Origin of the sequence: Streptomyces sp. NPDC093544 (assembly GCF_040683495.1) — a bacterium.
In the GTDB taxonomy this organism is placed as follows: domain Bacteria; phylum Actinomycetota; class Actinomycetes; order Streptomycetales; family Streptomycetaceae; genus Streptomyces.
On sequence record NZ_JBFBEA010000001.1, the window covers coordinates 278326 to 392904 of the forward strand.

At 70.2% G+C, this 114579-nt stretch carries 97 protein-coding genes and 1 pseudogene; 43 read left to right on the forward strand and 55 right to left on the reverse strand.

Annotated elements, in window-relative coordinates:
* Window positions 1-425: 425 nt before the first annotated feature.
* Window positions 426-1289, reverse strand: a complete 864-nt coding sequence (locus AB0N66_RS01065; protein ID WP_365426608.1) for an aminoglycoside phosphotransferase family protein — start codon at window positions 1287-1289, stop codon at window positions 426-428.
* A 377-nt stretch (window positions 1290-1666) separates the two neighbouring features.
* On the opposite strand from AB0N66_RS01065, the gene AB0N66_RS01070 reads away from it, so the two are divergent.
* From AB0N66_RS01070 to AB0N66_RS01090, 5 genes and pseudogenes are all read left to right on the forward strand, one after another.
* Window positions 1667-2602, forward strand: coding sequence for a sugar ABC transporter permease (locus AB0N66_RS01070; RefSeq protein WP_365426611.1), 936 nt, complete (start codon window positions 1667-1669; stop codon window positions 2600-2602).
* On the forward strand, window positions 2599-3432 hold the full coding sequence (locus AB0N66_RS01075) for a carbohydrate ABC transporter permease (RefSeq protein WP_365426614.1): 834 nt from the start codon (window positions 2599-2601) through the stop codon (window positions 3430-3432). Before AB0N66_RS01070 ends, AB0N66_RS01075 begins: the two co-directional genes overlap by 4 nt.
* Window positions 3432-4709 carry a sugar ABC transporter substrate-binding protein gene (locus AB0N66_RS01080; RefSeq protein ID WP_365426617.1) on the forward strand — a complete coding sequence of 426 codons (1278 nt, stop codon included), beginning with the start codon at window positions 3432-3434 and terminating at the stop codon, window positions 4707-4709. The genes AB0N66_RS01075 and AB0N66_RS01080 overlap by 1 nt, the downstream gene beginning before the upstream one ends.
* 87 nt (window positions 4710-4796) lie before the next feature.
* Window positions 4797-6009: pseudogene (mgt, locus tag AB0N66_RS01085) on the forward strand (macrolide-inactivating glycosyltransferase).
* 84 nt (window positions 6010-6093) lie between these two features.
* Window positions 6094-6648 (forward strand): DUF1697 domain-containing protein, encoded by a 555-nt coding sequence (locus AB0N66_RS01090; RefSeq protein WP_365426620.1) that lies wholly within the window; start codon window positions 6094-6096, stop codon window positions 6646-6648.
* Here the strand turns inward: AB0N66_RS01090 and AB0N66_RS01095 are convergent.
* Both AB0N66_RS01095 and AB0N66_RS01100 read right to left on the reverse strand, forming a co-directional pair.
* Complete coding sequence (locus tag AB0N66_RS01095; RefSeq protein WP_365426622.1) at window positions 6614-7483, reverse strand: transglutaminase-like domain-containing protein; 870 nt, start codon at window positions 7481-7483, stop codon at window positions 6614-6616. The genes AB0N66_RS01090 and AB0N66_RS01095 overlap by 35 nt on opposite strands.
* Window positions 7484-7517: 34 nt before the next feature.
* Window positions 7518-8360, reverse strand: a complete 843-nt coding sequence (locus AB0N66_RS01100) for an aldo/keto reductase (RefSeq protein ID WP_365426625.1) — start codon at window positions 8358-8360, stop codon at window positions 7518-7520.
* Window positions 8361-8399: 39 nt separating this feature from the next.
* On the opposite strand from AB0N66_RS01100, the gene AB0N66_RS01105 reads away from it, so the two are divergent.
* On the forward strand, window positions 8400-9410 hold the full coding sequence (locus tag AB0N66_RS01105; RefSeq protein WP_365426628.1) for a 2-dehydropantoate 2-reductase N-terminal domain-containing protein: 1011 nt from the start codon (window positions 8400-8402) through the stop codon (window positions 9408-9410).
* Window positions 9411-9501: 91 nt separating this feature from the next.
* A complete protein-coding gene (locus AB0N66_RS01110; protein ID WP_365426631.1) occupies window positions 9502-10095 on the forward strand; it encodes a TIGR03086 family metal-binding protein in 594 nt (197 codons plus the stop codon).
* A gap of 135 nt (window positions 10096-10230) precedes the next feature.
* On the opposite strand, the gene AB0N66_RS01115 is transcribed toward AB0N66_RS01110, so the two are convergent.
* From AB0N66_RS01115 to AB0N66_RS01185, 15 genes are all read right to left on the reverse strand, one after another.
* Window positions 10231-10968: a sirohydrochlorin chelatase gene (locus AB0N66_RS01115; RefSeq protein ID WP_365427277.1), complete on the reverse strand. Its 738-nt coding sequence runs from the start codon at window positions 10966-10968 to the stop codon at window positions 10231-10233.
* 7 nt (window positions 10969-10975) lie between these two features.
* On the reverse strand, window positions 10976-11878 hold the full coding sequence (locus tag AB0N66_RS01120; RefSeq protein ID WP_365426633.1) for an ABC transporter permease: 903 nt from the start codon (window positions 11876-11878) through the stop codon (window positions 10976-10978).
* Complete coding sequence (locus AB0N66_RS01125) at window positions 11865-12653, reverse strand: ABC transporter ATP-binding protein (RefSeq protein WP_365426636.1); 789 nt, start codon at window positions 12651-12653, stop codon at window positions 11865-11867. The genes AB0N66_RS01120 and AB0N66_RS01125 overlap by 14 nt, the downstream gene beginning before the upstream one ends.
* 36 nt (window positions 12654-12689) lie before the next feature.
* Complete coding sequence (locus AB0N66_RS01130) at window positions 12690-13799, reverse strand: aliphatic sulfonate ABC transporter substrate-binding protein (RefSeq protein ID WP_365426638.1); 1110 nt, start codon at window positions 13797-13799, stop codon at window positions 12690-12692.
* A 230-nt stretch (window positions 13800-14029) separates the two neighbouring features.
* A complete protein-coding gene (locus tag AB0N66_RS01135) occupies window positions 14030-15385 on the reverse strand; it encodes a GTP-binding protein (protein ID WP_365426641.1) in 1356 nt (451 codons plus the stop codon).
* A gap of 2 nt (window positions 15386-15387) precedes the next feature.
* Entirely contained in the window at window positions 15388-16323 is a 936-nt protein-coding gene (cysD, locus tag AB0N66_RS01140) for a sulfate adenylyltransferase subunit CysD (protein ID WP_365426644.1), read from the reverse strand.
* Complete coding sequence (gene cysC / locus AB0N66_RS01145; protein WP_365427280.1) at window positions 16320-16856, reverse strand: adenylyl-sulfate kinase; 537 nt, start codon at window positions 16854-16856, stop codon at window positions 16320-16322. The genes cysD and cysC overlap by 4 nt, the downstream gene beginning before the upstream one ends.
* Window positions 16857-16918: 62 nt before the next feature.
* Window positions 16919-17629 carry a phosphoadenylyl-sulfate reductase gene (locus AB0N66_RS01150; protein ID WP_365426647.1) on the reverse strand — a complete coding sequence of 237 codons (711 nt, stop codon included), beginning with the start codon at window positions 17627-17629 and terminating at the stop codon, window positions 16919-16921.
* The gene (locus AB0N66_RS01155; RefSeq protein WP_365426650.1) at window positions 17626-17805 is read right to left on the reverse strand and encodes a hypothetical protein; all 180 of its coding nucleotides are present in this window, start codon (window positions 17803-17805) and stop codon (window positions 17626-17628) included. The genes AB0N66_RS01150 and AB0N66_RS01155 overlap by 4 nt, the downstream gene beginning before the upstream one ends.
* Window positions 17802-19496, reverse strand: coding sequence for a nitrite/sulfite reductase (locus AB0N66_RS01160; protein ID WP_365426653.1), 1695 nt, complete (start codon window positions 19494-19496; stop codon window positions 17802-17804). The genes AB0N66_RS01155 and AB0N66_RS01160 overlap by 4 nt, the downstream gene beginning before the upstream one ends.
* 134 nt (window positions 19497-19630) lie before the next feature.
* On the reverse strand, window positions 19631-19714 hold the full coding sequence (locus tag AB0N66_RS01165) for a putative leader peptide (protein WP_311203059.1): 84 nt from the start codon (window positions 19712-19714) through the stop codon (window positions 19631-19633).
* A gap of 162 nt (window positions 19715-19876) precedes the next feature.
* Window positions 19877-20449, reverse strand: coding sequence for a GNAT family N-acetyltransferase (locus AB0N66_RS01170; protein ID WP_365426656.1), 573 nt, complete (start codon window positions 20447-20449; stop codon window positions 19877-19879).
* A 55-nt stretch (window positions 20450-20504) separates the two neighbouring features.
* The gene (locus tag AB0N66_RS01175; RefSeq protein WP_365426659.1) at window positions 20505-21893 is read right to left on the reverse strand and encodes a hypothetical protein; all 1389 of its coding nucleotides are present in this window, start codon (window positions 21891-21893) and stop codon (window positions 20505-20507) included.
* 344 nt (window positions 21894-22237) lie between these two features.
* Window positions 22238-23488, reverse strand: a complete 1251-nt coding sequence (locus tag AB0N66_RS01180; RefSeq protein ID WP_365427283.1) for a GAF domain-containing protein — start codon at window positions 23486-23488, stop codon at window positions 22238-22240.
* A 434-nt stretch (window positions 23489-23922) separates the two neighbouring features.
* Window positions 23923-25557, reverse strand: coding sequence for an acyl-CoA dehydrogenase family protein (locus tag AB0N66_RS01185; protein WP_365426662.1), 1635 nt, complete (start codon window positions 25555-25557; stop codon window positions 23923-23925).
* A gap of 17 nt (window positions 25558-25574) precedes the next feature.
* On the opposite strand from AB0N66_RS01185, the gene AB0N66_RS01190 reads away from it, so the two are divergent.
* A complete protein-coding gene (locus AB0N66_RS01190) occupies window positions 25575-26744 on the forward strand; it encodes a YihY/virulence factor BrkB family protein (protein WP_365426664.1) in 1170 nt (389 codons plus the stop codon).
* 79 nt (window positions 26745-26823) lie between these two features.
* Here the strand turns inward: AB0N66_RS01190 and AB0N66_RS01195 are convergent, their stop codons facing one another.
* Window positions 26824-27672, reverse strand: coding sequence for an NAD(P)H-binding protein (locus tag AB0N66_RS01195; RefSeq protein WP_365426667.1), 849 nt, complete (start codon window positions 27670-27672; stop codon window positions 26824-26826).
* Window positions 27673-27752: 80 nt separating this feature from the next.
* Here AB0N66_RS01195 and AB0N66_RS01200 point away from each other — a divergent pair, with 80 nt between their 5' ends.
* Both AB0N66_RS01200 and AB0N66_RS01205 read left to right on the forward strand, forming a co-directional pair.
* The gene (locus AB0N66_RS01200) at window positions 27753-28688 is read left to right on the forward strand and encodes an AraC family transcriptional regulator (protein WP_365426670.1); all 936 of its coding nucleotides are present in this window, start codon (window positions 27753-27755) and stop codon (window positions 28686-28688) included.
* 10 nt (window positions 28689-28698) lie between these two features.
* On the forward strand, window positions 28699-29385 hold the full coding sequence (locus tag AB0N66_RS01205; protein WP_365426673.1) for a helix-turn-helix transcriptional regulator: 687 nt from the start codon (window positions 28699-28701) through the stop codon (window positions 29383-29385).
* Window positions 29386-29467: 82 nt separating this feature from the next.
* Here the strand turns inward: AB0N66_RS01205 and AB0N66_RS01210 are convergent, their stop codons facing one another.
* Window positions 29468-29887: a VOC family protein gene (locus AB0N66_RS01210; protein ID WP_365426676.1), complete on the reverse strand. Its 420-nt coding sequence runs from the start codon at window positions 29885-29887 to the stop codon at window positions 29468-29470.
* Window positions 29888-29993: 106 nt separating this feature from the next.
* Between AB0N66_RS01210 and AB0N66_RS01215 the strand changes: the two genes are divergently transcribed.
* Together AB0N66_RS01215 and AB0N66_RS01220 are read left to right on the forward strand one after the other, a co-directional pair.
* A complete protein-coding gene (locus tag AB0N66_RS01215) occupies window positions 29994-30602 on the forward strand; it encodes a hypothetical protein (protein WP_365426679.1) in 609 nt (202 codons plus the stop codon).
* Window positions 30603-30944: 342 nt separating this feature from the next.
* Window positions 30945-32543 carry a carboxylesterase family protein gene (locus tag AB0N66_RS01220; protein WP_365426682.1) on the forward strand — a complete coding sequence of 533 codons (1599 nt, stop codon included), beginning with the start codon at window positions 30945-30947 and terminating at the stop codon, window positions 32541-32543.
* A 21-nt stretch (window positions 32544-32564) separates the two neighbouring features.
* On the opposite strand, the gene AB0N66_RS01225 is transcribed toward AB0N66_RS01220, so the two are convergent.
* The 4 genes from AB0N66_RS01225 to AB0N66_RS01240 form a co-directional block, all read right to left on the reverse strand.
* Entirely contained in the window at window positions 32565-34145 is a 1581-nt protein-coding gene (locus tag AB0N66_RS01225; RefSeq protein ID WP_365426685.1) for an amidase, read from the reverse strand.
* Window positions 34142-34426 carry a hypothetical protein gene (locus AB0N66_RS01230; protein ID WP_365426688.1) on the reverse strand — a complete coding sequence of 95 codons (285 nt, stop codon included), beginning with the start codon at window positions 34424-34426 and terminating at the stop codon, window positions 34142-34144. Before AB0N66_RS01230 ends, AB0N66_RS01225 begins: the two co-directional genes overlap by 4 nt.
* Window positions 34427-34657: 231 nt before the next feature.
* Window positions 34658-35581, reverse strand: a complete 924-nt coding sequence (mmuM, locus tag AB0N66_RS01235; protein WP_365426691.1) for a homocysteine S-methyltransferase — start codon at window positions 35579-35581, stop codon at window positions 34658-34660.
* Window positions 35582-35711: 130 nt separating this feature from the next.
* Window positions 35712-36401 (reverse strand): haloacid dehalogenase type II, encoded by a 690-nt coding sequence (locus AB0N66_RS01240; RefSeq protein ID WP_365426694.1) that lies wholly within the window; start codon window positions 36399-36401, stop codon window positions 35712-35714.
* 251 nt (window positions 36402-36652) lie between these two features.
* Between AB0N66_RS01240 and AB0N66_RS01245 the strand changes: the two genes are divergently transcribed.
* Together AB0N66_RS01245 and AB0N66_RS01250 are read left to right on the forward strand one after the other, a co-directional pair.
* A complete protein-coding gene (locus tag AB0N66_RS01245; RefSeq protein ID WP_365426697.1) occupies window positions 36653-37435 on the forward strand; it encodes a class I SAM-dependent methyltransferase in 783 nt (260 codons plus the stop codon).
* Between the two features lie 91 nt (window positions 37436-37526).
* On the forward strand, window positions 37527-38834 hold the full coding sequence (locus AB0N66_RS01250) for an MFS transporter (protein ID WP_365426700.1): 1308 nt from the start codon (window positions 37527-37529) through the stop codon (window positions 38832-38834).
* A 59-nt stretch (window positions 38835-38893) separates the two neighbouring features.
* On the opposite strand, the gene AB0N66_RS01255 is transcribed toward AB0N66_RS01250, so the two are convergent.
* Both AB0N66_RS01255 and AB0N66_RS01260 read right to left on the reverse strand, forming a co-directional pair.
* Window positions 38894-39754: a hypothetical protein gene (locus tag AB0N66_RS01255; protein WP_365426703.1), complete on the reverse strand. Its 861-nt coding sequence runs from the start codon at window positions 39752-39754 to the stop codon at window positions 38894-38896.
* Window positions 39755-39863: 109 nt separating this feature from the next.
* Window positions 39864-40691, reverse strand: coding sequence for an oxidoreductase (locus AB0N66_RS01260; protein WP_365426706.1), 828 nt, complete (start codon window positions 40689-40691; stop codon window positions 39864-39866).
* A 161-nt stretch (window positions 40692-40852) separates the two neighbouring features.
* Here AB0N66_RS01260 and AB0N66_RS01265 point away from each other — a divergent pair, with 161 nt between their 5' ends.
* Both AB0N66_RS01265 and AB0N66_RS01270 read left to right on the forward strand, forming a co-directional pair.
* Complete coding sequence (locus AB0N66_RS01265; protein WP_365426709.1) at window positions 40853-41764, forward strand: LysR family transcriptional regulator; 912 nt, start codon at window positions 40853-40855, stop codon at window positions 41762-41764.
* A 237-nt stretch (window positions 41765-42001) separates the two neighbouring features.
* On the forward strand, window positions 42002-43639 hold the full coding sequence (locus AB0N66_RS01270) for an APC family permease (protein ID WP_365426711.1): 1638 nt from the start codon (window positions 42002-42004) through the stop codon (window positions 43637-43639).
* Between the two features lie 42 nt (window positions 43640-43681).
* Here AB0N66_RS01270 and AB0N66_RS01275 read toward each other — a convergent pair whose 3' ends face one another.
* Window positions 43682-44443, reverse strand: a complete 762-nt coding sequence (locus tag AB0N66_RS01275) for a PIG-L deacetylase family protein (protein ID WP_365426714.1) — start codon at window positions 44441-44443, stop codon at window positions 43682-43684.
* Window positions 44444-44507: 64 nt separating this feature from the next.
* On the reverse strand, window positions 44508-44888 hold the full coding sequence (locus tag AB0N66_RS01280) for a helix-turn-helix domain-containing protein (RefSeq protein ID WP_365426716.1): 381 nt from the start codon (window positions 44886-44888) through the stop codon (window positions 44508-44510).
* Window positions 44889-45015: 127 nt separating this feature from the next.
* Between AB0N66_RS01280 and AB0N66_RS01285 the strand changes: the two genes are divergently transcribed.
* Complete coding sequence (locus tag AB0N66_RS01285) at window positions 45016-45423, forward strand: RidA family protein (RefSeq protein WP_365426719.1); 408 nt, start codon at window positions 45016-45018, stop codon at window positions 45421-45423.
* An 80-nt stretch (window positions 45424-45503) separates the two neighbouring features.
* Here AB0N66_RS01285 and AB0N66_RS01290 read toward each other — a convergent pair whose 3' ends face one another.
* On the reverse strand, window positions 45504-46292 hold the full coding sequence (locus AB0N66_RS01290) for a tetratricopeptide repeat protein (RefSeq protein WP_365426722.1): 789 nt from the start codon (window positions 46290-46292) through the stop codon (window positions 45504-45506).
* 288 nt (window positions 46293-46580) lie between these two features.
* On the opposite strand from AB0N66_RS01290, the gene AB0N66_RS01295 reads away from it, so the two are divergent.
* The 4 genes from AB0N66_RS01295 (at window position 46581) to AB0N66_RS01310 (ending at window position 50291) form a co-directional block, all read left to right on the forward strand.
* Window positions 46581-47990: an RICIN domain-containing protein gene (locus tag AB0N66_RS01295; protein WP_365426724.1), complete on the forward strand. Its 1410-nt coding sequence runs from the start codon at window positions 46581-46583 to the stop codon at window positions 47988-47990.
* A 112-nt stretch (window positions 47991-48102) separates the two neighbouring features.
* Window positions 48103-48579 carry a hypothetical protein gene (locus tag AB0N66_RS01300; RefSeq protein ID WP_365426726.1) on the forward strand — a complete coding sequence of 159 codons (477 nt, stop codon included), beginning with the start codon at window positions 48103-48105 and terminating at the stop codon, window positions 48577-48579.
* On the forward strand, window positions 48576-49394 hold the full coding sequence (locus AB0N66_RS01305) for an isocitrate lyase/phosphoenolpyruvate mutase family protein (protein WP_365426728.1): 819 nt from the start codon (window positions 48576-48578) through the stop codon (window positions 49392-49394). The genes AB0N66_RS01300 and AB0N66_RS01305 overlap by 4 nt, the downstream gene beginning before the upstream one ends.
* Before the next feature lie 30 nt (window positions 49395-49424).
* Window positions 49425-50291: an AraC family transcriptional regulator gene (locus AB0N66_RS01310; protein WP_365426731.1), complete on the forward strand. Its 867-nt coding sequence runs from the start codon at window positions 49425-49427 to the stop codon at window positions 50289-50291.
* 99 nt (window positions 50292-50390) lie between these two features.
* Here the strand turns inward: AB0N66_RS01310 and AB0N66_RS01315 are convergent, their stop codons facing one another.
* The 3 genes from AB0N66_RS01315 to AB0N66_RS01325 all read right to left on the reverse strand — a co-directional run bounded on the left by AB0N66_RS01315 (window position 50391) and on the right by AB0N66_RS01325 (window position 53201).
* The gene (locus AB0N66_RS01315; RefSeq protein ID WP_365426734.1) at window positions 50391-51002 is read right to left on the reverse strand and encodes a WHG domain-containing protein; all 612 of its coding nucleotides are present in this window, start codon (window positions 51000-51002) and stop codon (window positions 50391-50393) included.
* Window positions 51003-51066: 64 nt separating this feature from the next.
* A complete protein-coding gene (locus AB0N66_RS01320; RefSeq protein ID WP_365426737.1) occupies window positions 51067-52617 on the reverse strand; it encodes a carboxylesterase family protein in 1551 nt (516 codons plus the stop codon).
* A gap of 122 nt (window positions 52618-52739) precedes the next feature.
* Complete coding sequence (locus AB0N66_RS01325; RefSeq protein WP_365426740.1) at window positions 52740-53201, reverse strand: MarR family transcriptional regulator; 462 nt, start codon at window positions 53199-53201, stop codon at window positions 52740-52742.
* Between the two features lie 194 nt (window positions 53202-53395).
* Here AB0N66_RS01325 and AB0N66_RS01330 point away from each other — a divergent pair, with 194 nt between their 5' ends.
* Complete coding sequence (locus AB0N66_RS01330; protein WP_365426743.1) at window positions 53396-54364, forward strand: alpha/beta hydrolase; 969 nt, start codon at window positions 53396-53398, stop codon at window positions 54362-54364.
* Window positions 54365-54485: 121 nt separating this feature from the next.
* On the forward strand, window positions 54486-54803 hold the full coding sequence (locus AB0N66_RS01335) for a hypothetical protein (RefSeq protein WP_365426746.1): 318 nt from the start codon (window positions 54486-54488) through the stop codon (window positions 54801-54803).
* On the opposite strand, the gene AB0N66_RS01340 is transcribed toward AB0N66_RS01335, so the two are convergent.
* The gene (locus AB0N66_RS01340) at window positions 54726-55958 is read right to left on the reverse strand and encodes a M20 family metallopeptidase (protein WP_365427286.1); all 1233 of its coding nucleotides are present in this window, start codon (window positions 55956-55958) and stop codon (window positions 54726-54728) included. The genes AB0N66_RS01335 and AB0N66_RS01340 overlap by 78 nt on opposite strands.
* Window positions 55959-56217: 259 nt before the next feature.
* Between AB0N66_RS01340 and AB0N66_RS01345 the strand changes: the two genes are divergently transcribed.
* On the forward strand, window positions 56218-57102 hold the full coding sequence (locus tag AB0N66_RS01345) for a LysR family transcriptional regulator (RefSeq protein ID WP_365426749.1): 885 nt from the start codon (window positions 56218-56220) through the stop codon (window positions 57100-57102).
* Between the two features lie 61 nt (window positions 57103-57163).
* On the opposite strand, the gene AB0N66_RS01350 is transcribed toward AB0N66_RS01345, so the two are convergent.
* The 3 genes from AB0N66_RS01350 to AB0N66_RS01360 form a co-directional block, all read right to left on the reverse strand.
* The gene (locus AB0N66_RS01350) at window positions 57164-58153 is read right to left on the reverse strand and encodes an alpha/beta hydrolase (RefSeq protein ID WP_365426752.1); all 990 of its coding nucleotides are present in this window, start codon (window positions 58151-58153) and stop codon (window positions 57164-57166) included.
* A gap of 171 nt (window positions 58154-58324) precedes the next feature.
* Window positions 58325-58570 carry a DUF397 domain-containing protein gene (locus tag AB0N66_RS01355; RefSeq protein ID WP_365426755.1) on the reverse strand — a complete coding sequence of 82 codons (246 nt, stop codon included), beginning with the start codon at window positions 58568-58570 and terminating at the stop codon, window positions 58325-58327.
* Window positions 58567-59412, reverse strand: coding sequence for a helix-turn-helix transcriptional regulator (locus AB0N66_RS01360; RefSeq protein ID WP_365426758.1), 846 nt, complete (start codon window positions 59410-59412; stop codon window positions 58567-58569). The genes AB0N66_RS01355 and AB0N66_RS01360 overlap by 4 nt, the downstream gene beginning before the upstream one ends.
* 153 nt (window positions 59413-59565) lie before the next feature.
* On the opposite strand from AB0N66_RS01360, the gene AB0N66_RS01365 reads away from it, so the two are divergent.
* From AB0N66_RS01365 to AB0N66_RS01380, 4 genes are all read left to right on the forward strand, one after another.
* Window positions 59566-60042, forward strand: coding sequence for an ATP-binding protein (locus AB0N66_RS01365; RefSeq protein ID WP_365426761.1), 477 nt, complete (start codon window positions 59566-59568; stop codon window positions 60040-60042).
* Between the two features lie 156 nt (window positions 60043-60198).
* Window positions 60199-61668 carry an alkaline phosphatase PhoX gene (locus AB0N66_RS01370; protein WP_365426764.1) on the forward strand — a complete coding sequence of 490 codons (1470 nt, stop codon included), beginning with the start codon at window positions 60199-60201 and terminating at the stop codon, window positions 61666-61668.
* 190 nt (window positions 61669-61858) lie between these two features.
* A complete protein-coding gene (locus AB0N66_RS01375; RefSeq protein WP_365426767.1) occupies window positions 61859-63562 on the forward strand; it encodes a PHP domain-containing protein in 1704 nt (567 codons plus the stop codon).
* Complete coding sequence (locus tag AB0N66_RS01380; protein ID WP_365426770.1) at window positions 63559-64071, forward strand: hypothetical protein; 513 nt, start codon at window positions 63559-63561, stop codon at window positions 64069-64071. The genes AB0N66_RS01375 and AB0N66_RS01380 overlap by 4 nt, the downstream gene beginning before the upstream one ends.
* 77 nt (window positions 64072-64148) lie before the next feature.
* Here AB0N66_RS01380 and AB0N66_RS01385 read toward each other — a convergent pair whose 3' ends face one another.
* The 3 genes from AB0N66_RS01385 to AB0N66_RS01395 all read right to left on the reverse strand — a co-directional run bounded on the left by AB0N66_RS01385 (window position 64149) and on the right by AB0N66_RS01395 (window position 69824).
* Window positions 64149-67025: a glycoside hydrolase family 2 TIM barrel-domain containing protein gene (locus tag AB0N66_RS01385; protein ID WP_365426773.1), complete on the reverse strand. Its 2877-nt coding sequence runs from the start codon at window positions 67023-67025 to the stop codon at window positions 64149-64151.
* Window positions 67026-67157: 132 nt separating this feature from the next.
* Complete coding sequence (locus tag AB0N66_RS01390; protein WP_365426775.1) at window positions 67158-68468, reverse strand: ROK family transcriptional regulator; 1311 nt, start codon at window positions 68466-68468, stop codon at window positions 67158-67160.
* A gap of 105 nt (window positions 68469-68573) precedes the next feature.
* On the reverse strand, window positions 68574-69824 hold the full coding sequence (locus AB0N66_RS01395; RefSeq protein WP_365426778.1) for an FAD-binding protein: 1251 nt from the start codon (window positions 69822-69824) through the stop codon (window positions 68574-68576).
* Between the two features lie 333 nt (window positions 69825-70157).
* Between AB0N66_RS01395 and AB0N66_RS01400 the strand changes: the two genes are divergently transcribed.
* From AB0N66_RS01400 to AB0N66_RS01410, 3 genes are all read left to right on the forward strand, one after another.
* Window positions 70158-71015, forward strand: coding sequence for an RNA-guided endonuclease TnpB family protein (locus tag AB0N66_RS01400; protein WP_365426781.1), 858 nt, complete (start codon window positions 70158-70160; stop codon window positions 71013-71015).
* A 120-nt stretch (window positions 71016-71135) separates the two neighbouring features.
* Window positions 71136-72470, forward strand: coding sequence for a radical SAM protein (locus AB0N66_RS01405; protein ID WP_365426784.1), 1335 nt, complete (start codon window positions 71136-71138; stop codon window positions 72468-72470).
* 350 nt (window positions 72471-72820) lie between these two features.
* Complete coding sequence (locus tag AB0N66_RS01410) at window positions 72821-74314, forward strand: cellulose binding domain-containing protein (RefSeq protein WP_365426787.1); 1494 nt, start codon at window positions 72821-72823, stop codon at window positions 74312-74314.
* Window positions 74315-74337: 23 nt separating this feature from the next.
* Here the strand turns inward: AB0N66_RS01410 and AB0N66_RS01415 are convergent, their stop codons facing one another.
* From AB0N66_RS01415 to AB0N66_RS01445, 7 genes are all read right to left on the reverse strand, one after another.
* Window positions 74338-75504, reverse strand: a complete 1167-nt coding sequence (locus AB0N66_RS01415; RefSeq protein WP_365427289.1) for an argininosuccinate synthase-related protein — start codon at window positions 75502-75504, stop codon at window positions 74338-74340.
* Window positions 75505-75620: 116 nt separating this feature from the next.
* Entirely contained in the window at window positions 75621-77531 is a 1911-nt protein-coding gene (locus tag AB0N66_RS01420; RefSeq protein WP_365426790.1) for an amino acid adenylation domain-containing protein, read from the reverse strand.
* Window positions 77532-77542: 11 nt separating this feature from the next.
* Entirely contained in the window at window positions 77543-78406 is an 864-nt protein-coding gene (locus AB0N66_RS01425; RefSeq protein WP_365426793.1) for a thioesterase domain-containing protein, read from the reverse strand.
* A 33-nt stretch (window positions 78407-78439) separates the two neighbouring features.
* Complete coding sequence (locus AB0N66_RS01430; protein ID WP_365427291.1) at window positions 78440-79759, reverse strand: M18 family aminopeptidase; 1320 nt, start codon at window positions 79757-79759, stop codon at window positions 78440-78442.
* A 2-nt stretch (window positions 79760-79761) separates the two neighbouring features.
* Complete coding sequence (locus tag AB0N66_RS01435; protein ID WP_365426796.1) at window positions 79762-85449, reverse strand: MupA/Atu3671 family FMN-dependent luciferase-like monooxygenase; 5688 nt, start codon at window positions 85447-85449, stop codon at window positions 79762-79764.
* Entirely contained in the window at window positions 85446-88730 is a 3285-nt protein-coding gene (locus tag AB0N66_RS01440; protein WP_365426800.1) for a beta-ketoacyl synthase N-terminal-like domain-containing protein, read from the reverse strand. Before AB0N66_RS01440 ends, AB0N66_RS01435 begins: the two co-directional genes overlap by 4 nt.
* Window positions 88675-90030, reverse strand: a complete 1356-nt coding sequence (locus AB0N66_RS01445) for an MFS transporter (protein ID WP_365426803.1) — start codon at window positions 90028-90030, stop codon at window positions 88675-88677. Before AB0N66_RS01445 ends, AB0N66_RS01440 begins: the two co-directional genes overlap by 56 nt.
* Before the next feature lie 154 nt (window positions 90031-90184).
* Here AB0N66_RS01445 and AB0N66_RS01450 point away from each other — a divergent pair, with 154 nt between their 5' ends.
* The gene (locus AB0N66_RS01450) at window positions 90185-91246 is read left to right on the forward strand and encodes a LuxR C-terminal-related transcriptional regulator (RefSeq protein ID WP_365426806.1); all 1062 of its coding nucleotides are present in this window, start codon (window positions 90185-90187) and stop codon (window positions 91244-91246) included.
* A 44-nt stretch (window positions 91247-91290) separates the two neighbouring features.
* On the opposite strand, the gene AB0N66_RS01455 is transcribed toward AB0N66_RS01450, so the two are convergent.
* Complete coding sequence (locus AB0N66_RS01455; RefSeq protein WP_365426808.1) at window positions 91291-94224, reverse strand: SpoIIE family protein phosphatase; 2934 nt, start codon at window positions 94222-94224, stop codon at window positions 91291-91293.
* A 406-nt stretch (window positions 94225-94630) separates the two neighbouring features.
* Between AB0N66_RS01455 and rutA the strand changes: the two genes are divergently transcribed.
* Genes rutA through AB0N66_RS01475 form a run of 4 tightly spaced genes read left to right on the forward strand, consistent with a single transcriptional unit; the run spans window position 94631 to window position 98638 of the window.
* Window positions 94631-95704: a pyrimidine utilization protein A gene (gene rutA, locus AB0N66_RS01460; RefSeq protein ID WP_365426811.1), complete on the forward strand. Its 1074-nt coding sequence runs from the start codon at window positions 94631-94633 to the stop codon at window positions 95702-95704.
* Window positions 95705-95756: 52 nt separating this feature from the next.
* Complete coding sequence (locus AB0N66_RS01465) at window positions 95757-97451, forward strand: MFS transporter (protein WP_365426813.1); 1695 nt, start codon at window positions 95757-95759, stop codon at window positions 97449-97451.
* A complete protein-coding gene (locus AB0N66_RS01470) occupies window positions 97448-98104 on the forward strand; it encodes an isochorismatase family protein (protein ID WP_365426816.1) in 657 nt (218 codons plus the stop codon). Before AB0N66_RS01465 ends, AB0N66_RS01470 begins: the two co-directional genes overlap by 4 nt.
* 9 nt (window positions 98105-98113) lie before the next feature.
* On the forward strand, window positions 98114-98638 hold the full coding sequence (locus tag AB0N66_RS01475) for an adenylate kinase (protein ID WP_365426818.1): 525 nt from the start codon (window positions 98114-98116) through the stop codon (window positions 98636-98638).
* A gap of 89 nt (window positions 98639-98727) precedes the next feature.
* Here AB0N66_RS01475 and AB0N66_RS01480 read toward each other — a convergent pair whose 3' ends face one another.
* Complete coding sequence (locus AB0N66_RS01480; protein ID WP_365426821.1) at window positions 98728-99348, reverse strand: hypothetical protein; 621 nt, start codon at window positions 99346-99348, stop codon at window positions 98728-98730.
* A gap of 482 nt (window positions 99349-99830) precedes the next feature.
* On the opposite strand from AB0N66_RS01480, the gene rsgA reads away from it, so the two are divergent.
* Window positions 99831-100925: a ribosome small subunit-dependent GTPase A gene (gene rsgA / locus AB0N66_RS01485; protein WP_365426823.1), complete on the forward strand. Its 1095-nt coding sequence runs from the start codon at window positions 99831-99833 to the stop codon at window positions 100923-100925.
* Window positions 100926-101001: 76 nt separating this feature from the next.
* On the opposite strand, the gene AB0N66_RS01490 is transcribed toward rsgA, so the two are convergent.
* Both AB0N66_RS01490 and AB0N66_RS01495 read right to left on the reverse strand, forming a co-directional pair.
* Window positions 101002-101742, reverse strand: coding sequence for a peptidase E (locus AB0N66_RS01490; RefSeq protein ID WP_365426825.1), 741 nt, complete (start codon window positions 101740-101742; stop codon window positions 101002-101004).
* A 39-nt stretch (window positions 101743-101781) separates the two neighbouring features.
* Entirely contained in the window at window positions 101782-102150 is a 369-nt protein-coding gene (locus AB0N66_RS01495) for a PPOX class F420-dependent oxidoreductase (RefSeq protein ID WP_365426828.1), read from the reverse strand.
* A gap of 150 nt (window positions 102151-102300) precedes the next feature.
* Here AB0N66_RS01495 and AB0N66_RS01500 point away from each other — a divergent pair, with 150 nt between their 5' ends.
* Window positions 102301-103542, forward strand: a complete 1242-nt coding sequence (locus tag AB0N66_RS01500) for an SGNH/GDSL hydrolase family protein (protein ID WP_365426831.1) — start codon at window positions 102301-102303, stop codon at window positions 103540-103542.
* A gap of 64 nt (window positions 103543-103606) precedes the next feature.
* On the opposite strand, the gene AB0N66_RS01505 is transcribed toward AB0N66_RS01500, so the two are convergent.
* Both AB0N66_RS01505 and AB0N66_RS01510 read right to left on the reverse strand, forming a co-directional pair.
* Window positions 103607-104089 carry a DUF456 domain-containing protein gene (locus AB0N66_RS01505; protein WP_365426833.1) on the reverse strand — a complete coding sequence of 161 codons (483 nt, stop codon included), beginning with the start codon at window positions 104087-104089 and terminating at the stop codon, window positions 103607-103609.
* 36 nt (window positions 104090-104125) lie between these two features.
* Window positions 104126-105106, reverse strand: coding sequence for a winged helix-turn-helix transcriptional regulator (locus AB0N66_RS01510; RefSeq protein WP_365426836.1), 981 nt, complete (start codon window positions 105104-105106; stop codon window positions 104126-104128).
* A 580-nt stretch (window positions 105107-105686) separates the two neighbouring features.
* Here AB0N66_RS01510 and AB0N66_RS01515 point away from each other — a divergent pair.
* The 3 genes from AB0N66_RS01515 (at window position 105687) to AB0N66_RS01525 (ending at window position 109975) form a co-directional block, all read left to right on the forward strand.
* Window positions 105687-107306, forward strand: coding sequence for a protein phosphatase 2C domain-containing protein (locus AB0N66_RS01515; protein ID WP_365426838.1), 1620 nt, complete (start codon window positions 105687-105689; stop codon window positions 107304-107306).
* Window positions 107307-107370: 64 nt separating this feature from the next.
* Entirely contained in the window at window positions 107371-109113 is a 1743-nt protein-coding gene (locus AB0N66_RS01520) for a pyruvate dehydrogenase (RefSeq protein ID WP_365426841.1), read from the forward strand.
* Window positions 109114-109492: 379 nt separating this feature from the next.
* The gene (locus AB0N66_RS01525; protein ID WP_365426843.1) at window positions 109493-109975 is read left to right on the forward strand and encodes an ATP-binding protein; all 483 of its coding nucleotides are present in this window, start codon (window positions 109493-109495) and stop codon (window positions 109973-109975) included.
* Window positions 109976-110039: 64 nt separating this feature from the next.
* Here AB0N66_RS01525 and AB0N66_RS01530 read toward each other — a convergent pair whose 3' ends face one another.
* Together AB0N66_RS01530 and AB0N66_RS01535 are read right to left on the reverse strand one after the other, a co-directional pair.
* A complete protein-coding gene (locus AB0N66_RS01530) occupies window positions 110040-111104 on the reverse strand; it encodes a DUF2637 domain-containing protein (RefSeq protein WP_365426846.1) in 1065 nt (354 codons plus the stop codon).
* Window positions 111105-111419: 315 nt separating this feature from the next.
* Window positions 111420-112181 carry a (2Fe-2S)-binding protein gene (locus tag AB0N66_RS01535; protein WP_365427294.1) on the reverse strand — a complete coding sequence of 254 codons (762 nt, stop codon included), beginning with the start codon at window positions 112179-112181 and terminating at the stop codon, window positions 111420-111422.
* A gap of 331 nt (window positions 112182-112512) precedes the next feature.
* Here AB0N66_RS01535 and AB0N66_RS01540 point away from each other — a divergent pair, with 331 nt between their 5' ends.
* Window positions 112513-113337 carry a GntR family transcriptional regulator gene (locus tag AB0N66_RS01540; RefSeq protein ID WP_365427297.1) on the forward strand — a complete coding sequence of 275 codons (825 nt, stop codon included), beginning with the start codon at window positions 112513-112515 and terminating at the stop codon, window positions 113335-113337.
* 212 nt (window positions 113338-113549) lie between these two features.
* Window positions 113550-113708 (forward strand): hypothetical protein, encoded by a 159-nt coding sequence (locus AB0N66_RS01545; protein WP_365426848.1) that lies wholly within the window; start codon window positions 113550-113552, stop codon window positions 113706-113708.
* 6 nt (window positions 113709-113714) lie between these two features.
* Here AB0N66_RS01545 and AB0N66_RS01550 read toward each other — a convergent pair whose 3' ends face one another.
* Window positions 113715-114488, reverse strand: coding sequence for a hypothetical protein (locus tag AB0N66_RS01550; RefSeq protein WP_365426851.1), 774 nt, complete (start codon window positions 114486-114488; stop codon window positions 113715-113717).
* Between the last annotated feature and the right edge of the window lie 91 nt (window positions 114489-114579).

The following is a 114579-nucleotide window of genomic DNA, read 5'->3' on the forward strand; positions in this document are numbered from 1 at the left end:
GGGGCCTGGCGGTCGGGTCTGAGCCTGCCGGGCTCTGGGGCTATGCGGGTGTGAGCCTGCGTGGCTGCGGAGCTTGACGGTCGAGCGGGTCTGAGCGCCTCTGGGTTCGGGACTCGGCGGTCGAGGGGGTCTGAGGCCGCCTGGCTGCGGGGGCTGGCGGTCGAGTGGGCCTGAGCCTGCCTGGCTGCGGGGCCTGGCGGTCGGGTCTGAGCCTGCCGGGCTCTGGGGCTATGCGGGTGTGAGCCTGCGTGGCTGCGGAGCTTGACGGTCGAGCGGGTCTGAGGAGCCTGGCCGGCTTCGGGGCTCGCCGGGCGGGCGGGTCTGAGGCCTCCTGGCGGCGGGGATTGGCGGTCGAGCGGCTCCCCAACCTGCCTGCGGGACTTGGCGGACGGGCGGGTCTGAGCCCCTGTCGGAGAGCGCCCGTCCTAGAAGGGGTACCAGCGCACGCTTTCGTCGCCGTTCCGTAGTGATGCCACCCTGCGCTCGAACTCGGCCAGTGCCTTGGGGTTGACCGGCGCGTGCTGGGCGACCCAGGCACAGCTCGCGGTCTCCCGTGCTCCCCGGAGCACGGAGCAGCCCTCCCACTCGCGGACGTCCCAGCCGTACGTCTCGGTGAAGGAGTCGTAGGCCTCGGCCGGGAGCCCGTAGCGGTCACGGGACAGGGCCATGACCACCAGGTCGTGCTCGCGCAGGTCGGCGGAGAAGGTCTCCAGGTCGACCAGGACCGGCCCGGCGGGGCCGACATGGACGTTGCGGGGCAGCGCGTCGCCGTGGATCGGGCCCGGCGGCAGATGCGGGGTGAGCGCGGCCGCGGCCGTCGCGAAGCCGTCGCGCCGGGTTCGCAGATACGCCGCGTGCGCGGGATCGATCGCGTCGCCCGCCAGGCGCAGCCAGCGCTCCACACCGCCCAGCAGTTCGCGGGGCGGCAAGGCGAAGGAGGGGGAAGGAAGTGCGTGCACCACCCGTAGCAGTTCGGCCAGATCGCGCGGCTCCGCGGGGCGTACGGGATCGGGCAGCCGGTGCCACACCGTCACCGGGTGGCCGTCGACCAGCCGCGCCTTGGGCTCGGCCGCCCGCACCGCAGGCACACCCGCGTCGGCGAGCCAGGCCGCGATGTCCAGTTCCCGCCGTGCGCGGTCGAGGAGTTCGGCATCGCGCCCCACCTTGACCACCAGGTCACCGGCCGCGAACACCGCGTTCTCGCCCAGAGCGAGGAGAGCCGCATCCTGTACCGGCTCCGGCAGCACATCCGCCGCGCGCAGTACGTTCCGCGCCTGTGCCTCGTCCATCCTGCGCCTCCCATGGCTCTCGCCGGCTCCCGCGTAGGACGTCACGATCACGCCATTCACGACGGCCAGTCTCGCATTCGTACTGGTCGGACGCCCACAAAGGGGCTGCGCGCTGTCTTGACGCGGAGTCAGCTCCTCAGCACGATGACGGGGGCCGCCTGGGCGTTGGGCCTGGTCGTCACGGTGCCGCCTGCCGGGCGGGGTCTGGCACGCACGCTCGCCGCGTTGCCAAAAGGCCCTGGTAGCTCCGCTACGAGGACCTTCCGGCGCCTTGCGACCGCACGCACCAGACCCCGCCCGGCCCGTCCTTCGGGCGGACGCCGCCACCGTGACGACCAGGCTCAGACCACCACGAGACGCCCAAAGGAGTCGAATCCGTGACATTGGCGAGCGCGACGAGGCGGTCGGCAAAGCGTGCGTCCGGCGCGGGGGCGGAGCGTCCTTCCGCCGACCACGGCGCCTGGTTCCTGGTGCTGCCCGCGCTGATCCCGATCCTGGTGCTCAGTGTCGGACCGCTGCTGTACGGGATCGCGCTGGCGTTCACCGACTCGCAGTCGGGGCGGACGCGGTCCACGCAGTGGATCGGGGTGCTCAACTTCCAGGACCTGCTGCACGACACACTGTTCTGGGACTCGTTCCGGATCGGGCTGCTGTGGGCGGTCGGGGTGACCGTGCCGCAGTTCCTCCTCGCGCTCGGACTCGCCCTCCTGCTCAATGAGGAACTCCGCCTGCGCTGGCTCGCGCGCGCCCTCGCGATCGTCCCGTGGGCGATGCCCGAGGTCGTCGTCGGCGTCATGTGGCGCATCGTGTACAACCCGGACGCGGGCATCCTCAACGAGACGCTGCGCGACCTCGGCCTCGGGGACGGCCGTGACTGGCTGAGCGGCCTGGCGACGGCCCTGCCCGCCGTCATCGTGGTCGGCGTCTGGGCGGGCATGCCCCAGACGACGGTGGCCCTGCTCGCAGGCCTGCAGAACACCCCGCGTGAACTGCACGAGGCGGCCGCGATGGACGGCGCGGGCGCCTGGCGTCGCTTGCGGACAGTCACCTGGCCGGCGCTGAGACCGGTCGCGCTCGCCGTCACGGCGCTCAACTTCATCTGGAATTTCAACTCGTTCGCGCTGGTCTACGTGCTGACCAACGGCGGCCCCGGCGGCCGTACCCGGCTGCCGATGCTCTTCGCCTACGAAGAAGCCTTCCGCTACGGCCAGTTCGGCTACGCGGCGGCGATGGGATGCGTGATGGTCGCTCTGATCTCGGTGCTCCTCGCCGTCTTCCTCGTCGGCCGGCTGAGGGGAGGTGCGGACGCATGAGGACCGGTAAGGGCGCTCGCGCGGGCCAGTACCTCGCGCTGCTCGGCTATCTCGTCTTCCTCGCCTTCCCCTTCCTCTGGCTGATCTCCACCGCCTTCAAGCCCCCGGGTGAGCTGGCGAGCCTGCACCCCACCTGGATCCCCAAGGACCCCACCCTCGCCAACTTCCGGCAGGCGTTCGACGAGCAGCCCCTGCTGCGGGCCGCGCTCAATTCCCTGATCGCGGCGCTCGGCGCGGCGGTGATCGCCGTACTGATCGCGACCCCGATGGCGTACGTCATGGCACGGCACCGCACGCGGCTCGCGAAGGCCGCCACAGGATGGGTCGTGGTCAGCCAGGCGTTCCCGTTCGTGCTCGTGATCATCCCGCTGTTCCTGGTCCTCAAGAACCTCCGGCTGATCAACTCCCTGCCGGGACTCGTCATGGTGTACGTGGTGTGGGCGCTGCCGTTCGCGCTGTGGATGCTGGTGGGCTATGTACGGGCCGTGCCCACCGAGTTGGAGGAGGCCGCGGCGGTGGACGGGGCGGGGAGACTGCGCACCCTGGTCTCCATCACCGCGCCGCTGCTCGCGCCCGGCATCGTGGCGACGGCGCTGTTCGCGTTCATCAGCGCGTGGAACGAGTTCTTCTTCGCGCTGGTGCTCCTCAAGACCCCGGAGAAACAGACACTTCCGGTCGTCCTCACGCACTTCATCGGGGCCGAGGGGGTCGCGGACCTCGGGCCGCTCGCCGCGGCGGCGTTCCTCGCCACGCTCCCCTCGCTGGTCATCTTCGCGATCATCCAGAAGCGGATCACGGGCGGCATGCTCGCCGGGGCGGTGAAGAGCTGATGCGTAGGCGATGGATCCTCGCACTGGTCATGGGGCTGCTCCTCACGGCCTGCTCCTCGGACGACGGCAGCGCCGACGGAAGGGTCACGCTCCGGTTCCAGTCCCTGGCCTGGCAGCAGGAGTCCGTCGACGCCAACAAGGAGTTGGTGCAGGAGTGGAACGCCGCTCACCCGGACGTCAAGGTCGAGTACGTACAGGGGAGTTGGGACAGCGTCCACGACCAGCTGCTCACCTCCTTCGAGGGCGGTGAGGCGCCGGACATCATCCATGACGCCTCGGACGACCTCGCGGACTTCGCGTACGGCGGCTATCTCGCCGATCTGACTGAGCTGCTGCCCGCCCGGCTGAAGTCCGATATCCCGCAGCGCAGTTGGGAGACGGTGACCTTCGCGGACGGGATCTACGGCGTGCCGTTCCTGCAGGAGCCGCGCGTCCTCATCGCCAACTCCGAGTGGCTCAAGGAGTCGGGCGTCCGCATCCCGACGCCGCAGAGCCCGTGGACGTGGGAGGAGTTCCGCTCGATCGCCAAGGAACTGAGCGGTGGCGGAAAGTACGGGGTCGCCTGGCCGCTCAAGGAACCGGTCTCCGCGACACTCAACCTTTCCCTCTCCACCGGCGGGCAGATGTTCCACCGGGGCGAGGACGGCAAGGTGACGGTCCGTTTCGACGCGGCCGACGAGGTGGTGCCGAGGACGGTGCACGACGAGGTGAACACGGACGGGAGTGCGTCGAGCGCGACGCTCGGCATGGGCGGTTCCGACACGCTGCCCGGGTTCTTCGGCGGCAAGTACGCGATGGTCCCGCTCGGCTTCTCCTACCGTCAGCAGATCGTGCAGCAGGCGCCGAAGGGCTTCGACTGGCAGGTACTGCCCGCCCCGGCCGGCGCGGACGGCCTCACCCAGGGCGTCAGCCCGCAGACCCTCTCCGTCGCCGAGGACAGCCCGCACAAGAAGGAGGCCGTCGAGTTCATCGACTTCCTGCTCCAGCCGAAGAACATGGTCCGCCTCGCCCTCGGCGACTGGATGCTGCCCACCGGCACCGATGCCCTCAAGGACCCTGCCCTGCACACCGCCAAGGACGACTGGGCGACCGGCACCGCGCTCGCCGCCCACCTGCGCTCGGCGCCCGCCCAGTCCGTGCGCGGCTACCCCGAGTGGAAGGACAAGGTCGCGACCCCCGCGTTCCAGGAGTACTACAGCGGGGCGATCGGGCTCGACGAGCTGAGAAAGCGGCTCGTGAAGGACGGGAACCTGGTGCTGGCCCGCTACCAGAGATGACCGGTGCCGCCCGCAGGGTCCGGCGCACGGAATCCACTGCCGTGCGTTAATCAATTGCACGAGACGTCTCGTCTCGCTTAGCCTCCCTTGCGTGACCATACGACGCATCCACATCGCCATGTTCTCCATCGCCGCCCACGGGCATGTGAACCCGAGCATCGAGGTGATCCGGGAGCTCGTCGCGCGCGGACACCGCGTCACGTACGCGATTCCGCCGGTCTTCGCCGACAAGGTCGCGGCGACCGGCGCCGAGCCCGTCCTCTACACCTCGACGCTGCCGTCGCCCGACGATGATCCCGAGGCCTGGGGGACGACTCTCCTCGACAACGTCGAACCCTTCCTGGCGGACGCGATCCAGGCGCTGCCGCAGCTCGTGAAGGCGTACGAGGGTGACGAACCGGACCTCGTGCTGCACGACATCACGTCGTACCCGGCCCGCGTCCTCGCGCACCGCTGGAATGTCCCGGCCGTCTCCCTGTCACCGAACCTCGTTGCCTGGACCGGCGCCGAGGAAGAGGTCACCAAGCCGATGTGGGCGGAACCGCTGAAGACCGAGCGCGGACGGGCGTACTACGCGCGGTTCGAAGCCTGGCTGGCGGAGAACGGGATTACCCAGCACCCCGACCCGTTCGTCGGCCGTCCCGCCCGCTCCCTCGTCCTGATCCCGAAGGCGCTACAGCCCCATGCGGACCGGGTGGACGAGACGGTCCACACCTTCGTCGGCGCCTGCCAGGGCGCCCCCGAGGCGCAGGGCGAGTGGCGGCGCCCCGCGGACGCCGAAAAGGTGCTGCTCGTGTCGCTGGGCTCCAGTTTCACCAAGCAGCCCGCCTTCTACCGCGAGTGCGTCAAGGCGTTCGGCGAGCTGCCGGGCTGGCATGTCGTGCTGCAGATCGGGAAGTTCGTCGACCCCGCCGAGCTGGGCGAGGTGCCCGGCAATGTGGAGGTGCACCAGTGGGTGCCGCAGCTCTCGGTCCTGCGCCAGGCCGACGCGTTCATCACGCACGCCGGGGCGGGAGGCAGCCAGGAGGGGCTGGCCACCGGGACGCCGATGGTCGCCGTACCGCAGGCCGTCGACCAGTTCGGCAACGCCGACATGCTCCAGGCGCTGGGAGTCGCCCGGCACGTACCGATGGAGGAGGCGACCGCGACGACCCTGCGGGAGGCGGTTCTCGCACTGGACGCGGACCCCGAGGTGGCACGCCGCCTGGCGGAGATCCAGGACGGGATGGCGGAGGAGGGCGGCACAAGGCGGGCAGCCGACCTCATCGAGGCCGAGCTGCCCGCCGACGTGCACCAGTAGTGGGGCTTCTCGGGGCCGTGATCAGGGTGGGGACTGCCGCTTCACCGCCTGCGGACGGATCCGGTGCGGACTTATCGTGAACGTATGACGACGACCTATGCGGCGCTGCTGCGCGGGATCAACGTGGGCGGCAGCAAGAAGGTGCCGATGGCCGAGCTGCGCACCCTGATGGAGGGGCTCGGGCACGGCGGCGTACGCACGTATCTCCAGAGCGGCAACGCCGTCTTCACCGCCGGCCAGGGCGACGAGGAATCCCTCGCCGCCGAGTTGGCGCAGGCCATCGAGAAGCACTTCGGCTTCACGGTCGGCGTGTTGGTGCGCGACCACGCCTACCTCAAGGCCGTACGGGAGGCGTGCCCGTTTCCGGCCGCCGAACTGGAGGGCAAGCAGCTGCATGCCACGTACTTCTCCGGCCCCGTCGACGCCGAGCGCTTCGCCGGGGTCGGCCAAGAGGCCTTCCTGCCGGAGGAGTTCCGCCTCGGCGACCGGGTTCTCTACCTGTACGCCCCCGACGGCCTCGGCCGCTCCAAACTGGCGGAGGCCCTGTCCAAGCCCAGGCTCCTGAAGGGCGTCACCGCCACCACCCGCAACTGGAACACCGTCGTCAAACTGGAGGAGCTGACCGCCGCCGCAGAGTGACCTTCCGTTCGCCGCCGTATGTCGTGTACGAGGTGATCTCGTCCGGGACGGTGAGGCGCGGGTCTTGGTAGAGGTGCCGTAGCTCGTCGTCGGAGCGGGCGTCGGCGACGGTGTCGATCAGGGCGAGGTCGTCCTCTGTGAGGGACGCGTCGTCGAGGATCTTCGAGCCCCAGCCGTCCCAGGGGAGCACCTCAACGCCGTTGACGGCGGCCAGGTCCTGCATGACACGAGCGCGTACGAACCACATCCCGCCCAGCTCCGGGAGGCCGGAGAAACCGAACGTCCTGACGTCGGCCTCCCCCGTGCGGCACGCCCGCCAGGCCTCGCCCGCGATCAGGAACCGGTCGCGCGGTACGTCCAGCGGGTCGAAGTCCAGGTCGTACGAATCATGCAGGACCTGAGCGTCGACGAGCCGCCAACTCCCGTCCCGGAGAAGGTATTCCGTGACCCAGTGGTCCTCATGGAAGCCCTCGACGAAGTAGGTGGCGAAGCCGCCGCGGATGCGCGCGGGCGTTCCCGTCGCCCGTAGCAGCGAGCACAGCAGCAGCGAGAAGTCCCGGCAGGTCCCGACGAACCGCTCCTCGGGAGCCCGCGGCCGGGTGAGCGGCGCGTCCCGGCGCTCGCGCAGGATCCGCAGCAGCTCGGTCACGTACCGTGCCTCGGCGTCCTCGTGCAGCCGTTCCTCCGGGATGGCGTGGTCGAAACGCCATCCCTCCGACCGATGGAGGATCAGTTGCCTTACCAGGCGGGCCAGTTGACCCGGGTCCCGTGGCAGGTCGCCGGTGTCGAGGTCGCCCGGATCACTGAACACACTCTGCGTCAGGTGGAAGTTCATGACGAGCACCCTCGGGTCTGCCCCAGGGGCAGGGTCAACCCAGTGCGTACAGGCGGCACGTGTCTTCGTCGGTGAGGTGAACCGTGGTCGCGGCCAGGTTCTCCTCCAGGTGTACGAGGGAACCGGTACCCGGTGTCGGGCACAGCACGGGGGAGCGGTGCAGTAGCCAGGCCAGTGCGATCTGTCCCGGGGTTGCCCCGTGTGCGGCGGCGATCTCGGCGCACACCGGGTCGGAGGTCAGCGACCCGTTGCCGAGCGGGAACCACGGGAGGAAGGCGATTCCGTGTGCCTCGCACAGCTTCAGCAGTGCGTCCGACGTCCGGTCGAGGAGGTTGTAGCGGTTCTGCACGGCGGCGATGTCGGTCAACTTCCGTGCTGATTCGAGTTGTTCGGCGCTGATGCTGTCGAGGCCGATGTGCCGGATCTTGCCCTCCGCGCGCAACTCGTCGAGCGCGCCGAGCTGTTCGGGCAACGGGACGTCCGGGTCCAGCCGGTGCAACTGGTACAGGCCGATCGTGTCGAGCCGCAGCCTGCGCAGACTCGCCTCGCACATCGACCGCAGTTGCTCAGGCCGTCCGGCGATGTGCCAGGCGTCGGCGCCGGTGCGGACGACGCCGCCCTTCGTGGCGATCACCAGGCCCTCGGCGTACGGGTGCAGAGCCTCGGCGACCAGTTCCTCGGCGATCGAGGGACCGTAGTTGTCGGCGGTGTCGATCAGCGTGACCCCGCGTTCGACGGCCCGCCGGAGTACGGCCACCGCGTCCTGGGCGTCGCCGCGCGGTCCCCAGTAGCCGGGGCCGGTCAGCTGAGCGGTCCCATAGCCGAGCCGCCGTACCGGCGGCAGCTCTCCGCCGAATCCGAATTTTTCCTCGACCATTCGATGGAGAGTACACACGACTGTGCGACGCTGATCTCCATGCGCTACATCATCATCGGGGCCGGTGCGGTCGGCGGGACCATCGGAGGTCGGCTGGCCGAGGCGGAGTACGAGGTCGTGCTGGTCGCGCGGGGTGCCCACTACGAGGCACTGCGCGACGGTGGGCTGAGGCTCGTGACCCCGCAGGGCACGTTCACGCACCGGCTGCCCACGGTCGAGGAGCCCGAGGCGCTCGGCGAACTGCGCGCCGACGACGTACTCGTGCTCGCCGTCAAAACCCAGGACACCGAGGCGGCTCTGGCGGCCTGGGGCCCGCGCCCGGTGGCGGGCGGCGGCACGGCCGCCGAGCGGCTGCCACTGGTCTGCGCACAGAACGGGGTGGAGAGCCAGCGGCTGGCGCTCCGCCGATTCCGCCGGGTGTATGGGGTCTGCGTCTGGCTGCCCGCCACCTTCGTCGAACCCGGGGTCGTCTCCGCCCCCAGCAGCCCGCTCAGCGGCATGCTGCTCCTGGGCCGCTATCCGCACGGCACGGACGAGACGGCCCGCCGTATCTCCGCAGACCTGGAGCCGACCCGCCTGGAGGCGCCGGTCGTGCCCGACGTGACCCGCTGGCAGTACGCGAAGCTCCTCGGCAATCTCGTGAACGCGATCGAGGCGGTGAGTGGCATCCCGTCCGGCGAGGAAGGGCGCGCGCTCCTCGGACGCGTACGCGCGGAGGGCGAGGCCGTGCTCGACGCCGCCGGGATCGCGTACGCCGGTCAGGAGGAGCAGCGGCGGGTCCGCGGTGACAAGGTCCACTTCGACCCGCTCGACCCCGCACGCGGCGCGGGTTCCTCCTGGCAGTCCCTCAACCGTGGCACCGGCACCATCGAGGCCGACTACCTCAACGGCGAGATCGCCCTCCTGGGCCGGCTGCACGGCGTACCGACCCCGCTGAACGACCTGCTCCAGGGGCTGGCGAACACGTTCGCACGCGAGCGGCGGGAAGCGGGGTCGATGTCCGTGGCGGAGCTGGTGCGCCTCGCCGACGCGGCCGTCACCTCGTACTAGGCCGGCACGTCGTACGCGTCCTGCGCGCCGCCGTACCAGGCTGTCGCGTTTGTTCAAGAAGAGCGCGGGACGCGTCCCTAGCGTGAGGTGCATGAACCAAGAGAGCGTGTACCCGTACATGACCGAATGCGCCGCCGAAGCCGCTCGCGTCGCGCGCGGCGTCACGGTCGGCCGACTGACCGGTCCCACCCCCTGCACGGACTGGGACCTGCGCACGCTGGTCAACCACTGGGTCCTCTACACCTCGCACGGACTGGAGCACCGGGCGCTGCGCGAGCAGCTCTCCGAGGAGCTCACCGGGCGCGACTTCACCGCCGACGCCGGCTGGGCGCAGGGATACGCCGACCAGCTCGACCGGGCCGTCGCCGCCTGGGCCGACCCGGCCGTCTGGGAGGGCGAGGTCGACCTCGGAGCGGGCAAGATGCCGGCCGGCGAACTCGCCTCGATGATCGTCAAGGAGATGGCGGTGCACGGCTGGGACGTCGCCACGGCGACCGGCCAGGAGTTCCGCGTCTCGGACGGCGTGGGCCGGCTCGTCCTGGACGTCGTCGAGACCCACGGCGATCTCTACCGGCAGTACGACGGTTTCGCCGACCCGGTGGCCGTGCCCGCCGACGCGCCCGCCTTCGAACGCGCGCTGGCGGCGAGCGGTCGCGATCCGCGCGGGGCCGCCGTGGAGCGGTGACGGCGCCTCGCGCAGCTCACCGCGGCCAGGGCCTGCCTTGCGTAGTTCACCGCACCGAGGGCCTGCCTTGCGCAGCTCACCGCGGCGAGAGCCCGCCTTGCGCAGCTCACCGTCGCCAGGACCAGCACGACTCGCTCAGCCCACCGCCGCCAGCGCCGGCAGCGAGGCCTCGTCGTATCGCTCAAGCAGCACCCGCGCCACCTCCGGCGCGGGGCCGAGTACATCGGCGAGTACGTCCGCCTCGGCGGCCCCCCGTGCGATGCGGTCCGGCAGGAAACCGGGCGCGAGGACGTAGCGTGCCACCGCGACCCGGGCGCAGCCCAGTTCACGCAGCGCGCGTACGGCGTCCTCCGTGCGGGGCCCCGACGCGGAGGCGAACGCGGGTCGCACGTCACGCCAGCCCGTGTGGCGCCACTCCCGCGCGAGGTCGGCGATCACGGCGAGTGCCTCCGGGTCCGTGGATCCCGCCGAGGCCAGCACGATCCCGGTCGAGGACTTGTCGGCGGGCGTCAAACCGGCCTCGTACAAACGACGTTCGAGGGCCGAGAGCAGCAGCGGCGACGGGCCGAGCACCTCCGCCTGGCGGATGCGGAGCCGGCGCGGTGCGGCGCGCAGGACCGCAGGGATGTCCGACTTCGCGTGGAACGCGCGGGTCAGCAGGAGCGGGAGGGCGACCACGTCCCGTACGCCCTCGGCCGCCAGGGACTCCAACACCCCGTTCACCGACGGGATGTTGAAGTCCAGGAAGCCGGTCTCGACGCGGAGGCCGGGGCGCTTTGCCCTTACCCGCCGCACCAGGGCGTGCACCGTCGCGGCATGCCGCGGGTCGCGGCTGCCGTGGGCGATGACCAGGAGGACCGGCTGATGGCGCATCATCGGATCAGCTCTTCACCAGCAGACCACGGCTGCGCAGTACCCACCGCTCCAGCGGGCTGAAGAGCAGCAGGTCGACGGCGATACCGACGAACAGGATGAGCAGGATGGCGAGGAAGACGGTCGCCATGTCGCTGTTGTTGCGGCCGTTCTCGAGCAACTGGCCGAGCCCCACGCCCAGATCGGGGAAGCTCGCGATGATCTCCGCAGCCATCAGGGAACGCCACGCGAAGGCCCAGCCCTGCTTCAGTCCCGCCACATAGCCGGGCAGAGCGGCGGGCATGACGACATGCCAGGTGCCGCGCAGACCCGTTGCGCCCAGCGTGCGTCCCGCGCGCAGATACAGCGGCGGGACCTGGTCGATGCCGGAGACCAGGCCGTTGGCGATCGAGGGGACCGCGCCGAGCAGGATCACCGCGTACATCATCGAGTTGTTCAGGCCCAGCCAGATCACGGCCGGCGGGACCCACGCCACCGAGGGGAGGGACTGCAGGCCCGACAGGATCGGGCCGATCGCCGCGCGGATGAACTTCACGCGCGCCACCAGGAGACCCAGCGGGGTGCCGATGGCGAGTGCGAGGACGAAGCCGGCCAGGCCGCGCGAGACGCTCGTCCAGATGTAGCCGAGCAGCTTGCCCTCCAGCCAGGCCTGCTGGATCTGGTCCCAGACGGCGCCCGGTGAGGGCAGCTTGCTCGGGTCGGTGACGACCTCGAACGAGATCAGCGCCTGCCACACCAACAGCACCAGCGCTACGGCGATGATCGGCGGCAGGATCTTCTGGACGAAGGTCTGCCGGAAGGGAGTTCGGCCCGTGTGGGTCGTCTCCAAGGCGTCGAGGCCCGCCTCCAGACCGGCGAGGTCGTGGGTGTCCTTGGCGACCGCGTCGGTCTTGGTCTCAGTGCTGGCCATGTCGGCGGATCTCCCCACGCAGTTCTTCGGTGATCTCGACGGACAGCTCCGCCACGGCGGTGTCCTCGATGCGGCGCGGCTGCGGGATCTCCACCGTCCACTCGCGAGCGATCCGCCCCGGACGTGAGGAGAGCAGGACGACGCGCTCCGCGAGCCGTACCGCCTCGCGCACGTTGTGCGTCACGAACAGCACCGACACGTTCGTCTCGCGCCAGATGCGGGTCAGTTCGTCGTGCAGCACATCCCGCGTGATGGCGTCGAGTGCCGCGAACGGCTCGTCCATCAGGAGCAGTTGGCTGTCCTGTGCGAGTGCGCGGGCCAGCGCGACGCGCTGGCGCATACCGCCGGACAGCTCGTGCACGCGCTTGCCGTACGCGCCCTTGAGGCGGACGAGTGCGAGCAGTTCCTCGGCCTTCTCGCGCCGCTCGGTCTTGGCAACACCCCGCAGTCGCAGGGCGAGTTCGATGTTCTTGCCCGCGGTCAGCCAGGGGAAGAGCGCGTGCTCCTGGAACATCAGGGCCGGGCGGCCGTTCGTCGAGATGCTGCCCGCGGACGGGGCGTCGAGCCCCGCCACCAGGTTCAGCAGCGTCGACTTGCCACAGCCCGAGGCCCCCAGGAGGGTGACGAACTCGCCCGGCGCGACATCAAGGGTGATGTCGTCGAGGACCAGCTGCTGCCCGGCGGGCCCGGCGAATGACTTCGAGACGTGCTCGATACGGGTGGCGTGCTCCACCGCTTCGGCGCCGTCGGCAGCCTTGGCGAGTGTGGTGGCCATGGTCGTCACCTCCTGGGAACTCATCGGGGACCGGGCTTACTTGACGCCGAGACCGGCGTCGTCGACCGGGCTCTCGCCCTCGGCCTTGAGGACCTTGTTGAGCAGCGTGAGGTCGTAGATGCCGTCAAGGTCGGGCTTCTCCAGCAGACCCGCCTTCACCGCGTGGTCCGCCTCCGAGTTGAGGGTGGAGGCGAGCGGGTCGTTGAGGATCTGGATGGACTTCCACGCCGGGTCGAGCACATTCGCCGGAAGCTCAGCGCCGGAGTCGATCTTCAGCTGCGCGTTCGCGGAGGCCTTCGCCTCGTCCGGGTTGGCGTTGATCCACTTGTTGGTCGTGACCGAGCCCTTCAGCACGGCCTCGACCACGTCCGGGTGCGCCTTGAGGAACTTCTGCGACACGATGATGTTCGTGATCACGAACTTGTTGTCCGGCCACAGGTCCGACTCGTCAAGGAGCACCTTGCCGCCCGCGGCGACCAGCTTGGACGCGGTCGGCTCCGGCACCCAGGCACCGTCGATGGAGCCGTTCTTGTAGGCGTCCGGGGTGACCTTGTTGTCCGTCCGGACGACCGACACATCACCCTTGCCGCTCTCCGCGTCGACCTTCCAGCCCTGGTCGGCGATCCAGTTCAGCAGCGCCACGTCCTGCGTGTTGCCGAGCTGCGGGGTGGCGATCTTCTTGCCCTTGACGTCCGCCAGGGACTTGATCTTGTCCGGGTTGACCACCAGCTTCACACCGCCGGAGGCCGAGCCGCCGATGATGCGCAGGTCCGTGCCCTTGGACTTGGTGTAGCCGTTGATGGACGGCGAGGGGCCGATCCAGCCGATGTCGATGGAGCCCGAGTTCAGCGCCTCGATCTCGGAGGGGCCGGCGTTGAAGATCGCGTACTCGGCCTTCGTGGCACCGAGCTCCTTCTGGAAGAAGCCCTTCTGGTTGCCCACCAGCGCGGTCGCGTGGGTCAGGTTGCCGAAGTAGCCGATCTTCACGGAGTCGAGACCGTCGATCTTCTCGGCGCCGGCGGCGACCTTCGAGGTTCCCTCGTCCTTGGAGTCGGAACCGTAGCCGCAGGCGGCGAGGGTGAGGAGGGGCAAGGCGGCCAGCAGGGCGAGGCCGCGCTTCACTGAAGCTGAGCGGATGGCAGGCACGGGAGGTATTCCCCTCGTTGGCCCGGCGGTCACGGGTTCGGTGCGTGGCCGGGAAGGTCGACAGGTCTTCGTCGCGTCCGCGACGTCGGGTGGGGGGACGGGGCGCGCAAGCGGTGCGCGTACGTCATCGCGCACATCGCGCGACTCCGCCCTGCCCGCTGCCGAGGGCGCCGCTGCCGACGCGGCCGCCCTCCTTCGCGAACGTGGAGTAGAAGTCTCTGAAGCTCATGTCAGAAGTCCCAACCGTCGTCGTCGGTCTCGGACTTGACCGGCTCCGGTGAGGCGAACGACTCGCCGACCATGCCCGCGGTCAGCGTGGTGCCGTCGGCCGGGTCGATCAGGATGAACGCGCCGGTGCGCCGCGAGTCGGCGTACGAGTCGAGCGGCAGCGGTTCGGCGGTACGGATCTTCACACGGCCGATGTCGTTGGCGACGAGCTGTCCGGGGTGCGGGTGCAGGGACAGGTCGTCGAGGGTCAGCCGGGACGGGATGTCCTTGACGATCGCCTTGACCGTGCGGGTGCCGTGCTTGAGCAGCACGCGATGGCCGACGACCAGGGGCGCGTCGGCGACATGGCAGACCGTCGCCTCGACGTCCTGGGTGATCGGCGGCGCGTCCGTGGTCGGCACGATCAGGTCGCCGCGCGAGATGTCGACGTCGTCATCGAGGAGGAGGGTCACCGACTGCGGGGTCCAGGCCACGTCGACCGGCGTGCCCAGCAGATCGATCCCGGCGATCGTCGACGTACGCCCGGACGGCAGAACCGTGACCGGGGAGCCGACGCGGAAGGTACCGGACGCGATCTGACCCGCGTAACCCCGGTAGTCCGGATGCTCGGCGGTCTGCGGGCGGATCACGTACTGCACGGGCAGCCGGGCGTGGCAGCTCGCCAGGTCGTGGCTGACCGGCACCGTCTCCAGGTGCTCAAGGACCGTCGGACCGCCGTACCAGTCCATGTTCGCGGAGGGTTCCACCACGTTGTCACCGGTGAGTGCCGAGATCGGGATCGCGGTGATCTCGGGGACGCCCAGCTCGGAGGCGTACGCCGTGAACTGCTCGGCGATCGCGGCGAAGACGGACTCCTTGTACTCGACGAGGTCCATCTTGTTGACGGCGAGGACGACGTGCGGGACGCGCAGGAGGGCGGCGACGGCGGCATGCCGGCGGGTCTGCTCGATGACGCCGTTGCGGGCATCGACGAGGACGACGGCCAGGTCGGCGGTGGAGGCACCGGTGACCATGTTGCGCGTGTACTGCACGTGGCCCGGCGTGTCCGCCAGGATGAAACGGCGGCGCGCGGTGGCGAAGTAGCGGTAGGCGACGTCGATGGTGATGCCCTGCTCCCGCTCGGCGCGCAGGCCGTCGGTGAGGAGGGCGAGGTCGGGGGTGTCCTGGCCGCGGCTCTGTGAGACGCGCTCGACGGCCTCCAGTTGGTCGGTGAGGACCGACTTGGAGTCGTGCAGCAGGCGTCCCACGAGGGTGGACTTGCCGTCGTCGACGGACCCCGCGGTGGCGAAGCGCAGCAGGGTGGTCGCCGACAACTGCTCGACCGACAGGGGCTCGGTGGGTTCGGTGGTGCTGGTCATGTCTAGAAGTACCCCTCGCGCTTGCGGTCTTCCATCGCGGCCTCGGACATCTTGTCGTCGGCGCGGGTGGCGCCGCGTTCGGTGAGGCGGGAGGCGGCGATCTCGGTGATGACGGCGTCGAGGGTGGTGGCGTCGGAGTCGACGGCGCCGGTGCAGGACATGTCACCGACGGTGCGGTAGCGGACAAGCCGCTTCTCGACGGTCTCGTTCTCGCGAGGGCCGCCCCATTCACCGGCCGTCAGCCACATGTTGGCGCGCTGGAAGACCTCGCGTTCGTGGGCGAAGTAGATGTCGGGGAGGTCGATGTGTTCGCGGGCGATGTACTGCCAGACGTCGAGCTCGGTCCAGTTGGACAACGGGAAGACGCGGACGTGTTCGCCGGGTGCGTGGCGGCCGTTGTAGAGCTGCCACAGTTCGGGGCGCTGGCGACGGGGGTCCCACTGGGAGAACTCGTCCCGCAGCGAGAAGACCCGCTCTTTCGCGCGGGCCTTCTCCTCGTCGCGGCGTCCGCCGCCGAAGACGGCGTCGAACCGTTCGGACTGGATCTTCTCCGTCAACGGCAGGGTCTGGAGCGGGTTTCGGGTGCCGTCGGGGCGTTCGCGGAGCACACCGCGGTCGATGTAGTCCTGTACGGAGGCCACATGGAGGCGCAGCCCATGTTCGGCGACCACACGGTCGCGGTACTCCAGCACCTCGGGGAAGTTGTGGCCGGTGTCCACATGCAGCAGCGTGAAGGGGATCGCGGCGGGCGCGAAGGCCTTCAGCGCGAGGTGGAGCATGACGATGGAGTCCTTGCCACCGGAGAAGAGGATCACCGGTCGTTCGAACTCGCCCGCCACCTCGCGGAAGATGTGCACCGCCTCGGACTCCAACGCGTCCAGATGGGACAGCGCGTACGGGCTGCCCGTCTCCTGGGAGACAGTCTCGACGGTCGTCATGCGAGACCCCTCTCGGTGAGCAGTGCATGCAACGCGGCCGCGGATTCGTGCACGGTCTGGGTGTGCGACTCGATGCGCAGATCGGGCGACTCAGGCTCCTCGTACGGGTCGTCGACACCGGTGAGCCCCGAGATCTCGCCCGCCGCCTGCTTGGCGTACAGGCCCTTCACGTCCCGCTCGCTGCACACCTCGACCGGTGTCGCGACATGCACTTCGATGTACGCCGCCCCACTGACCTGGTGACGCTTGCGGACCGCCTCGCGGCTGTCGGCGTACGGCGCGATGACCGGAACCAGAGCCTTGACGCCGTTGCGGGCGAGCAGGTCGGCGACGTAGCCGATGCGCTGCACGTTCGTGTGCCGGTCCGCGCGGCTGAAGCCGAGGCCCGCCGTCAGGAACGTACGGATCTCGTCGCCGTCGAGCACCTCGACGCGGTGGCCCTCCTCGCGCAGCCGCCCGGCGAGTTCGTACGCGATGGTGGTCTTGCCGGCACTCGGCAGACCCGTGAGCCAGATGGTGGCTCCGGTTGTCACTTGCTTCTCCTGGGAGATCTGGGGGTTCTCGGTGGTCGCGGGCGCACCGGCCGTCTTCGCGGTCATCCGTGCAGCCCGCACTCGGTCTTCGAGCGGCCGGCCCAGCGGCCGGCCCGCGCGTCCTCGCCCTCAAGGACCTGGCGGGTGCAGGGCGCGCAGCCTACGGAGGCGTAACCGTCCATCAGCAGCGGGTTGGTGAGTACGCCGTGCTCGGCGACGTACGCGTCCACGTCGTCCTGTGTCCAGCGGGCGATCGGGGAGATCTTGACCTTGCGGCGCTTCGCGTCCCAGCCGACGACCGGGGTGTTCGCCCGGGTGGGGGACTCGTCGCGGCGCAGGCCCGTCGCCCAGGCGCTGTACTGGGTGAGCCCCTCCTCGAGGGGCTTGACCTTGCGCAGCGCGCAGCACAGGTCGGGGTCGCGGTCGTGCAGCTTTGGGCCGTACTCGGCGTCCTGCTCGGCGACCGTCTGGCGCGGGGTGAGCGTGATGACGTTGACGTCCATCACGGCCTCGACGGCGTCCCGGGTGCCGATGGTCTCGGGGAAGTGGTAGCCGGTGTCTAGGAAGACGACGTCCACTCCGGGGTGGGCGCGGGAGGCGAGGTGGGCGACCACCGCGTCCTCCATGGAGGAGGTCACGCAGAACTTCTCGCCGAAGGTGCCGACCGCCCACTGGAGGATCTCCAGGGCTGACGCGTCTTCGAGGTCGCGCCCCGCCTGCTCGGCGAGGCTCTTCAAGTCCTCGTCCGTGCGCTCTTCCTGAAGTGTCGTCATATCTCTGCCCCTCCATCGTCATTTCGCTGAAGACCCCGGGACAGCAACCCGAGGAACTTCAGCTGAAAGGCCCGATTGCACGCCGCGCATTCCCACGCGCCGTGGCCCTGCTCACTGGGACGAAGGTCTTCGTCACCGCAGTAGGGACAGTAGAAAGGGGCGGCTCGCTCGCTCATGTCAGCGACTCCTCGCCGGCCCGCGTGGCCCAGGTGGCGAAACGCTCGCCGTCCGCGCGCTCCTCCTGGAAGCGCTTGAGGACTCGCTCGATGTAGTCGGGAAGCTCGTCCGAAGTGACCTTCAGGCCACGGACCTTGCGGCCGAACGCGGCCTCCAGACCGAGCGCGCCGCCCAGGTGCACCTGGAAGCCCTCGACCTGGTTGCCCTCGCCGTCCAGGACCAACTGGCCCTTGAGACCGATGTCCGCGACCTGGATACGGGCGCAGGCGTTCGGGCAGCCGTTGATGTTGATGGTGATCGGCTCTTCGAACTCGGGGATACGGCGCTCGAGTTCGTCGATCAGGGAGGCACCGCGCGCCTTGGTCTCGACGATCGCGAGCTTGCAGTACTCGATGCCGGTGCAGGCCATCGTGCCGCGCCGGAAGGGGGAGGGGTTGACCCTGAGGTCGAGCGCCTCAAGCCCCTGCACCAGCGAGTCGATCTGCTCCTGCGCCACGTCGAGGACGATCATCTTCTGCTCGACGGTGGTCCGCAGCCGGCCCGAGCCGTGCGCGGCGGCCAGCTCGGCGATCTTCGTGAGGGTGGCGCCGTCCACCCGGCCCACGCGCGGCGCGAAACCGACGTAGAAGAGGCCGTCCTTCTGCCGGTGCACACCGACGTGGTCGCGCCAGCGGGCGACCGGCTGGTCGGGCGCCGGGCCGTCGACGAGCTTCCGCTTGAGGTAGTCGTCCTCCAGGATCTGGCGGAACTTCTCGATGCCCCAGTCGGCGACCAGGAACTTCAGCCGGGCGCGGGTGCGCAGCCGCCGGTAGCCGTAGTCGCGGAAGATCGAGATGACGCCCTCATAGACGTCCGGGACCTCGTCCAGCGGGACCCAGGCGCCCAGGCGCTGGCCGATCTTCGGGTTGGTGGAGAGGCCGCCGCCGACCCAGACGTCGAAGCCGGGGCCGTGCTCCGGGTGCTTCACGCCGACGAAGGCGATGTCGTTGATCTCGTGCGCCACATCGAGCAGCGGCGAGCCGGAGATCGCGGACTTGAACTTGCGGGGCAGGTTCGAGAAGTCCTTGTTGCCGATGATCCGGCCGTGGATCGCGTCGATCGCCGGCGTGCCGTCGATGATCTCGTCCTCGGCGATCCCGGCGACGGGCGAGCCGAGGATGACGCGGGGCGTGTCACCGCAGGCCTCGGTCGTGGAAAGCCCGACTGCTTCGAGGCGCTCCCAGATCTCCGGGACGTCCTCGATACGGATCCAGTGGTACTGCACGTTCTGCCGGTCGGTGAGGTCGGCGGTGCCGCGCGCGAACTCCTGCGAGACCTCGCCGATGACCCGCAGCTGCTCGGTGGTCAGGCGCCCGCCGTCGATACGCACGCGCAGCATGAAGTACTTGTCGTCCAGCTCCTCCGGCTCCAGGATCGCGGTCTTGCCGCCGTCGATCCCGGGCTTGCGCTGGGTGTACAGGCCCCACCAGCGCATCCGGCCGCGCAGGTCGTTGGGGTCGATCGAGTCGAAGCCGCGCTTGGAGTAGATCGTCTCAATGCGTGCCCGCACATTGAGACCGTCGTCGTCCTTCTTGAACTGTTCGTTGCCGTTGAGCGGGGTGAAGTGACCCACGGCCCACTGACCCTCACCGCGGTGACGGCTCACCTTGCGGCGGGGCGCGGCGGCGGGATCCTGCGGGGTGGTGGCCATGGTTGATACGTCCTTCGGGACTGCGGGACAGGAAGGAGAGCGGCCCTCACCTGCGGGAACGGACACATACGGAAGTACGTGCGCCTCATTGCGCAGGGGGAGGCAAACGGGAAATGCCGGCCGTGCCGGGGCTGTCAGCTCGCCGGACAGATGGCGCTGGATACGCGGCCGAGGTCGACGTGCCGCCGACTCACCAAGGCAATCCCAGTTCCAGACATGACGGAAGCGTGTCATGGGGGTCTCGGGACAGTCCACCGTCATCCATCATGTGGACACCCTGGTCCCGGATCGTGAGACGGTGATGTCGTCCGTCACATGACGAGGCCCTTTGTCCTGTCGGGGCCTGTCAAGATCCCATGACACCGCAGGTCAGCGACTGTTCAGACGGTCCGTGCCCCAGGCCACGGGCCGGGTGCGGCCACCTCCTTCTCCTCCTCCACTTTGGTGTCGAAGAGCTGGAATCCGCGCCGCAGGTAGTTGTCCATCGCATGCTCCCCGTCCTTGCTGCATGTATGCAGCCAGACCCGCTTGGTCTCGGCCCGGTCCGGCAGGCGCTTCGCCAGGTCCCAGGCCCGCGCGACACCGTAGGAGAGGAGGTGCCCGCCGATCCGGCGCCCGCGGAAGGCGGGGATCAGTCCGAATTGGGTGATCTCCACGACACCGTCGTCCTGCGGGTCGAGCTCCATGTACCCGGCGGGCGTCCCCCGGTCGTATGCGACCCAGGTCTCCACGCCCGGCTTGTCCAGGAGCTCCTGCCACCGCTCGTACGACCAGCCGAGCCGGTCGGTCCAGCGGACGTCCCCGCCGACCGACGCGTACAGGAACCGGCTGAACTCGGGCGAGGGGACCTCGGCGCGGGCGATCCGGACGTCCCCGTCGGGCGCGATCGCGGGGAGCAGGTCGGTCGGGGCCGTCTGCTCCAGGGACCAGGTGGTCACAGTGACGTTGCTCATGCGAGCCAGGGAACCACGGGGGTGCGGCCGCCTCCAAAAGCCGCCCTTGCGTGGGCTACTCGAGCGAACCGTCGACCGAGGACAGCGGAACTGCGTAGAGAACCCGCCCCGAAGCCGTGTCCGCGCCCGCCGTGCCGGTCAGCGTCCAGAGCTCGTCCGTCTCCTGCCAGTACGACAGGGACGCGGTGCGCAGACCCCAGCAGGCGTACGACAGGTCCGCGGTGCACGTGGCCGCCTTGGCGTCACTGTCCGACTGCCGCCAGAGAGTGGCGTGCTTGCTGTCGCCGGCCGGTGTCTGGGCGACGTACCACTCGGCCTCGTCCGCGCCGTCCGGCCTGTGCGAGAGGACGCCGGACACTCCGGTGGCCTTGGTCTCGTACGCCTCGTCCGCGTCGACACGGCCCTTGGAGTCGGCGGCGAGCAGGCCCGTACGGTCGGCCGTGACGCTGTACGGGTAACGCCAGACGCGGGCGCGGTCCGTGCTGCCCGGAACGGTCGACTCGGTGGCGACCAGGCTGTCCGGGGTCGAGGTGCGGTCCAGGGAGAGCGAGCCGAAACACGGGACGGAATGGTCCTCGCCCGTGGTGCACGAGCCGCCGGCCAGGTCGTACGAGCCGATGGCGGGCAGCACGTACTGGTAGCCGTCCGCCGAGTAGCCGCCGCTCACTCTGCCGATCGCGCCGCTGTTCACGTCGGTCTTGAGGATGCGGCGCAGGTCGAAGGCGAGCAGGGCCGTGCCGTTGCGGGCGGTGACGATCAGCTTGTCCTGGTACCAGACCATGCCGCCCAGGCGGGACCGGACCGCCTCGAAGTCCTTCCCGCTGTCCTGGGGTACGACGAGAAGGGCGTAGCGGTACGTGAGGGCCTGCGGGTCGGTCGTGTCGATGAACGCGATCCTGGCGAGGCTCTCGTCGTGCGTCGGCTCGCCCGTCCGGGGGTCGTCGGCGGCCTGCTGGACCTCGTGCGTCCAGCCGGCCAGGATCACCCGATGGTCGCCCCAGGTGCCGTCCTCGTAGGCGTCCCCGGAGGTCGTGACGGACCGTGGCAGCCACTGGCGGGCCGTCGCGTCGGCGCTGTCCCAGCAGTACGCGCGCGTGGCAGCCGGCTCGACGGGCAGCGCGGCGCGCTCTAAGTCGGCACAGTCGTCCGCGTTCCGCATCGAGTGATCGGCGCTGTCGAGGACGGCTGCGACGCCTACGTTGCCGCCCATACGCCGGGTGAGCGTGTCCAGCGTGCCCTGGTCGGCCAGGTTCTCGTCGAGGCGGAGCTGTGCGGTGTACGAGGAGGAGGTGAGCGGGGTCAGCGCGCCCGGGCTGCCGTTGCTCGTGGCCTGGGAAGCGCTGATCAGAGTGGCTGCCGCGGTGAGCGCGAGGGCGGTTCCGGCCAGTGTGGCCCGCAGTACCTGACCCCTTCTACGACGACGATGCCTGCCGCGCTGCTTCATGCGTCCTCCCGAGTCAGGCCAACTACCTCTCGCACTCGGTGCGTTGACGGAGAGGCGGGTGGGGTGGCCTGTGAGGGGATGCTACGGCAGAGACCCGCGGGCCAGGTCGGATACACCGGAAGACACTGACGAAATACGTACGTGGTGGACACCTCTGCCTCCATTTGCCGCCGCCCCGACCCACTTTCGCCTCTCCCACTCACCCTCGCCTGCGAGTGACTCCCGCCCTCCTCCCACTCACCCTCGCCCCCGACTCACTCCCGCGCTCCACCAACTCTCGACCCCGACTCACCCTCCTCGCTCTCTCACTCACCCTCGCCTCCGACTCACCCCCACCCCCCCGCTCACTCCTGCCCTCCGCCAACCCGCGCCCCCACCACCGCGGGTGCCGTTGAATGCGGCAGCAGGTCGGTCGGGTCGTTGGGGAGGACGACCTCGACCTCCACCTCCTCGCGGAAGCGGTAGGGGCGGTGGTCGAGGAGGCCCGTGAGGCGGCGGCGGAGCCGGGAGAGTTCGGCACGGACCGTGACCGTGCGGGTCGGGTCGCCGAAGAGGTCGAGGGCGAGCTCGGCGGCGCTGCGCCCCTGGCGCTGGACGGCCAGCACGTAGAGCAGTTCGGCGTGGCGTGGGCTGAGGTCCTGTGCCCAACTGCCCGCCGCACCGGCGACGGTGGCGCAGGGCCGCCGGATATCGCTGAGGTCGAGGAGAACACGGCTGGCGCACCCCGAGGTGTCGGCCTCGGCGACCCGGAGCAGCCAGCCGCCGGGCAGCGGCTCCACGACGCAGGTCCCGAGGGACGGCAGCCAGTACCGGCCCGCGCCGAAGGAGTTGGGCAGCGGGACCCGGTCGACGGGCGGCATCCCCGTGACGGCCGCGAGCCAGCCGTGCGTGTCGACGACCAGCGCCTTGCCGTCCAGCCGGCACAGGACGGGCGCGGCCACCGCGCGCAGCCGTTCGATCGACGCCAGGTGCCGGCCGCGCAGTTCGCTTTCGGCCAGTCGGGACACCGAGTCGACCAACGCGAGGGTGGCCGGATGGAACGTGCTCTGCGGCCCGCTCACGTCGACGATGCCCAGCAGCTGCCCGTCCCGCGGGTCGTGCACCGGCGCCGCGGCGCAGGTCCAGTTGTGCAGGGTGCGCAGGAAGTGCTCGGCCGAGTGCACCTGGACGGCGGCCCCGGCGGTCAACGCGGTGCCGATCGCATTGGTGCCCGTCGTGTCCTCGCTCCAGTCGGCGCCCTCCTCCAGGCAGATGGTGTCGGCCCGGCGCAGTACACCGGCGTTTCCCTCGCGCCACAGCACCCGGCCCTCCGGGTCCGTGACCACCATGATCTGCACGGAGGCGTCGGCGACCGAGCCGAGACCGCCGCTGAGGACCGGCATCACGTCGGCGAGCGCGGTCGAGGTGCGGCGGTGCTCGATCTCCTCCGTCTGCAACAGGACACTGTCCGTGCCCTGTTCGGGATTGACGCCGAATCGTTTCACCCTTTGCCAGGACTGTCCGATGACGGGACGGGGTGCGATCGTGGACCGTTCACCTCTGACCGTCGCGGCCCAGGTTTCCTGGAGACGCCGTGCCGTTTCGGACGCGTCCAGCGGGGCGAAACGGGCGAGGTTGAACGATGCGGGGTCGAACGATGTGGTCTTCACTGGGCACTCCCGAAACCGGTACCGCGTACAGACCGCGTACAAGCTGTGACGCCGCCGTCATCCCACATCGTGCCTGCTCTCGGCCGTCGACGCCGAGGGTTCGCACAAGGTACGCAGAAGGAATGCAACGGTCTGCAACTCTCGCCAACGGTCACAAGTTCCCTTGAAAATGACAGTGGCGTCGCCCGTGCGGCGCCGCCTGTGCTCCTTGAACGGGGCCAGAAAGCGGGGGTGGTGCCGTGTCGGCGCAGCACCACCCCCGTGCCAGCTGGTCAGGGAACCGGCCGCTGAAAGGGTGATCAGAACACCGGTCCCCAGCAAGGCGATCACGACACCGGCCCCCGGCCAGGCGATCAGGACACCGGCCCCCGGCCAGGCGATCAGGACACCGGCCGTGCCCGCTCCACCACCGTGGCCAGATCCAGACTGTGCGGCAGCGTGCCGAAGCTCGAACCCCAGTCGCTGCCCAGGCGTGAGGCGCAGAACGCGTCGGCGACCTCCGGCGGCGCGTACTGGACGAGCAGCGCCCCCTGGAGCACCAGCGCGACCCGCTCGGCCAGCCGGCGGCCGCGGCCCTCGATGCCCTCCAGGTCGGCGAGTTCGGTCAGCAGGTTCTTGATCGCCCCGTCCAGCCGGTGGTCGGCGCCGCGCGACCGCCCCACCTCGCGCAGATACGCGTCGAGCGCACCCGGCTCCCGCTGGAGCGCGCGCAGCACGTCCAGCGCCTGGACGTTGCCCGCGCCCTCCCACACCGAGTTGAGCGGCGACTCGCGCAACAGCCGCGGCATGCCGGACTCCTCCACGTACCCGTTGCCGCCCAGGCACTCAAGGGCCTCGACCGCCACCGGCGTACACCGCTTGGTCACCCAGTACTTGGCGGCCGGCACCGCGAGCCGCAGGAACGCCAGCTCCTGCTCGCTCCCGTCGTCGTACGCGGCGGCCAGGCGCAGCGCGAGTGTCGTCGCGGCCTCGGACTCGAGGGCCAGATCCGCGAGTACGTTCCTCATCAGCGGCTTGTCGATGAGCTTGCCGCCGAACGCCTCGCGGTAGGTGCAGTGGTGCACGGCCTGCGCGACGGCCTGCCGCATCAGCGAGGCCGAACCGAGCACACAGTCCAGGCGGGTCGCCGCGACCATCTCGATGATGGTGCGCACCCCGCGCCCCTCGTCCCCGACCCGGCGGGCCCAGGTCGCGTCGAACTCGACCTCGCTCGACGCGTTCGACCGGTTGCCGAGCTTGTCCTTGAGTCGCTGGATGCGGAAGACGTTGCGCGTGCCGTCCGCCAGGACACGCGGGACGAGGAAGCAGGTCAGTCCGTCCGGTGCCTGCGCCAGGACCAGGAAACCGTCCGACATCGGCGCCGAGCAGAACCACTTGTGGCCCGTCAGTTCGTACGTCCCGTCCTCGGCGAGCGGTCGTGCCTCCGTCGTATTGGCGCGTACGTCGCTGCCGCCCTGTTTCTCCGTCATGCCCATCCCGAAGAGCGCGCCGGGTTTCCGGTCGGCGGGGACCAGTTCCTGGTCGTAGATGGTGGAGGTCAGCCGTGGCTCCCATTCGGCGGCGAGCGCCGGGTCGGTGCGCAGCGCGGGTACCGCCGCGTGGGTCATCGACAGCGGGCAGCCGTTGCCGGCCTCGACCTGTGTCCAGACCACGAAACCGGCCGCGCGCCGTACATGCCCGCCGGGCCGTGACCAGGCCCCGGTCAGCCCGGCCGACACCCCCTTGCCGAGGAGCCGGTGCCAGGACGGATGGAACTCGACCTCGTCGATCCGGTTGCCGTACCGGTCATGGGTGCGCAGCTTGGGCGGGTTCTCGTTTGCCAGTACGCCCCATTCCTGCACCTGGGCGGATCCGGACGTGTGTCCGAGCGCCGACAACTCGTCGCGGGCCTCGTCGAGGAGCGCTGGATCAAGGTGCCGTTCGACCGCCTCCACGAGGGCCCGGTCGGCGGCAAAGACGTCATATCCGACCAGGGGTGGAGGCTGGTTGGTCACGGTGTGGGTGGTGGCTGCCATACGGATACGGTAAGGACGTGCACCAGGCAAAAGAAACACCTGAACGGCCTCCCTCGGGTCGTCTTCACCGCGCCAAAGCGCTGTACAGGAACGTGTCGAAGCGCAGGACCGCCTGGCTGCTGCTCAAGGACACGGTCAACTCGTGCATGGAGTACCGGATCCTGGGTCTGGCAGCGGAGGCCGCGTTCTTCACGCTGCTCTCCGTGCCGCCGCTGCTGCTGAGCATGATCGGCCTGCTCGGCTACGTGGACGACTGGACCGGCGCCGACACGATCGCCAGCCTGGAGAGCAACATCCTGGAGGCGGCCCGCACGATCCTCTCCGACAAGGGTGTGCACGACATCGCCGAACCGATCCTCCACGACGTGACGAAGGGCGGCCGCCCCGACATCATCTCCCTGGGCTTTCTGTTCGCCCTGTGGTCGGGCTCGCGGGCGGTCAACGTCTTCATCGACACCATCACCGTGATGTACGGCCTCGACGGCACCCGCGGGATCGTGAAGACCCGCATCGTGTCGTTCCTGCTCTTCATCGTGGCGCTGCTGATCGGCTCGATCGCGCTGCCGCTGATGGTGGCGGGCCCGGACGCGGTGGTGAACATCGTGCCGTGGTCGGAGACGGTCGTGCAGGTCCTGTACTGGCCTGTCGTCATCGTCCTCGGGATCGTCTTCCTGACGACGCTCTACCACGTGTCGGTGCCCGTACGCTCCCCGTGGGTCGAGGACGTGCCGGGCGCCCTGGTGGCCCTCGCCATGTGGGTCGTCGGCAGCCTCATTCTCCGCGTCTATCTGACCAACACGGTCGAGGGCCCCACGATCTACGGCTCGCTCGCCGCGCCCGTCGCGGTCCTGCTGTGGATCGGGGTTTCCGCGTTCGCGGTCCTGGTCGGCGCCGCCGTCAACGCCGCCATCGACCGCGTCTGGCCGGCCGCCGCCACGGCAGCGGCCCGTGCCAACAACGAACGCCTGCGCGAGGCCCAGGTCGCCGAGTACGTCGCCCGCGTCGCCGCGTCCCGCTCGTACGACGCCGAGTTCGACGACTCCGACGACCCGGACATGCCCTCCGAGTTCCCCGAGCGCTGGTCCCGCTTCCTGCCGCCGGAGGACGTGACCTCCCGGCTGCGGGCGCATGTGAAGAACACGCATCACCCGCAGCACAAGAACGGGGATGTGCCACCGGGGGAGTGACACCGCCGGGAACTGGCACCGTCGGGGCGTGACACCGCCGGTGACTGCCACCAGCGGGGACTGACCTCGCCGGAAGGGTTCAGGCCTTCCAGGTTCCGGCCGCCGCGGCCTCCCGGACGAAATCCGTGAAGTCCCGCGGCTCGCGCCCCAGGATCCGCTGGACACCGTCCGAGAGATGGGCGTTGCGGCCGTCGAGGAGGCCCTCGAAGACCTCGACGAGGAGGTCGACCTCCTCCGGCGGCACCCCGAACCCGGCCAGGGTGTCGCCGTACTGCCGCGCTGTCACCGGAACGTACGTCAGCTCACCCCCCGTTGCGGCGGAGATCTCCGCGACCGCCTCGCGGAAGGTCAGCAGCCGGGCCCCGGAGACGGTGAGGTCCTGTCCGACGTACCGGTCGCCCGAGGTCAGCGCGGCCACCACGACGTCCGCGATGTCCCGTACATCGATGAAGGGCTCCTGCACCTCGCCGGCCGGGAACACCAGTTCCCCATGGGTCAGCCCCTCCACCAGCGGACCCTCACTGAAGTTCTGCGCGAACCAGGCCGCCCGTACGACCGTCCAGTCCGCGCCGGACGTCCTGAGCGCGTCCTCGGTCGCGTGCGCCCGCTCCTCCCCCCGCGCCGACAGCAGCACGAGCCGCCGTACGCCGAGCCCGACCGCCTCGCGTGCGAGGGCGCCGACCGCCTCGGTGGCCGCCGGGGAGCCGACGTCCGTGGGGTAGGCGAGATAGGCGGCGTCGGCGCCGCGCAGGGCGTCCGCCCACGTCGAGCGGTCCGCCCAGTCGAAGCGGGTGCCCTGCGAGCGGGACCCCGCCCGCACCGTGAGCCCGGCCGCCCGCGCGGCCTCCGCGACCCGGCTGCCCGTGCGCCCGGTGGCGCCGGTGACCAGTACCGTCATGTCCTTCGTACCTGCCGTGTTTTCCGTCATACAGGCAGTGAACTTCGGTGCTCCGCAAGGAACCATCGCTGAACCGCTCATTCCCATATGTGCGCGTCTACGCTGGCCCCATGGACGCACTCGCAGGCCTGCTGGAGGGCCCACGCGCCCGTGGCGCCTTCATGATCCGTGCGTGCTTCGACCCGCCCTGGGGCATCCGCGTCGAGGACCGAGCCCCTCTGACGATCATGCTGCTCGTCCGCGGAGACGCGTGGATCACGGCGGACGGGGGAGAGCGGGTGCGGTTGAGCGCGGGAGACGTCGCCATCGCGCGCGGCCCTGACCCGTACACCGTGGCCGACGACCCGGGGACGGTCCCGCAGGCGGTGATCCTGCCGGGCGGCGAGTGCAGCTATCCCGACGGGCGCTCCATGAAGGGCCACTGGGACCTCGGCGTACGCAGCTGGGGCGACCGGCTCGACGGGTCCGCGGTGATGCTGATCGGGACGTACATGATGCGGGGCGAGATCAGCGGCAGGCTGCTCGATGCCCTGCCGCCGCTCCTCACGCTCACCGCCGACATGTGGGACTGCGCGCTCACCGACATCCTCGCCGAGGAGATCGTCCGTGACGAACCCGGCCAGGAGGTCGTTCTCGACCGGCTGCTCGACCTGCTGGTCATCGCCGCGCTGCGGGCCTGGTTCTCCCGCCCGGAGGCCGCGGCGCCCGCCTGGTACCAGGCTCTCGCGGACCCCGTGGTGGGCCGCGTCCTGCGGTTGGTCCAGGACGACCCGGCCCACCCCTGGACGGTCGCGACCCTCGCCGCCAAGGCCGGCGTCTCCCGCGCCGCGCTCGCCCGCCGCTTCAGCGAACTCGTCGGCGAGCCCCCGATGACCTACCTGACCGGCTGGCGCCTCGCCCTCGCCGCGGACCGGCTGCGCGACACCGAGGACACCATCGGCGCGATCGCCCGCCAGGTCGGCTACGGCAGCGCGTTCGCGCTCTCCAGTGCCTTCAAGCGGGTGTACGGAGTCAGTCCGCAGGAGCACCGGACACGAGCGGCGTAGCGTGTCGTCCGTGTACGTGGAGAGGGCGTCCCGGCTTGCCGGCGCCGTGGTGTGGACGAACACCGCGGCCGCGTCCGGTGCGCGGTCCGTGCTGCCCGACGGGTGCATGGACCTGCTGTGGACCGAGGGGCGGCTGCTGGTCGCCGGTCCTGACACACATGCGTACGTCCCGGAGGGCATGCCTGGTGGCTGGGCGGGCGTCCGCTTCTTCCCCGGCACCGCGCCCGCGCTCCTCGGCGTGCCCGCCCATGAACTCCGCGATCAGCGTGTCGAGTTGGCCGACCTCTGGCCCGCCCCGGAGGTACGACGGCTCACCGCGCGGGTCGACTCCGCCGCCGACCCCGTGAGTACGCTCGAAGAGGTGGCGCTGGAACGGGCGGCCGACGCGGAGCCCGCCGACCCGTTGCTCGGGGCGGTCGTGTCGGCCCTGGACGCGGGCCGCCCGGTGGCCGCTGTCGCCGACGAACTCGGCCTGGGCGCGCGCCAGTTGCACCGCCGTTCGCTGGCCGCGTTCGGGTACGGGCCCAAGACGCTGGCCCGCGTGCTGCGGCTCCAGCGGGCGCTGGCCCTCGCACGGGACGGGGTGCCCTTCGCGCAAACGGCTGCCCGGGCGGGGTTCGCGGATCAGGCCCATCTGGCGCGGGATGTACGGGAGTTGGCGGGCGTGCCGCTGGGGGAGCTGCTCGGAGGCGGGTAGCGCCGGCCGCTGTGGCGCAGGTGGGGCCGGCCGCCGTTACTCGGGTTCCGGCTGCTATTCGGCATTCGAGTTCCGGCAGCAGCTATTCCAATTCCGGCTGCTGTTCGGCTTCCGGTAGCCGTGCGAACAGGTCGACGCCATTGCCGTCCGGGTCCTGCACGACCGCGTACCGCATGCCCCAGACGGCGTCCCACGGCTTGAGCTCGCCGTGGTGGCCGGCGCCGACCAGGTCGTCGTAGACGGAGTCGACCTCCGCCGGACTGTCGCAGAGGAAGGCGAGCGAGACCCGGCCGCCGGAGGTCGAAGGCCGGTACCCGGGGTGGAAGGACCGGATCACCTCGTCGGTGTCAAGGGCGAGCCGCAGTCCGCCGGGGAGTTCGGTCTCGACGTGCGGCTGGTCCTCGGACCCTTCGGGGAAGGAGAGCCCGAGGCGGCGGTAGAAGGCCAGGGAGGCGGCCATGTCGGAGGCGGCGATGCCGATCAGGTCGAATCGTGGAGTCATGCGGCCACGGTAGGCCGGGTGGGGACGGCGGGTCTTGAAGGAATCGGACACACTCCGGTCCCGGTCGGCATATGAAACACCTGTGCGAATGCGGCAGGATGGTCACATGATCCGAACCATGCGTGTGCTGCTTCCGGCACTGCTGCTTCCCGCACTGCTCGCCGGCTGCGGTACGGAGAAAGTGGACGCCGGGACGCTCGACCCCGGTCCTGCCGGTCCCGACCGCGCCGAACTCGACGCCCGTGCCCGGGCGTTGCAGATCGCACCGGAACTCGTGTACGTCACCGAGGCGCCGGGCTTCACCCTGGCCCAGCAGTCGGTGGGTGTGTACGGCGGTGACGGCTTCTCCAGCGCGTACTGGTCCCAGAAGACCGGCGGTCAGATCTACCTCTACGTGGACCGGGGCACGGTGACTGCGGAGAGCTGCGGGGGGTGTGAGCGGGACGGGGCCGGCTGGTACCGCACCGGGAGTGGGCAGCACGAGTACCTGCTGCCCGAGAAGGGGGACGTCGTCGTCCGGGTGAGCGCGGAGTCGGCCACGGTCACCCGAACCGTCCTCCGCGACGCCGCCACGGCAACCCACCGACCGGGGAACGTCGAACTGACCGCCCTTTTCCCGACCCCCGCGCCGACGGCGACCGCGCCGGTGGAACGCGGGGACCTTCCGCCGGTGGGGGACGGGGCACCCAACAATGAGGTGGGGACGACGGGTTGAGGAGCGAGTGGGGCGGGGTGGGTGTTTTTTCGCCCCCTCCGCCCCTACCCGTCCCTTGTTCCTGGGGCTCCGCCCCTACCCGTCCCTTGTTCCTGGGGCTCCGCCCCAGACCCCGCTCCTCAAACGCCGGAGGGGCTGAATCTCTCCCCGGCCGGCGCTTGAACGCGAGGCCGCGCCATCCCGATCCCCCACCCACCCATGGGGGCGGCAGCCCCCAGGTACGGGACGGGTAGGGGCGGAGGGGGCGAATCAGCCGTCTGAAATGCACGCGATAGGGGTGCGGGAGATGATGTGGTGCCATGATCTGAGCGGTTCAGGCGCCGGAGAGGAGCTGGTGGTCGGATGACTGTGGACGCGGTGGATCCCCTGGTCAGCACCCCACACGGCATAGTGCGCGGCAGGTACGAGAACGGCATCGCCGTCTTCCGCGGCATCCCGTACGCGGCACCCCCGTTCGGCCCCCACCGCTTCCGGCCCCCGGTGCCGCCCGACCCCTGGGACGGCGTACGCGACGCGGCCGCCTTCGGTCCGACGCCACCGCAGCCGCCGTACTCCGAGGCGTTCGCGAAGCTCCTCGCCGACCCCGTCGTGCCCGGCGACGACTGCCTCAACCTGAACGTGTGGACACCGGAGCCGGGCACCGGCGCCCGGCTCCCCGTGATGGTGTGGATCCACGGCGGAGCGCTGACCCGGGGTTCCTCGGCCGTGCCGGTCTACGACGGACGCACCTTCGCCCGCGACGGAGTCGTCCTCGTCTCGATCAACTACCGCCTGGGCGTGGAGGGTTACGGCCTCTTCCCCGACGCGCCGGCCAACGCCGGGCTGCGCGACCAGATCGCCGCCCTGGAGTGGGTGCGCGATTCGATCGCGGAGTTCGGTGGCGACCCCGACCGGGTGACGGTCTTCGGGGAGTCGGCCGGAGCGATCAGTATCGGGGCGCTGCTGGCCGGTCCGCGCGCCGCGGGCCTGTTCCACCGGGCCGTCCTGCAGAGCGGGGCACCCGAGGCGAGCGACCGCGACAAGGTGCGCCGGATGGTGCGCAGAATGGCCACCCGGCTGAAGATCCCGGCGACGGCGCAGGCCTTCGCCGCCGTCGACCGCGCCCTGCTGCTGCGCACCCAGGCCGACGTGGGCAGACTCAGCAGCCCGGTCCTCGGCGGCCCCGCCTTCGGCATCGTCGTCGACGGCGACCTCGTACCGCGCGACCCGCTGGAGGCCTTGGTCGACGGCGGAGCCGCGCCCGGCGTCGACCTGCTCCTCGGCTGGACCAGCGAGGAGTACCGGCTGTGGCTGGTACCCGGCGGCCTCATGGAGCGCGTCGACCGGCTCGGCCCGGTCGCCCTGGCCGGCGCCATGGCCCGCTGCCACTGCGGCCACGAGGTGCCCCGCGGCTACCGCGCGATCCACCCGGAAGCGGGCACCGCCGACCTGGTCGGCCAACTGGTCACCGACCATCTCCTTCGGGTCCCGCTGCACCGCCTCGCCGATGCCCGACCGCCCCAATCCCCTTCGTACGTATACGAGTTCGCCTGGCCTTCGAACGTCCCGGACCTCGGTGCCTGCCACGCCCTGGAGCTGGGCTTCGTCTTCGACACCGCCGACGTACCGGAGTCGGCGCAGCTGGCCGGCGAGGGCGCGCCGCAGGAGCTCGCCGACCAGACGCACGCGGCGTGGGTGCGGTTCGCGGTCGAGGGTGACCCGGGCTGGGCAGCCTGGGACGCCTCGCATCCGGTCCGGGTGTTCGGCTCCGGGGAGCCGCACACCGTCCACGGACCGCGCGACCGCGAACTCGCCCTGTGGGACGCCGAGTTGAGCCGCACTCCCAGCTCTCCGGAAGTCACCCCGGCGTCGCGCCTGCCCGGCGGTCCGGCCACGCGCGCGATCGCGCCACTGTCGGCCGTACGCCGCCTGCGTCGCTCCGGCGGTGCCCGTCGGGCGTGACTCGGCCCCCACCGGGCGATGTCACGCGGAAGCCGCTGCCGCTTCCTCGGCCGAGAGCTGAGGCCGGACGGTCGCGGCCTTCAGCCGGGCCGAGGTGCTCGTCGGGTCGGCCGGGCGCCGCGTATGCCAGTCGGTGACCGCCTGATACGCGGCGGCCACCTCCAACAGCCGGTCCTCCTCGTACGGTTGACCGCCGAGGATCGCGCCGACGGGCACACCGGCCGCGTCGAAGCCGATGGGGAAGCCGATTTCGGGCAGCCCGAGGATGTCGAACGGCACCGGACCGGTCTGCAGAAGTACATCGCAGCGGTCCATGAGCCCGTCGAGGACCTCCCGCAGCAGATGGTTCTTGGCGCGCTGAGCCGTGATCCACTCGTCGCCCGAGAGCATCAGGCCCTGGAGCCAACTCAGCAGCGACACACCGAACTTGGCCGGGTCGGCGCGCAGCCAGTGCCGGAACGGCTCGGTGCGCTCGGCGAGCCGGGCCGCGTTGAAGGTGCCGGTCAGCAGGTCCCAGTCGGCGGGATACGTGATGTTGACCAGAGTGACACCCGAGATCGCGTCGAGCTGGTCGAGGAAGGTCCCGCGCAGCGTCTTCTGCGCGCTCAGGAAGTCGGCCGGCACGCCGATCCGGGTGGCGCGGCGTATCCGTACCGCACCGCCGCGCGAGACGACGGGCGTCGCGGACCGGATCAGATCGGGCACGGCCGGCAGCCCGAGCGTGCGCGGGTCCTGGGTGTCCGGACCGGCCATGACCTGGAGCATGAGCGCCGCGTCCATGGCATCTCGGGCGAGCGGGCCCGAGTGGTCGCGAGTGAAGGAGAGCGGGATGATGCCGTGGATGGACACCCGGCCCATGGTGGGCTTGAGGCCTGTCAGGTTCTGCTGGTTGGACGGCAGCACAATGGAGCCGCCGGTCTGCGTGCCGATCGACGAGGACGCGAGGCGCCCGGCCACCGAGCAGGCGGGCCCGGTCGAGGAGCCGCCCGGATCGACGCTCGGGTCCTCGGGCGTCCAGGCGTTGACCGTCGTCACCGTCCCGTTCGGCAGCGTCGCCCGGGTCGTGGCGAGTGGCCCCATCTGCCCCTTGCCCAGGACGATGCCGCCGGCCGCCTTCAGCCGGGCCACCGCCGTGGCGTCCTGGTCCGGCACGAAGTCCTCGAAGATGTACGAGTTGCAGCGCGTCGGGACGCCCTTGGTGAAGTAGTTGTCCTTGATGCACAGGGGGATCCCGCGCAGCACGCCGCCCGTCCCTGCCCGCCCCCGGTCCGCCTTCCGCGCCGCCGTGAGCGCCGTGTCGCCGGTCACCTCGGCGTATGCCTGATACGTGGCGTCGTACCGCTGGATCCGCTCCAGGTACGCCTCGGTCAGCGTCTCCGACGTCAGCTGTCCGCGCCGCATGAGGACGACGGCCTCGGTGAGGGTCGCCTCGGTGGGATCTTGCTGGGCGGCCTTGCGTACGTCGATGTCGGGGACGCGGGGGGTGCTGGTGGGGGCGCTCGCGGGTGCGGCGCTCGCGGGAGTGGCGCTCTGGAGGGTGAGTCCGCTCGCCACCGCCGCCGAACTCGCCAGGAACACACGTCTGTTGAGGGAACGGCTCATCGGTCGCCCGCCTTACCGGTCCAGGCCTCGGTGATGGACGGGTAGATGAGGGGTGGCGAGGCCTGCTGCGCGTACGCGGGGCCGGCCGCCGGCGGGGTCCACCCGGATATCGCACCCGGCGTGGACGCCACGAACGACCGCAGGGAGGCGAGCGCCTGGGCCTGCGTGGGCACGCCCGTGTCGGCGTCGAAGACCTCGGGCAGCAGGGAGAGATCGAAACCCGCCAGCGCGAGGCGGGTCCGTACGTAGGTGTCCAGTTGTTCGGCGGTGGGCTGGCTCAAGGGTGTCTCCGTGGTCCGTGGTCCGCTCGGAATCGCTGACGAGTACACGGACTTCATCACCCGCCCGTGAAGTCCCCATTGAGCCCGTGCTTCGCAGGAGTTACGCCAACCTCAGCGCTCCCTCAGCGCCCAAGGGCGCCTTCAGCTCCCCAGGGCCCATCAGCCCCCCCAGGCCCTCTCAGGTCCCCAGCCCCCTCAGGTCCCCAGCCTCCCTCAGCCCGCTCAGACCCCTCAGTTCCCAAGCGCCTCGTGGATCCCGGTGATTGCTCCGGGCCCCACCCGGCAGCACCCTCCGATCAGGCGCGCCCCGCCCCGGCGCCACCCGTCGACCTGCTCAGCCGTGAACGTGGACCGACCACTCCACGCCCGTGCCTGCGCGTCCCATTCCTCGCCGCTGTTCGGATAGACGACGACCGGCTTCCCGGTCACCCGCGCGGCCGTCTCGACCGCCGCGTCCACATCCTCCGGGGCGCAGCAGTTCACGCCGACCGCGATGACCTCGTCGGCGTCGGCGGCCAGGGCGAAGGCCTCCTCCAGGAGCTGCCCGGCCCGCGTCCGGCCACCGTCGACGCTGTACGACAGCCACGCCGGTACGCCGAGCCCGCGCACCGCCCGCAGCAGCGCCCGCGCCTCGTCCGCGTCCGGCACGGTCTCCAGGGCCAGCACGTCGGGTGCGGCGGCGGCCAGCACCTCCAGGCGCGGCCGGTGGAACCGCTCCAGCTCCGCGACGCTCAGCCCGTACCGCCCCCGGTACTCCGAACCGTCCGCGAGCATCGCCCCGTACGGGCCGACCGACGCGGCCACCCACAGCGGCCGTGTGACGCCCTTCGCGTGCGCGCGCCGGGCGGCCTCGCGCGCCAACTCGACGCTGCGGCCGAGGAGTTCGGTCGCCTGCTCGCGCGGGATCCCGCGCTTGGCGAAGCCCTCGAAGGTCGCCTGGTAGCTGGATGTGATCGCCACGTCCGCGCCCGCCTCGAAGTAGGCCAGATGCGCCTCGACGATCGCCTCGGGCCGCTCCGCGAGCAGCCGCGCCGACCACAGCTTGTCACTCAGGTCGTGCCCGGCCGATTCGAGCTGGTTGGACATGCCGCCGTCGAGGACGACCGTGCCGGTGGCGAGGGCGTCGGCGAGGGAGCCGGTGGTGTCGCTGGTCATGTCATGACGCTAGTCGACGCGGGCGGAGACACCTCCGGACGTTCACCAGGTGGACATTTCGCCCACAATACGGGATGCGGGGCGGAGGGAACCGAAGAACCAGCGGGTCAACCGTCAGCGCGATGCTGCACTAGGCATGGTCGAGTTGGTCGGCCAGGCAGGCCAGGTCGTCGGCGTGCAGGTCGAACCCGTCCGAGGAGGTGGGCGGGTCGCCGACGGGGCGGGCGACGTAGGCGGTGCGCAGGCCGAGGCCCTGTGCTCCGCGCAGGTCCCAGGCGTGGGCGGCGACCATCAGGAGCCGCTCCGGCGGTCGTCCGGAGACGGTGACGGCCAGCTGGTAGACCGCTGGGTCCGGCTTGTAGGTTCGGGCGTCTTCGGCGGACAGGGCCTGGTGCCAGCGCAGTCCGGCGTGGGCGTTGAGTCCCAGCAGTGCCGTGCGGCTCGCGTTGGAGAGTCCGATCAGCGGGAACCGTTCGGCGAGCCGGGCGAGCCCTGCCAGGGTGTCGGGCCACGGCGGGAGCCTGCGAGCTGACAGGGCCAGCGCCGCTACGGCGGTCGGGTCGTCGACTCCGGTGGCATCGGCGACGAGCCGGGCGGCTTCCAGGTCGAGGACGTCGCTGGCGAGGTACGGCCTGCTGCCGTCGAGGATGCGACGTTGCTCGCGGTCGATGTGCTGCTGCCACAGCGACAAAAGCCGCTCGACGCCGGGATCGTCGAGCGATGGGTCGAGTTCACGGATGCCGGCGCGGATGCCGGCGGGTTCGTCGACGAGCGTGCCGAGCACGTCGAACACGACGGCATCGATTTCCAGTTCTGACATGCGAGAAGTCTCCTGTACGAAGCAGGGGAGTATGAGCGGCTGTCAGCCGAACGCAGCGGGAAGCGACCCGGATTCCCGAACCGCACGGCCTGTGCGGAAACCGTGTCAAAGTCGCCAGCCGCCGCGCCCGCCAAGCCACAACGCGCGACCGGCGCACCACCTCGGAGCAGGCGCCCGGAGCGAGCGGCCGGCAGCTCACAGACGAGGCGTGCTCCGTCCATGATCCGTCGGAAAGGCCCTAGCCTTGGGACATGCTGCGTGACGTGTTCGACGAGGACCCCGAGGTCTACGACCGTGCCCGCCCCGCGTACCCGCCCCCGCTGGTCGAGGCATTGATCACCGCGGCCGGGCTCTCCCCGGAAAGCCGTGTCCTTGAGGTGGGCCCCGGAACCGGCCAGCTGACCGTCCCGCTGGCCCGGCTGGGCTGCCGGATCACGGCCGTGGAGCTGGGACCCACGGTCGCCGCGGTCACCCGGCGCAACCTGCGGCCGTTCCCGAACGCCCGCGTCGAGGTCTCGGCCTTCGAGGAGTGGCCCCTCCCGGAGGAGCCCTTCGACCTGGTGGTCAGCGCGACCGCCTTCCACTGGATCGACCCGGCGGTACGGGTACCCAAGGCGACAGCCGCCCTCGCCCCGGGCGGCACACTCGCCCTCGTCACCACCGAGCACGTCGCCGGCGGGAGCTGGAACCAGGACTTCTGCGATCTGATCCAGCGCTGCTACGAACGCTGGGTGCCCGGCACGCCGCCCGGCCTGCGCATGCCGGACGAGTCCGCGCTGATCCCCGACACCGGCGAACTGGACCGCTCCGACCACCTGGACGCGGTGCAGGTCCGGAGTTTCGCCCAGGAAATCACGTACACGGTCCCCCAGTACCTCGACCTCCTGCGCACCTTCTCCAACCACCGCGCCCTGGACACCACTTCGCTGACAGGCCTGCTCGACTGCGTCAGAGACCTGATCGAGAACCGTAACGGGGGCCGCGTCACGAAGCGCACGCTGCACCAGCTCATCATGGCGAGGCGCGGGGCGTGAGAAGGGCCGGGGGGCAAGAAGAAGTCAAGGGTCGGTCTTCGAAGTGGCAGGTTGTGAAGCGTCGTCGGCGCGGCCCTTAGACTCCCTGGCCGTGACGGTCTCCTTGGACAACTCGCCGCTGTGGCGTGAGCGGCAGTTCACCCTGCTCCTCGCCGCGCGGTTCATCTCCGTGCTGGGGAACGGCTTCGCGCGAGTGGCGCTGGCGTTCGCGGTTCTCGGCCTGCCGGGGGCCGGCCCGGGCCGTCTGTCACTGGTGCTGGCCTGCCAGGCGTTGCCGCAGTTGGTACTCATCCTGGTGGGCGGGGTCATCGCGGACCGGATGTCGCGTGCGCGGCTGATGGCCCTGGCGGACGTGTTGGGAGCGGGGGCGTACGCGGGGCTTGCAGCCTTGGTGCTGACCGGTCACGCACCCCTGGTGGCGATGTGTCTGCTGGCCGTCGCGGCCGGCACGGCGACCGCGTTGTTCTCGCCGGCGATGAACGGCATCGTGCCCCTGGTGGTGCCCTCCGGCCGACTGCAGCGAGCCAACGGCCTGCTGCGGGTGGGCACGAACAGCGCCCTCCTGCTGGGTCTTGCGCTGTCCGGTGCGGCAGTGGCGCTGGTCGGTGCCGGCTGGGCGCTGGCACTGAATGCCACGTCGTTCGTGGTCAGCGCGGCGCTCACCGCCCGCCTCCGGGTGGCCGCACGGCCACCGAAGACGTCGTCGGGCTGGGCCGACCTGCGTGAGGGCTGGCGGGAGTTCGCCTCCCGCCAGTGGCTGTGGGTCGTGGTCGCCCAGTACGCGGTCGTGGTCGCCGCGCTCAACGCCAATGTCGGAGTTCTGGGCCCGCTGACTGCCGAACAGCAGCTGGGCGGAGCGCGGGCGTGGTCGGTCATCGTGGCCGCGGGGGCCCTGGGCACCATCGCCGGAGCCGGGCTCGCCGCGAGGGTGCGGGTCGGGCGGCCCATTCTGGTTGCGGTGCTGGCCACCTTTCCGGCCGCCGTGCCGATGACCCTGCTCAGTGTCCGAGCGCCGGTGTGGCTCGTCGCCACGGCGATGTTCGGCGCCGGCGTCGCCAGCGATGTCTTCGGCGTGCTGTGGGTCACCACGATCCAGCGTGAGATTCCCGAGGACGTGCTGTCCCGGGTCAGCTCCTACGACTCGTTCGGATCCCTGGCCTTCGCCCCGCTGGGACTCCTGATCGCCGGACCCGTGGCCGCCGCCATCGGTGTCGGCCGGGCCCAGGCGGGCTGCGCGGCCCTGGTGCTCCTGGCCACCATGGCGGCGCTCCTGTCTCCCGCCGTACGTAACCTCCGCACCGGCGGCGATTCACCACGCCAGGCCGGGGGCGGGCTCACCGGCGCCGGGCAGTCCGCCGAGCCGGCAGGGGGCGAGTCGGTCTCCGGGGTACCGAAGTGATGGGTGACGTCCGCTGTGGCGTCCCCGGCCCCGGCGGTGGATAACAGAAGCGCGGCGGACTAATCGGCACCGACGACCTTGAAGCTCTGGTCGACGAAGACGTGGTGCGGCCAGTTGACGCCGACGTAGTGGACCTCGTACTCGCCGCCGCTCAGCTGCACCACACGGTCGACGACGCCACCCGGGTAGGCGGCCAGCGCGGCTGCCGTCGCCTTGTCCGCCGTCGTGCCGCTGACGATCGTGCCGTCTCCCTCGGTGTAGTTCGCCGGGATCTGACCGTCCTGCTTCGCCTCGGAAGGTGAACCCTGCTGGAAGGGGACCACTCCCACGGCCGCGGAAGCCGCGGCTCCGCCGTCGCCGTTCGGTTGCACGGTGACCTGTGCGGCCGTGATGGTCGTTCCGTCGGCCGTGCCGAGCACGAGGACGCTGGCGCCCGTCTTGACGGCACTCGCCGTGGTCGAGCTCGTCCCGTTCAGGTACGTCGTGGACGACGCCTCGTTGACGGTCACCTTCTCGCCCGTGGCTGTGGTCAGGGTGAAGCCCGACGTGGAGACAGCGCTGACCGTGCCGAGCGATCCTCCTTCGGCCGGTCCGGAGCGAGCGTTGGATCCGCCGCCGCCCGCTGCCGGACCGCCCGCTGCGGGACCGCCGGAAGGGGGAGCGCTCGCGACGCTGCTGCTACTGGACGCGACGGGCTCTGTCGTGGTTGCCGAGGGCGACGTGGCGAGAGCGACGGAAAGCCCGACCACCGCACACACGAGTGCGGCGGCCACGGTCCATGCGCTCCTCCTGGACGCCAGCACGCGCCGCGCCTTCGTCCGGCGGGGTTCCTCGGGCGGTACCGGCGGCCCTGACGCCGGGCCCGGCACGGGGTTGTCGGGAACGGGTTCGTTGGGGTTTCGCGGCTCGTGATCGCTCATGACGGCGCTCCTCTGAATAAGGGTCCTGCATACAGAGTGCGAACCATTCATGTGAGATACATGTATGTAGTCTGAGATGTTTCTGTGACCAGAGAGGTCACACATGAGGTCACACATCGAGCGTCGTGTCCCGAGCCACTTTCTCCCAGGCGGCTATCTCCATCCGCTGTGCGTCGATGTGGGCGACCACCGCGTCCAGCCCGTCGCTGCCGAGCGGAAGCCGTAGCGGGGTGGTCTCGGCGCCGAGGGCGGTCAGGACCGCGGCCGCGGCCTTCGCCGGGTCGCCGGGCTGGGAACCGTCGGCGCCGCCGACCATCCGACGGGTGGTGCCGACCGTGTCCGCGTAGTCGGCGATCTCCTCGCTGGCGGTCGCGTTGCCGAACAGGCTCGTGCGGAACGCGCCCGGCTCCACGACCAGGACCTTGATGCCGAGCGGGCCCACCTCGTCCGCCAGTGCCTCGGAGAAGCCCTCAAGGGCGAACTTCGTGCCGCTGTACGCCGAGAATCCCGCGAACGACATCTGCCCGCCCATGCTGCTCAACTGCACGATCGCCCCGGAACGCCGCTCCCGCATGTGCGGAAGCACGGCCCGCACCAGCGCGACCGGGCCGAAGAAGTGCAGCTCGAACAGCTCGCGCAGCTCGGCGTCCGTGGTCTCCTCGGCGGCGCCGACATGGGTGCGGCCCGCGTTGTTGACCAGTACATCGATCCTGCCGTGCCGCCCCACCACATCGGCCACGACGGAGGCGATCCCCTCCGGGTCGGTGACGTCGAGAGTGAGCGCCTCGACCTGGTCGGGGTGGGCCGCCACCAGGTCGGCCAGCGCCTCGGGCCTGCGAGCCGTGGCCACCACGACATCTCCTGCGGCGACGGCCGCCTCGGTGAACGCCCGTCCGAAACCGCTGTTGGCACCGGTGACCAGCCATACCTTGCTCATGTCCAACTCCTTTGTGAATCAGCTGTTTTCGAAGCCCGCAAGGTCTTCGAAAAGGGCCTTCGACGAGGTCTTTGGTGAGGTCTTCGACAAGGTCCTCGATGCGTCGAGCCTCGCCGCAAACCCGGTCGCGCGTCCAAGACCCGTCGTGATAGCCAATGGTTATGGCCATGGACGTCCACGGGCGGGACCTGCGCTACTTCGTCGCGGTCGCCGAAGACCTGCACTTCACCCGCGCCGCCGAGCGCCTCTTCGTCTCCCAGCCCGCGCTGAGCAAGCAAATCCGCATGCTGGAGCGCCAGTTGGGGGCGGAGCTCTTCGAGCGGGACCGACAGGGCGTGCGCCTGACCGCGGTGGGCACGGCCCTGCTGCCGTACGCGCGCAGGGTCCTCGCCGACTGGGACGCGGCGGCCGCCACCGTCGAGCGTGCCAAGACCGAGCAGCGGGCCACCCTCGTCGTCGGCATGAGTACGAGCCCGGGGCGCGGTGGCCTGCTGCCGGCCATCAGGTCCCGTTTCAGCGAGGCCCAGCCGGCAGCCAAGGTGCGGCTGCGGCAGGTGAGTTGGGAGGATTCGAGCGCCGGGCTCGCGGACGGCTCGGTGGACGTGGCGTTCGTGTGGCTGCCGGTGCCGGACGCGGAGCGTTACGAGTGGGTGGTGGTGGCCGAGGAGACGCGCCATGTGGCACTGCCGGACACGCATCGCCTCGCGCCTCGGCAGGAGATCGATTTCCGCGACCTTCTCGACGAGCCGTTCATCGCCATCCCCGAATCGGCCGGTGTGCTGCGTGACCACTGGCTCGCCCTGGACGCCCGGGCCGGGCGCCCGGCCCGGATCGGCGCGGAGTGCGCGAGCGCCGACGAGACGTACGAGGCGCTGGTGGACGGCCGAGGCGTCTGCCTGCTCGCCGCGGGCAACGCGCCTCTGCTCACCCGGGGTGGCGTCGTCACCCGCCCCGTGCGCGGTATCTCACCGAGCCGGTTCGCTCTCGCCTGGCGCGCGGGCGACCGGCGTCCGCTGGTGCGGGCCTATGCGGAGGCGGGCCGCCTGGCGTCGGGTCACCGCGGCACCACCTGAACGCACCTGAACGCACCTGAACGCACCTGAACTCGGCTGAACACGGCCGAACTCGGCGGAGCAATTCCTAATTACCGCGTAATTCCCGCGTACAGAAATCCTGAAGTGCCTTCCACGAATATCCCTAGTAACGGTCAAAAGCAAGGCAATGACCTTCTCCCAAGCGCCAACCTAATCCTAGCCTGAGGCCTCTTGTACGTTGAATGTATCTGTTCATTCATGAGAGGCCCATGAGAAATGGTGACCGTCGACAGCGCTGTACCCAAGGCCGGAAGGGGTCCGAGCGGTCTGCGGCGGGACGTCAGTCTGATCGGACTGATGTGGGCCTCGGTCGGATCCATCATCGGCTCCGGCTGGCTCTACGGCGCCCAGAAGGCCGTAGTGATGGCTGGGCCCGCGGCCGTCATATCCTGGCTGATCGGTGCGGTCGCGATCGTGCTGCTCGCACTGGTGCACGCCGAGCTCGGAGGCATGTTCCCGGTGGCGGGGGGCACCGCACGCTACCCCCACTACGCGTTCGGCGGCCTGGCCGGCATGTCCTTCGGCTGGTTCGCCTGGCTGCAGGCGGCGACCGTGGCACCGATCGAGGTCGAGGCCATGATCGGCTACGCGGGGCACTGGCAGTTCGCGCAGGGCTTCCAGCACTCCGACAGCACTCTGACAACCAGCGGTTTCGTCGTCGCCATCTTTCTGATGGCCGTGTTCGTCGTGGTCAACTTCCTTGGCATACGCATCCTCGCGCACACCAACAGCGCGGCCACCTGGTGGAAAGTGGCCATCCCGCTGGCCACGATCTTCATCATCGCGCTCACCAACTTCCACCCGGGGAACTTCACCTCGGAGGGCTTCGCCCCGTTCGGCGCCAAGGGCGTACTGAGTGCCATCAGTACCAGCGGAATCATCTTCGCCCTGCTGGGCTTCGAACAGGCGATCCAGCTCGCGGGGGAGAGTCGCAACCCGAAGCGTGACCTGCCGCGCGCGACCCTCGGCTCGGTCGCCATCGGCTCGGTCATCTACGTCCTCCTCCAGGTCGTGTACATCGCCGCTCTGCCGCACACCTCCTTCGCACACGGCTGGTCCGGGCTCGACTACCCGGGCATCAGCGGCCCCTGGGCGGGCCTGGCGACGCTGGTGGGTCTCGGCTGGCTGAGCGTCGTGCTGTACCTCGACGCCGTGGTCTCCCCTGGTGGCACCGGCCTGATCTACACCACCGCGACCTCTCGCCTGTCCTTCGGCCTGTCCAAGAACGGCTACGCCCCGAAGGTGTTCGAGAAGACCGACGCCCGAGGCGTGCCGTGGTTCGGGCTGATCCTCTCCTTCGTGACCGGCGTGATCTGCTTCCTGCCCTTCCCCAGCTGGCAGCAGTTGGTCGGCTTCATCACCTCGGCGAGCGTCCTGATGTACGCGGGCGCGCCGCTGGCCTACGGTGTCTTCGCCGACAAGCTGCCGTACTACGACCGTCCCTACCGGCTGCCCGGCGGCAAGGTGCTCTCTCCGCTGTCCTTCGTGGTGGCCAACCTCATCATCTACTGGGCCCGTTGGGACACCCTCTGGCGGCTCGGTGTGGCGATCATCCTCGGCTACGTACTGCTCGGCGGCTACGCCCTCTACGCCACGAAGAAGGGCCTGCCGGACGCGCCCAGGATGAACTTCAAGGCCGCCCAGTGGCTGCCCGCCTACCTGGTCGGCATGGGCCTGATCTCCTGGCAGGGCGGCTTCGGCGGCGAGGGCCACATCGGCCTGTGGTGGGACGTCCTGATCATCGCCGCCTTCTCCCTGGTCATCTACTACTGGGCACGGGCCACCGCGCCGCCCCCCGAGGAGATCGAGCGGAGCATCGGCGAGGTCGCGATCACCGAGGCGCCCGCGCACTGAGCCGGACCGGCACGCTTCACGGCCACCCATCACCTCTCATGCTCAGGCCGTCAGCTCCGTTTGCGCTGCCGCCGCGGAGACGGGGTCATGGCGTATGTACCACTCCGTGGAGAGCAGCCGCTCCCGATCGAACGCCGGGAGGCCGGCGATCAGCCCCGGGGCGGCTCCCCGCTCCACCTCGGTGCGGTGAGCCAGTACCGCGGCGACCTTCTGCTCCAGCCAGGGGCGGACATCGACGGTCGCGCTGACCCACTCGTCCGGAACGCTGCGCATCGACTTGCCCGTAGGGGCCAGGTAGCCGCCCCACACCCGCATGGCCGAGTGCGGGTGCGTAGCCAGGTACAGGGCGCTCGGCTGCCAGGGGGCTCCGGTCTCGGGGTGGAGCCGCTCAAGTCCGGCCGCCTGGACGGCGAGCATGGTCACCCGGTGAGTGTGTACGTGGTCCTCATGACCGGTCAGCCCGCCGTACGCGTCATGGGTGACCACGATCTCGGGGCGGAACTCCCGTATATGCGCGACCAGTTCCCGCACCGCTTCGTCGAGCGGCGCGTCGCGGAACCGAACCTTGCCAGTGGCCGACCGCGGTACGCGAGCGTCGGCGTAGCCGAGCAGTCGCGGCTTGCCGGCGCCAAGGATCCCGAGCGCCTCGGCCAGCTCTGCGGCGCGCGGGGTGTCGGCGGCCCAGGTCGCCGTCACGACCGCGGTGCGGGCGCCCGCGGCTGCGTGACGGGCGAGCGCTCCACCCGCTGACAGGGACTCGTCGTCCGGGTGGGCGAAGACCGCGAGCAGGCTCGGCACGGACATGGACGGTCACCTTCCGAAGAAGAAGGAGGAAATTCGGCGGCTTCGCGTGCGGGTGCGCCGCCCGTCAGGCATCGAAGCGGCGGCGGGACGACTCGATGTGACCGAGGTACTGGTGGGTCCAGCCGCACATTCCGTCGACCGTCGCCCGTAGGGCCCGGCCCGGCTCGGTGAGGGTGTACTCGACCCGCGGCGGCACGGTGGGGTACACGCACCGGTCGACCAGGCCGTAGCGCTCCAGCATGCGCAGGTTCTGGGTGAGCATCTTGTGGCTGATGCCCTCGACCTCGTTCCGCAGCTCGCTGAAGCGCAGGGTGCGTTCACCAAGGGCCTCGATGATCAGGAACGCCCACTTGTTGGCGACGTCCGAGAAGATCTCCCGCGCCAACGAGTCCGCTCGCCGCAGGTCCGCCTCGTCGCGCGAGCCGCTGAACTGCTTGGTCACCATGAGGTTCCCCAGTCACTGAAAAGTGCGTTCTTCCATGTCAGGCCACACTCTCCTACGGTTCCTGAGTAACCACAAGAGAGCACGAGCCCCGGCATGAACGGGCTCTTGTCATGAGGAGGCGGGCAGTATGGCCATCACGCTGTTGAACCCCGACGGACTTCCGGTAGTCGATGTCCTGCACCAGGTGTCGATCGCGACCGGGACAAAGATGATCTTCGTCTCCGGACAGGTCTCCTGGGATGCGGACGGTGTCACGGTCGGCGAGGGCGACCTCGTCGCCCAGGTCGAGCGGAGCTACCTCAACGCCGGCACCGCCCTGGCCGCGGCCGGGGCCTCCTTCGACGACGTGGTGAAACTGACCGTCTACGTCGTCGACTGGACCGCCGACAAGATGCCCCTCTTCCTGGAGGGCGTCTCTCGTGCGGCCGCGAAGCTGGGGGTCACCCCGACGGCCCCCGGCTCGCTCATCGGCGTCGCGACACTGGACATCCCCGACCACCTCGTCGAGGTCGAGGTCACCGCGATCCTCGACTGAAAAGGCCTTCGCCATCCTGAACGTGTGTCGGGGTTGACGGTGTGCGGTCCGGGCCCCGCCACAGAGTTGAGGGCGGCGGATCAGCGGCCCCGCGCATGGCTCAGCAGTTCTTGAACGTACTGCGTCGCGGGGTGGTCGGGCCCAAGGGTTCGTTCGCCGACGGCCCGGGCCTGTGTGAACAACTCCACGCTCTGCTCCCGGTTCCGCGCCCGGTGGTGAGCGTAGGCGAGATTGCTGAGGGAGAGCAGGGTGTCGGGATGCTCGGGTCCCAGGACGCGTTCGCGGTCGGTGAGGGTGCGCTCGTGGAGCGGGATGGTGCGGGCCGGGTCGCCCGTCAGTTCATGGGCGCGGGCGAGATTGTCCCGGCACAGAAGGGTGCGGACGTCCTCGGGTCCGAGGACGCGCTCGCGGCCGGCCAAGGCGCGGCTGTACAGCGGGACGGCGCGGGCCGGGTCGCCTGCCGCCTCGTACCCGCTCGCGAGGTTGTTCAGGGAGGCGAGCGTGTCGGGATGGTCGGGCCCCAAGATGCGTTCGCTGTCGGCGAGGTTCCGCTCGAACAACGGCACGGACCGATCGAGGCGTCCCTGCTGCTGAAAGGCACCCCCGAGATTGTTGCGGGAGAGCAGGGCGTCGGGGTGCTCGGGCCCGAGGTCGCGTTCACGCTCGGCCACCTGCCGTTCGAAGAAGGCCACCGGCTCATCCCCGGACGGTCCCTCCGAGGAGCGCGTGCCGTCCACGCTCGGCAGGGCGATCCCCTCCAGGGATCGGTCCTCGGCGGCTTGCTGTAACTGTTTCCGCAGCGCCCGCATCGTCTCGGCGCACTCCGCGTACGACTGTCCGGCCATGGCATCCGTCCCCTCGGCTGTCACCTGCTCACAGAGTAGGCACGACACTCGCGTCGGGGGCATCCCGGAACGGGCCATGCCGCAGACGGTCCGTGAACGGGATTGCGCACAGGCACTCGGACCGGTGGGCTCACCGACCTTTCCCGTCGGACCCGTTGACCTCGCCATGGCAACCGCTTACCTTTTCGGCGGCCGCACGTTCGTCATCACAGATTCCGTTCGATATTCCGGACGTTCCGATGGTGGATGGACGGATGGAGGGACGGGCGGTCGCCGCATGAGCCGCCCGCCCCCTCAAGGAGTGTGTGTGAAATGAGACGTGCGTACGCCGTCCTCGTCGCCCTCTGTCTCGCGTTCGCCGCGGCGTTCGCGACCGCCGGTCCGGCCGCGGCGGCACCCCGGACGATCACTAACGGCACCCAGTTCACCGACACTTCGGGCGCCGCGCTGCATGCTCACGGCGGCGGAGTCATCAAAGTCGGCAGCTACTACTACTGGTTCGGCGAGCACCGCAACGCCGACAACACCTTCCAGTACGTCGACGCCTACCGTTCCACCGACCTGAAGAACTGGGAGTTCCGCAACCACGTCCTGACCCAGGCCGGCGCGAGCGAGCTGGCGAGTGCCAACATCGAGCGGCCGAAGGTCATGTACAACGCGTCCACCGGCAAGTTCGTGATGTGGATGCACAAGGAGAACGGCACGGACTACAGCGAGGCGCGCGCCGCCGTCGCCGTGTCGGACACCGTGGACGGCGACTACACCTGGCAGGGCAGCTTCCGACCGCTCGGCACCCACATGTCCCGTGACATCACGGTCTTCGTCGACACGGACGGCACGGGGTACATGATCTCCGCGGCCCGCGAGAACTACGACCTCCAGATCTACCGGCTCACCGCCGACTACACGGGCATCGCCGCGCTGGTCGCCGACCCCTGGCACGGCGGCCACCGCGAGGCCCCCGCTCTCTTCAAGCGCAACGGCGTCTACTTCATGCTGACTTCGGGCGCCACGGGCTGGAACCCCAACCAGCAGCAGTACGCGACGGCCACGAGCATCACCGGCCCGTGGACCGCCATGACGAACATCGGCGACTCGACGGCATACGGCTCGCAGACCGCGTACGTCCTTCCCGTGCAGGGAACTTCGGGCACCTCGTACCTCTACCTGGGCGATCGCTGGGGCAACTCTTTCGGCGGCACCGTCAACGACTCCCGTTACGTGTGGCTGCCGTTGACCTTCCCGACCTCGACCACGATGTCCATGTCCTGGTCGCCCGAGGTCACCGTCGACACGAGCGCCGGAACGATCAGCGGGACGAGCGCCACGTACGAGACGCTGATCGCCCGGCACTCCGCCAAGTGCGCCGACGTGACCAGCCAGTCGCTGTGGCAGGGCGCCCAGATCAAGCAGTACGACTGCAACGGCGGCACCAACCAGAAGTACTGGTTCAAGTCCGTCGGCAGCGGCTACTACCAGCTCTTCGTCCGCAACAGCTCCCTGTGCCTGACCGAGGGCGCCACCGACGTCACCCAGGAGAACTGCACCGGCGCCACCACCCAGCAGTGGACGGCCACCACCTCGGGCGGCTACACCACCCTCAAGTCCCGTGCGAGCGCCGAGTGCCTGGACGTGAACGGCGCGTCCACCGCCAACTCCGCCGCGGTGATCACGTACACCTGCACCGGAGGCACCAACCAGCAGTGGACACGCGGGACCTGACTGGGCAGGCCATGGTCGACGGGCTGGGTATGTCTGCCGCGGGCTGACTCCGGGCACTTGCCGTGCGTACGGTTCGGCGGGTGCCGAAGTGTTGCGCCTCTAGCGTCTCGGTATGAGCGAATTCCCGCCAGAGAGCCCCCAGCGTCCGGAGCAGTTGGCCGAAGCGGTCGTCGCCATGGTGGACCACGTCCTTGGACTGGCGGCCACCTGGACCGCCTGGGACGGCGAGCCCACCCACGTCGACGACCGTGTCTACACCCCGCACAAAGCCATCCGCCGCGTCGCCGACCATCTCATCGACCACCTGGCCGAGTTGGAGGCCCGTCTCGTCGGCGAGCAGCCGCAGCCCGACCACTGGCATGCGTCGGCGAGTACGACCGAGGCGGACCTCGCGCCGTTCACGGGGGAGGACCTGGATGAGGCCCGCAGTCGTCTCAACCGTCTTGCCCGGATCTGGGCGAACCGGATCGCGGCGATGACTCAGGAGCAGCTCGACGACTCGCCGGGTGAGGGCTGGAGCTTCCGCGAACTTGCCCTGCATCTCAGGGGATCCACGTACTACGCCGATGCCGTCGGGAAGCTCGCATGACCCCTTTCTCCGCACTCCACCACACCGGCACCCCTCTCCTCCTGCCCAACGCCTGGGACCACGCCTCCGCAACCGCCCTCGCCGCCCAGGGCTTTGAGGCGATCGGCACCACAAGCCTCGGTGTCGCCGCTGCCGCCGGTCTGCCGGACGGCACGGCAGCGACCATGGGCCTGACACTGAGGCTCGCACGACAGCTCGGCAGGGGCTCCTTCCTGCTTTCGGTCGACGCCGAGGACGGGTTCCATCAAGACCCGGACGAGGTGGCGGAGTTGGCGTGTGAGTTGGCCGAAGCGGGGGCTGTCGGCATCAACCTGGAGGACGGGCTCGCCTCCGTGCGGCTGCACGCGGCGAAGATCTCCGCCGTCAAGGCTGCCGTACCGGACCTCTTCGTGAACGCCCGCACCGACACGTACTGGCTCGGTGACGGCAGCCATGCCGAGACGTGCCGCCGCCTCGATGCCTACCAACAGGCGGGCGCCGACGGTGTGTTCGTGCCCGGACTGACCGAAGCGGCCCGGATCGCCGGCCTGGTGAAGATCCTCGACGCACCGCTCAACATCCTCTACTCACCCTTTGGCCCCACCCTCGCCCACCTCGGCGACCTCGGCGTCAGCAGGGTCAGCCTCGGTTCCCTCCTCTACCGGCGGGCACTGGGCGCCGCCCTCGACACCGCCGCGGACATCCGGGCCGGACGACCGCTGCGGGGCATCGTGCCGACGTACGCCGAGGTGCAGGCGCTCAGCGAGGAGGGCGCCATCGGTACCCGACCGGACCGGGCACAGGATGTCGGGTCGGGCAGGGTGGGTCCTTCCTAACGTGGGTGATCGGAAGGGAAGGAGGCCGGGGTGCTGGAGCGGTTGAACCAGGCCATGGAGCACATCGAGGACCACCTTGATCAGCGGATCGAGGTGTCCGATCTGGCGCGGATCGCGGTGACGTCGGAGTACCACTTCCGGCGGCTGTTCTCCGCGCTGGCGGGGCTTCCGCTGTCGGAGTACATCCGGCGCAGACGGCTGACGGTCGCGGGTGCCGAGGTGCTGGCCGAGGAGCGGACGCTGCTGGAGATCGCGGTGAGGTACGGCTACTCCTCGGGTGAGGCGTTCGCACGGGCTTTCCGCGCCATGCACGGCGTCGGTCCCGGCGAGGTCAGGCGACTCGGCGCGAGTCTGCAGTCCCAGCCACGGATGTCCTTCCGCCTCATCGTCGAAGGGAGTAGCAGCATGCGGTACAGGGTTGTGGAGAAGGACGAGTTCCGTGTGGTGGGCAGGAAGGCGCGGGTCCCGCTCGTGCACGAGGGCATGAACCCGGGCATCGTCGACTTCATCCGGGGGCTCGGCCAGGAGACGATCCAGCGCATCGAGAGTCTCTCCGATCAGGAGCCGGAGGGGCTCATCTCGGTGAGCGACAATCTGGACGAAAGCCGCTCCGAGGGAACCGAACTCGACTACTACCACGGCGTGGTGACCGGGGCCGACGTGCCCGACGACATGGACGCGCTCACCGTCTCGGCCGGCTCCTGGGCCGTCTTCGAGAGCTCCGGACCGTTTCCGAGGACACTCCAGTACCTGTGGCGGGACGTGTTCACCCAGTGGTTCCCGTCCAACCCGTACCAGAGCCGGCAGGGACCCGAGATCCTGCGGACCCGGCTGTCCCAGGACGGGACCCAGGCGGACGCGGAGCTGTGGATCCCGGTGGAGCGGACAGCGGTCTGAAAGAGAAATGGCGCGCGGCGGTCCTGACACGCTGGCCGGCGCGCGCCGGAGCGCTGTTGCCACGGCCGGCGAGGATCACCTCTCGATGAGGATCACCTCTCAAACACGGTCCTTCGTCCGTGGCGGCCAGTGCGTCAGGGTTACATGAAGCGCGTCCAACACCCGCTCCCAGGAAGCCTGTACGTCCCTGGGGGCGCCGAATCCGCCGATGGACTCAAGGTTGCAGTAACCGTGGAAGGTGCTGCGCAACAGCCGTACGGCGTCGGTGAGATCGGGTTCCGAGAGTCCGTACGCGCGGAGCATGCCGTACGTCACTTCGGCGGTACGCCGGTACGCGCTCGACTCGGCGACGGCGACGCCGGTGGCGGCAGGGTCGGTGGCGGCGGGGTCGGGCTGCGTGTGCGTGGCGCGGTATCGGCCGGGGCGCTCCAGGGCGTAGTCCCGGTAGGCGCCCGCGAACGCGACCAACGCGTCCTTGCCCGCCCGCCCGGCCACGGCGTTCGCGATCCGGTCGATCATCTCGCCGGCCGCGAGCGCCGCGATCCGCGCCCGCAGGTCCTGCACGTTCCTGATGTGCGAGTACAGGCTCGCGTCCTTCACCCCGAACTGCCGTGCCAGCGCGGACACGGTGACGTTCTCGAAGCCGATCTCGTCCGCGAGATCGGCCGCGGCTTCCACGAGCCGGGTGGCCGTGAGCCCGACACGGACCATGAGTGACCGCCTCCACCTGCTGTTTCCTAGGCAGTCCAGGAAACAGCCCAGTTTAGGCAGCCTGTCACTGGTTGATCAGTGGCAACGCCGCAAAGACGTGGTCCTGCCACAGCAGGCGGGAGCTCTCCTCCGGGTAGGCGGTGACGGTCGGTTGCGCGTCGAGGAGCTGTACGAGGCGTTGGTCGGGGTCGTACGCGGCCCAGCCGGGGTCGCCGTGGGTGGCGAACGCTGTCCATGCGGTGCGGATGTGCGCGGACAGTGCCTCCGCTTCCGGGGTGGGGGTCTCGCCGATCAGCATGGCGGCCTGGGTGCCGGTCAGGTTGCCGAAGAGGAGCGGGACGTCGAGGCCATGGCAGGCGCCGAAGGCACCCCCCATGCCCGGGGCGGGCCAGGTCAGCTCGTAGACGTGCGCACGCCCGCCGCCCGCGATCTGCGCCTGGGCGAGGTGGAGGGACGGCATGCGGAACAGCCAGTCGGAGTTGACCAGTTCGTACAGCTCTTCGGGGCCCGCGAGCGGGAAGGCGTCCCGATAGCGGCGAGCGCCGTCCGGGCCGGGGGCGAAGATCCCCAGAGCGGTTGTCGCCCGTTCTTCCGTCACTTCGCCGAGCAGGCCTTCGAGCGCGGTGAACAGCCGCTGCTCTTCGCGGGTGTGACCGACGAGGAGTTCGATGTCCCGGCCCGCGCCGTCGGCCAGCGCCTGCCAAGGAGTGACCGGCAGGACATCACCGTCGACGACCGGTGAGAAGGGGATCGACCTGTGCGCGATCTCCCCCCAGCGGTCTGCCCATTGGGCCGTCTTGGCGCCGACAGCGTCTCCGGCGGCGGACAGTTGGACCGGGGTCACCGTGGACAGGTCGGCCACCGTGGGCCTCAGCCCCAGCTCGGCGGCGCAGGAGGCGGCGATGTCGGCGGCGAGCCCAGGCGAGAAGAACGTGCCCGGCACACTCCCCGCCGCAGCCCGGCCGAACAGCCCCGCCGCACGCGGCATCGCCAGCAGCGCGGCCACCGACCCCCCGCCGGCCGACTCGCCGAAGACCGTGACCCGGCCCGGGGCGCCGCCGAACGCCCGGATGTTGTCGCGAACCCACTGCAACGCCGCGACCTGGTCGAGCAGGCCCCGGTTGGCGGGCGCGCCCTCGATCTGCGCGAAACCCTCAATGCCCACACGGTAGTTGAACGTCACGACGACGACTCCGCCCTCACGGGCGAGCCGGCCGCCGTCGTACTCCGGCAGGCCGGACGTACCTATCACATAGGCGCCGCCCTGGATCCACACCATCACCGGAAGTCCGGCGTCCGGGACCGGTTCGGGCGACCAGACGTTGACCGTCAGCCAGTTGTCGTCGCCCGCGGCGCCCTTCGACAGCTCGTCCATGCCGAACGCATTGGCCTGCGGGGGCGGCGGGCCGAACGACAAGGCATCCCGTACGCCGTCCCAGCCCCGTACCGGCTGCGGCGCGGCGAAGCGGTGCGCGCCGACCGGCGGCTCGGCGAACGGGATACCGCGGAAGACCGCGAGCCCCGCCTCACGGCTGCCGCGCACCAATCCGGCCGCTGTGCGCACTTCGGGGGAGGAATGGGGCTCGGACGACTCGGACGACTGGGACACGGCCACGTTGGTTTCCTGTCGGACAGGTCGGGAGACTGACGATTCCTGTGGCGGATCCTCCCGCTGTACCAAGACGTGGGCCACTCATTTAAAGGGGCCGTGGGTGTCACTCAAAGGGGCACCCGGTGTCAGTCGCCGGCGGCCACGTTGGCGGTGAGCAGGCGCAGGAGCTGCTTGGCCATCGCGTCCTGCTCGGGGGTCAGACCCATGGCGTCGCCGATGGCTAGGGGAACCGTGGCTGCCCGTTCCTGGAGCCGGGTGCCGGCCTCCGTGAGGTGCAGGGCGACGGAACGCTCGTCCTCGGCGCGGCGCTCGCGACGGATCAGGCCGTTCGCCTCAAGGCGCTTGAGCAGCGGGGAGAGGGTGCTGGACTCCAACTGGAGGGCGCTGCCCAGGGCACGTACGGAGATCGAGTCCTGCTCCCAGAGCACCAGCATCACCAGGTACTGGGGATAGGTGAGCCCCAGCTCGTCCAGCAGCGGCCGGTAGCGGGCTGTGACCGCCCTTGAGGCCGCGTAGAGGGCGAAGCAGAGCTGGTCGTCCAGGAGCAGCGAACCCTCCTGCGTCGGTTCGGCTCCGGTGGTGTTCACGGTGCGGCTCCTGGTTCCGGGCGTTCCTGTCCTGTACACGCCCTTCCCATCCTATCGTTCACGTCCTCCCGACTGTATCGAGCCCTAATAAGTTGTGCACGACTTAATCGAGCGCTACTCTCGAGGTGTGCCGCCGCTCCAGGGCAAGACGACCGACGGAGCGTGTCCGCGGCACCCGATCCGAGGAGATCGCCATGACCGAGAGCACCGCCCCCCGCCCCGTCCTGGAGCCCGCCGCCGCGGCCTTCGCCGAGGCGACCGCGAACCCGCCGTACCTGTTCGACCTGGGCCCGGCCGAGGGCCGCAAGACCGTCGACGAGGTGCAGTCCGGCGACATCGCCAAGCCCGCCGTCGACGAGGAGTGGACCACCGTGCCCGGCGGCCCCACCGGGCAGGTCCGGGCGCGTGTCGTCCGCCCGGCCGGTGTGTCCGGCACGCTCCCGGTGATCCTCTACATCCACGGCGCCGGCTGGGTCTTCGGCAACGCCCACACCCATGACCGCCTGGTCCGGGAACTGGCGGTCGGCGCGCACGCCGCGGTCGTCTTCCCCGAGTACGACCTCTCACCCGAGGCCCGCTATCCCGTAGCCATCGAGCAGAACTACACCGTGGCCCGGTGGATCGTCACCGAGGGCGCCTCCCACGACCTGGACGCCTCCCGTATAGCCGTGGTGGGCGACTCGGTCGGCGGCAACATGGCCGCCGCCCTGACCCTGATGGCCAAGGAGCGCGGCGACGTCACGCTCGCGGCACAGGTGCTCTTCTACCCGGTCACCGACGCGGCGTTCGACACCGGCTCCTACCACCAGTTCGCCGAGGGGTACTTCCTGCGCCACGACGGCATGCAGTGGTTCTGGGACCAGTACACGACCGACGAGAAGCAGCGCGCCGAGATCACCGCGTCCCCGCTGCGCGCCACCACCGACCAGCTCACCGGGCTTCCTCCGGCCCTCGTCATCACCGGCGAGGCCGACGTCCTGCGCGACGAGGGCGAGGCCTACGCGGCCAAGCTCCGCGAGGCCGGAGTCGCCGTCACCGCCGTCCGGTACCAGGGCATCATCCACGACTTCGTGATGCTCAACGCCCTGCGCGAGACCCACGCGGCGGAGGCCGCGATCGCCCAGGCGATCAGCACCCTGCGCACGGCCCTCGGCACTGCCTGATCCCGCCGGTCTGCCTTCCCCGTGTGTCCTGAACCGCGGCGGTTCAGGACACACGGGTCTCGTCCCGGTCGGATCGACCTCGTCCATGTCCGCTCGCTGGAAGGCCTGTTAGCGTCACCGCGTGAACGACGAGATCACCGCCTCGGCCGGCAGACAGTTCTACTCCTTCGACGGCCGGGTGCTGGAGATCTTCGGCGGCAGCGCCGCCCACCGCTTCCATGTGCGTCACATGCACTTCCGTGTCACGGGCCCGGACCGCAAGGGGAGACGGAGCATCGAGGTCTGGCACGGTCGGCCGGAAACACGGGGGGTCTGCCACATATGGCACTACTCGGCCGCGGAGTGGGGTGGCGAGACCGGCCTATCCCGGTTGCTGGAGACGGTGCAGGCCGCCATCGACGAGTTGGGCGAGCAGCCGGGCCCGGGGGACCATCTGTGAGACCTCGACGTACTCGGAGTCCGCGTGCGCGCCGGCGCCCACGGCGCCCAGGCCGTCCAGCGTCGGACAGCCCGCCGCCGCGGTGTAGTTGCCGTCGGAAGCGCCGCCGACGGCGATTCCGCGCAGCGGTTCCTGGCCCAGTTCCGTGGCGAGCCGGGAGGCGAGGGCGAACAGTGCGGCGGAGGACTCCGGTTCCATGGGCGGCCGTTGGCTGCCGCCCAGCACCTCAAGGCGGGCTCCGGGCGTCCGGGCGGTGAGCCCTCGCATGAGCGCGTCGATCCGGTCCTGCGCCGCCCGGGTCGGCACGCGCACGTCCACCGACACCCGCGCCAGCGCGGGCACCGTGTTGCGCGCACTGCCGGCCGACAGCAGCGTGGGGGTGACGGTGGCGGAGCCCAGGACGGAGGCCGCGGCGCCGACGGCACCCGTGGCAGCACCGACGGCAGCCGTGGCAGCACCGACGGCAGCCGTGGCAGCACCGACGGCACCCGTGGCAGCACCGACGGCAGCCGTCGCGGCATCAACGGCACCGGCACCCATCGACGCCCCGAAACCGGCGATGGACAGCACCTGGTGAGCGGCCTCGACCGCCGCGTTGACCCCCTTCTGCGGTTCCAGACCCGCGTGCGCGGCGCGGCCGTGCACCACCACCTCGTACCGCGAAGTGCCCTTGCGGGCGGTCTTGAGCGCACCCTTCCCGTCCGCGGACGCCTCCAGCACGAAGGCGGCCACGCATCCGCGCGCGGATTCCTCGATCAGCTGCCGGGAGGTCGTGGAGCCGACTTCCTCGTCCCCGCTGACCAGAACGCACACCCCGTCCAGGGAGGGCAGGAAGGCCAGCGCGTGGAACATCTGCACCAGGCCTGCCTTCATGTCCAGGACTCCGGGGCCGCGTGCGATCCCGTCGGCCACCGACCAGGGGTGGTTCTGGAGCGAGCCCATCGGCCACACCGTGTCGTGGTGCCCCACCAGCAGGACCCGTGGGGTGCCGAAGGTCCACCGCAGATGGGTCACACCGTCGATCACGATCGACTCAGGCCCGGCCCCCAGCAGCCTCGTCCCGAGGGCACCGACCACCTCGGCGCTGCGCGCCACCGCCGCGTGGTCGGCCGAGAAGGACTCGCAGACCACCAGTTCCTCCAGATCGGCCAACATCGTCGGCAACGCGAGCGCGGCACCCCGGGTCACCGGCCCCGCCCCATCTCAACTCCCGCCTCAACTCCCTTTCGGAACAAGGCACTTCCCCCTCGCTTCTCGTGGGCCAATGGAGCGGCGGAGCCCATCCCCCTCTGGAACTCCGCCGCGTCAACGACGTTAGGATGCGGCGCGGCATTCCACCAACGACTGGATCACATGGGATCTATGCGTCCGAGGAATGTGGCGGCAGGATGGTGGCGGCCGAAGGAGGGGGAAGGTGTTCCAGATCGACGCGCTGCGGCTGCTCGTGGCCGTGGCCGAGACCGGATCGTTCACAAAGGCGGCGGTACGGCTCAACTACACGCAGTCCGCGGTGTCCCGCCGGATCGCCACGTTGGAACAGCAGGCGGGCGGACCGCTTTTCGAACGGCTCCCTCGGGGCGTACGGCTGAATCCCGCCGGCCGTACGCTGCATCGGCACGCCATGGAGGTGCTCGCCCGACTGGCGCGGGCGGAGCGGGAGTTGGCCGTGCTGCACGCCGGACAGGGCGGGCTGCTGCACGTGGGCGCGTTCGCCACCGCCAACATCTCGCTGGTGCCCACCGCCCTGCGGGCGCTCCAGGACGCCCGGCCTGATGTCGACGTCATCGCGGTCGAGGGCCCGACCGGGACGCTGATGGAACGCCTCGCGGACGGGGTGCTGGACCTCGCCGTCGTCAGCGACTACCCGTCCGGTCTGCCGTCTGCCGACGGTGTCACGACGGCCGCGCTGTGCGAGGACGAGCTGTTCGTCGCTCTCCCGCGCGGACACCGCCTGGCCGGAGCCGGGACCGTCGACCTGCGCGAACTGCGCGACGAGGCCTGGCTCCAGGGCGCGTACGGCGACCGGCCCACCATGCTCGCCGACGCCTGCGCCCGGGCGGGCTTCACCCCGAGGAAGATCATCCGGATCGCGGAGTGGAGCGGGAAGTTCGGCTACGTCGCCGCCGGGCGGGGAGTGGCACTGGTCCCGTCGCTGGCAGCTTGGGCCGTCCCCGACGAACTCGTCCTGTGCCGCCTCACCGACCCGGCCCTGCGCCGGACCGTACATGTGGCGCTGCCCGCCGACCCGCTGCCGGCGGCACTGAAACTGCGGGATCTGCTGCGCGAGACCGTTGGCTGAACCCGCCGCCCCCGGGCTTCACACATGGGCCGGGGACGGCGGGTTCAGGGCGTGTAGTGCGTCAGCGCAGGCTGCTGTGGAAGAAGGCGCCGATGGTGGCGTAGCCGAGCGGTGGCTCGGTGGCCGTCTTCGTCGGTCCGCAGCCCTTCGAGGTCTGCACCGTCCGGGCCGGGAACGGTTCGAGCAGGGCGCCGAGGGTGGCGAAGAAGTGGTCCTGCCCGCTCAGGGTGAACAGACTGACGCTCCCGCACGCCTGCTTCAGCGAGGTGAAGAACCGCTGGCTCTGCGCCAGCGGGACCAGGGTGTCGGCGTCACCGTGCGCGATGAGGAAAGGCGGGAGCCGTCGCCCGGGGGTCAGATAGGTGGTCGGGTCGGCCTGCCTCAGCACGTTGGGTGAGCAGGACTCGATGCCGGCCGGGCAGCCGAGGTAGGCAGTCACCGCCCCCGCCAGGGCCGGGCTGGCGGCGGCCAGCGCGCCGAGATCGGTCGGCCCCGCGATGTCCATGACCGCGTCGACGCAACTGGAGGGCCCGGTCGTACCGATGGTGCCTTCGAGCGAGCGAACACCGCAGCTGGTGCCCACCAGGCTCGCGATCTGGCTGCCCGCCGACGCGCCCAACAGCCCGACCTTCCCGTTGAGTTGGTACTGAGGGCCGACGGCACGCAGGTACCGGACGGCGGACTTCACCTCCTGGATCTGCGTCGGGAACTGGGCGGTGGTGCTGAGCGTGTAGTTGACGGACGCGACCGCGAAGCCCTGGTCGAGCAGGGCCTCCCAGCCGAGGGTCCGCAGCAGCTCGGACTTGTCGCTGGCGAGCCAGGCGCCGCCGTGCACGTAGACGATCACCGGGAGCGGCTTGCGGGCGCCGTCGGGCACGTACAGATCGAGGACCTGGCTTGCGCCGGACGCGTACGGCAGATCGGTGTACGTGGAGTAGGTGCTCGCCGCCGAGGAACTCGCCGCTTGCCCGGCGGCGTTGGCGTCTCCGGCGGTGACGAGCACGCCCAGGCAGGCGGAGGCCGCCGCCAGGGTGGCGATCAGGTTTCGCATACGGTGCCGAGTGCGAAGTCTCAGGCGGGATATGGGAGCAGCGGACATGGGGGACTCCTCAGAGGGTCGGCCGTGACTAACCGCGCGAAAAGTCGAACGCTAAAGCGGAGAAGGTATCTCCACAAGAGGTTGTGCAGCGATTGCCGCTCTGTGCCGGGGGGTGCGCCTGAGTCACCGACCCGCGGCGAACTCCACGAAGTCCGTCCAGGTGGTGGGGGAGAGGGCGAGTTGGGGGCCGCGGGTGTTCTTGGAGTCGCGGATGTGGATGGTGGTGGGGCAGGTGGCGACTTCGACGCAGTCGCCCTGGCTGCCGCTGCTGTACGTCGACTTGTGCCAGGCGAGGGCCACTTCGACGCAGTCGCCGTCGCTGCCGCTGCTGTAGCTGCTCTTGAACCAGGCCAGTTCGGTGGTGCTCATAGTGCTCCTCGCATCCGCTCCAGCAGGCTCAGGGAATCCTCCGGAGTGAGAGCCTGTGAGCGCAGTTTCGCATAGCGCATGTGCAGCACACTGATCGATTTCGGGTCAGCGATGAACTGGCCGCTTCGCTGCCCCTCGCAGTAGCCGAACCACTCGTTCTCCGGAGTCTCCAGCAGCTGGATGGGTCCGTCGAGGCCGGCGTGGACACCGCGCGTCATCGGCAGTAACTGCACCTCCACATTGCGCAGTTCACTCAGCCCGAGCACATGGTCGAGCAACTCCCGCGTCACCTCGGTCCCCCCGGTCCGCCTCTGGAAGACGTACTCCTCCACGATGAAACTGAACGCCGTGTTGGGCCGCTCGCGCAGCAGTGTCTGGCGTTGCATGCGGGCCGTGAGCTGGGCCTCGATCTGCGATTCGGTGAGCAGCGGCACGCGCGCGCCGAAGAGGGTGCGTGCGTATCCCTCCGACTGTAGAAGGCCCGGGACGAGCCGGTTCTCGTACGTGTACAGGCTGATCGCCTGCTCCTCCAGCTCACCCCACTTGCGGAACCAAGACGCCAGCCCCGTCTCTCGTCCCGCGTGCTTGTACACCTCCTGCAGTACGCCGAACGCCTCCAGGACCTCTTCCGAGCGCTCGACGAACCTGCGCTGCGGGAAGCGTCGCCCCTGTTCGATGGAGGCCACCGTCCCCGGCTGGTACTGGACGAGTGGCGCGTACTCCTCCTGTGTGTAGCCCGCCCGCTTGCGGAAGGCCTTGTGTACCGCCCCGAACGCCTTCAAGCTGTCGGGCGGCTCGGGCTCGTTCGTAGTGCTCTCGGTGCTCTCGATGCTGTCGGTCATTCCGGGAACTCCTGTGTTCCTTGGTGACAACCCCGCCAAGTCACCTATGGTCACGGACGGTTACCCAAACTGTCCACACCGTGAACTCGTACAGCACGCACTGTCGGAGTGCCGTGCCTGGTCGACCGGCCTCCTCCCCGCCACCGTTGACCCATGCAAGGACACCCCCGGGCCCAAGTCCCCGTCACCCTCGGTACGTTCACGCAGCTCTACAGCAGCACCCCGCGAGGGGCTCGGCTCGCGCGGCGGCTGGTCGCGAACCGGATGGACGTCTGGGGGTTCGCGTACGACAGCGAGGTCAGCGAAGCCGTGACCCTCGTCGTCGCCGAGCTCGCGGCGAACGCCGTGCGGCACGGGCGGGTGCGGGGGCGTGACTTCCGCGTACGGCTGGTGCTGCGCGAGGACGTCGTACGGGTGGAGGTCGCGGACGGCAGGGCCGACCGCCTGCCCGTGCTCCAGGAGCCGTCGGACGGCGACGGCGGCCGTGGGCTGCTGATCGTCGTGGCGCTGGCCGAGCGGTGGGGTGTGGTGCCGCGCGAGGACGGGACGTACAAGACCGTGTGGGCGGAAATCCCCGTATCGAAGGGGCTCGGAAGAATGGCCGACGAGCGCCTCCCAGCTGGGAATTAGCGGGGAGAACCCTTGATCGGGAGCAGGTATGGACCATAAGTTCGGTATCCCGCAAAGGCGTTGCGTCCAGTTCACCTCCTGTTCGACAGGACAGGGAACTGTGTGCAGCGCCCAGCCCCATGGGCGCCCCCGGATCGTGTCACCCAGGAGATAAACGTGCCTACCACCCGAAGAGACTTCGCCAAGACCTCAGCAGGCGCGGGCATCGCCCTAGTCGGCAGTGCCGCTGTGCTGTCCACCGCCAGCACGTACGCGTACGCCGCCGAGAGTGCCGAAGACGCTCAGAGCCGGGGGCAGGAGCAGGATGAAGCGCTCTCGAAGGGGCACCAGAGCAAGACCGGGTACGGTCCGCTGATCGATGACCCGGACGGGCTGCTCGCGCTGCCGGCCGGGTTCTCCTACAAGGTCGTCACCCACGCGGGTGTCACCAAGATGGACTCGGGCGAGTTCACGCCGAACAAGCACGACGGCACGGCCACCTTCAAGGGCACGCGCGGTTCGACGCTGCTGGTCAACAACCACGAGATCAAGGACTCCCGCACGGCCGTCGAGTTTCCGGTACCGCTCACGCCGGGACTCGTCTACGACCCCGCCGCGCCCGGCGGCTGCACGGTCGTCGAGGTCTCCAAGGACGGCGAGCACGTGTCCGAGTGGGTCGGCATCGCCGGCACCCAGCAGAACTGCGCGGGCGGCCGCAGCCCCTGGGGCACCTGGCTGACCTGCGAGGAGAACACCGCCAAGGCCGGCGAGAACGGCATGACCAAGGACCACGGTTACGTGTTCGAGGTCGACCCGTACGACCGCCGTGCGAACCAGAACCCGAAGCCGGTCAAGGCGCTCGGCCGCTACGACCACGAGGCCGTCGTCGTGGACACCAAGCGCGGTCACTTCTACCTGACCGAGGACGCCGCGGGCCCCAACGGCCTGTTCTACCGGTGGACCCCGCCGAAGGGCTTCAAGCAGGGCCGGGGCAAGCTGCGGACCCTCTCCGACACCGCCGGCGTACTGGAGGCCTTCAAGGCCTTCGACTCCAAGGGCCAGTTCGTCGACGACCTGTCCCGCGCCACCAAGGCCGGCACCACCTACAGCATCAAGTGGGTGGCGGTCCCGGACCGTGACGCCAAGACCGTGTCGGTGCGCAAGCAGTTCACCGACACCCAGGTCACCCGCGCCCGCAAGCTCGAAGGCATGTGGTGGGCCGACGGCGGCACCTACGTCGTCTCGTCCTTCGCCCGCGAGGAGAGCCCGGTCCAGCACGACGGGCAGGTGTGGTTCTACGACCCCGCCCGCGGCACCCTGACCCTCAAGCTGATCCTGGGCGTCAACCCCGACCCGGACGCGAACGACGGCGTCCTCGACGGCCCGGACAACATCACGATCTCCCCGTACGGCGGCGTGATCATCGCGGAGGACGGCGAGGGCGTTCAGCACCTCTTCGGCGCCACGGAATCGGGCAAGACGTACCCGATCGCCCGCAACGAGCTGAACGACGGCACGGCTGAGGACCCGAACTACAGCGAGTTCGCCGGGGTCGTTTTCTCGCCGGACGGCAAGACGCTGTACGCGAGCATCCAGAACCCCGGCATTCTCCTTGCCATCACGGGCCCCTGGCGCTACCAGCGCTGACCCCACGCGTCACCGGATGACCTCAACTGTCGTGACATTTACGGCAGTTGGGGTAAGTGGGCGTGGCTGGTTCAGACCGCCGTACCTGGGTCGCCCAGCGCTCACCCGGTAGCCGTTCAACGTTCATGTTTCACATCGAGTCTCCATCTCGCGCCCCCGTATATGCGGGCGTCGAACTCAGGAGGCAGACATGGGGCACGGACACGCTCACGGGCACGGTCATCACCACCACACCCACGATCACGAAGGCACGGCGCTGCCCGCCGCCTTCGACACCTCCGTGCCCGACAAGGCGCTGAGCCCCGACCAGCAGTCGCGCCGCACGATGCTGCGCCGCGCGGGTCTGCTGGGCGCGGGCCTGGCGGCGAGCGGCGTGCTGGCTCAGGGAGCGGCGGCGGCCCCCGCGTACGCCTCCGAAAGCCGTCGGAGAGCCAACGGGTTCCTCTGGCTGGCCGGTGACCACCACATTCACACGCAGTACAGCAGCGACGGCAAGTACCGCGTCTCCGACCAGGTCCGCCAGGGTGCCAAGCACGGCATGGACTGGCTGGTCATCACCGACCACGGCAGCGTGACGCACGCCAAGATCGGTGTCGAGAAGGTCAACCCGGACATCAAGGAGGCGCGGGAGAAGTACGAGGACACCCTCGTCTTCCAGGGCCTGGAGTGGAACATCCCCGGCGCCGAGCACGGCACGGTCTTCGTGCACCCCGGCGCCAACGAGGTCAGCGTCCTCAAGGCGTTCGAGACCGATTACGACGGCAGCGTGAAGAACGCGAGCGGTTCGTCGCCCGCGAACGAGGCGCTCGCCGTCGCGGGTCTCGCCTTCCTCTCCGAGCAGGTGCAGCGGCGCAAGGTCAAGGACGCGCTGATGCTCGCCAACCACCCGGCGCGACGCGGTGTCGACTCGCCCCACGAGATCCGCAACTGGCGCGACGCGACGCCCGGCGGCAAGCAGATCGCCATCGGCTTCGAGGGTGCGCCAGGTCACCAGGCCGCCGGTATCGCCGCGCCGACCGGCATGGGACGCGCCCGCGGTATCTACGACAACAATCCGAGCGCCGACTCCTTCGCGGGCTACCCGCTGGAGAGCTACCGCACCTGGGGCGGCTTCGACTGGATGACGGCCACCGTCGGCGGCCTGTGGGACAGCCTCCTCGCCGAGGGCAAGGCCTGGTGGATCACCGCCAACTCCGACTCCCACCAGGTGTACACGGACACCGCCAAGCGCGGCGGCCCGGACACCGACTTCGACCTCAACGGCAGGCACACCGACCCGGTGTACGCCGGCAAGGTCGATCTCACCCAGGGCGACTACTGGCCCGGCCAGTACAGCCGCACGCACGTCGGTTCCGACGGCTTCTCGTACGCCGCAGTGATGGACGGCATCCGGGCCGGCCGTATCTGGGTCGACCACGGGCAGCTCATCAGCGGCCTCGACGCGCGGCTCTCCGGCAGCGGCAAGTGGGCGACGCTCGGCGGCGCGCTGCACGTCAAGAAGGGCACGAAGGTGACCCTGACGGTCGACATCGCGCTCGCCGACGTCCCCAACTGGACAGGGTTCGTGCCGAAGTTGGCTCGCGTGGACGTCATCCAGGGCGATGTCACGGGCGCGGCCACGGACAAGGACACCTTCAGCGCGCCGACGGCGAAGGTCGTCCAGTCGTACGAGGTGGACAAGTCGACCGGCACGGTCCGGCTGACGTACTCCCTCGGCAAGGTCGACCGCCCGCTGTACGTCCGCCTCCGCGGCTCGGACGGCAAGCGCTCCGCAACGGGCATCAACGGCGCGGCGGTCGACCCCAACGGCCCCGCCCTCGACGTCGTCGGCGACGCCGACCCGTGGGTCGACCTGTGGTTCTACTCCAACCCGGTGTGGGTCCTCCCGTCGTGAACCAGCCGTACGTCATCGGGGTGGACACTGTTGTGTCGGCCCTGCTCGAAGCCGATCACCTGCTCCAGACGCTGGCCGCCGAACTCGCCCTCCCCGAGGATTCGTTCGGCTGCACGCACCTGGTGCGCGGTGATCGGCCGCGGGTCGCGCTGTCCTTCGCGGTCCCCTCGGGCGCGGCGCTGAGCGTTGTCCGCGAGGGGCTGATCGCCAAGGGGTACGAGGTGTCGCCCGAGGCGCCGGACGCGGTGGGCCGCGCGGTGCTGTACCCGGGTGTCGCGCAGCTCACCGGCACGGTGACGGTCGCCGAGCTGCTGGCCGGCTCCGCGATCGACCGCGTCACCGTACTCGGTACCGGAGCACCCTCGCCGGACCAGCCGCTGGTCACCCGTGATCACGTACGCCCGGAGTGGCGCGACGGAGCACTGGTGCTCACGGCGATGCCGGCGGCGGGCGGCACGCTGGTCCCCTTCGAGGTGCCGGATCCGACGCCCTGCTGTGCGGATCACTGAGGCGCGCGGCGGCGGCCCCCAGTAGCGGGGAGGCCACTGCCGACAGCGCCCTGTTGCTTGGGTTGTACGTCGGTGTATCAGTCGTGAATCTCCGAGAAGACGAACGAGAACTCCGCTGGAGCGACCCGCAGTTGGTACTGCGGAAGCGCGGCGGGCCCGCACGACTGTGAGCCGATGCCCTGCTGGCCGTGATCGAGGTTCACCCAGACCGTGTCGCCCGGCTCCAGGTCCGTCAGATGGTCGGCGGCGTCGAGCTGCTCCGTCGTCCAGCGGCGGGCCGTGAACCAGAAGGACGGATCGCCTTCCATACGCAGTCCACCGATTTCCGCCCAACGGACGTCGGCCCGCGCGCCGTTCTCCTGCGGACGGACGTACGGCGTCTGCAACTCGTCCACCGACGACTCCCAACGCACTACCATCGAAGCCGACTTGGTGTCCGGATACCCCTCACCGGGGCCGCCGCCGAACCACTTCACGCGGTCCGCCGACGCGGGCAGCCCGAGCCGGATCCCGAGCCGTGGCAACGGCAGCGTCCAGTCGCCCTCGGGAGCCACAGACACGGTCAGCCGCAGCCGCGTCCCGTCCGACGTCCACCGGTACACCGTGCGCAGGCCCACTTCCCGGGCCGCGGGCGCCACCCGGGATCGTACGGTCAAGGCGTCGTCGCCCAACTCCACCGCGTCCAGCCGGTGTTGCATCCGGTGCAGCCCCAGCTTGCGCCAGAGCAGGCCGTAGCGCTCGTCCGGCTGCCAGGCCGCGCCGTCGTCGTTGTCGGTCGGGGCGCGCCACACGTCCAGGCGCAGTCCGGTGACATCGACCCTGCCGATCGTCTTCAGCACGCCGGTACGGGCATCGAAGGCGGCAGGGCCGAGGGTGATCTGCCGTACGCCGAGAACGGGCCCGGCGGACTGGGAGACCAGGTCCAACGCCTTCTCGCTGACCGGAAGTTGAGCCCAGGCGACCTGATGTCCCCGCGGACCCCAGGCCGTGTCCGCCGCGAGCACCGCCCGTACCGTCCACCCCGTCTCGGCCCCCCGCCCGTCGGCGGGCGGCGTCGGCAGCTTCACTTCGGCGGACTCGCCCGGAGCGAGCGGGGGTACGGACAGCGCGCCCGTCTCCACCGTGTCCCCGTCCACCTGGAACGACCACTCGAAGGTGAGCGCCGAGAGGTCCGCGAAGTCGTACGCGTTGGTGACGCGGACCGTGCCGTCCACCCCGTCGCCCTCGATACGGACCGGCTCGATCACCTTCTTGTACTCGATGAGGCCGGGTGAGGGAGTCCGGTCAGGGAACAGCAGCCCGTCGCAGACGAAGTTCCCGTCGTGCAGCTCCTCCCCGAAGTCCCCGCCGTACGCGAAGCCGTACCGCTCGTCCTTGATGCCGTGGTCGATCCACTCCCAGATGAAGCCGCCCTGGAGACGGTCGTACGACTCGAACAGCCGTTGGTAGTCGGCGAGTCCACCGGGGCCGTTGCCCATGGCGTGCCCGTACTCGCAGAGGATGAAGGGGAGTTGGCGCCGCTTGTGCGCGCCGCCGTCCTGGCCGCGGCCGATCCGCTCGACCTCCACGTGCTTGAGGTACATCCGTGAGTACATGTCCGTGTCACGGCAGTTGAAGTCACCCTCGTAGTGGATGAGCCGTGAGCCGTCCCGGTCGCGGATCCACTCGGACATGGCGGTGAGGCCGCGCCCGGTGCCGGCCTCGTTGCCGAGGGACCAGATGATGACCGACGGGTGGTTCTTGTCGCGCTCGACCATGCGCGAGGCGCGGTCCAGCAGGGCCGGTGTCCAGCGGTCGTCGTTCACCGGGTTGTCGCGCCACCCCTGCTCGGTGAAACCGTGGGTCTCCAGGTCGCACTCGTCGATGACCCAGAGGCCGTACTCGTCGCACAGATCGAGGAAGGCGGGGTGGGGCGGGTAGTGCGAGGCGCGGACGGCGTTGATGTTGTGCCGCTTCATGAGCAGCACGTCCTGCCTCATTGTCTCCAGGTCCAGCGCGCGACCCCTCGTAGGGTGCCACTCGTGCCGGTTGACGCCCTTGAAGAGGATCGCCCGGCCGTTGACCTTGATGAGGCCGTCTTCGAGCACCACCGTGCGGAAGCCGATCCGGAGCGGTACGCGCTCGCCGTCCGTCGTCAGCACCCCGTCGTAGAGGCGTGGCGTCTCGGCCGTCCACGCCTGGACCGGCACGGTCACGGACTCGCCGGTCGCGACATCGATGTCCAGGGCGGGGACGGTGACCCGGCCGTCGACATCGGAGTCGACACGCAACGACCCCTCGCCGGACCGGTGGTCGTAGGAGGCGTGCACGAAGAAGTCGAGCACGCCGCCCGTCGGACGGTGCAGCAGCGTGACGTCCCGGAAGATGCCCGGCAGCCACCACTGGTCCTGGTCCTCCAGATACGAGCCCGCCGACCACTGGTGGACCCGTACCGCCAGCACATTGCCGCTCGGCTTCAGCAGGTGTCCGACCGCGAACTCGTGCGGCAGCCGGGAGCCCTTGAACTCGCCGATGTCCGTGCCGTTCAGCCAGACCCGGGCGCAGGACTCGACGCCGTCGAAACGGAGCACCGAGCCGCCGTCACCGGGCCACTCGCCAGGCAGGTCGAAGACCCGCAGATGGTCGCCGGTCGGGTTCCCGGTGGGCACCCTCGGCGGGTCGACCGGGAAGGGATACAGGTGGTTGGTGTAGATCGGCGCGCCGAAAGCGCCGTTGCCCTGGAGGACCCAGTGGCCGGGGACCGACACCTCAGCCCAGTCTCCGGCGTCGTACCCCTCCGCCGCGAAGGAGTCGTCCTCGGCGTCGGCGGTGGGGGAGAGGCGGAAGCGCCAACTGCCGTTGAGGGAGAGGGAATCGGCGTCCGAAGTCGCGTACCACGCACGTGGCGGGAGCGCCCCGCTACCGGGCGAGACGTCTTCGACGTAGTCGACGTAGGCAGTGGTCCGGAAAGACATCGGTCTCCAGATGCAACAGGAAAAACTGAACAGGAAAAACTGAACAGGAAATACTGCCGGAACAGGAAAACAGGGAAAGCAGGGAAAGCAGGGAAAACAGGTGAAACCACTGGAAACCTAACCGAACCGAAGTCAGGATGGCGGCGTTGTGCGACTACTCCTTGTGGGGATGTTGCGACGCGGGGCGGTCCTGCCGCCCGTGGGCTGGTGGTCCCCGGTCTTTGGACTGCCGGTCTTTGGGCCGCCGGTCTGCTGGCCCGCCGTGGACAGGGCGCCTTCCAGGGCGAAGGTCGCGGCGCCCAGGCAGACCGGATCGGTCGGAATGGGGGAGAGGACGATGTCGGTGGCGGCGAACGGCCGCGGCAGAGCGTGCCGGGCGACGGCCTCGCGGACCTCCTTGAGCAGCGGTTCGCCGAGCGCCGCCGCGACCCAGCTACTGAGCACGACCACCTCGGGGTTGAGCAGGTTCACCAGGTCGGAGATCCCGGCACCGAGGTAACGGGCGGTGTCGCGCACGACCTTGAGCGCCACCGGATCCTGCACGGCGACGCCACCGGCGAGTGCCTCGATCGTGGCGGTCTGGTCCTCGGGGTGCAGCAGCGCGCTGCCCGGGCTCAACTCCCGCAGGTTGAGCATGATTCCGGGCGCCCCGACATACGTCTCCACGCACCCGTGGTTCCCGCAGTGGCACAGCCGCCCGTCCAGGACCAGCGTCGTATGGCCCCATTCGCCGGCACTGTTGCTGACCCCGCGGTGCAGCCCGCCGCCGAGCACTAGCCCGGCGCCGACCCCCGTGCCGAGATTGACGACCACGGCGTCCCCGTGCCCGCGGGCCGCACCGAACCACAGCTCGGCGACCGCGCAGGCGCGCAGCGGATTGTCCAGGTGCAGCGGATACGCGATGTGCTCGGCGAGCAGGTCGAGCAGCGGCACATCGTGCCAGTCCCAGTTCGGCGCGTACTCCGAGACCCCGCCTTCGCGGTCGACCTGGCCCGGCACACTCACGCCGCCCCCCAGGACGCGCGCGTCCTCGATCCCGGCCCGCGAGACCACCGAGCCGACGGCCGCCGCGACATGCCCGACGACCTGCTCCCGGCGGCTCTCGCCGGGCCGCATGTCCTCGGCGGCGCGGGCGAGGACGTTCAGCGCGAGGTCGAACAGCTCCACCCGTACGTACGTCTCCGCGATGTCGACGCCGATCAGCGCGCCCCCCGACGCGTTCACGGCCACGAGCCCGCGCGGGCGGCCACCCGCGGAGTCCTCGAACCCGACCTCGGTCAGCATTCCCAGTTCGAGCAGCTCACCGACGAGCGTGGCGACCGTGGCCAGGCTGAGCCCGGTGGTCGCCGCCAACTCCTGGCGGGAGGTGGGAGATCGGGCGATGATCTGGCGCAGCACTTCATAGCGGTTCGCGGTACGGATGTCCCGGGACGTGCGCCTCACAGATCGTGCCCCCTCGATCTCTTCGGTCCCAGGCCGCGGCGCGGCTGCCAAGGCTGCCACGACCGCCCGCAAGGCTATGGCCTGGGACGGACTTTCGACAAGGGGTTAGGAAAGGGGGTGGAGAAAGTCCCCCACGAAGGCGTTGGTGAACTTGCCGGCGGGGTCGAGTGCCTGGGCCAGCGCCCTGAACTCGCCCACCCGCGCGTACCGTTCGCGCAGCACCGCCGACGGCACGGTGAACACCTTGCCCCAGTGCGGTCGGGCGTCAAAGGGGTCGAGCGCCTCCTCGACCCGCCGCACCACCGGCAGTACGGCCGCGGTGTCCTCGACCCAGGTGAAGTGCAGGGCGACGGAGTCCCGCCCGTACGCCGGGCTCAGCCACTGGCGGTCCGCGGCGACGGTCCGCACCTCACAGACCTGGAGCACCGGCGCGATCGCCTCGCGGATCGCGTCGAGCGCGTGCAGCGCGGCCAGGGCGTCAAGCCGCGGCAGCAGATACTCGGACTGGAGCTCGGCCCCGCTGCTCGGGGTGAACTCGGCCCGGAAATGGGGGAGTCGCTCGTGCCAGGGGCCGGGGACGCCGAACTGCTGGGTGCAGTTGCGCGCGGGCATGCTGGGCACCGGGTGCATCGCCCTGGTGGCGGGCGCGGCCCACGGGAACTCGGGCGGCGCCTGGTCGGTCCGCCGCTTGAGCCATACGTGCCGGAACCCCGGCAGCCCCCAGTCGGTGAAGAGACTCACGCTGTACGCCGACGCGGCCACCGTCTCGAAGTCCAGCCCCGTCAACGGGAGTTCGGTGAAAACGTGCTGACTCACCCGGTAGTCCGGCTCCAGGTCGAGGGTGAGGGCGGTGACGACACCGAGCGCGCCCAGCGAGGTCACGGCGCCGTCGAAGCGTGCGTCGCCCCGGCCGATCGTCACCGTGGAGCCGTCCGCCGTGACCAGCTCGACCTCGCGTACAGCGGCGGCCAGCGAACCGTTCGTGACCCCGGAGCCGTGCGTGCCGGTCGCCACGGAACCCGCCACGGAGATGTGTGGAAGGGACGCCATGTTGTGCAGCGCGAGCCCGTGCTCGTGCACTCGGCGGGCGAGTTCGGCGTAACGGACGCCGCCCGCGACCCGTACCGTACGGGCCGTCGTGTCGACGTCCACCGCCGGAGGCAGCGCGGTCAGCGAGAGCAGTACGCCGTCGTCGCCCGGCTCGGCGATCTCATTGAAGGAGTGCCCGCTGCCCAGCACGCGCACCTTCGCGCTGTCCGCCACCAGCGTCGCCAGCGCGTCGGGCGACTGCGGCCGGTGCAGCTCCTTCGCGGTGTACGTGATGTTGCCGGCCCAGTTGGTCAGGGTCTCTGTCATCCCTGTCGTCCCTCCCCGGGAAGTCGCCGTCCACGGCCGGTGTGCTGGCCCCCGAGGAAACTACCTCGCCCGGGCGCCGCACCTCATGGCGCGTCCGGTGCCTCGGCGGAGTGTCCATTGGCCCTCTCGCTTGGCGCCGCCTACGGTCGAGCCCGGTTGCTGCCCGTCGCTGTCCATGAAGTCGCCGAGCCGGAAGGTCGCCGCCTTACCCGAGCGTCCGTTGGCCTTGTTCGCCATGACCGCCGAGAACGTGCCGCGGATCTTCCCTCCGGAGGTACTGGCCCGTCTGCGTGACTCCGTGGAAATCGAACCCGCTCTCGTGGCCGCTGGTTCGTGTCACTCCAGGTCGAGGTGAAGCACCAGCTGGTGAAGGTCGCCCGTCCGGACACAGCGGTTGGCGTCGACCTCGGCATCAAGACCCTCGCCGTTTACGCGGACAGCGACGGTGTGCTCGGTGAGGAACCCAACCCGCGCCACCTCGACCGCGCGCAGAAAAAGCTACGCTGCGCCAGCCGGATCGTCTCCCGCCGCCAAGGCCCTGACCGGCGTACCGGTCAGCAGGCGTCGAAGCGCTGGGAGAAGGCCAACCATGCTCGGAACAAGGTGCATCACCGGGTTGCGAACCTCCGTGAGGACACTCTCCACAAGATGACGACCCGCCTCGCCTCCGAGTACGGCACAGTCGTCGTCGAAGACCTCAACATTGCCGCAATGGGCCGCAACCGGCGACTGTCCCGCCGGATCGCGGATGCCGCGTTCGGTGAGATCCGACGCCAGCTCACCTACAAGACCCGCCGGCATGGCACCCGCCTTGTCGTCGCCGACCGCTGGTTCCCTTCGTCGAAGACCTGCTCCCGCTGCGGTGTGGTGAAAGCCAAGCTGCCCCTCAGCGTGCGTGTCTTCGAGTGCGACAACTGCGGTCTCGTCCTGGACCGTGACGCGAACGCCGGACACAACCTGGCCGCTTTCGCGGCCCGCACGACAGGTACCGGAGTGGCCGGAGACCTGGACAACGCCGTCGAGGCGGAGTCGAAGCCCCGTGGAGCCAACCGCAAGACCCGCACCACCCGCCCGCGCCGCAAGGCCGGGACGGGGCGGGCAGGTGGCGCAACCCTCCCCCGTCCCAGGGCGGGAGAGAAGGAAGCGGGAGACCGTCATCAGGACACCGGCGCGCGACTCGCGTTCTGGTGACACCGTTACGGACCATTCCAGCGGAGACGCCGGGATTGCTGAGATCGCTTGCCGATCAAAGCAACGTATACCGTGAGGAGTCGAGCACAGAGCTCGAACACGGGGAGCGAGGAGATCGGAATGGGCGGCAGCCGCACCGCGCTGGTCGAGGATCTGATGGAACGGTTCCCGCACGTGCCACGGGAAGCCGTCTTCAAGGAGGACCTGCTCCGGGGAGGCCTGGCCTTCGACCCGTCGGCTCTCTCCGACAACGAGGGCGGTGACGTCAAGCCGAAGTCGTACTTCATCTTCTCCTTCGACCACGGCACCCTGCCCGAGCTGGGCGAGGCCGCGCTCAGGCGCCCGCCCGAGGAGATCATCCTCACCGGTGGCCCGTACGACCTGCGCCGGACCGTCGTGTCCGTGCGCGTGAACCCGTCCTCGCCGTACCGCGTGGCCGCCGACGAGGACGGCGTGCTCGGGCTCTACCTCGACGGGAAGCGGATCTCCGACGTCGGCGTGCCGCCGATGCCCGAGTACTACAAGCACAAGCTCTCCAACGGGAAGTCCGTGATGGAGGTGGCCCCGACCATTCAGTGGGGCTACCTGATCTACCTCACCGTCTTCCGCGTCTGCCAGTACTTCGGCGCCAAGGAGGAGTGCCAGTACTGCGACATCAACCACAACTGGCGCCAGCACAAGGCGGCGGGGCGGCCGTACACCGGCGTGAAGGACGTCGACGAGGTCCTCGAAGCGCTGGAGATCATCGACCGGTACGACACCGCGAAGGTGTCCACCGCCTACACGCTCACCGGCGGCGCGATCACCTCCAAACTCCAGGGCCGTGACGAGGCCGACTTCTACGGTATGTACGCCAAGGCCATCGAGGAGCACTTCCCGGACCGGTGGATCGGCAAGGTCGTCGCACAGGCGCTGCCGAAGGACGACGTACAGCGGTTCAAGGACTACGGCGTGCAGATCTACCACCCCAACTACGAGGTGTGGGACCAGCGGCTGTTCGAGCTGTACTGCCCGGGCAAGGAGCGTTACGTCGGCCGCGACGAGTGGCACAAGCGCATCCTCGACTCGGCGGAGGTCTTCGGCGCGCGCAATGTCATTCCCAACTTCGTGGCGGGCGTGGAGATGGCCGAGCCCTTCGGCTTCACCACGGTCGACGAGGCCATCGCGTCGACGACGGAGGGGCTGCGCTTCTTCATGTCGCACGGCATCACGCCCCGTTTCACCACCTGGTGCCCGGAGCCGACCACCCCGCTGGGCAAGGCCAACCCGCAGGGCGCGCCGCTCGAGTACCACATCCGGTTGCTGGAGGCCTACCGCGCCACGATGGACGACTTCGGTCTCGCCTCCCCGCCCGGATACGGCCCGCCCGGCCCGGGCAACGCCGTCTTCTCGGTGAGTTCGTTCATGGACAGCCTTCCGGCACGGGAGCCCGTGCCGGAACCGTCCGGCCTGTAGTCACATAGTCGGGTTCGCGCCGTCGCCGGACCGCGGCCGGGGTACGTCCGTCCCCGCCGCGGTCCGGCCGCGTGCGCTCAGGCACGTCACGCACCGGCCTCCGCGCTGAAATATCCGCGCCTCGCCCACGTACAACACTCGGGGACGTTCGCGAGGCCCCCGCATGGTCGAAACCTCGAACGCACAACCGCTTTCCACGTTAATTGAATGTGTGGCTTGTCAGTTGTGTGGGAAGCGTGAAAGGCTCGGGCCCCGCCGTGGAGGCGGTCCCCAACTCCTTTGCACGGCACGCGAGTTGACATTGCATTGCATAACTTGGCAGATGGACGCAGTTGATGCAGGAGCCCCCGATGCCCGACCTGCCGACCCCCCAGGACGCCGCCGAGGCCGCACTGTTCTCGGAGTGCTGGGACGTGGTCCTCTCGTACGCCGATCTGTGTACGTCCGGTTCCGCCGCGGCCACGCAGTTGGCGACGGAGGCGTTCTCGCACGGCATCCGTGAGTCGCGCGCCGGCGGTTCCGGAACGAAGGGTACCGGTCGCAGGACGGCCCGGCTGCCCCGAATTCCCTTGCTGCTGACGTCGGTTCGGACCACGGCCGCTGCCTGGGAGCAGTACGGGCAGGGCCACCGGCTCGACCCCGAACTCCGGCTGTGGCTCAACTCCGAGAAGGCGGCCCGTTATACGGGGCCGCCGCTGCACCGTCCGCTGGCGTTGCGTGGCCTGAGGGACATGCAGGAACCGGACGCGGCACTGCTGTGGCTGGCCGAGGTCGAGGCACTTCCGCTGCCGGCGGTGGCTCGACGGCTCGGCCTCGACCCGGCGGCCGCGGCCGAGGAACTCGCCCAGGTGCGGGCGCTGTTCAGGGACCGTTGCCATCGCAACCACCTCGACACCCCGATGGACGCCAACTGCCGCAGCTACGCCCGGCTCCTCGACGCCGTGACCCGCTCGCCCGGCGCCGAGACACCGGACGATCTCTCACGCCATCTCTCGCGTTGCGTGGAGTGTGCCGAGGCGGCGGCCTGCCTGCGGCTGCACGGCGGCGGGCTGCCCTCGGCGCTCGCGAGCGGGGTGATCGGCTGGGGCGGCCTCGCGTATCTGGAGCGCCGCCGTCGGGCGGCGGACGCGGGCCAGCTGGGCGGACGTCGGCGGGCGGCCGTGGACACGGGCATCGCCGAGAGCAGGATGGCCGTGCCCCGGATCGGCCGGACCGCGCTCCTGGTCACCGCCGTCGTCGTCTCCGCGCTGGCGCTCACGGTCTCGCTGATGCCCTTCGACAGCGCCGCGGGGGGCGGCACCACGACGGCGGGCGGCGAGTCGGGGAACCGGCAGCCCGTGGCGGACCCGGGAACCGTGCTCCCGTCGGCCACCTCCCGCCCATCGGGCTCGTCGGTGTCGCCCGATCCGTCGGAATCGGCTCCCCCCTCCGCTACGACCCCGAAGCCCGATACCGAACCCCAGGGCAAGTCCTCGTCCCCCGCCGGGACCACGCAGAAGGCGGCCGAACCCACGAAGAGCGCGGCGCCGACCTGCGCGGTGCGGTACCAGATCGTCAACGAGTGGCCGGACGGCTTCCAGGCCACCGTCACCGTCACTTCCACCAAGGCCCTCGCCACCTGGCGTGTCTCCTGGACCTTCCAGGACGGCCAGAGCGTCACCCAGATGTGGGACGGCACCTTCCTCCAGCAGGCCTCCCGCGTGACCGCCACCGCCGCCGACTACAACAGGACCGTCGCCGCGGGCGCCGCCTTCACCGTCGGCTTCCTCGGCTCCTGGCAGGGCGCCAACTCGGTCCCGGACGATTTCGCGCTGAACGGCGCGAACTGTACGAGCGAGAGCTGACCCCGCTTGTCACGGGCCGAAATCTAGAGGCCGACCGAACCGTCGGTGCGGATCGACTCCCTTTCCCAGTCCTCGCGGCTGCGCACATAGCGGGGAGAGGCGGCGACGATGGCCTGTGTTTCCGCCGAGCCCGGTCTCAGGCGCCAACGTACGGTTCCCGTCACCCGGGCGGCGCAGGAGTCCACGAACGACTGGCTCGCCTGCCGCAGTTCTCCGAACCAGCGCCCTTCGAGCGCCTCGCGCACCCAGATCTGTTCGATGTGCATCTTCTCCCGGATGGTCTCCGCGTCCAGCGTCGCCGTCTCGAGGTGGCGATAGGTCTTCAGGAGGAGTGCGGCGGCCGGCATCTCGCGGAGTTCGAGCACCTTCTGCCCGCCGGGGAGATGTTCGAGCCCGCTGTAGCGGCCGATTCCATGGGCGCCCACCCGAAGGTTGAGCCGCTCGACCAGGTCGTACAGCGGGAGGTGCGTGCCGTCGACGGAGACGGGCACTCCCTCGGCGAAACCGATCTCGACCGTCTCGTCCGGGACCCCTTCGTCCCGCACGCTCCACCTGTACAGATGCTCCGGAACGGTGTGTTCCTCGGGATCGTCGAGCACCCCGGACTCGAACTCCCGGCACCACAGGTTCGCGTCGATGCTGGCGACCCGTTTGCTCATGTGCGTGAGCCCGATTTCCTCCAGCTCCCTGGCCTTCCGGTCACGGTCCACCGGGTCGAGGTCGTACGGGCTGCCGTAGTGGCCCTGATAGCCGAGAAGTCCCAGCGCCCCGTTGAGCCTGCGCAGGGTGTTCTGCGAACGGTTGGCCGTGTGCAGCACTCCCCAGGCGCCCAGGTCGACCGCGATGTCCATGGCCAGCTTCGCGATGAGGGGCCTGCTGAGTGACGAGCTGACCGGGTGGGTGTCCAGGTAGACGGCCTGCGCGGCGATCGCGGGGCGGACGTACTCGTCGGCGAACCGCTGCCGCCCGTCGACGACATGCAGGCGTACGGAGAGCCGGTCGGTGACGAGCCGCAGGTCGTCCAGGTCCTCACCGGCACCCAGGTCGACGCTCACCGCGTGGATGTCGGTGAATCCGGCCTTCGCCAGCCGGTGGAGGAGGTAGCTGCTGTCCAGGCCGCCGCTGAACAGTGTGACCACGGGACGGCCCCGGTCGAACCGCTCGGGCGTGAGATCGGCGAAGGAACGGATGAGGCCGGGACGCCCGGGGCGGGGGTTGTCTCCGACAGCGTTGTCTCCGACGGGGTTTGATCCGACGGGGTTCGATGCGACAGGTGTTGATCCGGCGGGGTTCGATCCGAAAGGGTTCAACTCGCGGACTCCTGATCCATGTCCGTATCCATGAGGCGCCGCAGTTCGGTGGTGAAACCCGCCACCGTCGGCTCGTGCAGCAGCGCGGCCAGCGGAATGGCGGCTCCCAGCCGATGCCGCAGGGTCTCGACCACGTGGACCACCTTGAAGGAGTCGCCGCCCAGGTCGAAGAAGTCGTCGTCGCGGCCGATGCCGGCGGTCCCGAGCGCCTCGCACCAGACCTCGGACACGACGCTCTCCACGTCCACGTCCACGTCCACGCCCACACCTGCGGTCGCCACGACCGTGCCGTGTGCCGTAGCGGAAGGCACGGGAGTCGCCGCCCGCTTCGCCGACCAGTCTTCGAGCAGCAGCCGGTCCAGCTTGCCGTTGGCCGTCAACGGCAAGCTGTCGACCGTCTCGATGGCCGTCGGCACCATGAAGGGCGGCAGCCAGGTGCGCAGAGTCTGACGTACGACTGTGGGCAGCTCTACGGATTCCGTGCCCTCCTCGGCCACCACATACGCGGCGAGCCGCCTCTCGTACCCCGCTCCGTGGGCGACCACCGCCGCCTGGCGAACTCCTGTGCACCGCACGGCAGTTGCCTCGATCTCCCCGAGCTCGATACGGATGCCCCTGATCTTGACCTGGCCGTCGACGCGGCCCAGGAACTCCAGAGCGCCGTCGGGGTGAGCCCTGACCAGGTCACCGGACCGGTAGAGGCGGCTGTCGGGGCTGACCGCCGGGGCGGTGACGAAGCGTTCCGCTGTGAGCTCGGGCCGGTGCAGATACCCCAGGGCGAGGCCCGCGCCGCCGATGTGGAGTTCGCCCGGTTCGCCGTCGGCCACCGGAGCGCCCGTCTCGTCGAGAATCCACAACTCGGTGTCCTGGATGGCCGAACCGATCAGTACCGTGTCGAGATCGGGGTCACGCGGGCACACCCACGCGGTGCAGTAGACGGTGCACTCACTCGGGCCGTACAGGTTGGTGAGCGAGGCGGTGGAACGCGCGTGGAAACGCTTGACCAGCTCAGGGCTGAGCGACTCCCCGCCGGTGAGCACCTGCCGGATGCCGTCGTAGCGCTCCGCCGGATCGCGGGTCAGCAGGAAGAGTTCGAGCAGCGACACTACGCAGTAGAACGTCGTGATCTGGTGATCGCGGATCAGCGCGGCCAGATAGTCCGCGTCGCGCTGCCGGCCAGGCGCCGCGATGACGACGGTGGCCCCGGCCAGCAGCGGCCAGTACAGCTCGCAGAGATACATGTCGAAGCTGCACACCGTGTGGTGGATCATCCGGTCGTGCTCGTCCATGCGGTGCGTGGACTGTAGGGCCAACAGCCTTGAGACGAGCGCGCGATGACTGATCAGCGAGGCTTTGGGGGTGCCCGTGGAGCCGGACGTGTAGATGACGACCGCGGGGTCCTCGTCCGAGGCGGTCACCGGTGCCCGAGCGGGTGACGGTTGTCGTACGGCGTACTCCTCACCCGGCACCGCTGCTGGAGGGTGCGTCGGCTGTCGTACGGCGTACTCGTCGTCCGTGATCACCACGAAGCCCGGCACCCCGGTGAACCGGGAGCGCAGCCCGGCGCTGGTCATCAGGGCCCGAGGGCCGCAGTCGTCGATCGTGCGGAGGGTCCGCCGCAGTGGGTCGTTCACGTCGATCGCCGCGTGGGCGGCACCCGCGAACACCACGCCCAGCATGGCCACCACGAAATCGACGGACCGCTCGTGGTAGACGACGACGCGGTCCCCGGTCCCCACACCTCGCGCGCGCAGCGCGGCGGCGGCCCGCAGGACCCGGTCCTTCAACTCGCCCATGGTCAGCTCGGTGTCGCCGGACACCAGCGCGGGGAGATCCGCGTCGCCGTCCCACCGTTCCAGCAGGAGGGCATCGATCCGGTGGTGCGGTTCGAATGCGGCAGTCGTCATCCAAGTAGTCCTCACGCGAACTGGTCGAGATTGCCGACAAGGGCGTCCACCAGCAGGGCGGGGTTCTCCGCCAGCAGCATGTGACCGCCCGGTACCCAGGCACTGCGGGTGTTCTCGCTGAACAGGGACCAGTCGGCGGTCCGCTCGTCGGGGCACAGCTGGTCCTCGTCCCCGAACACGGTGAGAAGCGGGCAGGCGAGGAGCGGGTCCGGATCCGACGAGTAGTCCTCGACGGCCCGCATGTCCGCCACGATGCCCGGCAGCACGAGCTGGAGCATCTCCTGGTTGGCGGCGACGGACGCCGGGACGCCGCCGAACTCCTGAAGAATGTCCAGTACTTGGTCACTGTCGTCGGTGTCCCGCAGCAGACGGCGCTCGGGGTCGGGCTTCTCGTTCACCGCCCACTGCGAGACGACCACCAGGCCCGCGACACGATCGCTGTGGCCACGGCCCCCGCCATCACTCAGGAGTTCCCGCACCACCTCAAGGCCGATGACCGCGCCGGAGCACACTCCGACGACGATCAGTGGGGCCGTACCGGAACCGGAACCGGAACCAGGACCGGAACCGGAACCGGAACCAGGACCGGAACCAGGACCGGGACCGGAACCGGGACTAGGACCAGAACCGGAACCGGGCAGGGAACGGACCGTCGCCACGACGTCCGCCACCAGGCCGGGCAGATCCGGGACGCTCTCCCGGATGCGTGACTCCCGGCCCGGCAGCCGGACCGTCGCCACCAGCCACTCGGCCGGAGCGTGCTCCGCGAAGGCCAGACCACTCGCCGCCCCGGCCCCGGCATGCGGAATGATCAGCACGCGCAGTGACGCGTCCTGCGGGGCGGCGCCCCTGAGTACGACGTTTCTCGCGGACACGTGTCGTTTCTCCTCCGGTGTCGTGTCGCTCGGTCAGCCCGCTGTGACGAACTCGGTGAGCGCCCGGGCCAGATGGCCGGGATCCCTGGCGCCGACCAGTTCGCGCGCGGAGTGCATGGACAGGCCTGGCACTCCCACGTCGACCGTCGTCACGCCCAGGCGGGCCGCGGTGATCGGGCCGATCGAAGTGCCGCAGGCCAGCGCGTTGTTGGAGACGAACGGCTGCCACGGCACTCCGGCGCGCTCGCAGGCGGCCACGAAGACGGCGTAGCCGGTGCCGTCGGTGGCGTACCGCTGGTTGACATTGACCTTCACCACGGGGCCGCCGTTGGGCAGTGGGTGGTTGTCCGGGTCGTGCCGCTCGCTGTAGTTGGGGTGCACCGCGTGGGACATGTCGGCCGACACGCAGAACGCGCCCGCCATCGCCCGCGACCAGTCCTCGCCGGTGCCGCCCCGGCCGGCCACCGAGCGGCTCAGCACGCGTTCCAGGAGTGGGCTCTGTGCGCCGGTCTCGGAGCCGCTGCCGCACTCCTCGTGGTCGAAGGCGGCGAGCACCGGAATCCGGGGACCGGCCGAGGGCCCGGTGCCTTGCGCCCAGGCGTCGGCCGCCGCCGTGAGCGCTGTGACGCCCGCGTGCACGGACACCAGGTTGTCCATGCGCGCCGACACCAGGAACTCGCGCTCCGCGCCAAGGTGTCCGGGTGCCTGGATGTCGTGCAGCATCAGGTCCCAGCCGAGGATCTCGGTGGCCTCCAGGTCCGCCGCGTCCGCGACCCTGCGCAGCAGCGCGCCCTGTTCCCGCTCGCCCAGGGACCAGATCGGCTGGGTCTGACGCTGCCGGTCGAGCGAGAGGCCCTCGTTGGCCGAGCGGTCCAGATGGATGGCCAACTGCGGTACGCGGAAGAGCGGTTCGTCGATCTTGACGAGGGCCGAGGTGCCGTCACGCAGGGTGAGCCGCCCCGAGATACCCAGGTCTCGGTCGAGCCAGGTGTTGAGCGGGACCCCTCCATAGATCTCCACGGCGATCTGGCGCCAGCCCGCGGACGCGGTGTCGGGCGTCGGCTTGACCCGGAGGTTGGGGGAGTCGGTGTGCGCTCCGACGATCCTGAAGGGGGTGTGGGCGGGCGCGCCTTCGGGGACGTACCACGCGATCAGGGCACCGGCACGGGTGATGAAGACGCCCCCGCTGTGGCCGCCCCACTCCTCGGTCTCCCGCAACTCCGTGAAGCCCGCCTTCTCCAGGCGGCGCGCGGCCTGGGCCACGGCGTGGTACGGCGAGGAACTGTCCTTGAGGAAGGCGAGCAGGTCCTCGTTGTGGCTGTGATCGGTGGGGGAGGAGATGGGGGTGGAGATGGTCACTCGGAGTCTGCCTCTCGGGGCGTGGCGTGTGAGGTCGGTGCCGCCGCGACACGGCGGTCGGGGTGTGCGCACAGGTCGTCGAGCAGCGTGATGTAGGAGGCGAGGAGTTCTTCGGCTGTCTCCCTGTCCCACAGGTCGGCCGAGTACTCCAGGAAGGTCCGGTATCCAAGGCTCGGGTCACGGCGCGGTGAGATGCCGAAGCACAGTTCCGCGCGGGCCACCGGCGGCGCCAGGTCCGTCACCTCGACGTCGAGTCCGGGGATCTCGATGTCGGTGTCGGGGTAGTTCTGGAAGGCCAGGATGTACGGCACCCGGTCGGGGACCTCGGTGGCACCGCCGTCGCGCATCGCCTGCATGATCCGTGCGGTGGGCAGGACGTTCGCCATCACGGCGAGCGCCTCCGCGCCGGTGCGCGCCACGAGTTCGGTGAAGCTCTCCTCGGGATCGATGCGGATCCGGACCATGACGGACGTACTGGTCATCGCCACCAGCGATTCCCACTCCGGGCCCTCGCGATTGGCGTACGGGACACACAGCAGCACGTCCCGTTCGCCGGAGAGCCGGGAGAGGTGGACGCCGAGGGCCGCCACCGTGACCGCGAACGGTGTCACGCGCCGGTCGGCCGCGAACTTCTCAAGGACGGTACGGAGTTCACCGGATCCCACGCCGCGTACCGTGCCTCCGTCACCGCTGAGTTTCTCGGGCCGGGGACGGTCCGCGGGGACATCCAGCCGGACCGGCACCCCGTCCAGATAGGTGGCGCAGTACGCGGCCCGGCGTGCCTCGGTGCCCGGGTCCTTCGCCCCCAGTTGGTGGCGTGCGTAGTCCGTGGGCTGGGCCGACGGCGCGTCGAGCGTGGGCGCGGTGCCGGCCTCGGCGGCCCGGTACAGCTCGGCGAGTTCCGACATGAGCAGCGAGTGGGCCCAGCCGTCGGCGCAGATGTGGTGCAGGACGAACATCAGCTCCCACTCGTCCTCCGCGAGCCGCAGCAGCCTCGGCGTTGCCAGCGTCGAACGGGTGATGTCGATGGGCGTCGCGGCCAGTTCACGGCGCACCTTGTCGGCGCGTGCGAGGCGCCTCTCGGGAGCCAGCCGGGTGAGATCGTCGACCTGGAGGCGCACCGGCCGCTCGGCCAGCACTTCCTGCCACCAGACGTCCTCCCCGTCCGTCCCCTCCTTCACGAAGCGCGTTCGCAGAGCATGGTGACGGTGTGTCAGTTCGGTGAGCGCCGAGCGCAGCACATCGGGGGAGAGGGCTCCCCGGAACCGGATCCTGGTCGGTACGTTCCAGATCTGGGCCTGCGGCACGGAGTAGTGGCCGGCGATCATCCGGTCCTGCTGGTCGCTCACCGGCGCCCGGTCGATGACCGTCGGGTCTCGCTGATCATTCACCGGCGCCCGGTCGACGGTCATCCGGTCTTGCTGCTCACTCACCCGGGCCCGGTCGACGATCTTGCCATCGGCCGGAGTGCCCGCCCTGCCGGGTTCCGCCAAGTCGCTTCGGCCGCCGCCCAGTTGGCGGTCCATCGCGCTCAAGGTCGCGTCCGCGAAGAAGTCCGCCAGGGCGACTTCGGCACCCAGCACCTCACGCACCCGGTTGACGAGCCGGATCGCCGCGATCGAATTGCCGCCCAGCTCGAAGAAGTTGGCGTCGTCGGCCATGTCGTCGACCCCGAGAACCGACTTCCAGACGCTGCGCAACGTCTCCCGGGACGCGGTGCCGGAAGCACCCGTCTCGGCGGGAGCACCCATGTCCCCGACCAGCTCGGCACCACCGCCCGTCATGACACCGAGGACACGGTCCAGGTCGCTCAGACAGCCCCGTACCGTTCCCTCGTCGAAGAGGTCCGCGTCGTAGCGAATACGCAGCCGCAGACCGCCGCTGCCGCTCCGAACGACCATCAACGCCAGTTCCAGCGGCGCCGATTCGGTACCTCCGTCGACCTCCTCGCCGCGCAGTCCCGGCAGCGCGAGCCGGGTCAGCGGTGCGGTGTCGAGGTCGGCCGACACGGTGATCAGCGGCCGTGGGTTGCCGCGGTCGGGGTTGACCTCCGCGAGCAGCGCGTCGACATTGACGTACTGGTGCGCGTCCGCCGCGAACAGGGCGTCGCGGGTGGCCCGTACGGCGGCGGTCAGGGACGTCGTCCCCCGCAGGGACGCCCGCAGCGGCAGCACGGCGACATGGAAACCGACGGTGTCGGCGGTCCCCGGTGTGCGTCGGCCGAAGGTCGAGCCGATGACGAACTCGTCCTGGCCCGAGCGCTCGCGCAGCACCAACTGCCAGGCGGTGAGGAGCGTGGCGAAGAGCGTGACGCCCTGCCGGCCGCTCCACCGCTGGAGCCCGACGGTACGAGCGCCGTCGAGGCGGATCTCGGCGGCCGCGCCGCTGCCGGCCACCCGGCGGCCGCGCGGCCGGTCGGTGGGCAGCGCGGGCACGGATGGCAGCGGGGCGAGATAGGTCCGCCACCACTCCAGATCGGCCGGGTCCCGGTCGGGTTCAACTGCCCCCACCGTGCTGCCGGCGGGGGCCGTGAACCGCGCGGGACGCCCCTCGATGGCCGCCTTGTAGAACTCCTCCAGGTCCGCCGCGAGAATCCCGGCGGAGTGCGCGTCGGTGATGATGTGGTGCAGGCCGAACACCAGGACGTGGTCGTCGTCGGCGAGCGTCAGCAGCCGCGGCGTGAACAACGGGCCCTCGGCCAGGTCGTACGGCCGCGAGCTCTCCTCTGCCAGCACCGCCGCGACCGCCGAGTCGGCCGCCCGCCCCCGGACGTCCGTCACTTGGAGCGGAACGTCCAGGCCACCCCGTACGACCTGCTGTACGGTCTCGTCCCCGCCGCCGGCGCGGAACACCGTTCGCAGCGCGGCGTGCCGCTCCACGAGCGCCGACACGGCGCCGGACAGCGCCGTCTCGTCCAGCGGGCCGCGCAGCCGCACCGACTGGACCTCGTTGTACGCGGCCCGGTCGCCGATCAGCTGGGAGGCGAGCCAGAGCCGTCGCTGGGCGTCGGTCGCGGGTCCCGACACGTCGGTGGTGGTGGGGTGGTGACGCTCGCGCAGGGTGTCGAGGCGGTCGAGCCCGGAGCGCGTCAGGTCGGCGGGCATTCCGAAGTCGACGAGCGCGGCGATCTCGTCGACGCCCGCCTCACGCAGCGCGTCGACCACCGGGGAGCAGGTGTCGACCGTGCCGATCAGCGCCCGCTCGTCGCAGTAGCGGTCGTATGCCCGCCGGAAGAGGTGGTCCAGGTCCTCGTCGCGCGCCGTGGCCACGTCCTGCGGGCCGGCGCCGAGTGCGCCCGCCGCGGAGCGCATCTGCAACGAGGAGCGCAGATACCGGCTCATCGGCTCCAGCGCCTGCGCACGTGCGGTGGCGTGGTCGTCGCCGAGGTAGGTGTGCAGGAGCACGGTGACCCGGCCCGCGTCGGGGTCGAGGCCATGCTTCACACGGGCCTCGCGGTAGGCGTCGATGTTCTCCGCGAGTTCAGCGACCGTCTGGTTCATCAGATTGGTGACGATGCCCAGATCGCGCCGCGCCGCCTCCTCGTACGAATCGCGCCGGCCCGAAGTGGCGAGGAACATCGGCGGCATGTCCTGCACAGGGGCGGGATGGATCCGTACGTCGGTCTCCGCGCCGTCCCCGGTCGCGCGCCGCAGGGTGCCGCCGGCCCACAGCGTCCGTACGTCGTCGAGGTGCGCGAGGCCGATCTCCTTGCGGTCCGTGAAGCGGTCCGGGTGGAGGGCGAAGTCCTGCGCGTGCCAGCCGGTGGCGCAGCCGATGCCGACCCGGCCGCCCGAGAGGTTGTCGACGACCGACCACTCCTCGGCGACCCGGACAGGATCGTGCAGCGGCAGGACGACTGAACCGGCGTTCAGCCGGATGCGGCTGGTCTCCCGGGCCAGCGCGGCGGCCAGCACGGACGGGTTGGGGAAGAGACCGCCGAAGGAATGGAAGTGGCGCTCCGGTATCCAGAGGGAGCTGAAGCCGTGCTCGTCGGCGAAACGGGCCGTCTCGACGATCCGCTCGTAGGAGTCGGCGGGCCGGGGAGGGGCGGGTTCGGTGCCTTGCCGGGCGGAGGCCGCGTCCGGGTAGTCGCCGAAGAAGTACACCCCGAAGTCGGGAGCCGGGCGGGGGCGCGCGGACCGCGGCCGCGGCTTCGGCCTCGGTGCGTGTTGGCGGGTCGCCGGGAGGAAACCGCCCTGGCGCAGGGCGCGCAGGGAGTCCTTCACCGCGTCCGAGACCCGCTCGATGTCGCTGTCGGTGTGGGCGGTGGAGAGGTAGAAGCTGCGCCACTCCCACACGTAGACGCCGCGCAGCAGGAGGTGTTGGTAGAGCAGCTCCATGTCGGCGCGGGCGGTGAACCGGAACATCGACCCGAAGTGGCTGAGTTCCAGGGGGAATTCCTTGCGCCCGAAGAACGCGTTCAGGTCGGCGGCGAGGGCGTCCGTACGGGCGTTGAGCCGTTCCTGGAGACCCGGGCCCTCGGCGATGAGGTGGGTCAGCACCGCCTTGGCCGCCGCCATGGACAGCGGGTGCTGCATGTACGTACCGCCGAAGAAGGTGGTCTCGACCTCGGGGCGGCTGTCGTCGCCGTACCGCCAGAAACCGCCGTCCACGCCGTCCAGGATGTCGGCGCGGCCCGCGACGGCGCCGATCGGGAAGCCACCGCCGAGTGCCTTGCCGTAGGTGGCCAGGTCGGGGACGACACCGAAGTGGTGCTGTGCGCCACGCGGGTGCGGGCGCAGACCGGTGAGCATCTCGTCGAAGAGCAGCACGATGCCGCGCCGCCGGGTGAGTTCGCGCAGGCCGCGCAGGAACTCGACCGGGCGCAGGGTGGGGTTGCGGCACTGGACCGGCTCGACGAGAACCGCGGCGATGGTGTCGCCGAGCGCGTCAATGGTCTCCAGGGCCTCCTGGCTGCCGTATTCGAGGACGATCAGCTCCGCCACGGCGCTGTCCGGGATGCCGGGCGAGACGGGCACCGAGCGCCCGGCGTCCGGGCCGGGACGGCCGAGCACGGAGTCGATGTGGCCGTGGTACGACCCGCGGAACATGACGATGCGGTCGCGTCCCGTTGCGGCGCGCGCGAGCCGGATGGCGGCGGAGTTCGCCTCGGTACCGGAGTTCGCGAACGCCACCCGCTCCATACCGGTCAAGTCGGCCAGCAGCTGGGCGACTTCACCCGCCTCCACCGGGCGGGGGCCGAACCGCAGCCCCTGGGCGAGGTGTTCGTGCACGGCCCGTGTGACGAACTCCGGCTCGTGGCCGAAGAGAAGCGCACCGAAGCCCATCGTGATGTCGGTGTAGTCGTTGCCGTCCACGTCCGTCAGACGCGCTCCGCGCGCCGAGCGGGCCGCGAGGGGGTACAGCGTCTCCTTGGTGGAGCGGCGGAACCCGACGACGGCCCGGCTGTCGGCGAGGACGGAACGCCGGCTCTGCGCCAGCTCCTTGGACGTGCGGGTGCGTTCGGTCAGCTGTCGGCTGAGGTCGGCGGCGTGGGCCCGTTGCCGGGCGTCGGCGGTGTCGCCCAGCATCCCGGAGCCGTCCGGGAGGGTTACGTGAGGGCCGTGCACTGCGGGTGGCGGGGGTGGCGGGGGTGGCGTCGCCGTAAGGCGGCTGGCCGCGGCGAGTTGCTCGGTGAGCCTTCGGGAGAGTTCCGCGGCCCGGTCCGCAGCGGTCGTACTCACCGGGCGCGCTCGGCGGTGAGCAGGGCGACCGCTTCGGAGAGCTGGGTCAGCATGGCGGCCTGCGTCTCGGCGAGCAGGTTCACCTGGCGGGTCAGTTCGGCGATCTCGGCGCGGGAGGCGTACTCCGGGGCTGGGACGGCAAGGGGTTCGGTCGGTGCTGGTGCTGGTGCTGGTGCTGGTGTCGTTGTTGGCGTCGGCGTCGGCGTCGGCGTCGGCGTGTACACCGTGGTCTCGGGCTCCGGCTCGCCCCGTCCCGCCCGCGAGGCGATCAGGCGGGCGGTCAGCTCCGGCGTGGGCGCCTCTTCGAGAAGCTCCCGGGCGGAGACCCGCACCCCGAACTCGCCCTCCAACTGCCGCAGTATGCCGATGAGTTGGAGCGAGTCCGCGCCGAGAGCGACAAACGCGTCCCCCGCGCCCACCTCGTCGGCGCGATAACCGAGGTGCTGCGAAGTGAGCTCAAGTACCCGTTCCAGGACTGCCTGTTCGGTCATGCCAACCTCCATGGAACCTTCGCTTGCGGGTGCGGGGTCCGCTACCGGACGGGGACGGGGACGGGGATCTGGACGTGGACGGGAAAGCGGCGGCGGTCCGGTCCAGTACGACCGGTGTTGGAAGGGGGACTTGGGAAGCTGGATCCGCCGTCCCCCGCAGCCGTCGAGGAGCGCCGCCCAGTCGATGCCCACGCCGGCGCAGTGCAGGGCGGCCACCGCCGACCACAGGCCCTCCGTGCCGGAGCCGTGCCCCTGGGTCGGTACGCAGAGGGTGCCGGGCAATGCCCGGCGGGCCATGCCGGTGAGCGGCGCGCCGGGCCCGAGCTCTATCAGGGCGTTGCTCGGCGCGAGAGTGCGCAACTCGTCCACTGCGTCGCTCGGTGCGAGGGTGCGCAGCACCGCGTGGAAGTCCGCCGGGTGCCGGGCCTGACGTACGAGGTAGTCGGCGTCGGGCAGCCAGCCCGGTGCGCGCACCGCGCCGTCGAGTCCGCTGACGAACGCCAGCCGCACCGGGCGTAGTTCCGTCTTCTCCACGGCCCTGCGCAGCTCGTCGAGCACCGGGTCGAGCAGCTCGGTGTGGAAGGCGCGGTCGACGGGGACCGGCTCACCCGCCAACCCGTGCCCGGTCAGCCGGATCCGGGCCGCTTCCACGGCCTGGGGGCGGCCCGCGACCACATGGTTGGCGGGCCCGTTGGACACCGCGAGTTCGAGGCGGCCATGTCCGGACCGGCTGCTCTCGTCGAGGAGTTGGCGTACGCGCTCCAGTGGAGCGAACACGGCGAGCATCGCGCCGGGTTCGGTGTCCTGCATGAGCCGGCCCCTGCGGCACATCAGCCGCATGCCGTCCGCCACCGACAGGGCTCCCGCGACGCACAGGGCGGCGAACTCCCCGGCGCTGTGCCCGGCGACGGCGGCGGGGGACACCCCGAACTGCCGCCAGAGCATGGCCTGGGCGACCTGGAAGGCGTAGATCGCCGGCTGCGCGAAGGCGGTGTCCCACTGCTGAGGTGCCGCCCCGCCGACGAGCCGGTCGAGGAAGTACCGTTCCCCGGTCTCCTCCTCATGGACGCGGGCGCACTGCTCAAGGACGTCGGCCACCACGGGGAACCGGCCGGCGAGCGCCGCGGCCATGCCGGGGCGACCGCCGCCCTGTCCGCTGAAGACGTACGCGGCCGAGGCCGCCGGTGCCGTGATGTCCACGGTCCCCGTGCGGTACGGCGTGGTGGGCGCCGCGATGCCCCGAGGGTCCGCGAGGAACGCGTCGAGCGCGGCCACCAGCCCCTCGGCGGGCGCGGTGACGACCAGCCGCCGGGACAGATGCCGGCGCCCGAGCGCGGTCGTCGTCAGGAGATCGGCCGGTGCGATGCCCGGGTCACGCACCAGAGCGTCGCGGAAGGAACGGACGTACGCCTCCAGGGCCTCGGGGCTCTGCGCCGACAGGGGCAGGAGAGTCGGCACCGGAGCGCCCTCCGTCCGTACGAGGTCTGCCGGGGCTTCCTCCAGAATCACGTGAGCGTTGGTGCCGCCCATGCCGATGGAGTGGACGCCCGCCCGCCGTGGTCCGTGGGACGGCCAGGCGGTGGACCGTTGCGGGAGCGTGAACGGGCTTTTGTCCAGGCCGAGTTGGGGATTGGGCCGGGTGAAGTTGACCAGCGGGGGAATGACGCCGTGGCGCAGTACCAGGATGGCCTTGATCAGTCCGGCGAGGCCGGCGGCGCTGTCCAGGTGCCCGATGGCCGGCTTGGTCGAGCCCAGCGCGCAGAAGCCCGTGCGGTCGGTGTGTCGGCGGAAGGCCTCGGTGAGCGCGGCGAACTCGATCGGGTCACCCTTGTAGGTGCCGGTGCCGTGCGCCTCCAGATAGCCGATCTCATCGGCGGAGATCCCGGCACGCTCCAGCGCGCCGAGCACCGCGTCCCGCTGTCCCGCGACCCCGGGAGCCGCGAAACCGGCTTTGCCCGCACCGTCGTTGGTGACGGCGGAGCCCAGTACGACCGCGTGCACGGTGTCGCCGTCGGCGAGCGCCTTCGCCAGCGGCTTGAGCACCACGGCGGCCACCCCGTTGCCTCCGACCGTGCCGTCCGCGTCGGCGTCGAAGGCCCGGACCACGCCGCTCCTGGAGATCGTCGAGCCCTTCATGTGCCGGTGCCCGGTGACCTGCGGCAGGTGCAGCGCTGCGGAACCCACCACCATCGCCTCCGCATCGCCCGCCAGGAGCGCCTGGCAGGCCAGATGGACCGAGACGAGCGCGCTCGAACAGGCCGTCGCGACGTTCACCGCGGGCCCGTCGAGCCCGAGCCGGAACGCCGCCCGGTTGGCGGTGAAGTCGGCGTAGTTGCCGACCTGGATCTGCTTCACGGCGTTCCAGTCGGCGGTGCGGGCCGACTCTCCGATGTTGGACGCCAGATAGCTGTGCAGGGAGTAGAGGCGGTAGCCGACGCTCGCGTACACCCCGACCCGCTCCCCGGAACCGGCGTACCCGGCGTCCTCCAGCGCGTGGTGGCAGCACTCGAGGAACAGCCGCTGCTGAGGATCGGTCAGAGTGGCCTCGCGGCCGCTCATCCCGAAGAACCGGGCGTCGAAGCCGTCGATGTCGTGCAGGAGCGCACTGGCTCCGGCGAAGTCCGGGTCCCGGTAGAGGTCCTCGGCAAGGCCGGCGGCCGCGAACTCCGCGTCGGTGAAACGTCGTACGTGCGAGACGCCGTCCCGGATGTCCTGCCAGTACTGCTCCGGTGTCTCAGCTCCCGGAAACCTCAGCGCCATCCCGACGACCGCCACGCGCCGGTCCCGCATCGTCTGCCCCCTTCTGACTCCCGCTGTTTCTGCCACTCGCCGACACCACCTCCCGCGTTCCTCGCTGCCGCAGCACCCGGACCACGAAGACCAGCGCGACGGCGATGGCGACGCCGTGCGCGACACCGACGACCGACAGCGCCGTGAAGGAGTCCAGCGCGGCGGCGACCACGATCATCCCGACGCCGAAGCCGAGGTTCTCCACCGTGGCCGAGGTCCCGAACGCGTGGGTCCGCACCGTGCCCGGCAGGCTCTGCAGGTGCGAGGTGTACGACACTTCGGTGAGCCCGTCGGCCGCGCCCGCCAGCAGCGCGATCGCGATCGTCGCGGCCCAGGGAAGCCCGGCGAAGGCCAGAATGAAGGCGCCGGACATCGCGATGGTGCCGAGCCCGAAGCCCAGGGCTCCGACCGAGCGGCCCGTCCGCTTGGTGTACCGCTGCAACACCTGCTGGACGAGAATGTTGCCGAGCGCCCACACGCACCAGAAGACACTGACGAACACCGCCGGGTTGTCGGCGTCGATCTCGGTGGAGTACACGGGCAGGGCCGCGTTGTGCGAGGAGGAGCCCAGGGCGTCGACGCCGCGCAGCAGCACCATCAGAGCGAGCGCCGGTGCCGCGCCCAGCGCGGTGAAGCGGGAGAGGACCCGGCGCCTGCCCTCGGTGTCCGCGTCCTTCGCACCGTTTGCAGCAGCCTCCCCGCTGGGGCTGAGGGCGATCGGGAGCAGCGCGACGGTGAGGGCGCACACCAGGAACGAGGCCATGTCCACCAGGAAGGCCGCGGTGTAGCCGAGGAGTGACACCACCACGCCCGACGACGCGAATCCGGCCACCATGGCCAGTGAACGCCCGCTGACCATGAAGGAGTTCGCCCAGGTCTTGCGGTCATCACCCACGATGTCCGGAATGGAGCTGCGCAGGGCGACCATGAACACGGTGCCGGAGAAGCCGACCACCGCCGAGACGACGAACAGCGAAACGGTGTGGAGCCCGTCCGGGGCCAGAATCAGGAGCAGCAGCGCCGCGGCCTGGGCCACGTTGGCCCAGAGCATGACCCCCTTGGCGGAACACCGGGCGAGCACCGTACCGGCCACGAGCCCCGCCACGAACCCCGCGGCCAGCCGCACCGCCATGAACACGCCGACGGCCAGCGCCCGGCCCGTCACGGCGTACACGTACAGGTTGAGCGCCACCATGTTGAGGAACGTGCCGTACGACGAGATCGCGTAGCCGGTCACCAGGATCCGGTACCGCTGTTCCTTGAGCGCCTGTTCTCCGGGCGCTGCCGTGCCGGTCGTCACGAATGAACCCGCCCCGAGTCATGGTCGTGTCGCACAAAGCCGGACATGGGGCCTCTCGTTCGTGAACGCACGAGCGAGGGCGCTCCGTTCACCATAGAGAGGCTGTCGCTCGCCCGTTCGGGAGTCGATGCGTACGAATGTAATCTGCACAGTTGTGAAGCACGAGCAATCCGGTACCGCCTCCTGCAATTGCGGCGAATCGCCCCTGGAACACCCCTGCGAGGCGGCGCTGGCCACCTACCGGGAAGCGCTGCGTGAGGGCCGCGTCGCACGTGGTGAGGTGCCGACCTGCTTGCGCGAACTCCATCTCGTCATCGACGCCCCGGAGGTGCCGGAGTACGCCGTGCCCGTGCCGCCCGCCGCGGCGGCCTTCGCGACGGCCGGTCCGCTGGAGGACCTGATGGCGCGGCAGCGCATGGCCCTGCGGTCAGTGCAGGCGCGGCTGGCCGCCTTCGAAGCGGTCTACACGCAGGAGCAGGAGACGGCGCGGCCCTCGATCGTCCGGCTCACCGGGAAGGCCGTCATCAACGCGGCGCTCGAAGCGGCCGTGGGCGGTTGCCGGTACGAGCTGCTCACGGCGCAGCCCGGCGGCGGGCGACCCGAGGCGGCACTGGCTCAAGCCCTGCGAAGGGACTTACGGGCCCTTGGCCGCGGAGTCCGCCAGCGCACCGTCTACCAGCACACCGTCCAGACCCACCGCCCGACCATGGCGTACATCGAGCAGGTCACGGCGGCCGGGGCCAGGGTGCGCACCCTGGCGGAGGTCGTCGAACGCTTCATCATCTGCGACCGCGAGGTCGCCTTCGTCCAGGCGTCCGACGAGGAATCGGCCTACAGGGTGGCCCGCGAGGCGGCACATGGGATGGCACACGGCATGGCGCGGGGGGTGGTCGACGGGGTACTGGAGATCAGGGACCCGTCACTGGTCCGCTTCCTGGCCCGGTCCTTCGATCAGACCTGGGAGCACGCGATGCCCGTGCACCACGCGTTCTCGGCGCCGCGCAACCATGTCGTCGCCTCCGATCTGCAGCGGACCATCCTGCGGGCCGTGATCTCCGGGGAAACGGACAGCGTCATCGCCCGCCGACTGGGGATGAGCCGCCGCAGTGTGGCCGAGCACGTCCGCAAAGTCTCCGTGCAGCTGGGCAGCGGCAGCCGGGCCCAGCTCGGCTACCTCCTCGCCACCACCGGACTACTGGACAGCGACGACGACTGACGTGTGGACAGCCTGTCTTCCGGCTTCTCGGTGCTCCTTCGGGTCTACCGGTCCTCGTCCCCGAAGGGCAGCGCGTCCAGGTCCCCCGTGAAGTCCCCCACGTTCGGGAACATCAACTCCAGGGCGTCGGACGGCGGTTCCGGCCGGCTGTCCGGGGTGAGCAGTGCCTGTTCCGTCCAGATACATTTCCCCGTCGCCGTGTAGCGCGTACCCCAGCGCTGGGAGAGGGCCGTGACCAGTTGCAGGCCGCGGCCGCCTTCGTCCGTCTCCGTCGCGCGGCGGATTCGGGGCATCGTCAGGCTGCCGTCGAACACCTCGCAGATCAGTTCGGCGCCGTGCAGGAGGCGCAGGCTGACGGGTCCTTTGGCGTGGCGTACCACGTTGCCCACCAGTTCGCTGGCCAGGAGTTCCGTGGTTGAGGTCAGGTCGTCCAGGCCCCACTCGTGGAGCTGTTCCCGGACGTGGCGGCGGGCCTGGCCGGCCGCCCGAGGGTCCTCGGGGAGGGGCCAGGAAGCCATCCGGTCGCCGGTCAGGGCGTGCAGGCGGGCGACGAGGAGGGCCGCGTCGTCGGCCGTCGGGTGTTCGGCGGGAAGCAGGCCCGCTGTGAGGGTGTCGCAGAGCCGCTCCAGGTCCGCGCCGGTCTCGGTCCCGTGCGCCGCGCTCAGCAGACGCGCCAGGTCCGCCATTCCCTCGTCCATCTCGCGCTTCGACGACTCCACAAGGCCGTCGGTGTAGAGCACCAGCAGGCTTCCCTCCGGCACCGTCAACTCGACGGTCTCGAACGGTGGTTCAGCGGCGCCCAGCGGTGGGTCCGCCGCCGCGTCCGAGAAGTACACCGTGCCGTCCGGATGGACCACCGCCGGCGGGGGATGGCCGGCCCGGGCGATGGAACAGATCTGGGTTGTCGAGTCGTAGAGCGCGTACAGGCATGTCACGTACGACTCCTCGCCCATGCCGCTGACGATGTCGTTCAGGTGGCTCATGATCTCGTCGGGGGGAAGCTCCAGGTCGGCCAGCGTGTGGACCGCTGTGCGCAGCCGGCCCATGGTGGCAGCCTCCGGCAGGCCGTGGCCCATCACGTCGCCGACGACCAGGGCGACCTGGCCCCCGGAGAGCGGGATGATGTCGTACCAGTCGCCGCCCACGTCCATGCCCTGCCCGGCGGGAAGGTAGCGGGCGGCCGCCGTGCACGCGGGCAGGTCGGGCAGGTCCCGGGGGAGCAGGCTGCGCTGGAGTTCGCGGGAACGGGTGTGCTCGGCGTCGTAGAGCCGGGCCCGCTCCAGGGCCTGGGCGACGAGGGCGCTGATGGTGGTCAGCAGGGTGCGTTCCTCGTCGGTGAGGCGGCGCGGGCGGTCGAAGGACACGACGCAGACGCCGAAGGTGTGGCCTGACGCCGTCAGCGGCAGGAACGCCCAGGCCTGTTTACCCGCGCGCGCGGGCCGGTGGGCCAGCTCCGGCGAGTGCGCGATGTACTCATCCACGGAGGACAGGAACAAGGGCGTACCGGACGCGATGGCGTCCCAGGACGGTTCGCCGACCGTGCGGGGGAGGTCGTTGACGAGGGGGAGGAAGCCGTCCGGATAGCCGACCGCTCCCACGTTGTACAGCCGGTCGCCTTCAAGCGCCTGCACCAGGACCGCGGTGGCGGCGAAGGGCGGCAGCACCCGGTGGGCGACCGCGTCCACCACGTCCTGCGAGGTCGTCGCCTTGGCGAGGGAGGTCGTCAGCTCCGCGATCCGGGCCGCGCGTTGGCCCGCGGCGAGCTCGGACGCCCGGCGCTCCTCCTCGTGCTGTCGCTTCTCGGTGACGTCGGTGAGGTAGAGAGTGCGGCCGTCGGGGCCCGGGACCAGCCGCAGGTGGTAGCGACGGTCGGCCTCTCCCAGCTGGACGTCGAAGCCGACGGGCTTCTCCTCGGCCGCGGCCTTCCGGCAGCGGCTCTCCAGTCCGGGGACGTCCTGGGCGCCGGGGAGCTCCCACAGGACGCGCCCGAACAGCTCCTCCTCGGAGAAGCCCAGCGTGCGTTCCGCCTGGAGGTTGGCGAAGGTGATCCGCCACTCCTCGTCCACCGCCAGGAAGCCGTCGCTCATGTGGCGCAGGGCGCGGCTGAGCGCGTCACGGGCGGAGCGGGACTCGTCGCTCGCCCAGCCCACACCGATCATCCGGAGGGGCTCACCCTGCTCGTCGTACGTCGCTCGGGCGCGGGCCTGTGTCCAGCCGTACGTGCCGTCCAGGCGGCGTACCCGGTACTCGGCCTCGAACACGCCGTGGTCGCGGATCGCCCGCCCCACCGCGTCCAGCGTCGGCGCCAGGTCGTCGGGGTGGACGCACGCCATCCAGTTCTCGACCCTGGCGGTGTAGTCCTCCGGCCTGGTGCCATAGAGCTCCAGGGCCGCTTCGTCCCAGAGCAGCTCGCCACCCTGGATGTCCCAGTCCCACGAGCCGACACTGACCTCTTTCAGTGCCTGCCGCAGCCTGTCACGCCTGCCCCTCAGCTCCGCCTGCGAAGGTCCGGACGGCGGCGGCCCCTGGCCCATGCGCTGCTCGGTCCAGTCGACCACGGCCCGCAGGAAGTCCCACTGCTTCGGGGTCGGCTCGCCCTCGTCGCCCGTCAGGACCGTGAGTGCGCCGATGCTGCGTTCCCCGCCGAACACCGGTACGGCGGCCAGTCCGGTGCCGGGCCAGGTGACTTCCGGGGCCGAAGGCGCGGGCTTCAGTGGCGCCCACACGCCGCTGCCCTGGTACAGCGCCCGGGCGGGGGCCAGCGGGCCCTCCTGGTCGATGATCTCCCAGGGCCGGGTGAGAGCGGGAGGCAGACCGGTCGACGACACCAGGCGCAGAGCGGACATGGGGCCGCGAAGGTGAATCGTCCCCCCGAGGGCGCTCAGCTCGCCCACCGCGTGCTGGAGTGCCAGCCGGAAGACCTCACTCTCGGCGACGCCGGAATCGACCGTACTGAGCAGCGCCAGACGTGCGTTCATGTTGCAAAATTTTACCGTTCTCACCTCAAAGGATGCACTGCTTCGCAGGATTCTCACCTGCCGCTTCGGTTACGGGAAATGGGTCCCAACAGGTGGGATTCCAGGTCGAGTTGGAGCAGGCTTTCGTTTGCTCCCACCATGGGCGGCCAGCCGGGTGACAATGGGCCGAAATCAGGAGAATTTCTGGCTCCGCGCGCGGAATCTCCCGGCCGTCCGGCGCGCCGGAACCTCGGCGTCGAGCTCGTCCGGCGCGCGGTGGCACGGCTGCCGTGTAGTACACCGTTCACAGATCGGGAGGTGCGCAGTAACGATCGATGAATACAGTCGAAGTCACCCTGGAACCCCCTGATCACGCGCGCACGTTGTCACCCCGTCAGGCTCACCCCACCCGCCAGCGAGGAGCGGCATGGACATCGGCGTATTCATCCCCATCGGCAACAACGGCTGGCTCATATCGAAGAGTTCACCCCAGTACCTGCCGAGCTTCGAGCTGAACAAGGCCATCGTCCAGAAGGCCGAGGAGCACGGACTCGACTTCGCGCTGTCGATGATCAAGCTCAAGGGGTTCGGCGGCGAGACCGAGTTCTGGGACCACAACCTGGAGTCGTTCACCCTGATGGCGGGCCTGGCCGCAGTGACGGACCGGATCAAGCTGTACGCCTCCACGCCGATCCTTGTGCTGCCGCCCGCGATCGTCGCGCGCATGGCCGTGACCATCGACTCGATCGCCCCCGGCCGCTTCGGCATCAACATCGTCACCGGCTGGGCGCCCGGCGAGTACTCCCAGATGGGCCTGTGGCCCGGGGACGAGCACTTCGGCAACCGCTACGCGCGCGCGGTCGAGTACGTCACCGTGATGAAGGAGCTGTGGAGCGAGGGCGTCAGCAACTTCAAGGGCGAGTTCTACGAGATGGACGACTGCGTGCTGTCCCCGCGCCCGGCGAACGGGCACATCGGCATCGTCGCCGCGGGCCAGAGCGGCACCGGCATGAAGTTCGCCGCCGAGCACGCCGACTACAGCTTCATCCTGGGCAGCGGCGTCAACACCCCGCTCGCGCTCTCCGACAGCACGGCCACCCTCGTGGACGCGGTGAAGAAGACCGGCCGTGACGTCGGCGCACTCTCGCTCTTCATGGTCATCGCCGACGAGACCGACGAGGCCGCCCAGGCGAAATGGCGGGACTACCACGACAACGCGGACTTCGCGGCGCTGGCGTACATGGCAGGGGAGACGGCCACGGACACGACCGCCGACGACTCCTCGACCGCCCGGACCATCTCGCTCCCCGAGGGCGCGGTGAACCTCAACATGGGCACGCTGGTCGGGTCGTACGAGACCGTCGCGAAGCTGCTCGACGAGGTCGCCGAGGTCGACGGCACCAAGGGGATCATGCTTGTCTTCGACGACTTCCTCGAAGGCCTCGAGAACTTCGGTACGCGCGTCCAGCCGCTGATGAAGTCGCGCTCGCTTCCGCAGTGAGCACGCCCGAAGTGAGCACGCCCAGAGCGGGCTGGACGTGTGGTCGGTCCTGATGCCCGAGGAGGAGCGCGCCGTCCGCGGTCCGTGGCGGGTGTTCGCCGCCACGGCGGTGGGCGTGGTCGCCGTGTTCCTCAACATGAGCGGGCTCACCGTCGCGCTGCCCACGATCACCCGGGAGCTGGGGGCGGGCCCCGGGCAGGCCGACTGGATCCTGCTCGGCTACATGCTGGTCACCACCGCGTTGATCCTCGCCTTCGGCCGGATCGCCGACATCGTCGGCCGCCGCAGGCTCTATCTGGCCGGGCTCGTCGTCTTCACCGCGGCGACCGGGCTCGCGGCGGTGTCCCCGTCGGCGGAGTTCCTGATCGCGGCACGGATCGTGCAGGCGGTCGGTGCCGCCGCCGTCATCACCAACAACACCGCCCTGCTGACCGACGTGTTTCCCGCGCGGAACCTGGGCCGGGCACTCGGATGGAACGTGACGGTGGCCTCGGTGGCCCAGGTCGCCGGACCGCTCGTGGGCGGCGCCGCGACCGAACTGCTGGGCTGGCGAGGGCTGTTCATCGTCTGCGTGCCGATCGGACTGCTCGCGATCGTCGCGTCGGTACTGGTCATTCCGCGGAGCGGTGCGGGTGGTGCGGGTGGTGTCCGGCGGGCCGGTGGTGTCCGGCGGATTGGTGGTGTCTGGCGGATCGGCGGTGTCTGGCGGTCCGGTGGTGCCTGGTGGTCCGGCGGGGTCCAGCGGTCTGGCGGGGTCCGTGAACCGTTCGACCTATCGGGTGCGCTGCTGTCCATGGCGATGCTGACCGCTCTGGTCCTCGCGCTGACCCCCAGCGCCACGGCCACCGTCGCCGGATGGCTGCCGTGGGTCTGCGGCGGCGCGGCCGTCGCGCTCTTCGCGGTGTTCGTCATCGTCCAGACGCGGCGCTCGCACCCCCTGGTCGACGTCGCGTTGCTGCGTACCCGCGCGATCTCCCTGGTGCTCGCCGCCGTGCTCGCCCATGCGGTCAGCACGTACGCCGTCGTGCTGCTGGCGTCGCTGCACGAGCAGGCGGCCGGCGGAGCCACTCCCCTGGAGGCGGGGGTGCTGGTGACACCGGTCGCGGTCGGCACGCTGATCACCTCGGCGGTCGCCGGATCGCTGTTCGACCGCTTCACTCCCCGAGCTCTGACGACCGCCGGCCTGACGATGACGGCGTGCGGGCTGCTGGGCTTCTCACTGACCCTGTCGACGACGGCTGTGCCCTTCCGGGCGGTGGCGCCGTTCCTCTTCCTCGTCGGGGCCGGCACCGGGCTGTTCATGACGCCCAGTACGAGCGCGCTGATGCTCAGCGTGCCGGCGGACCGGCGCGGGATAGCCAACGGCCTGCGCTCGACCACGCAGAACGTGGGCTATCTGCTCAGTACGGCGCTCGCGCTCGCGTTCACGACGACCGGACTGAGCGAACCGGCCCGGCGGGCCGCGTACGAAGGGACACTGAACGTGCTCGCGTCGGGCGAGCTGAGCCGGTTCGTTGCCAACATCCGCGTCACCGGGTTCGTCCTCACGGGCATCGCCGTGGCGGGGGCGGCGATCTGCCTGGCGTTTCCTACGTCGCTGCGGGCGCCGCGTACGGCTGATGTCGCCGGTCCCGCTGACATCGGTGGTGCCGCCGACACCGGCGGTGCGGCCGACACCGGCGGTGCGGCCGATCCCGCCACGGACACCGACCCCGAACCCGCCACCACACGAAGGGCGATGCCATGACCGGTTCCCAGCAGGAGGACTACGAACGCGCCGGGTTCGACGGGCGGCTCACCCCCGGCACCTCCCCAGCACTGCTCCTGGTGGACCCCGCCCGCGCCTACGTCGACCCGGACTGTCCGCTCTACGCCGGGGTCGAGCCGGCGGTCGAGGCGATGAGAGTCCTGCTGGCCGACGCACGCCGGGCCGGGATCCCGGTCGTCATCACGCAGGTACGGCTGCGGGCGGACGGCAGCGACGGCGGCGTCTTCTTCCGCAAGATCCCCACGCTGCGGGCGTTCATCGAGGGCAGCCCGTACGGCGACTTCATCGACGGACTGGCCCCGACGGCGACCGAACTGACGGTGACGAAGCAGTACCCGAGCGCCTTCTTCAACACCACGCTGGCCGCCCACCTGACCTCGGGCGGCATCGACACCCTGCTCATCGCCGGCCTGTCGACAAGCGGCTGCGTCCGCGCCACCGCGCTCGATGCCATGCAGTACGGATTCATCCCGGTCGTGGTCGAGGAGGCGGTGGGCGACCGGGATCCGGACGTCCACGCGGCGAACCTCTTCGACATCAAGCACAAGATCGGCGAGGTCTGGCCGATGGAGCGCGTTCAGGATTACCTCGCAGATAAAACGGCTTCGCCGCAGCCTGATCGACGCCGGTAGCATCCGTGCGTGCAACGCATCCTCGTCGCCGGCATCAGCGGGGCCGGAAAATCCACCATGGCGCAAGCCCTCTCCGCCCGGCTCCAACTGCCGTTCCACGAGATGGATTCGCTCAGGTTCACCGGACCGGACTGGACAGTCGACCCCGACTTTCACCAACGGGTCGCGATGATCGCCGCCACCCCCGCATGGATCTTCGACTCCATCGGCTACCCCGAAGTCCGCGATCTGCTGTGGACCAAGGCCGACGCCGTGATCTGGCTCGACTACCGCAAAGCCGTCGTCATGCCGCGCGTACTGCGCCGGACCCTGCTCCGCGAGCGGATTTTCGGTGGCAATGTGGAAACCCTGTCGCTCTGGTTCAGCGGCGATCACCCCGCATGGTCATCCTGGACCCAACACGCCGCCCGCCGCGCCGAGATCGACCGCCGCACGACCGACCCACGCTTCGTACCGCTGCGGGTCATCCACTTCCGTTCCCCGCGCCGGGCCACCGTGTGGCTACGCGGCCAGTCCCTACCGTCCTGTGACTGACCTCGCCCTCCGTGATCGAACCAGCGGTATCGAACCAGCTGTAGCGCCACCGCCTGCCGGGCCGCGCAGGACCGGTTCGGTCCGGCGATCTACGCGGGGACGAGGACGGTAAGCCACTCGGCTTCACGTGGCCTAAACCCGTAGCGGTCCCACAGCCCCGACACGATCGCCGGGACGTGGCCGGCCCCATAGACGATGGCCACCCGGATCGGCTCGTCGCCGCGTTCCGCGTGGATCTCACCGAGCGCGTCGAGCAACCGCTGATCGCGCCGACCGGTCATCGCGTGCTCCACGGGATCGTCGGCCAGCATCTCCGCCCGCGGAGTCGACGGCAGATCCTCGACCACCAGGTCTTCATCGAGGAAGGCGCGCGGACCGCGCAACGCGAACACCAGGCCCATCACCGGGGCCGCCACCATGAGCAGCACGTACATCCACCGCGGCAGTGTCTTCAGGTCCGCGATCGCCTCCGCCGCGGTCACATCCGGGTTGATGACCGGCACGTCATCGGGAAGCAGCAACTCCTCGCGCTGTTCCTGCAGTCCGTTGCGCCGCCGGCGTGGGGCGAACCGGTAAGCAAGCGTGAGGGCGCTCACTCCGACCGACTTCCCTCGGATTCCCTCGATGACTATGAGGTCGCATTCCCTGAGCCTGATGCGGACCTGGGAGTAGAACGTCGGCGAAGCCACATGCAGCATCGGGAAGATCACGAATTCAAGTGGCGTCCCTGTCCGCCTCATAGTGATCACAGCAGATCGGACGGCATACCCGGTCACCTCGATGATCTGCACGATTCCCCCGCCAACCTCGCCCGGTTTCCCGTCCACCCGTACCAGGACACGAGCCCGCCCAGGGCCATGGTTCCCGCCTGGCGCGCGCGGGCGCGGGCGCGGGCGCCGGACGCCCGGGTCCATGGGAGGACGCGAACGTGTCGCTTCATGGGCGTGCCGTAATTCGGTGGCGTCGCGACTCGTGCACCTTCTAGGGTCGGTGGTGTTCGAGCGGCTACCCCCGAGGTGCCGTGGGTGACTTGGCTTGTCCGGGAGGTGTGACCGATGGCTGTCTTTGAGATGGGCGCTGCCCGCATCCAGAAGTTCATCAAGTCCATCTCCGTGGCCACCGGCTGACCTTCCTCTCTCTTTCCTTCGCGCCTGAGCGCGCGTGCCGGGGCCGCCCCTGTGAAGGGTCTCCCTTGTCTTCCTTTTCTCTTTCTCTCCACCCTCTGACGCCCTATGGCTGGGACGACGCATGGGCGGACGAGTTCGCCCCGTACGACGCCGAGGGGCTGTTGGCCGGACGGGTGATCCGGGTCGACCGCGGGCAGTGTGACGTGGTCACCGCCGACGGGCCCCTGCGCGCGGACACCGCTTTCGTGACGCCGAACGACCCGCTGCGGGTCGTGTGCACCGGCGACTGGGTCGCCGTCGAACCGGCCGGCAACCCGCGCTACATACGCACGTATCTGCCACGCCGTACGGCCTTCGTGCGCTCCACCTCCTCCAAGCGCTCGGAGGGGCAGATCCTCGCGGCCAACGTCGACTACGTGGTCGTGGCCGTCTCCCTGGCCGTGGAACTCGACCTCGGCCGCGTCGAACGCTTCCTGGCCCTGGCCTGGGAGTCCGGCGCGCAGCCGGTGGTCGTCCTCACCAAAGCCGACCTCGTGCCGGACCCGGTAACGCTCGGGCACCTCGTGGAGGACACCGAGACGACGGCGCCCGGGGTGCCGGTGCTGCCGGTGAGCGCCAATACCCGGGAAGGCCTCGACGTACTGGAGGCCGTCCTCTCCGGCGGTACGACCGTGCTCCTCGGACAGTCCGGCGCGGGAAAGTCGACCCTCGCCAACGCCTTGCTCGGCGAGGACGTCATGGAGGTACAGGCCGCGCGTGACGTCGACGGCAAGGGCCGTCACACCACGACGACCCGCAACCTCCTCGCCCTCCCCGGAGGCGGCGTCCTCATCGACACGCCCGGCCTGCGCGGCGTGGGCCTCTGGGACGCCGAGACCGGCGTCGGCCAGGTCTTCGCCGAGATAGAACAACTCGCCGCGCACTGTCACTTCCACGACTGCGCCCACACAGCCGAACCCGGCTGCGGCGTCCTCGCCGCGGTCGACTCCGGCACCCTCCCCGAACGCCGCCTCGACAGCTACCGCAAACTCCTCCGAGAAAACCAGCGCATCGTCGCGAAGACGGACGCCCGCCTGCGAGCGGAGATCCGCAAGGACTGGAAGCGGAAGGGCGCGGAGGGCCGAGCGGCGATGGAAGCGAAGAGGGGCCACTGGGGCTGATTTCAGGTCCTCAGGGCTTTGAGGGCGAGGGCCGTTCAGGCTGATACGGGGGTTCCCTGCGGGTGGAGCCCCCGTATCAGCGGCCTGGCGACGGCAACAGCCGTGGTTCGAGGCGCTCCTCGACCACCGAGTTTCCCTCGCGTCTGACCACGTACGCGCCCTTGCGCGGTATCTCGGTGACTGCGTCGACGAGTTCCGTTCCCCGGTACACCAGCCCCACGCCGTCATCGGTGCAGTGGGTGGCAGGCAGCGTGCCGTCGGCGACCAGCTGGTGCACCAGCGGACGGCGGCCCTCGTCACTGTCGTAATGGACACCGTTGCCGTACGGGAGGTATCCGAGTCCGTCGGTGAGCGGGCGCAGTTCGGGTCCGAAGGAGTCCGTGGTGCCGCCCCGGAACCAGCAGACCGACCCGGCGCTCACCCCACTGAGCACCACCCCGGCCTCCCATGCGCGCCGGAAGACCGTGTCGAGCCCGTGCACACGCCAGACGGCGAGCAGGTTCGCCGCCGAACCGCCCATGACCCAGACGACGTCCTGTTCAAGGACCGATCCTTCGATGTCCTTGAGGTTCGGCATGGGGAAGAGATGCAGCGGCGTCAGGTCGAACCCCGCCACACGGGCGGCCTCGGTCATGCGGCTGGTGAAGTGCTCGGCGTCGCCGATCGCCGTTCCGACGTACATGACACGGGGCCTGCGCCCGTGGGCGCCCGACAGTTCAACAGCGTGGTGGACGAGTGCGTCGAAGGTCACCTGGGTGCGGTCTCCGGCACGGTGACCACCCGAGGTGGCCAAGATGGTGGGCTCGGAGGCGGTCATGGCCCGCGACACTACCAAGCCCTCCACCACAGGTGGTCCTCAGCCCTCCAGCCCCCAACTGTGAATCCGCCGCGGACGCACCCGGATCAGCTCCTCGCTGAAATGTGGCCCCAACTCGTGCGGTCCGGTGAGGAGTTCCGCCTCGCCTCGGATGTCGACGCCTCTGACCTTCCACGGCTGGAGGCTGACGATGTCGTCGACGACGAGCGCGACCTTCGGGTTCCTCTGCAGGTTGCGCCACTTCTTGGTGGACCCCATCGAGTAGCCGCCGATCAGGATCGTCCCGTCCTCCTGCGGGAAGAAGCCGACGGGGTTCGCCTGCGGCTGCCCGTGGGTGTCGACGGTGGCCAGCCGCCCCAGCCGCTGCGACTTGAGGTACACACGCTCGGCCTCGCTGAATTCGGTCATGGCAGCAGCCAAACACGCCTGTGGGTGGTGGCGCATCGGTCCTGGGCGTAGGGCCATGGTCGTAGTACGGGTGTACGGACGTGCGCCCAATGGCGTGCAATGGGGCGAGAGTGCGTTGGTGGGGACGACCGCTCGGGAATCCTTGGGCCCATGACCCGCGCGATCAAGGTCCGGCATGTCCTCGCGGTCCTGGTGACGACCCTCGTTCTCGCCCCACCGTCCGCGAGAGCCGACGCGGCGCCGGCCCTCGGCCCGTTCGCCCTCGCCCCCACCCCCACGTGGACCGGAACCTGGGAAGGCGCCGCCTCCGGCACCGTCCCCGCGCTGCCCGGCGCCACGATTCGCAACGTCGTGCACACCAGCGTCGGCGGCAGCGCCGCCCGTATCCGGATCTCCAACCGGCTCGGCACAAAGCCGCTCCAACTCGGCGCTGTCACCGTCGCCTTGCAGGAACCGGGCGCGCCGAGCAGTCCGAAGGCCGTCGCCGGTTCGATGCGCACCGCCACTTTCGGGGGCGCCGGTACGGTGACGATCCCGGCGGGCCAGGACCTGGTGACCGACCCCGTGTACCTCCCGATCCCCGCCGACGCCAACCTCCTGGTCTCGGTACACACCCCCACCGACTCGGGCCCGGCGACCTACCACCGCTCCGCCATCCAGGCCAACTTCGTTGCACCCGCAGGCGACCGGACCACCGAGGAGAGCGGCACCGCGTACACGGTCAGCATCGGCAACTGGTACTACGTGACCGGTGTCGACGTGCTCGGCACCTCCGCCGCCGGCAGTGTGGTCGCGCTCGGCGACTCCATCACCGACGGCACCGGCTCCTCGTTCAGCGCCAACCACCGCTGGCCCGACCGGCTCGCCGACCGTCTGAAGGACCTCCCGTCGAACCGCCGGCTCGGCGTCCTCAACGCGGGGATCTCCGGAAACCGCCTCCTCCTTGAGGGAAACGGCCCCAGCGCCCTGGACCGCCTCGACGCCGACGCCCTCTCCCGTACCGGCGTACGCGTGGTGATCCTGATGGAGGGCATCAACGACATCAAGGGCACCCCGGAGCAGACGGACCCCGACGCCATCGAGGACGCGTACCGCAGCCTGGTGAACCGCGCGCACTCCCGCGGAATCCGTGTCATCGGCGCGACACTCACCCCGTACGGCGGACACAGCGCCTACACGCAAGCCCGCGAGACCGTGCGCCAGGAGGTCAACACCGTGGTCCGCACAGGCGGTCTCTTCGACGCGGTCGTCGACTTCGACGCCGTCGTCCGCGACCCGGCCGACCGGAGCCGTATCCTCCCGGCCTACGACCCCGGCGACCACCTCCACTTCAACGACGCGGGCATGAAGGCGATGGCCGACTCGATCGACCTGGCCACGCTGGCACCCTGAATTCCTTGATCAGCTGACACCCTGAATGCCTTGATCAAAAGAGCCGGGCCGCAAGCCGTAGAGCTCAGCCCCACACCGCCGCCCCCAACCACGCCCCCATGATCAGCAAGCACGTGAACAGCTCCGTCAGCACACTCCACCCGCCTGCCCGCATCGCCGTCCGCACCGACGCCCTCGCCTGCCCGTGCCCGCCCAGGCGCAGTCGCTCGGAGAGATAGATCCCGCAGAGGAAGCCGGGTATCGCACCGGCCACCGGCACCAGAAAGAAGCCGAGCAGCGCCCCGGACCCGGCGTATACCGCCATTCGAGGGGTTGCCCCGCTCTCCCGTATCCGTCGGGGTGGCAGCGTCCACCGGACCGCCTGGGACAGCAGCAGGATCACGGTCGCGCCCACGAGCACGACCCAGGCGAGCGCCCGGGTGTCCTCCAGCGCCCACCACAGGACCGCGGCCCATACGAGCCACGACCCCGGTACGCCGGGCACCAGTACTCCGGCCAGGCCGAGCAGTATCACCACCCCGACCAGCAGGAGTTCCCACGCTCCCATCTGCCCAGCCTGACTGAGTCGGCGAGAAACCGCAGGTCAGTCCCGCGCCACCCAGCCCTTCTCGTACGCGTGCCAGCCTAGCTGGAGCCGGGTCGTCACGGCCGCCAGCTCCATCAGCCGCTTCACTCGGCGCTGCACGGTCCGTAGCCCCAGATCGAGCTGCTTGGCGACGCTCGCGTCGGTCAGCCCGGCCAGCAGCAGGGACAGGATCTCCAGATCGGTGCCGTCCGGGCCGTCCGCCTCCTGCTCCGTGAGCCCCGCACTGCCGAGCCGCAGCGGCAGCGCGTCCCGCCATACCGACTCGAACAGCCCGGAGAGCAGCTCGAGCAGTCCGCTCTCGTGGACGACCAGCGCGGCGGGCTCCGCGGTGCGCGAGGTGAGCGGCACCATCGCGAGCGTTCGGTCGGCGATCACCAGCTTGGTCGGCACCTTGTCCACGACCCGCACCTGCTCGTCCCGGCCGAGCGCGGCGGACAGCTCGGTGATCCCGTCGGGCAGGTCGAGGACCGCACGCTCGACGGCCACGCGGTAACGGACCCCACGGCCCGCGGCCTGTTCCTCCGCGTCGTTCTCCATCCCGGAGACGACGACCGGATTCCCGGTGACCAGCGCGCACACCTCCTCGGTCGCGCCGAGCTGGAGTTGCAGGAACCGCTGCGCGACCGCCGCGGCGCCGATCACCACCTCGACCAGGTCGTGCACGGCGGGCTCGGCGGCCTGCCCGCGGTACTCCTCGGCGAGCAGTGCGGCCGCCAGTTCCGCCTTCTCCAGCTCGTGCCGCTGCTGGGTCAGCAGTGCGCCGAGCGCCACACCGGGAGGGGCGGCGACCCAGCGGCCCGGGCGCGCCGACGACTGTGCCGCGAGTCCGTGCCGCTCAAGGCGGCGAAGGGCGCGTTCCGTGTCGTACTCGCCGAGCGTGAGCCGTCGCGCGAGATCGGGCACGTCTGCGGCGCCCACGGACACCAGCGCCCGGTACGCCGTCTCGTGCGTCTCGTCCAGACCTATCGCTCCCAGCATGCGGCGACGTTCCTCCCCAAGGAATCGTTTCAGCAGGTCGGTGGTGCCCATGGCGGAAAACAGCCACGGCGCAAACCCGCCTCCGCACATCATCGCCGTACCCCCCGCCTCTCTGACAAGCTCACGCCACCGCAGTACCAAACACCGCCCGTAATGCCCTGTTCAGGGCCATCATGGGTGGGTCGAGTTGTGACCGTGAATCACAGCGGAGCTTCAGGAAAGCCAGTCACACTCGGCCGAACAGACCGACACCAACGACAATTCGGTCACCCAGACTGTGGCCTGGGCCCATGGCGTGCGCCGGGCCCGGTCACTCCGGCGCCGCCGGGCGGTTCTCCCGTGGGGGGTGGGACCGCCCGGCGGTATCCGTCCGTCCGGGGCCCTGCGGATACCGGTTTTCCTCATCCGTCCGGGCCTGGCGCGTACCGGTTTTCCTTATCCACCCGCGCCCGGTGCGTACCGGTTTCCCTCGTATCGCCGTTCGACGGTTCATCCGACACGCCGTTCGAGGACCAGTCCCTTGGCCGGTTTTTCCGGATGCCCCGTTTTCATCCGGCTCCCGCGGTGGACAATTAGGGGCATGAGCCAGCAGGGGGAGAAGCCCACCGGTCATGAGGACGACTGGTGGGGGCAGTTGTACGACGACTCCACCGAGGACACGGGGCCCGCGGCCGTGGCCGATTCCCTGGACGACCGGTTCGCGTCGGTCGCGGGGACGGTGAGTCTTGAGCCCGCGCCCGCTCCGCGACCGGCGCCGACGCCCGAGCTTGACGTCCCGCCTCAGCCGGAGCGGCCCCCCGCCGTACCCGAGCAGCGCCCCGGTCGCTGGGACCGCGGCGACGCCCCCCAGCCGAGCCCCGGCCTCAGACGGAGCCCCGACCCCGGTCCCTGGCAGGCCCCGCCCGCCGGTCCGCCTGTCGCTCCGCCCCCGGGTCCGCCCACCGGTCTGCCCACATGGCCGGCCGCCGACCCGTCCGTTCCCGCCATCTTCCCGCCGGGGCCGACCCCGCCGGGATTCCGCCCGCAGCAGCCCCCGAGCCGTACGTCCACGGAGCCACCCGCGGCGGCCGTACCCGCCTCGAACACTCCGGCTTCTCCCGCGTCGAACGCTCCGGTCTCGGACGCTCCGGTCTCGAACGCCCCCGTGCCCGAGGACGCCCCGTCACCTCCGCCACTCCCGGCCCGCCCGGACCACGAACCCACCCTCTCCGTCCTCCACCAGCCTCCCGCCATCGACTACGTCGACTACGTCGGCTCGGGCCCGCCCACCTACGACGCCGAGCCCACCACCCTCCCGCCCGCCGACCCGGACGAACTCGACGACCTGGTCGCCGACACGGTGCTGGACGGCGCGCGCTACGGGACCAGCACGCTGCGGGCCGTCTCCGTACGCGGGGACTCCGCGCGCTACCGGGGCGAGCCACGCCGGGACTCGCTGCTCACCGCCCGGTTCGGGACGGGGGAGCAGGCGCTCGTGCTCGTCGCGATGGCGACCGGGGCCCGGGCCACGCCCGGCGCGCACCTGGCGGCGGCCGAGGCCTGCCAGTGGATCGGGCGGGCCGTCGGGCGCAGTCACGCACGGCTGGCCGAGGACATCAGGGCCGCCCGGCGCGGTGACCTGAAGTCGGGGCTGCACCGGCTCACCGACCGCAGCCTCGGCAAACTGCGGGCGAGCGCGGCCGAGCAGGGCATCGAACCCGAGGAGTACACCGCGAGCCTGCGGTGCCTGCTGCTGCCCGCCGATCCCGAGTGCCGTACGCGCGTCTTCTTCGGCGTCGGGGCCGGGGGCCTGTTCCGGTTGCGGGACGGCGAGTGGCAGGACATCGAGCCGCGGGTCGCCGACGCCACCGGCGAGGCCGTGGTCGGCTTCGGATCGCTGCCCCACGAGACCCCGGAGGGCGACCGGCTCACCATGGACCTGGGGATCACGACACCCCCGAGCCCGTACGAGGCGATCGCCGAGCCGCCCCGCGCCCCGTTCCGCTTCCGTGCCTCCGTCGCCCGCCCGGGTGACACGCTCCTGCTGTGCACCGGCGGCCTGGCGGAGCCGCTGCGCGGCGAACCCGAGCTCGCGGAGCATCTGACGGCGCGATGGTCGGCGGCGGACCCGCCCGGTCTCGCCGCGTTCCTCACGGACACCCAGGTGCGGGTCAAGGGATACGCCGATGATCGAACAGCGGCGGCCGTTTGGGAGGCGTAACGCTTGGCCCTGTGAATTCATGGAACCCAGAGGGATCTCCGGATACCGAAGGGCACGTGAAGTCATGGCCAAGCAGAACGTCGCCGAACAGTTCGTCGACATCCTCGTCCGCGCGGGAGTGAAGCGCCTGTACGGCGTCGTCGGCGACAGCCTCAACCCGGTCGTGGACGCGATCCGGCGCAACTCCGCCATCGACTGGATCCATGTCCGGCACGAGGAGACCGCCGCCTTCGCCGCGGGCGCCGAGGCCCAGGTCACCGGCAAGCTCGCCGCCTGCGCCGGCTCCTGCGGCCCCGGAAACCTGCACCTGATCAACGGCCTGTACGACGCCCACCGCTCGATGGCCCCAGTGCTGGCCCTCGCCTCGCACATCCCCTCCAGCGAGATCGGCCTCGGCTACTTCCAGGAGACCCACCCGGAGCGGCTGTTCAACGAGTGCAGCCACTACAACGAGATGATCTCCAACCCGAAGCAGATGCCGAGGCTGCTCCAGACCGCCATCCAGCACGCGGTGGGCCAGTCCGGCGTCAGCGTCGTCTCGCTCCCCGGCGACATCGCCTCCGAGCCCGCCCCCGACAAGACCCTGGAGACCGCCCTCGTCACCTCCCGGCCCAGCGTCCGCCCGGGCGACGCCGAGATCGACAAGCTCGTCGCGATGATCGACGAGGCGGACAGGGTCACCCTCTTCTGCGGCAGCGGCACCGCGGGCGCGCATGCCGAGGTCATGGAGTTCGCGGAGAAGATCAAGTCCCCGGTCGGGCACGCGCTGCGGGGCAAGGAGTGGATCCAGTACGACAACCCGTACGACGTCGGCATGAGCGGCCTCCTCGGCTACGGCGCCGCCTACGAGGCAACTCATGAGTGCGATCTCCTCATCCTGCTCGGCACCGACTTCCCGTACAACGCCTTCCTCCCCGACGACGTCAAGATCGCCCAGGTCGATGTCCGCCCCGAGCGCCTGGGCCGCCGCTCCAAGCTGGAACTGGCCGTGTGGGGTGATGTGAAGGAGACCCTGCGCTGTCTCACCCCGCGTGTGAAGCCCAAGGAGAACCGGCGCTTCCTCGACAAGATGCTGAAGAAGCACGCCGACGCGCTCGAAGGAGTCATCAAGGCGTACACGAGGAAGGCGGAGAAGCACGTCCCGATCCACCCCGAGTACGTCGCCTCCCTCGTCGACGAACTCGCCGACGAGGACGCGGTGTTCACCGTCGACACAGGCATGTGCAATGTGTGGGCGGCCCGCTACATCACGCCCAACGGCCGCCGCCGCGTGATCGGTTCGTTCTCGCACGGTTCCATGGCGAACGCGCTGCCGATGGCCATCGGCGCCCAGTTCACCGACCGGAAGCGGCAGGTCGTGTCGATGTCAGGGGACGGCGGATTCTCCATGCTGATGGGCGACTTCCTCACCCTCGTCCAGTACGACCTGCCGGTGAAGATCGTCCTCTTCAACAACTCCTCCTTGGGCATGGTCGAGTTGGAGATGCTGGTCGCCGGGATGCCCTCGTTCGGGACCACGAACAAGAACCCCGACTTCGCGGCCGTGGCCCGCGCCTGCGGCGCATACGGTGTGCGCGTCGAGAAGCCCAAGGAACTCGCCGGCGCCCTCAAGGACGCCTTCAAGCACAAGGGCCCCGCCCTCGTGGACGTCGTCACCGACCCCAACGCCCTGTCCATCCCGCCGAAGATCAGCGCGGATATGGTGACCGGCTTCGCGCTGTCGGCCTCGAAGATCGTGCTGGACGGGGGAGTGGGGCGGATGGTGCAGATGGCCCGCTCCAACCTGCGGAACGTGCCGCGTCCTTAGGAGGTCGACTCTCCCTCGTAGCGCTAGGGGTCGGCTTTCCCCCGTATCGCCCCGAACTTCCTCGTCCCCGGACGACGGACGGGCTGTATACGACCGGATCGGCAGTGGTGCATGGGTAGTTGGGCCGATCGCCCCCAGCCGGAGTGTCTTCACCGAGGTCGGTCCGCAGGCGGGCGGGATCCCCGGGATGGGCACCGTCTCGAACGGCAGACGCACCGCCTCCACCAGAGTGTCCTTCCCGCCAGGGCTGCCGCCCCATCCGCCCCCGTACGAACGGTCGTTGACCATTCGACATGACTGTCGTGTTCCCGATGGGGCATGGATCCCGTGAACGTGTTCGAGCGGGAGGAAAACCGACATCGGCGCGCAGGCGGGGGTCATGAAAAGGCAGGCACGAGGAGGCGGTCCGACAGCCATCGGGGCCTTCTCCGGAAAAACGGTGGAGGAAGCGGCCGACGGCGTGCGGGACCAGCCGGGCGGAGCGCAGCTCAGGCGCAGGCTGGGCAGGGCGGACCTGCGGGCGGTGCCCGAGGTCCGGAGGGCGCTGCGGGAACTGTTACGGCACTGGGGGAGGCCGGGAAGGTCGGAGATAGCCGAGCTGTTGACCAGCGAGCTCGTCACCAACGCACTCATCCACACCGACCACGACGCGGTCCTGACGGCCACCGTCGGGCCTCGCGGACTCCGGGTGGAAGTAAGGGACTTCGTAGGACGCAGGCCCACGCTGCGGGTACCGATCGCCGACGACGGTACGCACGGCAGAGGTCTCGTTCTCGTCCAGTCCCTCGCGGACACTTGGGGGGTGCGGACGCACGGCGTGGGCAAGGCGGTGTGGTTCGAACTGGACGGCGGCGCGGTGTAGAGCTACCGCGCCGCCGTTCCAGTGTTCGCGGCCTTGACCGAACGGCCGTTGGTTCCGGTCGGTCCTAGCCGAACTGCTGCTCAAGATCCTTGAGCTTGCGCTCAAGGGAGTCGAGACGCGGTAGGGCCATCGTGTCGTCCTCCGCGGTGAGATCGACGGTGAACGGTTCGGCGCTGCTCTTGCGGACGGGCTGGAGCGAGGGCCGTGAGCGGACGGGCAGCTGCTCCGGGGCCGATATGGCAGGCTCCGCGGAGGCCTGGGCGGAGGTCCGCTCCACGGTCGCCGTCTCAAGCTCCCGTCCGCCACCGCCGCCACCACCGGGGCCGGGGCCGGGCAGCGCCTTGTGGCCACGGCTGAGCGCCTTGAGGTGTGCTCGCTCGACGCGCTCCTCGTTGCGGCGGCGCAGTCGGGTCTGCTCCTTCTGGCGCTTGTCCTCGCGCACCTCGTCCACGGCCTCGTCAAGGGTGCGCACGTTCTCAAGGAGCATCAACGACCAGGCGCTGTATGTCTCGCGGGGCGCGCGCAGCCAGCGGACCATCCGGATCTGGGGCAGCGGACGCGGGACCAGGCCCTGCTCACGCAGCGCGGCACGGCGGGTCTGCTTCAGCGCGCGGTCGAACAGCACGGCGGCGGACAGCGACATTCCGGCGAAGAACTGCGGGGCGCCCGCGTTGTCGATGCCACGAGGTGCGTGCACCCAGTTGAACCAGGCGGCGGCGCCGGCGAAGGTCCACACGAGTATCCGGGAGCCGAGCGCGGCGTCACCATGGCTGGCCTCACGGACGGCGAGCACGGAGCAGAACATGGCCGCGCCGTCCAGGCCGAACGGGACCAGGTACTCCCAGCCGCCGGAGAGATTCAGGTTCTCCTTGCCGAAGCCGACCAGGCCGTGGAAGGAGAGCGCGGCCGCGACCGCGGCACAGCAGAAGAGCAACACGTAGGAGGCCGTGCCGTATATGGCCTCCTTGCGCCTGCGGCGCTCCTCGCTGCGCTCCCAGGTGTCTTCCGTGCTCGCCGCTTTCGCCCCGGACCGCTTGCCGCGCGCGAGCACCGCCACCGCCGCCAGCAGGCCCAGGAGCAGAACGGCGCCCGGAAGCAGCCAGTTCAGCGATATGTCGGTCAGTCTCATCTGGGGTCCCTTGCATTGGGATAGGGCGTAACGCCCGTCATAGTGGCCCAATCCCATCGGCCCTCAGGGGTTTTCGGGGCAAGAGGCCGCCAACGGAGTGCAAGGGGATGCGCAGGGCGACATTCTGCTCGAACTACCGCGCGAGGGACGGGAGTTGAGTGCGATTAACACTACCCGTACGGGTGGTTCAACGGAAAGTGCTTGCGGCGTGTGAGGAAATTGTGAAGCGCCCGTAATCTGCGGGGTGCTCACAAGGGAAACCCCGGGAAAGTTGATCTTAGGGCATATGCGGGGTGGCTTGTTCCCGAGGGTGCCTCAACTGGCCGCGGCGTCCATCAACTTGGTGACGCGGTCCGGGTCGCTGGTGCGCGGGCAGGTGGCGCAGGTGTCCTCGGGGCGCAGTGTGTAGAAGAGGCAGCAGCTCACCCGGTCGCGGGTGGGCAGCGACTCCCCGTTCGGGCCGGTCAGTTCACGGAACGCGGCGGAACCGGCGTACGGCCGGGTGGCTCCCGGCAGCAGCAGCTCCAGCTCGCTCATCGCGCGCTGCTCCTCGCCGAGGAGGCCGGCGATGTACCAGAGGCTCTCGACGATCTCGTCGGTCGCCATGCCCCACAGGGCGCGGCCGCGCCGCCGCATGCGCGGTCCGAAGCCGCCGAGTACGGGTTCCAGGTGCTCGGCCACCGCCGCCCGCACCTCGGCCCGCAGGGCCTCCTCGTCCGGTACGACGCGGGCGCCGGGCAGGCCCGCCGCGGGGTCGTCGGGCAGGCAGGCGAATTCGCCGGTCCGCACCGCCATGCGGCCGAGGGTGCGCTGGAATGTGACGTGCTCCACAGGGAAGCGGGGGACGCGCCGCTCCAGGAACCACGGCAAGGTGATCAGCAGGCAGGCCGGCCAGGCGTATCGGTGGAGTCCGAAGCTCGCCACCACGTCGGGGCGCGCCTGCTGTCCGTGGTCCTCGATCACCTGCGCCTCGTCCCACGCCAGGAACGCGTCGAGGTCCGCCCCGCCCTCCGCGAGGCCCGCGACGGCCACCCACCCGGCATCCTGAGGGGCCGCTTCCCCGGGCTCGAGTTCCATGACGCTCAGTCCGGGGAAGACCCCGGTCAGCCGGGCGTACGTGTCCGCGACGGCCGAACGGGCCGGACGTGCGCCGGCCAGGGCCGAGGCACCTGCGGTCGGGGCGGGAACGCGCATGCGGGGACCATCGCTTCACGATCGTTGACAGGTAAGCCTTACCTTACCCGGTGCGAGCGATGTTTGAACTGGCGGCTACTGGGCCTATGGTGCTTGACGGACGAGTAACAACCACCGCATTGGCCCCCAAGTGCCGACAAGCCCGGAGGAGGTTCCCGTGGAGCAGGCCGGCCCGCGCAGCGCGTACGGCTCCACCGGAGTGGGAATCCCGGACATGCGTACGGCGGCCGTCCGCGTGCCCGCGCAGCCGCAGGCCGTGGATGTGGACCGGGAGCGGGGTGTCGCCGCCCCCGGAGCCTCCGCGGTGGCCGCGGCCACCGGAGCCGCCGAACCGCCCGCTGTCGGCGCCGAGGTTCGTGGCGAGCACACGCACAGCGAGGCGCCCATCCCACGCCCCCGCGCCGAGGGCGCGCGTCCCGTCGTACAGCGTGCCTCCGTACGTGGGCAGATCCTCGACGCCCTGCGCACCGCACTCGTCGCGGGCGAGCTCGCGCCGGGGGAGGTCTACTCGGCGCCCGTGCTCGGTGAGCGCTTCGGGGTGTCCGCGACGCCCGTACGCGAGGCGATGCAACAGCTCGCGCTCGAAGGCGCCGTCGAGGTCGTACCCAACCGCGGGTTCCGGGTCGTCGAACGCGGCACACGCGAGCTCGCCGAGCTCGCCGAGATCCGTGCCCTGATCGAGGTCCCGGTGATGCTGCGGCTGGCCCGCACGGTGCCCGCCGCGCGCTGGTCCGAGCTGCGCCCGCTCGCCGACGCCACGGTACGGGCCGCGTCCCTGGGCTGCCGCGCGACCTACGCCGAGTCCGACCGCGTCTTCCACCGCGCGGTCCTCGCCCTCGCCGGCAACAGCCAGCTGGTGCGGATCGCCGACGACCTGCACCGCCGCGCCCAGTGGCCCCTGGTCGGCGGCCCCGCCACCCGCGGCCGCGCCGACCTCGTCGCCGACGCCGCCGAACACACCGCCCTCCTGGAGGCGCTCGTCGCCCAGGACCTGACGGTCGTGCAGTCGCTCGTACGGGAGCACTTCGCGGGCGCGTGACCTTCGCACACGTCGCCGGTATGTCCCCTTCGAGGCACCCGTGTCACGGACGTGTGGGTTCCGCGCGACAAGTCCCTTACAGGAGCAACCCGGTGGTCGGCCGGTGGCGTGCTCCCCCGCACAGGAACGACCACTCCTATCCTCGGGGGCGACCGACGATGTATCCCGCTCCAGGCCCGCAACGCTCCGACGATCTGCGCCGATTCCGCCAGATGAACGAACAAGGCCGCCGCGGGGGCTCCTGCCTCGGCGGCCTGCTGCAGCTGGCCCTCCTCGTGGGCGTCGTCGTCCTCTTCGTCCAGAACCCCGAACTGCGCACCGCGGCCTGGACGTTCGTCCAGAACCTGTGGGCGGACGTCCAGAACAGCTAGCGACAGCTATGCCGTCGCCGCCGGCGGATCCAACTGCTGCGCCAGCCAGGTCGGTACGCCGCCCAGGAGCCGGAACAGCCGTCCTGCCTCGGCGCGTAGCCGGGACGCCTCCGGCTCGGTCTCGGCGTCCGCGAGCGAGGCGAGGGCGGGGACCGTACCGACGAGGAAGCCCAACTCCTCGCGGATACGCAGGGATTCGGCGAAGCCGTGCCGGGCCTCCGCCAACTCGCCCTCTTGCAGGGCGAGTCCGGCGAGGTGGCGCCAGGTGAACGAGAGCAGCAACAGGTCGCCCTGCGCCGTGGCGCCGGCGTGGGCACGCCGGTAGGCGGCGCGGGCGGACTCCGGTGAGTGCGCGAGGTTCTGGGCGACCAGACCGCGCCGGAAGTCCAGGAGCGCCCGCCCGGGCGCCCCGGGTGTGGTCAGCGCGGCGGCCCGGCTCAGCGCGGCCCGCGCCTCGTCCGCCCGGTCCCGTACGCCGAGCAGCGTTGCCGCGTACGCGAGCTGCCCGCGCTCACACGCCGCCGCACCCCGCTCGTCGTCGGTCCGGGCCACCGCCTCCGCCGTCCGTAGCGCGTCCTCCGCCTCGGCCCAGCCCTGCTCGGTGTACAGACACCCCTCCACGAGAAGCGACGCCCTCTGCAAGGCCGCTCCCGCGGTGCGCGGATCGAGCAGCGCCGCCGCGTCGGCCCAGCAGGCCCGCGAGCGCAGCCGCCATACCGCGGTCTGGAGTGGATCGTCACCTGCGGTCGTTCCGGAACCAGACATGGCGGAATGCGCCACGTTGCCCTCCCCGAGCACACCATTGAGCTGTTGAGTGGTGGCATCTCAGCACGGATCACCGGGCCCGGCCAAGGGGGTGGGTGAAGGATTT

Coding starts and splice junctions, on each gene's coding strand:
- AB0N66_RS01225 (WP_365426685.1), bottom strand. CDS start 34,145: ATGAGCCGTTCCCTCAACAGACGTGTGTTCCTGGCGAGTTCGGCGGCG.
- AB0N66_RS01410 (WP_365426787.1), top strand. CDS start 72,821: ATGCCCGACCTGCCGACCCCCCAGGACGCCGCCGAGGCCGCACTGTTC.
- AB0N66_RS01330 (WP_365426743.1), top strand. CDS start 53,396: ATGACCGAGAGCACCGCCCCCCGCCCCGTCCTGGAGCCCGCCGCCGCG.
- AB0N66_RS01545 (WP_365426848.1), top strand. CDS start 113,550: ATGAACGAACAAGGCCGCCGCGGGGGCTCCTGCCTCGGCGGCCTGCTG.
- AB0N66_RS01150 (WP_365426647.1), bottom strand. CDS start 17,629: ATGACGACACTTCAGGAAGAGCGCACGGACGAGGACTTGAAGAGCCTC.
- AB0N66_RS01170 (WP_365426656.1), bottom strand. CDS start 20,449: ATGAGCAACGTCACTGTGACCACCTGGTCCCTGGAGCAGACGGCCCCG.
- AB0N66_RS01120 (WP_365426633.1), bottom strand. CDS start 11,878: ATGGCCAGCACTGAGACCAAGACCGACGCGGTCGCCAAGGACACCCAC.
- AB0N66_RS01405 (WP_365426784.1), top strand. CDS start 71,136: ATGGGCGGCAGCCGCACCGCGCTGGTCGAGGATCTGATGGAACGGTTC.
- AB0N66_RS01075 (WP_365426614.1), top strand. CDS start 2,599: ATGAGGACCGGTAAGGGCGCTCGCGCGGGCCAGTACCTCGCGCTGCTC.
- AB0N66_RS01195 (WP_365426667.1), bottom strand. CDS start 27,672: ATGACGGAAAACACGGCAGGTACGAAGGACATGACGGTACTGGTCACC.
- AB0N66_RS01535 (WP_365427294.1), bottom strand. CDS start 112,181: ATGGAACTCGAGCCCGGGGAAGCGGCCCCTCAGGATGCCGGGTGGGTG.
- AB0N66_RS01300 (WP_365426726.1), top strand. CDS start 48,103: ATGAGCGAATTCCCGCCAGAGAGCCCCCAGCGTCCGGAGCAGTTGGCC.
- AB0N66_RS01090 (WP_365426620.1), top strand. CDS start 6,094: ATGACGACGACCTATGCGGCGCTGCTGCGCGGGATCAACGTGGGCGGC.
- AB0N66_RS01520 (WP_365426841.1), top strand. CDS start 107,371: ATGGCCAAGCAGAACGTCGCCGAACAGTTCGTCGACATCCTCGTCCGC.
- AB0N66_RS01495 (WP_365426828.1), bottom strand. CDS start 102,150: ATGACCGAATTCAGCGAGGCCGAGCGTGTGTACCTCAAGTCGCAGCGG.
- AB0N66_RS01305 (WP_365426728.1), top strand. CDS start 48,576: ATGACCCCTTTCTCCGCACTCCACCACACCGGCACCCCTCTCCTCCTG.
- AB0N66_RS01065 (WP_365426608.1), bottom strand. CDS start 1,289: ATGGACGAGGCACAGGCGCGGAACGTACTGCGCGCGGCGGATGTGCTG.
- cysD (WP_365426644.1), bottom strand. CDS start 16,323: ATGACGACCGTCGAGACTGTCTCCCAGGAGACGGGCAGCCCGTACGCG.
- AB0N66_RS01125 (WP_365426636.1), bottom strand. CDS start 12,653: ATGGCCACCACACTCGCCAAGGCTGCCGACGGCGCCGAAGCGGTGGAG.
- AB0N66_RS01515 (WP_365426838.1), top strand. CDS start 105,687: ATGAGCCAGCAGGGGGAGAAGCCCACCGGTCATGAGGACGACTGGTGG.
- AB0N66_RS01465 (WP_365426813.1), top strand. CDS start 95,757: ATGCCCGAGGAGGAGCGCGCCGTCCGCGGTCCGTGGCGGGTGTTCGCC.
- AB0N66_RS01470 (WP_365426816.1), top strand. CDS start 97,448: ATGACCGGTTCCCAGCAGGAGGACTACGAACGCGCCGGGTTCGACGGG.
- AB0N66_RS01240 (WP_365426694.1), bottom strand. CDS start 36,401: ATGTCAGAACTGGAAATCGATGCCGTCGTGTTCGACGTGCTCGGCACG.
- AB0N66_RS01355 (WP_365426755.1), bottom strand. CDS start 58,570: ATGAGCACCACCGAACTGGCCTGGTTCAAGAGCAGCTACAGCAGCGGC.
- AB0N66_RS01165 (WP_311203059.1), bottom strand. CDS start 19,714: ATGTCTGGAACTGGGATTGCCTTGGTGAGTCGGCGGCACGTCGACCTC.
- AB0N66_RS01200 (WP_365426670.1), top strand. CDS start 27,753: ATGGACGCACTCGCAGGCCTGCTGGAGGGCCCACGCGCCCGTGGCGCC.
- AB0N66_RS01175 (WP_365426659.1), bottom strand. CDS start 21,893: ATGAAGCAGCGCGGCAGGCATCGTCGTCGTAGAAGGGGTCAGGTACTG.
- AB0N66_RS01505 (WP_365426833.1), bottom strand. CDS start 104,089: ATGGGAGCGTGGGAACTCCTGCTGGTCGGGGTGGTGATACTGCTCGGC.
- AB0N66_RS01080 (WP_365426617.1), top strand. CDS start 3,432: ATGCGTAGGCGATGGATCCTCGCACTGGTCATGGGGCTGCTCCTCACG.
- AB0N66_RS01155 (WP_365426650.1), bottom strand. CDS start 17,805: ATGAGCGAGCGAGCCGCCCCTTTCTACTGTCCCTACTGCGGTGACGAA.
- AB0N66_RS01455 (WP_365426808.1), bottom strand. CDS start 94,224: ATGAACGCACGTCTGGCGCTGCTCAGTACGGTCGATTCCGGCGTCGCC.
- AB0N66_RS01315 (WP_365426734.1), bottom strand. CDS start 51,002: ATGGTCCGTGTCGGGCTCACGGCCACCCGGCTCGTGGAAGCCGCGGCC.
- AB0N66_RS01095 (WP_365426622.1), bottom strand. CDS start 7,483: ATGAACTTCCACCTGACGCAGAGTGTGTTCAGTGATCCGGGCGACCTC.
- AB0N66_RS01260 (WP_365426706.1), bottom strand. CDS start 40,691: ATGAGCAAGGTATGGCTGGTCACCGGTGCCAACAGCGGTTTCGGACGG.
- AB0N66_RS01115 (WP_365427277.1), bottom strand. CDS start 10,968: ATGCGCCATCAGCCGGTCCTCCTGGTCATCGCCCACGGCAGCCGCGAC.
- AB0N66_RS01280 (WP_365426716.1), bottom strand. CDS start 44,888: ATGGTGACCAAGCAGTTCAGCGGCTCGCGCGACGAGGCGGACCTGCGG.
- AB0N66_RS01510 (WP_365426836.1), bottom strand. CDS start 105,106: ATGCTGGGAGCGATAGGTCTGGACGAGACGCACGAGACGGCGTACCGG.
- AB0N66_RS01160 (WP_365426653.1), bottom strand. CDS start 19,496: ATGGCCACCACCCCGCAGGATCCCGCCGCCGCGCCCCGCCGCAAGGTG.
- AB0N66_RS01100 (WP_365426625.1), bottom strand. CDS start 8,360: ATGGTCGAGGAAAAATTCGGATTCGGCGGAGAGCTGCCGCCGGTACGG.
- AB0N66_RS01365 (WP_365426761.1), top strand. CDS start 59,566: ATGCAAGGACACCCCCGGGCCCAAGTCCCCGTCACCCTCGGTACGTTC.
- AB0N66_RS01265 (WP_365426709.1), top strand. CDS start 40,853: ATGGCCATGGACGTCCACGGGCGGGACCTGCGCTACTTCGTCGCGGTC.
- AB0N66_RS01270 (WP_365426711.1), top strand. CDS start 42,002: ATGGTGACCGTCGACAGCGCTGTACCCAAGGCCGGAAGGGGTCCGAGC.
- AB0N66_RS01105 (WP_365426628.1), top strand. CDS start 8,400: ATGCGCTACATCATCATCGGGGCCGGTGCGGTCGGCGGGACCATCGGA.
- AB0N66_RS01220 (WP_365426682.1), top strand. CDS start 30,945: ATGACTGTGGACGCGGTGGATCCCCTGGTCAGCACCCCACACGGCATA.
- AB0N66_RS01135 (WP_365426641.1), bottom strand. CDS start 15,385: ATGACCAGCACCACCGAACCCACCGAGCCCCTGTCGGTCGAGCAGTTG.
- AB0N66_RS01245 (WP_365426697.1), top strand. CDS start 36,653: ATGCTGCGTGACGTGTTCGACGAGGACCCCGAGGTCTACGACCGTGCC.
- mmuM (WP_365426691.1), bottom strand. CDS start 35,581: ATGACCAGCGACACCACCGGCTCCCTCGCCGACGCCCTCGCCACCGGC.
- AB0N66_RS01295 (WP_365426724.1), top strand. CDS start 46,581: ATGAGACGTGCGTACGCCGTCCTCGTCGCCCTCTGTCTCGCGTTCGCC.
- AB0N66_RS01440 (WP_365426800.1), bottom strand. CDS start 88,730: ATGCGGGACCGGCGCGTGGCGGTCGTCGGGATGGCGCTGAGGTTTCCG.
- AB0N66_RS01185 (WP_365426662.1), bottom strand. CDS start 25,557: ATGGCAGCCACCACCCACACCGTGACCAACCAGCCTCCACCCCTGGTC.
- AB0N66_RS01350 (WP_365426752.1), bottom strand. CDS start 58,153: ATGCGAAACCTGATCGCCACCCTGGCGGCGGCCTCCGCCTGCCTGGGC.
- AB0N66_RS01375 (WP_365426767.1), top strand. CDS start 61,859: ATGGGGCACGGACACGCTCACGGGCACGGTCATCACCACCACACCCAC.
- AB0N66_RS01285 (WP_365426719.1), top strand. CDS start 45,016: ATGGCCATCACGCTGTTGAACCCCGACGGACTTCCGGTAGTCGATGTC.
- AB0N66_RS01525 (WP_365426843.1), top strand. CDS start 109,493: ATGAAAAGGCAGGCACGAGGAGGCGGTCCGACAGCCATCGGGGCCTTC.
- AB0N66_RS01490 (WP_365426825.1), bottom strand. CDS start 101,742: ATGACCGCCTCCGAGCCCACCATCTTGGCCACCTCGGGTGGTCACCGT.
- AB0N66_RS01420 (WP_365426790.1), bottom strand. CDS start 77,531: ATGACGACTGCCGCATTCGAACCGCACCACCGGATCGATGCCCTCCTG.
- AB0N66_RS01500 (WP_365426831.1), top strand. CDS start 102,301: ATGACCCGCGCGATCAAGGTCCGGCATGTCCTCGCGGTCCTGGTGACG.
- AB0N66_RS01275 (WP_365426714.1), bottom strand. CDS start 44,443: ATGTCCGTGCCGAGCCTGCTCGCGGTCTTCGCCCACCCGGACGACGAG.
- AB0N66_RS01360 (WP_365426758.1), bottom strand. CDS start 59,412: ATGACCGACAGCATCGAGAGCACCGAGAGCACTACGAACGAGCCCGAG.
- AB0N66_RS01395 (WP_365426778.1), bottom strand. CDS start 69,824: ATGACAGAGACCCTGACCAACTGGGCCGGCAACATCACGTACACCGCG.
- AB0N66_RS01215 (WP_365426679.1), top strand. CDS start 29,994: ATGATCCGAACCATGCGTGTGCTGCTTCCGGCACTGCTGCTTCCCGCA.
- AB0N66_RS01530 (WP_365426846.1), bottom strand. CDS start 111,104: ATGAGACTGACCGACATATCGCTGAACTGGCTGCTTCCGGGCGCCGTT.
- rutA (WP_365426811.1), top strand. CDS start 94,631: ATGGACATCGGCGTATTCATCCCCATCGGCAACAACGGCTGGCTCATA.
- AB0N66_RS01340 (WP_365427286.1), bottom strand. CDS start 55,958: ATGTTGGCCGATCTGGAGGAACTGGTGGTCTGCGAGTCCTTCTCGGCC.
- AB0N66_RS01110 (WP_365426631.1), top strand. CDS start 9,502: ATGAACCAAGAGAGCGTGTACCCGTACATGACCGAATGCGCCGCCGAA.
- AB0N66_RS01255 (WP_365426703.1), bottom strand. CDS start 39,754: ATGAGCGATCACGAGCCGCGAAACCCCAACGAACCCGTTCCCGACAAC.
- AB0N66_RS01210 (WP_365426676.1), bottom strand. CDS start 29,887: ATGACTCCACGATTCGACCTGATCGGCATCGCCGCCTCCGACATGGCC.
- AB0N66_RS01540 (WP_365427297.1), top strand. CDS start 112,513: ATGCGTACGGCGGCCGTCCGCGTGCCCGCGCAGCCGCAGGCCGTGGAT.
- AB0N66_RS01385 (WP_365426773.1), bottom strand. CDS start 67,025: ATGTCTTTCCGGACCACTGCCTACGTCGACTACGTCGAAGACGTCTCG.